This window comes from Amycolatopsis sp. NPDC098790 (assembly GCF_044759945.1).
Classification (GTDB): Bacteria; Actinomycetota; Actinomycetes; order Mycobacteriales; family Pseudonocardiaceae; genus Amycolatopsis.
Map to the genome: position 1 here is coordinate 339408 of NZ_JBIWAI010000003.1, position 115343 is coordinate 454750.

Consider the following 115343-nt stretch of genomic DNA (forward strand, 5'->3'; position numbering starts at 1 on the left):
GCCTTCTGCCGTGGTCGTCTCCGGGGACGTCGACGCCGTCGAGGAGATCGCGGCCCGGTTCGCCGGGTCGAAGCGGCTGCGCGTCAGCCACGCGTTCCACTCACCGCACATGGACGCGATCCTGAGCGGGTTCCGCGCGGTCGCTTCGACGATTTCCTATGCGGCGCCGAAGGTTCCGGTGGTGTCCAATGTGACCGGTGAACCCACCGACGTCGCCTCGGCGGAGTACTGGACCGAGCACATCCGCGCGACGGTCCGGTTCCACGACGGGATGCGCTGGCTCGCGGCCAACCGCGTGACGCGGTTCGTGACACCCGGGCCGGGCGGCGCCGTGGCCGCGATGGCCGGCGACTGCGTGGACGCCCTGGTGGTGCCGGTCCTGCGCCGGGACCGCGACGAGGTGCGCACGTTCACCGAAGCCGTCGGGAAGCTGCACGTGGCCGGGTTCAGCCCGGACTGGGAAGCGGTGTTCGCCGGCCGCGGGGCGCGGGTGGTGGACCTGCCGACGTACGCCTTCCAGCGGGAACGCTATTGGCTGGACGGGCAGCGCGCGGTCAAGCCCGGTGGTGCGCTGTACCGGGTGTCGCAGGTTCCCGCCGGCGGTGGCGAACCGGCGGTCGACTGGCACGAGCTGGGTTCCTCCGACGTGCCGCCGGTGGTGTACTTCCGGTGCGAGGCCGAGGGGGACGTCGTCTCGGCTGCGCACGAGTTGGCGCGAGAAGCCTTGGAAGTGCTGCAGACTTGGTTGTCCGATGATCGGTACGCCCGTTCGAAGCTGGTCTTCGTCACGCGAGGCGTGGCTGGGGCAGCGGTGCGGGGACTGGTCCGGTCCGCGCAGGCCGAGCACCCCGGCCGGTTCGTCTTGGCAGACGTCGACGGCGAGCTGCCCGGATCTTTTCTTACGGAGGAGCCGGAGGCTGTTTACGCCGGTGGTGCGATCACCGTGCCGCGGCTGGTGGCGTCCACTTCGGACGGAACTGGCCGGCTCGACGGGACTGTGCTCGTCACCGGTGGAGCTGGGTCGCTGGGAAGTGAGTTGGCCCGGCACCTGGTCCGGGCACACGACGTGCGACGGCTCGTTCTCGTGAGCCGTCGGGGGCCGGCCGCTCCGGGTGCGCAGGAACTGCAAGCCGAGCTGGCGGCCGAAGGTGCCGATGTGGTGCTCGCCGCTTGCGATGTCGCCGACCGGCAAGCGCTTGCTTCGCTTCTCGGCGAGGTCGGCCCGTTGACCGCGGTGGTGCACGCGGCCGGGGTGCTGGACGACGGGGTCGTCTCCTCGTTGACGCCCGAGCGGCTGGCGGCGGTGTTGCGCCCGAAGCTCGACGCGGCTTGGAACCTGCACGAACTCACCGAGGGACTGTCGGCTTTCGTGCTGTTCTCGTCGGCCGCAGGGGTACTCGGTGGGGCGGGGCAGGGCAACTACGCGGCGGCCAACGCGTTCCTCGACGCGCTCGCCGCGCACCGGCGAGAGCTGGGGTTGCCGGGGGTGTCGCTGGCGTGGGGACCGTGGGCACCGGACGGCGGCATGACCGGGCAGTTGACGGAGGCCGAGATCGCCCGCATGCGCCAGGGCGGGGTCCGGCCGCTGGCGGCCCGTGACGCACTGGCGCTGTTCGACCGCGCGCTGGTCAGTCCCGACGCGCTGGTGGTGCCGATCGACTTCGCGGTCGGCGACCTGGACACCACCCGGCCGCTGCTCGCCGGACTCGCGGTAGATGCGACTGCGCGCTCCGGCTCGGCGGGCCTGCTCGGCGGGCTTGCCGGAGATTGGGGCGCCCGGCTCGCGGGCGATCCTGCCGCGCATCCCGGCTTGCCGGGCCTGCTCGCCGGACTTGCAGCCGATCCCGCCGCACGCTCCGGCCTGCCGGGCCTACTCGGCGGGGCGACCGCCGCGCAGCCAGGCTTCCTCGGCCTCCTCGCCGCCCTCCCCGAAGCCGACCGCCCCGCCGCCGCGCTCGACCTGGTCCGCGCCCAAGTCGCCGCGGTTCTCGGCCATCCCTCCACCGCCACCGTCCGGGCCGACCGGCCGTTCGCCGATCTCGGGTTCGACTCCCTCACCGCCGTCGAACTGCGCAACGCCCTCGGCCGCGAGACCGGTCTCACCCTGCCCTCCACCCTCGTCTTCGACCACCCGACCCCGCGCGCCCTCGCCGAGCACCTGCTCGGCTCGGCCACCCCCGCACCCGAAAAAACCACCACTGCCGACAAAACCGAACCGATCGCCATCGTGGCCATGAGCTGCCGGTTCCCCGGCGGTGTCAGCACCCCCGAACAGCTCTGGGACCTCCTCGACGCCGGCCGTGACGTCGTCTCGCCGTTCCCCGACGACCGCGGCTGGCACCTCGACCGCCTCTACCACCCCGACCCCGACCACCCCGGCACCTGCTACACCCGCGAAGGCGGCTTCCTCGCCGACGCCGCCGGCTTCGACCCCGAATTCTTCGAGGTGTCGCCGCGCGAGGCCGTCGCCATGGATCCGCAGCAACGCTTGCTCCTCGAGACCGCCTGGGAAGCCTTCGAACGCGCCGGGCTCGACCCGGCGACGCTCCGCGGCAGCCGCACCGGGGTCTTCGCCGGGACCAACGGCCAGGACTACTCCACCCTCCTGCGCGACTCCGCCGACGACGTCGCCGGGCACCTCGGCACCGGCAACGCCGCGAGCGTCCTGTCCGGCCGCGTCTCCTACACCTTCGGGCTCGAAGGCCCGGCCGTCACCGTCGACACCGCGTGCTCGTCGTCCCTGGTCGCGTTGCACCTCGCCGCGCAGTCGCTGCGGGCCGGCGAATGCTCGCTCGCGCTGGCCGGCGGGGTCACCGTGATGGCCACGCCCGCCGGGTTCGTCGAGTTCAGCAGGCAGCGCGGGCTCGCCGAAGACGGCCGCTGCAAAGCCTTCTCCGACGACGCCGACGGCACCGGCTGGTCCGAAGGTGCCGGGATCCTGCTGCTGGAACGGCTTTCCGACGCTCAGCGCCACGGCCGGCAGATCTTGGCCGTGCTGCGTGGCTCGGCCGTGAACCAGGACGGTTCCAGCAACGGCCTCACCGCCCCGAACGGTCCTTCCCAGCAACGCGTCATCCGCGCCGCACTCGCCGACGCCGGACTCGAACCGTCCGAAGTGGACGCCGTGGAGGCGCACGGCACCGGCACCCGGCTCGGCGACCCGATCGAAGCCCAGGCGCTGCTCGCCACCTACGGGCAGGACCGCGACCGTCCACTGTGGCTCGGCGCGGTCAAGTCGAACCTCGGTCACACCCAGGCCGCCGCCGGGGTCGCCGGTGTCATCAAGACGGTCCTCGCGCTGAACCACGAACTGCTACCACGCACCTTGCACGCCGACGTCCCGTCGGAGCGTGTCGACTGGACGACCGGGCACGTCCGGCTGCTCACCGAACCGGTCGCCTGGCCCGCCGCCGAACGCCCGCGGCGGGCCGCAGTCTCCGCGTTCGGCTTCAGCGGTACCAACGCCCACGCCGTGCTGGAAGAAGCGCCGCCGACATCCAAGTCCTTTGTAGACAAATTGACCGGGAGACTGTGGCCGCTGTCCGGTCACACCGAGGCCGCGCTGTCCGCGCAGGCCGCCGCGCTGCTTCCGCTGGCCGAACAGGGAACCGACGGCATCGGCGCGGCGCTGGTCAAGCGGACGGCCTTCGACCACCGGGCGGTCGTGGCGGCACCCGACCAGGCCACCGCCGTGCGGAACCTGCGGCTGCTGGCCGAGGGTGGCGAAGGCCCCGGCGTCGTACGCGGCCGCGTCATCGACGAGGGCCGTTCGGCGTTCCTGTTCACCGGTCAGGGCGCCCAGCGCGCGGGCATGGGACTCGCACTGCGCGAGGAGTTCCCCGTGTTCGCAGAGGCTTTCGACGCGGCCTGCGCGCGGTTCGACCTGCCCCTGCACGAGGTGATCGCGGAGGGCGGCGAGCGGCTCGGTCAGACGCAGTTCACCCAGCCGGCCCTGTTCGCGGTCGAGGTCGCGCTGTTCCGCCTGCTGGAGTCGTGGGGGCTGACCCCGGACTTCGTCACGGGCCACTCCATCGGCGAACTCGCGGCCGCCCACGTGGCCGGCGTCCTCAGCCTCGACGACGCCTGCACGCTCGTCGCCGCCCGCGGCCGGCTCATGCAGGAACTGCCGGCCGCCGGCGCGATGGTGGCCGTGCGGGCGACCGAAGACGAGGTCCGGCCGCTGCTCACGGCGTCGGCGGACATCGCCGCCGTCAACGGGCCCACGTCGATCGTCGTGTCCGGAGTGGAGGAGGACGTCCTCGGCATCGCCGCGCACTTCACGAGCCTGGGCCGGGAGACCAAGCGGTTGCGCACCAGCCACGCGTTCCACTCCCCGCTGATGGACCCCATGCTCGCGCGGTTCCGCGAAGTCGCCCATGGGCTGTCCTATCGGGACCCGAAGATCGGGATGGTCTCGGACGTCACCGATGCCGAGCACTGGGTCCGCCACGTGCGGGACACCGTCCGCTTCGCCGACGACGTCGGCCGGCTGGCGGCGAAGGGGGTCACGCGGTTCGTCGAGGTGGGCCCGGACGCCGTGCTCTCGGCCATGGTCGGGGACTGCGTCGTCGACGACGTCTTCGTCACCGCGACCCAGCGCCGGACGCGGCCGGACGTCGAGGCGCTGCTGACCGCGGTCGCCGAGGCCCACGTGCACGGCTTTTCCCCGGACTGGACCACCTTGCACCCCGGCGCCCGGGCCGACCTGCCCACGTATCCGTTCCAGCGCCGCCGCTTCTGGCCCGCCGGCACCGGGCGTGCCGGTGACGTCGCGACCGCCGGGCTGGCCGCCAGCCCGCACCCGTTCCTCGGCGCGACCGTCGAACTGGCCGGGTCCGCGGGCGTCCTCGGCACCGGCCGGCTCTCGCTGCGCACCCACCCCTGGCTCGCCGGCCACGCCATCGGCGGCGCGGTGCTCTTCCCCGGGACGGCGTTCGTCGACCTCGCCGTCGACGCGGGCGACCGCGCCGGCCGCCCGCAGGTCGAAGAACTGACCCTCGGGACGCCGCTGGTGCTGCCCGGGTCCGGCGGCGTCCGGCTCCAGGTCCTGACCGGCGCGCCGGACGAGTCCGGGGCGTGCTCGCTGACCGTCCATTCGCGACCCGAGGACGCGGCGCCGGACAGTCCGTGGACGCTGCACGCGAGCGGCGTGCTGACGGCCGAGGCGCCGGCGCGAGGCGAGGACCTCACCGCGTGGCCGCCTCCGGGCGCGGAACTCCTCGAGACCGACGGGCTCTACGACCGGCTCGCGGACAGCGGCTTCGGCTACGGGCCCGTCTTCCAGGGTTTGCGGCGAGCGTGGCGGCACGGCGAGGACGTCTACGCCGAGGTCGAACTGCCCGAGGAGGCGGACGCGTCGGCGTTCGGGCTGCACCCGGCGCTGCTCGACGCGGTCCTGCACGCGGCGGCGTTCCTGCCGTTCGCGCCCGCTCCGCACGGCAGGCTGCCGTTCTCCTGGCGAGGGGTGTCGTTGCACGCCGAAGGCGCGCGCGGCCTGCGGGTGCGGCTCACCAAGACCGGCGCCGAGTCCCTCGCGATCGCCGTCGCCGATTCCGCCGGCCGGGCAGTGGCCACTGTGGACTCCCTGACGTTGCGCGAGTTCCAACCGGACCAGCCGGCGGCCCGGCCGGACGCACTGTACCGGCTCACCTGGCCCGTCCACGACGGCGATCTCATGGATCCGAAGTGGACGGTCGTCGACGAGCTCGCCGCCGTCACCGACGTTCCGGACGTCGTCGTGGTGCCGTTCGCGGGACGGCCGGTGTACGACGCGCTCGCCCTCGTCCAGAGTTGGCTCGCTCAAGATCGGTTCACCCACGCGAAACTGGCGCTGCTCACCTCCGGCGCGGTCGTCGCCGAAGACGGCGACGGCCCGGTCGACCCCGCGCTCGCCGCGGTCTGGGGCCTGGTGCGCTCGGCGCAGTCCGAACACCCGGGCCGGTTCGTGCTGGTGGACTCCGACGGCTCGGCCGAACCCGCCGCCGCATTGGCGACGGGGGAGAACCAGGTCGCCCTCCGCGCCGGCGTGGCCCGGGTGGCGCGGCTGGCCAAGGGAACCGACGCACTCACCGTCCCCGCCGGACCGTGGCGGGTCGACATCGCCGAGCGCGGCACCCTCGACGGCCTGACCGTCGTGCCGTGCCCCGAGTTCGCCGAGCCGGTCGCGCCGGGCGCGGTGCGGATCGCCGTGCGCGCCGCCGGCGTGAACTTCCGGGACGTCCTGAACACGCTGGGCATGTACCCCGGCCCGGCCACTTCGCCGGGGCTGGAGGGTGCCGGGGTCGTCACAGCGGTCGGCGACGGCGTCACGCGGTTCGCGCCCGGCGACCGGGTGATGGGCCTGTTCGGCGGCGCGTTCGGACCGGTGGCCGAGGTCGACGAGCGGATGGTCTGCCGGCTGCCCGCCGGCCTGTCGTTCGCGCAGGGCGCGTCGGTGCCGGTGGTGTTCCTGACCGCGCTCTACGCCCTGACCGATCTGGGCGACCTGCGGCCCGGCGAGAGCGTCCTGGTGCACGCGGCGGCCGGCGGCGTCGGGATGGCCGCGGTGCAACTGGCGAAGCTGCTCGGCGCGGACGTGTACGGCACCGCGAGCGCCGGCAAGCAGGACGCACTGCGGGCCGGCGGTCTCGCGGACGACCACATCGCGTCCTCGCGGACGTTGGACTTCGAGGCCGCGTTCCTCGCGGCCACCAAGGGCCGGGGCGTCGACGTCGTGCTGGACTCCCTGTCCGGGGACTTCGTGGACGCGTCGCTGCGGCTGCTGCCGCGCGGCGGCCGCTTCCTGGAGATGGGCAAGACCGACGTGCGCGACGCCGCCGAGGTCGCCGCGGCGCACCCGGGGGTCGCCTACCAGGCGTTCGACCTGGTCGAGGCCGGGTACGACCGCATCCGCGAGCTGTTCGACCGGCTGCTGGGCTGGTTCGAGGACGGTTCGCTGACGCCGGTGCCGGTCACCGCGTGGGACGTCCGGCGCGCACCCGCCGCGTTCCGGCACGTGAGCCACGCCAAGCACGTCGGCAAGGTCGTGCTGACCGTGCCCGCGCCGCTCGGCCCGGACGGGACCGTGCTGATCACCGGCGGCACCGGCGGGCTCGGCCGGCTGCTGGCCCGGCACCTCGCCGGCTCCGGCGTCCGGCACCTGCTGCTGACGAGCCGCCGCGGCCCGGCGGCCGAGGGCGTCGACGAGCTGCGGGCCGAACTGTCCGCGCTGGGGGCCGAGACTTCCGTGGTCGCGTGCGACGCGGCCGATCGGGACGCGCTGGCGAAGGTCTTGGCCGGGGTGCGGCTGACCGCGGTGGTGCACGCGGCCGGGGTGCTCGACGACGGCCTGGTCGAAGCGCTTTCCCCGGACCGGCTGGGCACCGTGCTGCGGCCGAAGGCCGTGGCCGCAATCAACTTGGACGAGCTGACGCGCGACCACGATTTGTCCGCGTTCGTCCTGTTTTCCTCGGCCGCGGGCGTGCTCGGCGCGCCCGGGCAGGGCAACTACGCCGCCGCAAACGCTTTCCTGGACGGGCTCGCCCGGCAACGGCGTTCCGCGGGACTGCCCGCGCTGGCGCTGGCCTGGGGCCCGTGGCTGCCGACCGGCGGCATGACGGCCGGGCTGTCCGACGCCGACGTGCGCCGGATGACGCGGTCGGGGCTGCCGCCGCTGCCCGCGGACCAGGGCCTGGCGCTGTTCGACGCCGCATGGGACGCGCCCGAGGCGGTGCTGGTGCCGATGCTGGTCGACCCGCGGGCGCTGGGCCCCGACGTCCCGGAGCAGCTGCGCGGGCTGGTCCGGACCGCCGTCCGGCGCCGCGCGGCCGAAGGGCCGCAGGGCTGGCGGGAGCGCCTGGCGGGAATGTCCGGCGAGGACCGGCGGCAGGCACTGGTGGACCTGGTGTGCGCGCAGGTGGGCGCGGTGCTGGGCTACGGCGACGTCGTCGACCCGGCCCGGGTGTTCAAGGAGCTGGGCTTCGACTCGCTGACGGCGGTGGAACTGCGCAACCGCCTGACCGCGGCGACCGGTGTCCGCCTGCCGGCGACGCTGATCTTCGACTACCCGACCCCGGTCGCATTGGCCGGCTGCCTCGGCGGGGAACTGTTCCCCGAGTCCGAAGTGGACGCCGGCGCGGCCGACGACTTCAGCGACCTGGACGTCGACGACCTGGTGCGGCTGGCCCTCGGCGCCGACGAGGGCTGAAACGAGAAGCGGCCGTCCTGGTGACCCCCCGACGGGACACCAGGACGGCCGCGAAGCCCGTCCGCAAGGGCTTTCAGGAAATGAAGAAGCGACGCCGGCCCGCGGCCGTCGTCTTGCGGGAAGCCGCGCTGCGGACGAAGAACGCCAAGCCCGCGAGAATGGTCACGCAGCCGCCGATCACGCCGATCGTGTGCTCGCCCGCGTTCAGGATGATGACGATCCCGCCCGCGACCAGGATCAGCCCCATGACGAGGGAAACGAACGGGCGGCCGCCTTGTTCTTTGGCCATGGGAAACTCCTCGGGAACATTCGGTGGTCGATTGCCTGTGATCGATTCAAGCACGGCGCGAACTGCATTGTGAGTCCTCGAAAGTCGTCATCCGACCATCGAAAGTTGACGTTGCCCGAGTTGCCGGTCGCCCACCGTGCTGAGAAGATCACGCAGGTCCGGGGGTTGCAACTTTGGTTGCGGCGACAAGCCACCTTGTGCCGTAGCACGACGGCCGTGGCAGCCGGTTCACTTGACCCAGGCACACAGGATCGAAGTAGCGAAGTAGCGGAGTACGGAGCAGGCGCTTGATCACAGCACGAGATCTGACGAAGCGGTACGGCGACACGACGGCCGTCCACGGGCTGTCGTTCGACATCAAGCCCGGCGTCGTGACCGGTTTCCTGGGCCCCAACGGCGCGGGCAAGTCGACCACCATGCGGATGATCCTCGGCCTCGACGCCCCCAGCGGCGGCTCGGTCACCGTCAACGGCAAGGCCTACCGCGACCTCCCCGCGCCGATGCGCGAGGTCGGCGCGCTGCTCGACGCCAAGGCCGTCCACGGCGCGCGCACCGCCTACCGGCACCTGCAGTGGGTGGCCCAGGCCGGCGGCATCCCGCGCAAGCGCGTCGACGAGGTGCTCGACGCGGTCGGCCTCACCGACGTCGCCGGCAAGAAGGTCGGGAACTTCTCCCTCGGCATGTACCAGCGGCTCGGCATCGCGACGGCGTTGCTCGGTGACCCGCCGACGCTGCTGTTCGACGAGCCGGTCAACGGCCTCGACCCCGAGGGCATCTTCTGGATCCGGACGCTGATGCAGGACCTCGCCGCCGAGGGGCGGACGGTCTTCGTGTCCAGCCACCTGATGAACGAGATGGAAGAGACCGCCGAGCACGTCATCGTGATCGGCCGCGGTGAGCTGATCGCCGACATGCCGATCACCGACTTCACCCAGCGCAGCGCGCGCAGCCACGTCCACGTCGTCTCGCCGAGCGCCACCGAGCTGGCCGAAGCCCTCGAACGCGCGGGCGCCAAGGTGACGAAGCTGGACGACGGCTCGCTCAACGTCGTCGGCCTGGACGCGCCGGAGATCGGCGACCTCGCGCTGGAACGGCGGCTCGGACTGCACGAGCTGACGCCGGTCCGCGCCAGCCTCGAAGCCGCGTTCATGGACCTCACCAAGGACAGCGTGCAGTACCGGTCGCACAGCGGCGCGCCGCCGGCGGAGGAGAAGGTGCTCGAGACGGTGCGGGCGCTCGCGTCGGAAGGGACGGACTGACATGACGACCGCAACGGCCTCGCTGCCGGAAACCAAGACGTCGCCGGGGATCGGCAACACGCTCGCGGCGGAATGGACGAAGCTCAAGTCGGTCCGGTCGACCTGGATCGTCGTCATCGCCGCGGCCGTCGTCAGCGTCGGGTTCTCGGTGCTGTTCAGCTTCCTGACCGAGCAGGACTACCAGAACCTGCCCGCCGGCCAGACGACGGACTTCGACTCCGCGGGCACCGCCATGGTCGGGATGAACCTCGGGCTCATCCTCATCTCGGTGCTCGGGGTGCTGGCCGTCTCCGGCGAGTACTCGACCGGGATGATGCGCCTGACCCTCGCGATCACGCCGCACCGCGGCCGCGTCCTGATCTCGAAGGCGGTGGTCGTCGGGCTGCTGGCGTTCGTGCTCGGCACGCTCTTCGCGGCGGCGGCGTTCTTCATCGGGCAGCTGGTCCTGGGCATCAACCCGAACATCCCGACGCTGGGCCTCGGCGGTCCCGGCGTGCTGCGCAGCCTGCTCGGCTGGGGTGCGGAGTTCGCGGCGTTCGCGTTGCTGGCGCTGTCGTTCGGCGTGATGATGCGCAGCGCCGCGGGGGCGATCGCGACGGCGATCGGCTTCATCTTCGCCCCGGCGATCCTCGGCGCGCTGCTGCCGGAGTGGGTGCAGCGCGACATCCTGGCGTACTTCCCGGCGTCGGCCGCGGAGCAGTTGAGCACGGCCCAGCTCAAGACGGACTCGGCGACGTACCTGGGGCCGTTGACCGGTGGTGGGACGCTGCTGACGTGGGTCGCGGTGGCTCTGGTGGTCGCGTTTTCGCTGATGGGCAAGCGCGACTCCGGCTGAGTCCTTCGGCTGCCCGGATGTAGTGAATGACTCATTCCTGTCGCCAGGCGACAGGAATGAGTCATTCACGTCGTTTCGAGGCGGCGTTCGCGACCGCGAGGATGCGGTCGGCCGCCGCGGCCGTACCGCCGCTCTCACGCGTGTGGTCGCGCATGGCCCGCATCCGCGCACCGATGCCGTCGTCGGCCGCCACCGCCAGGACGGCGTCGCGGATCGACTCCGGCGTCACCTCCTCGCGGGGCAGCCGCCGGCCGAGGCCCAGCTCCACCACGCGTTCGGTGTTGACCTCCTGCTCGCCGTGCATCGGCACCAGCACGAGCGGGGTCCCGCAGTAGAACGCCTCCATCACGCTGCCCATGCCCGCCGACGTCACGAACGCGGACGCGTGCCGCAGCACCGCCGGGTGCGGAACCCATTGGCGTGCCTCGACATTCGGCGGCAACGGACCCAGTGACGCCGGGTCGACACCGCCGCCCAAGGTCATCACGACGTTCCAGGGCAGGGACGCGAAAGCGCTTGCGCACTGGCGGAAGAAGCCCGGCTGGTCGTTGAACGCCGACGTGCCCAGCGACACCAGCAGCACCGGGTTCCCGTTCGACGGCGGCTCCCAGCCGGTCAGCGGCCGCTGCGGGCCGAAGCACGGGCCCGTGAACGTGTGGCGCTCGTCGAACGTCTCACCCGCGTACTGGAAGCCGCGGGGGATGAGGACCAGCTTGTGGTCGCGGCCGTCGTCGAGGAACTCCTCCGCGGTGCGGCCGGGAGCCTCCGCCGCGAGCAGGGCCTGGAGGTCGGCCGCGAAGTCGTAGGAGTCCTTTGTGGACTCCGGCGCCGGGAAACGCGCGACGTGCGCCGGCAGCGAGTAGTGCTCGTTCGACGCGAAACACGCCGAAAGCTGGACCGTCGGGCACGGGACGTCGTGGGCGAGCACGCGGCCCGCGATCCACATCGTCGAGTCGAACGCGAGCACGTCGGGCGAGTCGTCCGCCAGCAGTTTCCGCACCGGCGCGAGCGGCCCGAGACAGCTCGAAGCGCCGGTCAGCGCCGCCGCGAGCCGGTGGGCACCCGGGTCGTCGGCCGGCTCGTCGTAGCCGACCGGACGAGCGCCGGTCGCCGCGATCCGCTCGGCGAACGCGCTGCCGGTCGCCACCGTGACCCGGTGGCCGCGCCGGACCAGCTCGCCGAGGACGTCCAGGACGGGGGTCACGTGCCCGTAGCCGGGCAGGGTGCAGAGCACGACGTGTCGGGTCACACCGGCCATGCTCGCACCGCGGATTCGGGGATTTCGCCAGACATCCCGCCGTTAGCCTCGGGCGCGGACACTCGTGGAGGTGGGCGGATGGACTTCGGCTGGACCGCGGACCAGCGGCAGCGCTACGACCGGACGGTGGCCGACACGCGAGCGGCGTTCCCGGCCGCGGCCGAGTACGCGTTCAGCCGCGAAAACTGGGCGCTGCTGGGCAAGTTCGGCGTTCTCGGCGCGAGCGTGCCCACCGGACACGGCGGAGGCGGCCTGACCGCCCTGGAGACGGCGCGGGTGTTCGAAGCCGCCGGGCGGGGCTGCCCCGACACCGGTCTCGTCTTCGGCGCGGCCGCGCACCTGTTCGCCTGCACGATGCCGATCGTCGACTTCGCGCCGGAAGCCCTGCGCGAACAGCTGTTGCCGGGTCTCGCCGCCGGAGACCTGATCGCGGGCAACGCGATGACCGAGCCCGAAGCGGGGTCCGACGTCGGCGCGCTGCGGGCCACGGCGACCCCCGTCGACGGCGGGTACCTGCTCAACGGCGTCAAGAGCTTCGTCAGCAACGGTCCCGTCGCCGACGTCCTGGTCACCTACGCGGTCACCGACCCGGCCGCCGGGCACTGGGGCATCACGGCGTTCGCGCTCGACGCGGGTTCGCCGGGCATCACGCGAGGTGAGCCGTTCGGCAAGCTGGGCATGGAAGGCTGTCTGGCCGGCGAGATCACGTTCACCGACTGTTTCGTGCCCTCCGGCGCCGTCCTCGGCGAACCCGGCCAGGGCTCGGCGATCTTCCAGCACTCGATGGGCTGGGAGCGGGCCTGCCTGTTCGCGCTGTACCTGGGCGTGCAGGACCGGCTGATCGACCGCTGCCTCGAGCACGTGCGCGGCCGCCGCCAGTTCGGCAAGCGGCTCGCGGAGTTCCAGTCGGTGTCCAACCGGGTCGTGGAGATGAAACTGCGGGTGGAAAGCGCCCGCCTGCTGCTGTACCGGGCGTGCTGGGCGCTGGACCAGGGCGAGGACGCGACGCTGTTCGCGGCGCTGTCGAAGCTCGCCGTGTCCGAGGGGACGGTGGCGAGCGCGACCGACGCCGTCCAGCTGTTCGGCAGCCGCGGCTACCTGCGTGAACAGGGGATCGAAGCGGCGCTGCGGGACGCGATCGGCGGGACGATCTTCTCGGGTGCCTCGGACGTCCAGCGGCAGTTGGTCGCCATGGAACTGGGGTTGTGATGCTGCACGAACTGGTCCTCGCCGCTGCCGAGCGCACGCCGGACGCCCCGGCCGTGCACTGCGGCGCCACGACCGTGACCTACCGCGAACTCGACGAACTCGCCGGCCGCCTGGCCGCCGGCCTGCACGCCGCCGGCGTCCGCCACGGCGACCGCGTGCTGATCTGGGCCGAGAAGAGCGTCGAGGTGGTGGCGCTCATGCAGGCGTCGCTGCGGATCGGTGCGGTCTACGTGCCGGTCGCGCCGTCGAACCCGGTCTCGCGGGTGCGGCTCATCGCCGAGAGCTGCACGCCCGCGCTGGTCGTCACCGACGTGGCGGTGGACTGGGGCCCGAACCCGCCGCCGCTCGGCTCGTTCACCGAACTGTCCACAAGCGACGGTGTGGCGCCCGTCGAACACGTCGGCCCGGACGAACCCGCCTACATCCTGTACACGTCCGGCTCGACCGGCACGCCGAAGGGCGTCCTGATCAGCCACCGCAACGCGCTCGCGTTCGTCGGGTGGGCCGCGGCGGAGACCGGGCTGCACGCGGGGGACCGGCTGGCCAACCACGCGCCGTTCAACTTCGACCTCTCGGTGTTCGACCTCTACGGCGCGTTCTACGCCGGAGCGTCGGTCGACCTGGCGGGCTCGGACCTGTCCTACTCGCCCGTCGAGCTGACGGACTTCCTGCACGGCCGCGGCATCAGCGTCTGGTACTCGGTGCCGTCGGCGCTGCTGCTGATGATGCGCCACGGCGGCCTGCTCGACCGGCCCGCGCCGGCGTCGCTGCGGGTCTGCGTGTTCGCCGGGGAGCCGTTCCCGATCGCCGGGGTGCAGACGCTGCGCCGCGCGTGGCCGGGCGTGCGGCTGTTCAACTGGTACGGCCCGACCGAGACGAACGTCGTCACGAGCTACGAGGTGACTCCGGCGGACCTTTCGCGGACCGGCTCGCTGCCGATCGGGCGGGCGTGCTCGGGGGCGACGCTGACGCTGTCTCCCGAGGGAGAGATCGTCGTCGAGGGCCCGACGGTGATGCTCGGCTATTGGGGCGCGGCCCCGCAGCTGGGCGGCTACCGCACGGGCGACCTCGGCCGCTACGACGACGCGGGCGAGCTGGAGTACGCGGGCCGCCGCGACGCGATGGTCAAGCTGCGCGGCCACCGCGTCGAGCTAGGCGAGATCGAGACGGCGCTGGCCCGCCACCCCGCGGTGGCCGAGGTGGCGGTGGTGGTGGCGGGCACGGGCATCGACGCGCGGCTGCGTGCGGTGGTCGTCCCCCGCCCCGGCGCGCGGGTGACGCTGCTGGGAATGAAGGCCCACTGCGCGGCGCACTTGCCGAAGTACATGATTGTGGACGAGGTCGTCACGGCGGAGGAGCTGCCCCGCACGGCGAACGGCAAGACCGACCGCGCCGCCCTCGCCCACTGACCGGCTCCACGGGGTCGTGAGTGAGAAACAGGGTTAGAACACTGTTTCTCACTCACGACCGGCCGCGGCAGACCCGCATCGGTGGCAGGTCGGCTCTCGGCTGCCCGTGGCGTCCCGGCCCTCGCGGAGCAGGATCTTCCGAACCTCTGCGGCGACTGCGCAGGGTGACCCGTGGACGTCCTGCCAGCCGTAGACCAGTCGTGCACGCCCGGCGAGTTCGGCGGCGTTGTCGCGGCGACGGTCCCGGAAGGCCACGCCGCCGGTGGTGTGAGTGGCGCGGCCGTCCAGCCGGATCGTGACTCGGGCGCCGTGGTTGTCGTAGGTCACGTCCTCCCACAGGGTCTTTCCGTCGACGGTGCACGGTGTCTGCCGGTCACCGCGAGGCAGATCGTGCTGGTCTTCGACTCTTTCGAGGTACTCGATTTCGAGTGCGGACATCAGGCCGTTGCCGATGAGGTCGAGGCCCCGGCGGATGGCGCCTCGGTACCGATAGGGCGGCCGGAGAAGGAGGCAGTCCTCGATGGCTCGTAGCGGGATCGAACTCCTGCTCACCAGATCGACGATCAGCGTCGTCGCCTCCCGGCCGGTTTGCTGCGACACGGCCAGGTCGACGATGGTGTCCGGTCCGCGGGTTCGGGGAGGCACGGTCTCCAGCGTCGTGTGGTCGAGCGCGCGGGATCGATGGACGATGACGAGCGGGCGTTGCGATACGGCCGAACTCCTGTACGGAACGGTGATTTCGACAGGTCGCTCGACGATCGGGATCAGCCCCCACTCCTCCGCGGCCGTGTGGTGACTGAGCACTGCATGGGCTCCGCCGTAGAGCAGCGCGGCGGACAACCGTGCGGACCGGCCCGGCTCCCCGGTGAAGGTGGCGTAGACACGGGGCAGTATGCGTTGCCAGCGTCCGGCGGCCAGGTTGGCGAAGATTTCATCGCCGCTGTGGCCGTATTGCCGCAGCTGCCGGAGGCTGACCACGCCGTGTTGTTCGGACAGCAGCATCAGCCAGCCTGGACGTGCATCCTCTGGTATCCGGTCGGTCGACCAGCGGCAGTTCTCGGGCACCCCCCGACCATCCCTGGCCGCGGCGTCGGTTGGGTGCCGCTCGCGAAATCTGTGGACAACTCAGACCGTTGTGGATAACTCGCCTGCGGAGGTGCTTGGGGATCGTGAGTGAGAAACAGTGTTCTAACCCTGTTTCTCACTCACGACCGCTTTTTCAGCGAGTGGGGCGAGCGAGGACGTAGTGCGTGGGCAGGTTGAGCACCGAACCGTCGGCCAGCGTCTCAGTCGTGCGCAACAACAACTCGCCCCCGTCCACGACGCTGAACCCGGCCACCTCGTACACCGTCTCCAACTCGGCCTCACCCGCCGCCGGCTGCAGTCCGATGCCGAAGTAGATCGACACGCGTTCCAGCTTGGGCAAATCGTTGGCGGGGTCGGCGATGAGCTGCTGCATGTACGTGTAGCTCGCCGGCGTCAACTCCTGGTTGAACACGCACCCACGCGCCCCCGCCAACACGGCCAGATTGCGCGCGCACGCCACCCGCTTCTCGACCGGCAGCTGGTGGATCACGCCCGACAAGTAGACGTTCACGTCGCCGTACCGCGCCCGGAACGCCGCCACCGCCGACGAATCCAGCACGTCCAGCAACTCGTACGAGACGTTCGGAGCGCCGTTCTCCGCCCGCGCCCGGTTCAGCGCGGCTTCCGCGATGTCGACGCCGACGACCCGGTCGTACAGCCCGGCCAGGTACCGGGTCTGGGTCCCATTTCCGCAGCCGAGGTCGACCAGCGGCAGCTCGGGGTCGAAGTGCGCCTTGAACAGCTCGGCGTGCGCGGCCGCGCCGTCGGCGGGCTCGCAGTCCCAGAACGCCGCGCCCGCGCGGTCCGGGAGGTCCGTCCAGTAGGCCTCCCAGACCCGCCCGTCCTTGTTCGTCATGATGGGCCTCAGTCCTTCTGCCACGGGATTTCCGGTGCGGGGTAGAACTTCACGCCCTGCGCTTTCCAGCGCGGGCCCTGGGCGGCCAGCCGGGACGCGAACGACGTCCAGTCGTGGCTCGCCTGCGGTGACCAGCCGATCTCGGCGATCGCGGGCAGCCGCGGGAACGCTAGGTAGCGCACGTCGTCCAGGCTGCGCACGGTGTCCGTCCACAAGGGAGCTTCGACGCCGTCGATGTTCGAGTTCAGCGCGCCGGGCACGACCGCCGTCGGGTCCCAGCCGTACGCGGCCTGGACGCTGATGTCGCCGGCCCACTCGAGGCCGATGTCGGCGGGGACGCCGGGCGCGTACTTCATGTCCAGGTACGTGTAGACGCAGGGCGCCATGATCAGCTTCGCGCCCTTCTGGCTGGCTTCGCCGACCTCGTTCTGGGTGCCGTCGTAGATCCAGAACTCGCCGGTCGCGCCCTGCGGCGGGGTCGCGGTGAGCATCTCCGCCCAGCCCAGCAGCTTCTTGCCGAGCTTGGCCACCATCGGCGCGACCTTCGCCATGAACGCCGTGTACTGAGCGTCGTCGATGCTCTGGATCTCGTCACCGCCGACGTCGAGGTAGCCGCCCGGGGTCAGTGCCGCGACCTGCGTGAGCACGTCGTTGATGAACTTGTACGTGACGGGCTTGTCGACGCACAGGTCCGACCGCGGCGCGGGGGTGAGGCCGGTGTAGATCGGCCCGGCGACGCCGTCGCAGTTCAGCTCGGCGTAGGAGGACAGCGCCGCGCCGAAGTGCGACGGCATCTCGATCTCCGGCACGACCGTGATGTGCCTGCTCTGCGCGTAGGCGACGATGTCGCGGTACTGGGCCTGCGTGTAGAAGCCGCCCGCGCCGCCGCCGGAGCCGGTGCTCGCGCCCTTGGCGGTCAGGTTCGGCCAGCCGGCGATCTGCAGCCGCCAGCCCTGGTCGTCGGTCAGGTGGAGGTGCAGGTTGTTGATCTTGTACAGCGCGATGTCGTCGACGTACTTCTTGACGTCGGCCACGGGCAGGAAGTGCCGGGCGACGTCGAGCATCGCGCCGCGGTAGGCGTAGCGCGGGTAGTCGAGGACGTGCCCGCCGGGCACGGTGAGCGGCCCGGTGAGCGACGCGGGCAGGAGCTGGCGCAGCGTCTGGACGCCGTTGAAGAGGCCGGCGGGCTTCGCGGCCCGGATGGTCACCCCGGACGCGGTGCTGTCGAGCTGGTAGCCCTCGGCGCCGACGCGGGGGTCCGCGCCGCCCAGCTGCAGCGAGATGCCGGGCAGGGCCTTCGGGAGCGCGGGGGTCGTGATGACCGGGAGCCGGAACCGGGTCGCCGGCCGCAGCAGGCCGGCGAGGTAGTCGCCGACCTGGCGGGCTCCGGCGCCGCCGGAGGTGAACACCACGGCGTCCGGCCCGAGCCGGTAGCGGACGGCCGGGTCCGGCGTCACCGACACCGGGGCCGGCACGACCTGCTGGAGGGTGGACCCGGCCGGAACCGCCTGCGGTGCGGCGCCGGCGGGCACGACGGGGGCGAGCAAGCCGAGGAGGGAGAGGAACAGCACCCCACGCCTGGCACTTCGAGCGGTCATGAGCCGTCCATTGCGGATAGTGGTGAGTGGTCCCTTTCTCTTAACGGCCCGGTCGGGCGCGAGTCCACCCGATCGGCCGACCTCTAGAGAGACTGCTAAGGCCGGTTACTCCGCCCGCCGGAACAACTAAGGTTGTGAACCGACAACCTTCCGTCACCGGCTGTCAACCTTTGGCCGTTTTCCGGTCGGTTCCGATCCGAGAAGATCGAGTCGTACGCAAGCCACAGAAACGGGTGACCGACATGACCGACACGCCGACCTCCGTTCACTACCGCGCCTACCTGCTCGCCTACGACGTCGAGAAGGAAGACCTCTACGACCGGACCCGCACGGCGTTCCTGACCCGCGCCGGCGTGCTCACGGAGCTGGCGCTGCGCGGCAACATCGCCGACGACGACGGCGACGCCGTGCTGGTGAAGTCCGACCCGACCGGCGACCCGGTGCTCGACCGGCTGCTCGCCCAGATCGGCAACGAGAAGCGCAGCTGGAAGTCGTGGATCCGGCACGACTACAAGGAAACCCTCGAGCAGATCGAGGAGCAGCTGGCGGAGCAGAAGCTGCTCGCCGTCGAGGAGAAGAAGGTCCTCGGCCTGGTTCCGAAGACCCACGTGACGGTGACGGACCCGGCGGTGGCGACGGCCCTGCAGGAGCACGCGGTCGAGGTCCTGCACGGCTCGACCCCGGCGGCCCAGATCGGCGCCGACGATGCGGCGCTGGTGGCGCTCGCGGCGGCGGGCACGGTGCCGAGCGTGGTGACGCGCAAGGAGAGCAAGGGCGAGTACAAGGACCGCATCGAGGAGCTGACCGACCGCGTGGGCGAGGTGGCGCCGGGCCTGGAGAAGGCGCTGCGCGGCATCCGCTTGACGATGATCGCGGCGCAGGGCGGCCTCGGCTTCAGCGGCTGACCCCGCACCGCACGACGGAAGGCCCGGTGACTCGGTCACCGGGCCTTCCAGCGTCTCCCGGGGGAGTCACGCGAACGCGGGCATCACCTTGTCCGCGAACAGGTTCAGCGTGCGGCTCATCGTCTCCGCGGACTGGCCGCCGAAGTCCAGGTTCCACAGGATGACGTCCGGCCCGAGCACGTCCCGGACCTCCTCGATCCGCCCGCGCACCGTGTCGGGCGAGCCGACGACCGCCTTGGCCTCGAGCCCGTCGGTCTCCAGGTCGAAGCTCGCCATCTGACGCGCCATCGCCGTGTAACCCTCGTACGCCGGCGATTCCACGTTGTGCCAGGACAGGATCGCCTCCTTGAACGCGTTGAACGACTTCACCATGTACGGCACCGCCAAGTCGCGGGCCTCTTCGTCGCTGTCGGCGATCAGCAGCGGGATGCTCACCGCGAACTTCGGCTTGCGGCCGGAATCGCCGTGGTGCTCCAGGAAAGCGTTGCGGTACAGCTCGACGTACTCGCGCTTGCGGGCCATCTCGTTCAGCTGGGTCGAGCTGATCAGCAGGTTGAACCCCTTGCGGCCGGTCCAGTCGAAGCTCGCCGGGGTCGCCAGCGCGGCCACCCACACCGGCGGGCCCGGCTGCTGCACCGGGGCGGGGAGCGAATTCGCGTTCTCGTAGGAGAAGAACGGCGTGTCCTCGGTGACGTCCTTTTCGGACCACAGCCGGACGACCGCCTCGATGGTCGCCAGGAAGCGCTCTCGGCTGGTGTCCATGTCGACGCCGAACGCCTCGAACTCGTACGGCAGGAACGCCCGCGCGAACCCGACGTCCAGGCGGCCGCCGCTCATCACGTCGACCTGGGCCGCGTGCGCGGCGATCTGGATCGGGTGGTGGAACGACGCCTGGATGCCGCCCGTCATCAGGCGGATCGACTGCGTGCGCGCGGCCACGGCCGACAGGAACGCCAGCGGGCTCGGGGAATACCCGCCGTAGGAACGCAGGTAGTGTTCGGTCATCTTGACGTAGTCGAGGCCGAGCCGGTCGGCGAGGACGCTGACCTCCAGCACGTCCTGGAAGTACTGCGAGGCGGACGTCGTCCGCGGATCGCAGTCCGGCAACAGCGAGACGCCATACTCCACGTTCTGATCCCTCCGACGGATGGCTGACGAGCCGCCAGCGTCGAGCCACCCGCCTCACCCGCGATACCCGCCCTAGCAAGCCAACCCTGGGGTAACCCTTAAGAACTCCCGCGCCCGGAGCTGAGGTTTTGCCTAGAGCCCCGGTGCTAGCCCGGCGTCGCGCGACGACCCGGTCAGTAGCGTCGCGGCAGCCGCGTCGGATCGTGCGTAAGGGGAAATCGGTGACTCTGGGGTATCTCTTCGGTGCGAACATCTCCGATCCCGACCCGGAGCACGGCGCACAGCTCTACGAGGCCTACCCGGCGATGCGCCGGACGTACGAAGAGGTCCGCGACTGGACCGGCATCGAACCCCGCGTGCTGCTGCGCGGCGAGTTCGAACCCCGCGGCGACCACGACCGCTTCAGCCTCGCCGGGATGCGGCTGGCCGCGCTGGCGTTCGGCATCCACGACGTCCTCGCCGAGTCCGACGTCCACCCGGCCGTCGCCGGCGGCATCAGCCTCGGCGGCCTGATCGCGAGTTCCGTGGCGGGCGCGGTGGACCGCCGGACCCTGTTCGACCTGCTGGTGCGCGAGGCGAAGACGCCGCTGCCGGACCCGGCGCCGCCGGCCCAGGGCGCGGCCATCGCCTTCCTCCCGGTCACCGAGGACGCCACGTATTACTACGGCGACCGCCGTCCGGGCGTGTACCTCGGCGGCGACTTCGGCGTGCTCGCCGACGGCACCGCGCGGCTGCTCATGCTCAGCGGCACGACCGACGCCCTCGAGAAGCTCGTCGCGCAGAGCCCGCCCGGCGTGGTCAGCGTCATCGACGGCCAGCCGTTCGCCGTGCACTCGCCGTTGCGGCAGTACGCGACCGACTTCATGGCGCCGACGGTGGCCGCGATGACCGTGACCGACCCGCGGATCCCGGTGTGCTCGTTCCTCGAAGACCGCGCGCTGACGACCGCCGGCGAGGTTCGGGACCTGTTCCAGCGCAACAAGACCACGACGATGAGCCTCCCGCACGTCTGCGCCGGGATGAAGGCCCGAGGCGTCCGGCTCGCGTTCGTGCTCGGCCCGACGCTGCCCGCCGGCGTCCTCGACTTCCCGTTCCCCGTCGTGCGGATCACCGAGCCGCACCACGTCACCGAAGCCATGACCGCCATCTACGACCACGCCGTCGACCTCGTCGCCCCCGGCGCGTGAAGCAAGGAGAGACCGTGAGCACCCGCACGCACGAACGTGCCAGCCTGACCGACCACTGGTTGTCCCTCGACCTCGACGCGTGGACGCGGCACGTGGTGCGGCGGCACTTCAACCCGGAGCTCGGCAGCCCGTACTGGCTCAAGCGCGCCACCGAGCTGTCCTTCGACCCGATGGACATCACGCGGTACGACCAGCTCGCCGAGTTCGGCCCGTTCCCGCCCGGCGACCTGCGCGGCATGGACCCCGGCGACCTGGTCCCGCGCATCGTGCCCCGCCCGCTGATCGGCCGCGTCTGGGAGTCCGGCGGCACCACCGGCGACCCGGTGCGCGTGTTCTACACCGAGGACATGATGACCCACCGCGTCGAATGGCGGCGCTGGTCGTACCTCTTCGACGGCTACCGAGCGGGCCGGACCTGGCTGCAGGCGACGCCGAGCGGGCCGCACCAGATCGGCAACGGCGCGATCGAGCTGTCCGAGCAGCTGGCCGGGCTCGTCTACGGCATCGACATGGACCCGCGGTGGATCAAGCAGCTCATCCGCGCCGGCAAGATGAAGGAGCTGGGGGAGTACACCGACCACGTCCTGGGCCAGATCGTCGACATCCTGCGCTCGCAGCACGTCCACTACCTCAACACCACGCCCGCGCTGCTGCAGAAGCTCATCGCGCGCCAGCCCGAGCTGGTGGCCGCACTCGACGGGGTCCGTCTCGGCGGCACGCACATGAGCCCGCAGATGTACCAGGACTTCGTCAAGGCGCTCGACGGCGGGCTCGTGCGGTCGGGCTACGGCAACACCTTCGGCAATGCGGTGAGCTTGCACCCGGAGGACGGCGGCGCGATCCTGCCGTACGCGCCGACCTACCCGCAGGTGACGATGTCCGTTGTGGACCCCGGCGACTTCCGCAAGAACGTCGACAAAGGACAGTTGAAGCTGACCGTGTTGCACGAAGACCTTTTCCTGCCCAATCTCCTGGAGCGCGACGAGGCCACCCGCTACGACACCAAGGGCGAATGGCCGATCGACGGCGTCCACAACGTGCGCCCGCTGCAGGTCAGCCAGGCCGCGCCGGAAGGGCTCTACTGATGGCGCCGAAGGTGGTCGTCATCGGCGCCGGCGTCATCGGCGCCGCGGTGACCTACCACCTGGCGAAGCGTGGCGCGCACGTCCACTGCGTCGACCGCGCGGACCGGCCGGCCGCGGGCACCACGGAAGTCGGCTTCGCCACGGCGACGGCGTACCGGCGCTTCCCGAAGTCCTACTTCGAGCTGAACCAGGCCGGCATCGCCGAGCACACGGCGCTGGCCGGGGACGCCGCGCCCTGGTGGCACCGCACCGGGACGGTGGCGTGGACCGACGACGAGTCGTTCACCGGCTACCTCGCCCAGCTCGCCGAATGGGGGTGCCCGGTCGAGCGGCACGCGAAGGACGACCCGTCGGTGGTCTTCCCCGCGTCCGGACCGGTCGCCTTCCTGCCGTCCGAGGGGTGGATCGACGCGGTCGCCTTCACCCGCCACCTCCTGGACCAGGCGGTTTCCCACGGCGCCACGCTGGAGCTGAACGCCGAGGTGACGTCGGTGGCGAACGGCGTCGGGCTCGCCGACGGCCGCCGGATCGAGGCCGACGTCGTGGTCAACGCCACCGGCTCGGCCGCGGACGAGATCGGCGCGCTGGCCGGCGCCCGCCCGTTCCTCGGCCCGCCGCGGCGCAGCCTGATCGCGCACCTGCTGGTCGACGGCGACCCGCTGCCGTACATCCTGCGTGCCCCCGAGGTCAGCGTCCGGCCGGACGGGCCCGGGCGCGTGGTCCTGCGCTCGGACCGCGTCGACCGCGGGCTGCCGCCGCGTTCGGGCCCGCCCGACCCGGAGTTCGTCAAGGACCTGCTGGACCGGGCGGCGAAGGTGGTGCCGCTGCTGGGCACGGCGACCGTCCGCACGGCCGAAGTGGTCGACGCGCGGTGTGCGCGTGACGAGCTGCCGAGCGTCGGGCCGCTGTCCGCCGTGCCCGGGTACTTCGAGGCCGTCGCGAGCGCGGGTGTCACGCTGGCGCCGCTGTTCGGCAAGGCCCTCGCGGCCCGGATCGTCGACGGCGAGCCCGACCCGCTGGTCGACGTCTTCACGCCGGACCGGTTCGGAGCAAGCTAGAAAGTTCCCCAAAAAATCTCTCGCATACTGATCTCGCACCGGGGAACCGGTCGCGAAGGGGTGTAGCTCTCAACTGGCCAGAGCAGCGGTTTCCAACACCGACGGTTGCAGGTTCGAGTCCTGCCGCCCCTGCCACGAAACACCGGTCCCGGCCGGGCCCGCCGACCCGTTGGGAGTACCGAGGTGACCATCTGGACCGAGCTGCTGGGCAGCCAGACCCACCTACTCGGCGAGAAGTACCGGACCCGCGTCGTCGAAGCCGGTGACGGCGAACCGCTGGTGCTGCTGCACGGCGTCGGCGGCCACGCCGAGGCGTACGCGCGCAACGTGACCCGGCTCGGCGAGCACTACCGCGCGATGGCGATCGACCTGCTCTGGCACGGCTTCTCCGCCAAACCGGAGTTCACCCACGACGCCGTCGGCACGTACGTCGACCAGGTCCTCGACCTGCTCGACTCCCAGGGCATCGAACGCGCGCACCTCGAAGGCGAGTCGCTCGGCGGCTGGGTCGCGCTGACCCTCGCCCTGGAGCACCCCGACCGCGTCGGGAAGCTGGTGCTCAACACCACGGCCGGCATCAAGTGGGACCCGGGCTCGGTCAACGAGCGGCCCGCCGAAGGGCGCGAAGCCCTGCGCGCCCGCTCGCTCGCCGCGATCGAAAACCCGGCCCCGGAGACCATCCGCACCCGGCTGGAGTGGCTGATGGCCACGCCGGACCGCGTGACCGACGAACTGGTCGAGGTCCGCCGGCGGATCTACGCCGAGCCGGCCACGAACGCCGCGCTGCGCACGGTGTTCGAGAACTCCTTCGGGTTCGGTTCCGGGCCCAACCGGCGAATCTCCGAAGAGCGGCTGGCGACGGTGAGCGTGCCGACGCTCGTGCTGTGGTCGGACCACAACCCCGGCAGCGGGCCCGACGTGGGCCGCCGGATCGCGAAACTCATCCCGGGCGCGGCCTTCCACTGCGTCGCCGACGCCGCGCACTGGCCGCAGTGGGAGCAGCCGGACGAACACGACCGCGTGGTGCTCGGGTTCCTGGGCGGCACGGCGTGACCAGCAGGAGGACGGACCCCATGCGCATCCGCAGTCTCGCTTACGCCGGACTGTCCACAAGGGACCTGCCGGCCTGGGAGACGTTCGCCGCGGACGTCCTCGGCCTGCCCGGCCAGTGGGTCGACGACGGGCGCCTGCTGCTGCGCATGGACGAGCGGACCTACCGCTTCGACGTCCGCCACGGCGACGCGGAAGGCCTTTCCTGGCTGGGCTGGGAGGTGGCGAGCGCCGCTGACCTGGCCGCCCTGGAACGCGAACTGGCCGAGGCCGGCGTCGCGGTGACCCGCGCGACCGCGGGGGAGTGCGCCGACCGGCGCGTCGCGGGCATGGTGTGGCTCGAAGACCCGTCCGGCCTGCGACACGAGCTGTTTTACGGACAGGAAGCCGACTTCCGGCCGCTGCGGCTGACGCGCGCGTTGACCGGCTACCGGACCGGCGAGCACGGGATGGGGCACGCCGTCGTCGGCGTCACGAACTACGCCGAGACGCTCGCGTTCCTGGTGGACACGCTCGGCTTCGGCGTCAGCGACACGTTCAAGGGCTTCATCGCGTTCCTGCACTGCAACCCGCGTCACCACTCGATCGCGCTGGTCGACACCGACGAGCCCGGCCTGCGCCACATCATGCTGGAGACCACGACGCTCGACGACGTCGGCTCGACCATCGACGTCGCGTACGACCGCCGGATCGTCACGCGCACGCTGGGCAGGCACAGCAACGACCGCGCCGTCTCGTTCTACCTGGAGACGCCGTCGGGCTGGGAGATCGAGTACGGCTGGGACGGCCTCGACGTGGACACCGAGGCGTGGTCGACGCGGCAGCTGGCCGGGCCGACCAGCCTGTGGGGCCACCACCACGTGACCGGCACCGAGATCAAGACGTCATGACCCCGGACGCCATCGACCCGGACATCACGAAGCTGTCCGGGTGGCAGCGGGAGTGGGTCAAGGCCGCCCGCGCCGAGGTCGACGAGGACGAGCTGGCCCTGCTGTGCCAGGCGGCCACCGACATCCCGAGCCCGACCGGCTGCGAACGGGAGCTGGCCGAGTACTTCCGCGACGTGATGTCCTCGGCCGGGCTCGACAGCAGGCTGCAGGCCATCGACGAACGCCAGGCCAACCTCGTCACCCGCGTCGGCACCGGCCGCGCGGGCGCGCAGCTGCTCCTGCTCGCGCCGCTCGACACGGCGTTCGCGCCGGGCCGGGAGGACGCGCCGTGGCTCGGCGAACGGCCCCGCGACGACTTCACGCTGCCCGCGCAGCGGTTCGGCGACAAGGTCGTCGGGCTCGGCGCGGAGAACCCGAAGGCGTTCGCCAGCTGCGCGCTGGCCGCCGCGCTCGCGGTGCACCGCTGCGGCGTGCCGCTGGACGGGCAGCTGGTGGTCGCCCTGGTCGGCGGCAGCATGCCGGTGCTCGGCAGCGAACGCTCCTCGCGGCGCAACTCGGGCATGAACGTCGGCACCCAGTTCCTCATGGACCACGGCCAGTGCTCCGCCGACCTCGCCATCGTCCTCAAGCCGGGCTACTCGGTGGTGCACGAGGAGGTCGGGTTCGCGATCTTCCGCGTCGTCGTGCGCGGCTCGGTCGGCTACACCGGCAGCAGGCACAAGGGGCACTACACCAACGCGATCACCGCCGCCGCCCGGATGATCGGCCGGCTGGAGAGCTGGTTCGCCGAGTACACCGCGCGCAACTCCTCGGGCCAGGTGGCGCCGCAGGGCGCGGTCACCGCGATCCGGGCCGGCGACGGCACCAAGCCCGCGTTCAACCCGGCGACCTGCGAGTTCTGGGTCGACCTGCGGGTCAACCCGCGCACCACGGTGAACGACGTCGCCGGGCAGTTCGAGGCGGTCGTCGCCGAGCTGCGCGCGGCCGAACCCGACGTCGGCGTCGAGGTCGAGCTGGTGGCGGGCCAGGCGGGCTCGGCCACCGCCGCCGACAACCCGGTCGTCACCCGGCTGATCCGGGCGTGGGAAGACGTCGAAGGCCGGCCGCACGTGCCGGGCAAGCCGGGCAGCGGCCTGTCCGACGGGGGGGTGCTGCGCCGGCACGGCATCCCGACCGCGCGGATCGGCCTGCCGCCCGCCGCCGTGCCCAGCCCGTTCCCGGGGTTTTCCATGGGTGTCGCCGACCTGCCCGCCATGCGCCGGCTGGTCGACCTGCTCATCGGCGTCGTGGTGGACGTGACCACCCGGCAGCGGGCCGAACTGCGTGAACTCCCTGCGAGCAGTCGAGGAGAAGACCGATGACGGACACCGTCGGCGACGAGGCACCCCCCGCGCGGCGGCAGGCGACCGTCGGCGGCCCCGGCCGCCGCGACTGGTCGACCTGGCCACGCTACGAAAAGGCGGCGCTCGGCTTCCGCGAGTACTGGTACCCGGTGGCGTGGTCGCGCAAGATCGGCCGCAAGCCGCGCGCGGTGCGGGTGCTCGGCGAGAAGATCATGCTGATCCGCGACGGCGGCGCGGTCCGCGCGCTGCACGACCGCTGCCCGCACCGCGGGGTCCCGCTGAGCCACGAGATGTCGTCGCAGGAGTTCCCCGGCACGTGGAGCTGCTGCTACCACGGCTGGACGTTCGACCTGGAGACCGGCGTGCTGGTCGCGGCGATCACCGACGGCCCGGAGTCGCCGATCTGCGGCAAGGTCACCGTCCGGACGTACCCGGTCGAGGAGGCGCGCGGCCTGGTCTGGCTGTGGCTGGGCGACGGCCCGGCCCGGCCGTTCGAGGAGGACGTCCCGGAGGAGCTGCTCGACCCGGACGCCGTCGTCGTCGGCCGGATCACCGTGCGCGAGGGCAATTGGCGCTTCGGCGCGGAGAACGGCTTCGACGACGGCCACGCGAAATGGCTGCACCGCAACGCGTTGTGGACCAAGCGCGTGAAGATGCCGGTGTGGAGCGAGATGAAGGTCATCCGCGACGGGCCGTGGATCACCCGCCGCAAGGACAAGATGCACTACAGCGCGTCCTTCCCGGGTCTCGGCGACTTCCCGAAGAAGAAGTGGTACCGCCGCCGCGAGGGCAACAAGACGAAGGTGTCGCTGCGGCTGCCCGGCACCCTGCGGGTCAAGTACGAGGAGTGGGCGCACTTCGAGTGGTGGGTCGCCGCGACCGCGGAGGACCACACGTACGTCCAGCTCGCCGTGATGAACAAAGGGAAGTGGCGCAACCGTCGTTTTCGGCTCTATTACTGGACGTGGGCGCGCTGGGTGTTCCACGGCATGTTCAACGACGAGGACCGGCTGATGGTGGAGGTCACCGACGCCCCGCCGGAGCGGCTGTACCGCCCCGACGTCTCGCTGACCGAGTGGCGGCGGATGGTCGAGGAGGAGGCCCGGCGCAGCCCGGTCGACGAAGTCAAGGAACGGCAGGCGGAGCGGAGGCGGGCGAAGCATGACTGAGCCGTTCCGGCTGGTGGTCGGGATGTCCGGCTCCAGCGGCGCGATCTACGGCATCCGGCTGCTGGAAATCCTGAAGGGCATGCCGGAGGTCGAGACGCACCTGGTCGTGACGCCGGCGGCGCGTCAGACGATCGCCTTCGAGACGGACTGGACGCCTGCGTCGGTTGCTTCCCTCGCCGATTTCACGTACCGGCCCGGCGACATCGCCGCGCCGATCTCGAGCGGGTCGTTCCCGATCGACGCGATGATCGTGCTGCCGTGCTCGGTGCGGTCGCTCGGGGCCATCGCCTGGTCGCAGAACGACAGCCTGCTGGTGCGCGCGGCCGATGTGACGTTGAAGGAGCGGCGGAAGCTCGTCGTCGCGTTGCGCGAGACGCCGTTGCACCTGGGACACCTGCGGGCGATGACGCAGGTGACCGAGATGGGCGGGATCCTGGCCCCGCTGATGCCGGCGTTCTACGGGCGCCCGAAGTCCCTGGGAGACCTGGTCGACCACCAGGTCGGCCGGCTGTGCGACCTGCTGGGCATCAAGCCGCCGGACGAGCTGGTCGAACGCTGGCACGGCCCCGCCGCCCAGTGAAAAGGCCCCTTCCGCGGAAGGGGCCTTTCGTTTGGTGGAAGATCGCCCGCACCGGCGTCGATGGCGGCGCGGGCGACCTTCAGTCCAGATAGGACGCCGGTACGTCCTCCAGCAGGGCCCGGTGGTCCACCCGCTCGACGACCTCCGGCGGCACCCGGCACGACGGCGGGAACACGGTTGGCGGCACGGGCTTGGTGCAGTCGAAGATCAGCTTCGTCTCCATCGGGCCCTTCTCCTCCCGGTTGTGCCCGTAGGTCACCGGGTTGAGCTGGCCGCCGAGAAAACCGGGCAGGATCGTCAGGTCGCGGTCGGCTTGGAAGCGCGTCGCCAGGCACCAAAGCGTCTCGACTTCGTTGAACACGTCGACGTCGTCGTCCACCACGAACACGTGCTTCAGCAACGGATCTACCGCCAACGCCGCGCAGGCCGCCAGCTTCGGCTCACCCTCGACGCGCTTGCTCATCGACAGGTACAGGTGCGACCGCGCCATCCCGGACAGCGGCAGGTGCACGCCGGTCACCGTCGGCACGGCTTCCTTGACACGGCGGTGGATGCTGCCCATCCGCGGGAGCCCGCCGAGCATGCTGTGCTCGGTGTGGGCGTTGAAGACGTCGACGAAGATCGGCTTGCGGCGCATGGTGATCGCGGTGATCTTGACGTACGGCTGCGGGCCGGTGCGGGTGTAGAACCGCGGGTACTCGCCGAACGGGCCCTCGACGGCCGTCGCGTCGGGGTCGGTGTCGATCACGCCCTCGATGACGATCTCCGCGCGGGCCGGCACCTCGAGGTCGACCGTCTTGCACGGCACCATTTCCAGGGCTTCGCCGAGCAGGCCGCCGACGACGTCGAGCTCGCCGCCGATCCCCTCCAGTTTGGACACCGCGCCCATCAGCAGCGCCGGGTGGTGGCCGATGACGAGCGCCACCTCCATCGGCTTCTTCTGTTCACGCAGTTTTCGCAGCACGTAAGCGGTGTGGTGGGCCGGGTTCACCTGGATGCCCACCTGGTCGCGGCCCTGCGCCTGGTGGCGGAAGATGCCAGCGTTGATCTTGCCGCTGTCGGGGTCGCGGCAGATGGTCACCGCCGAGGTGATGTACTTGCCCGCGTCCAGTTCCTGGTGCTTGAGCAGCGGCAGCAGGCCGACGTCGATGACGTCGCCGGTGAGCACGACCTCCTGCACCGGCGCGGTGTCCACGGTGACCGGCTTGATTCCCGAGCCCTCGCGCCGGGCGTACTCGGGCACCATCGAGTGGACGTCCGCGCCGATGCTGCGCGCGAGCCGCTCGTAGGTGCCGTGCAGGTTGATGAGCAACGGGATGTCGGAGCCGCCCACGTTCTCGAACAGCACGGCCGGGAACCCGGGGTAGGCGGGGTCGTCCTCCATGCGGTCGACGACGGCGGTGACCTCGAACTCGGGGTCGACGTGCTTGCGCACGACCTTGACCTGGTCCGGGTCCAGTTCGGCCAGGAATGTCCGCAGATCCTTTGCCATCAAACGCCTTCCGTTCGCAAGGTGGCTCGCGAACCGAGTATCCGCCCCGGTCACGGCGGCGAACGGACGCGCACGGCAAGAACTAGGGGAATGCTTCGTCCTCGCTCCGGGGTGGCGCTCGGCGGGGGTTCGGAGGTGCTAAATGGGTTCGTCCCCGAAGCCGCGCGTCGTCGTACGTCAGGAGAACGACATGACCGTAACCGCAGCGCCGCCCCGCGAAGCCGCGGCGGCCGACCTGGCCCGGTCCTGGGCCGAGGACCCCCGGTGGCGCGGAGTCCGCCGCGACTACTCCGCCGAGGACGTCCTGCGGCTGCGCGGCAGCGTGACCGAAGAGCACACGCTCGCCCGGCTGGGTGCGCAGCGGCTGTGGAGCCTCCTGCAGAGCGAGGACTACGTCCACGCGCTGGGCGCGCTGACCGGCAACCAGGCCGTGCAGCAGGTGCGCGCCGGCCTCAAGGCCATCTACCTCTCCGGCTGGCAGGTGGCCGCGGACGCGAACCTGTCCGGCCACACCTACCCGGACCAGAGCCTTTACCCGGCCAACTCGGTCCCGCAGGTCGTGCGCCGGATCAACAACGCGCTGCTGCGCGCCGACCAGATCAGCTGGGCCGAGGACGAAAAGGACGCGCCGCACTGGCTGGCGCCGATCGTCGCGGACGCCGAGGCCGGTTTCGGGGGCGTGCTCAACGCGTTCGAGCTGATGAAGGGCATGATCGCCGGCGGCGCCGCGGGCGTGCACTGGGAAGACCAGCTGGCCGCGGAGAAGAAGTGCGGCCACCTCGGCGGCAAGGTGCTCATCCCGACCAGCCAGCACGTCCGCACGCTGCAGGCCGCGCGGCTGGCCGCCGACGTCTGCGATGTGCCGAGCCTCGTCATCGCCCGCACCGACGCCCAGGCCGCGAACCTCATCACCAGCGACGTCGACGAGCGCGACCGGCCGTTCCTGACCGGCGAGCGCACGCCCGAGGGCTACCACCGCGTCCGCGGCGGCATCGAGCCGTGCGTCGCCCGTGGCCTGGCTTACGCGCCGTACGCGGATCTACTGTGGATGGAAACGTCCAAACCGGACCTGGAGGTCGCGCGCCGGTTCGCCGAGGCGATCAAGGCGGAGTACCCCGACCAGCTCCTGGCGTACAACTGCTCGCCCTCGTTCAACTGGAAGCAGCACCTCGACGACGCGACGATCGCGAAGTTCCAGCGCGAGCTGGGGCACATGGGCTACAAGTTCCAGTTCATCACCCTCGCCGGCTTCCACGCGCTGAACCATTCGATGTTCGCGCTGGCCCGCGACTACGCCGAAGAAGGCATGACGGCCTACGTCGAGCTGCAGGAGCGCGAATTCGCGGCCGAGGCGGCCGGCTACACGGCGACGCGGCACCAGCGTGAGGTGGGCACCGGGTACTTCGACCTGGTGAGCACGGTCGTGAACCCGTCGAGCAACACGGTCGCGCTGATGGATTCGACGGAGAAGTCCCAGTTCTACTGAGCATTTCCCCAGTCAGCTGCGTGATAGAACCAATCGACGCCACATCCAGCCACGCGATAAATGGAATTCAGGACGGTCGCTCATGCGCATGCCCGAGAACCTCGAAGACATGGTTTACGGAGTCTATGGGACCACTGAAATCGCCGTGAAGCCCTGCCCGTTCACGCAGGCCGAGATCGACGAGCTCGAGACCACCAACGAAATGCTCATCTACGTGCCGCAGGAGATCTCCGAGGCGCAGATGATCGAGACCGGGAAGCTCAACACGAACTTCCGCTGGGAAGTCGAGCAGAACATGATCAAGAGCCCGATGACCGACGAGTCGCACTGGCTCGTCTGCTCGGCCTCGCCGATCCCGGAGATGCTCGGCCAGAGCACCCAGGCCATTTCCCGGGTCTACGACGAAGAAGGCCTGGACGGCATGGACTTCCGCCGTTACCTCGCCTTCGTGCTCACCTACCGCCACCTGACCAACGAATACCCGGACTACCGGCAGTGGTGCCTGCTCGTCGGCGGGCACTACGACCGCAGCGGCATTTCGCTGGTCGGCTTCGACAAGTTCGGCAACTTCGGGCACCACGGCTGGATGAAGAACTTCAAGGCCAAGATGTCCGGCGGCCGCTACGTCGCCTTCGCCCCGCGCAAGCACATCAACGCCGAGACCGAGCGGCTCGAGCGCCCGCGTCGCGGCTCGCGCAACAAAGCCACGCACGACGCGGGCACCGACTGATCCGCCCGCGAACCTGGACCTGTGCCGTCACTGGAGGAATGAACCATGGCAGACGACGAGCGCGTGGAGATCACGCGGAAGCTCGTTGAGTTCGTCGAGAAGCACCTGCTGGACGGGAAGGACGTGGGCGAGCTGACCACGACCACGCCGTTGCTGGACTGGGGCCTGCTGAACTCGATCGAAACGACCCGGCTGGTCGCCTACATCCGTGAGGAGTTCTCCGTGCGCGTCCCGCCGACGGAGATGGTGGCCCGCCACTTCAAGGACATCGAAAGCATCGCCGACCTGGTGACGTCGCTGCGCGCCCCGGTCGCCTGACCCCCTTTCCCGACCCAGAAACGGAGAACCCGTGTCCTACGACTACGACGTCGGCATCATCGGCGGCGGCCCGGCCGGCTCCACGGCGGCTTCCTACCTGGCCAAGGCCGGCCTCAAGGTGGCCGTCTTCGAGGGGGAGACGTTCCCCCGCGAGCACGTCGGCGAGTCCCTCGTCCCCGCGGTCATCCCGGTGATGCACGACATCGGCGTCATCGGCAAGGTCGAAGCCGCCGGGTTCCCCCGCAAGTACGGGGCCGCGTGGACCTCTTCCGACACCCGCCCGACCAGCACCCTGGACTTCGACGCCGGCTCGCACGGCCTCGGCGTGGCGGAGATCGCCTACGAGGAGCGCGACCAGGACGGCGTCGACCGCGTCTACGCCTGGCACGTCGACCGCGGCCAGTTCGACTCGCTGCTGCTCAAGCACGCCGAAGAGCTCGGTGCCAAGGTCTACCAGGGCGTCCGGGTCAACCGCGTCGACTTCACCGACCGCGACCGGCCGGTGCTGCAGGCCAAGATCGGCGACCAGCCCCTGGAAGTCGCGGTCCGCTGCGTGCTCGACGCGTCCGGCCGGCAGACCCTGCTGGGTCAGCAGCTCAAGGTCAAGGTGCCGGACAAGGTCTTCAACCAGTACGCCGTGCACACGTGGTTCGAGGGCCTGGACCGCGCGTCGCTGGCGCGCCGTCCCGAGGACGCCGACTACATCCACGTGCACTTCCTGCCGCAGGAGAACACCTGGGTCTGGCAGATCCCGATCACCGAGACCATCACCTCGATCGGCGTCGTGACCCAGAAGGAGAAGTTCAAGGAGCACAAGGACGACCTCGAGGGCTTCTTCTGGAACTCCGTCGGCACCCGGCCGGAGATGCTGGACGCGCTGAAGCAGGCGCAGCGCGTGCGGAAGTTCAAGACCGAGGGCGACTACAGCTACGGCATGAAGCAGATCGCCGGCGACTCGCTGGTGCTCATCGGCGACGCCGCCCGGTTCGTCGACCCGATCTTCTCCAGCGGCGTGAGCGTCGCGATGAACAGCGCGCGCCTGGCGGCCAAGGACGTCATCGCCGCGCACCAGGCCGGCGACTTCCGCCGCGAGCGGTTCGACAACTACGTGAACACGCTCCGCAAGGGCGTCAACATCTGGTACGACTTCATCTCGATGTACTACCGGCTGAACGTGCTGTTCACCGCGTTCATCGACGACGACCGCTACCGCAAGGACGTCATCCAGATGCTCCAGGGCGACGTCTACGACGCCGAGGAGCCGGCGGCGCTGACCGCGATGAAGGAGTACGTCGCCGCCGTCGAGGCCGACCCCACGCACCTGTGGCACGGGCACCTCGGCAGCCTCAAGGCCTCTTCTTCCGCGTTGGCCCTGTTCTAGGCACGTCCCGGTCGTGAGTGAGAAACAGGGTTAGAACACTGTTTCTCACTCACGACCGCTTTGTCCGGCAGCGTGATCGGAGAGGCCAGTCATGTCATCGCTCGACGAGCGCACCACCGGCACCGCCGAGCCGGCGGCCCCGCCGGGCCGGCGCCGGACCTGGGTCTCCTACCTGGCCATGGTGGTCGTCCCGGTCGTGGTCGCGTTCTTCCTGCTGCGCTCCAGCCCGGACGGCGGCGCGACGGCGACCGGGCACTCCGGCGGCGGGCCCGACCCGGTGGCCAAGCTGCTGTTCGCCCTGCCGGTGATCTTCCTGGCCTGCCGGCTGCTTTCGGCGGCCGCGCGGCGGCTGGCGCAGCCGACGGTGATCGGCGAGATCTTCGCCGGCATCCTGCTCGGGCCGTCGTTCCTCGGCTGGGTGTGGCCGGCGGCCTACCACTGGATCTTCCCCGACTCACTGGCCCCGACGATCAACACGCTCGCCCAGATCGGCCTGGTCATCTTCATGTTCCTGGTCGGCTACGAGCTCGACGTCGAGCTGGTCCGCCGCCGCAGCAAGGCCGCGGTGCTGGTGAGCCACGTCAGCGTCGCGATCCCGTTCCTGTCCGGGGTGCTGCTCGCGTTCGCGCTGCACCCCACGCTCGGCGACGGTGTCGACCGGCTGCCGTTCTCGCTGTTCCTCGCGATTTCGATGAGCATCACGGCGTTCCCCGTGCTGGCCAGGATCATCACCGACCGCGGGATGACGAAGCTGCCGATCGCCGCGCTGGCGCTGAGCTGCGCCGCGGTCGACGACATCACCGCGTGGTGCCTGCTCGCGCTCGTCGTCGCCATCGCCAGTGCCGGTTCCCTGGCCGCGACGGGCTTGACGATCGGGCTCACGATCGCGTTCTTCGCGCTGATGCTGTTCGTCGTGCGTCCGTTGCTGCGCCGGCTGTTCGCGCCGACCGAGCACGGCCAGAAGGCGCTGCCGACGACGGCGGTGGTGTCCGTGCTGCTGGCCGGGCTGCTGCTGTCCGCGCTGGCCACCAACGCCATCGGCATCCACCCGATCTTCGGCGCCTTCCTCTTCGGCGCCGTGACGCCGCGCGGGTCGCTGCCGATCCGCCAGGCCACCGAGCAGATGCACGCGCTGACCGTGACACTGCTGCTGCCGCTGTTCTTCGTCTACACCGGACTCCGCACGAAGTTCGACCTCATCGGCACGGACCCGACGCTGTGGCTGTGGTGCGCGCTGATCGTCGTCGTGGCGATGCTGGGCAAGTGGGGCGGCAGCTTGGCCGCCGCGCGGTTGTCCGGGATCGGCAGGCGGGACGCGTGGTCGCTGGGCGCGCTGATGAACTGCCGGGGGCTGACCGAGCTGGCGGTGCTCAACATCGGGCTCGACCTCAAGGTGATCAGCCCGACGATGTTCGCGATGCTCGTGGTCATGACGCTGGTGACCACGGTGGCCACCTCACCCGCGCTCACGCTGATCGAGCGTTACAAGCGCCGCCGCGTTCCCGCCGCGTAGGAGCGGTCATGAGCGACATCACCTTCCTGCCCTACCCGGCCTACGGCCACATGACGCCGGCGCTGCCGGTGGTCGCCGAGCTCGTCCGCCGCGGTCACCGGGTCACCTGCTTCACCTCCGGTGAGTTCGCCGACCGCGTCGCCGCGACCGGCGCCCGTGCCGAGGACTACGGCTGCGACCTGTCCACGGCCCAGCCGGACATCACGAACGCCGACGAGGCCGCGCGGGCGCCGCTGGACCTGCTGGAACAGAGCATGGCCGTGCTGCCCGCCGTGGAGCGTCTGTCCACACCGGACTTGCTCGTCTACGACACGACGCTGTGGGCGCCCGGCCGGCTGCTGGCTCGGAAAGCGCGGTTGCCGACCGTGCAGCTGTCGGCCACGGCCGCGTCGAACGAGCACTTCTCGCTCACCAAGGAGAACCAGACCTTCGGCGAGCCGGTCGACCCGGCGCACCCGGCGATCGCCCGGTTCGTCACGCGCCTCGGCGAGTACCTGGCCGAGCACGGTCTCGGGACGCTGACGCTGGAGGAGTTCTTCACCGGCGGCGACGAATTCACGCTGGTGTTCCTGCCGCGGGCGTTCCAGCCGGCCGGGCCGACGTTCGACGAACGGTTCGCCTTCGTCGGCCCCTCGGTCGGCGAGCCCGCCGGCGCGTGGACGCCGCCCGCCGACGGACGACCGGTCGTGCTGATCACGTTGGGCACGACGGTCAACGACCGCCCGGAGTTCTTCCGGACCTGCGCCGAGGCGTTCGCGGATGTGCCGTGGCAAGTGGTGCTCACCCTCGGGAAGCGGGTCGATCCGGCCACGCTCGGGCCACTTCCGTCCAATGTGGAGGCTCATCGCTGGGTGGCGCACCCGGACGTCCTCCCGCACTGCTCGGTGTTCCTCTGCCAGGGCGGGATGGGCAGCCTGATGGAGGCGCTGTACTTCGGCGTCCCCGTGATCGCCGTGCCGCACCACCCGGAGCAGCACATCAACGCCCGGCAGATCCGGCGGCTCGGCCTGGGGGTGTCGCTCGACAAGGAAACGGTGACCGCCGCAGAAATCCGGGACGCGGTGCTCGCCGTCGACCGCGACGACGCCGTGCGCCGGCGCGTCGACCTGATGCGGCGCGAGGTGCACGCCGCGGGCGGGGCGGTCCGCGCCGCCGCCGAAATCGAGGCGCGGGTCGCGCCCGTGCCCGGAGGGAGCCGGAAGTGACCGAGCCGTTTTCGCTGCCCGTCAAGCGCAGCTGCCCGTTCGACCCGCCCGACGAATACCGGACGCTGCCGGGGGTCAGCCCGCTCGCGTTCGACGCCAGTCCCGGGCCGGCCACGGGCTGGCTGGTGACCAAGCTGTCGGACGTCCGCGCGGTGCTGTCGGACGCCCGGTTCAGCCACCGCAACGATCTCGTCGCGCTCGCCGTGCCGCCGCCGTTCCCGATGGACACCTACGAGCCGGAGCCGGCCGCGCCCGGCGCGTTCCCGAAGATGGACGGCGCCGACCACGCGCGGTACCGCAAGCTGATCGCGAAGTACTTCACCGTGCGGCGCACCCGCGAGCTGGTCCCGGCCGCCGAGCGGATCGCCGGCGAGCTGCTCGACGCGATGGCGTCGCACGGCACGGAAGCCGAGCTGGTCACCGCGTACGCCGAGCCGCTGGCCACCCGGCTCATGTGCGAGCTGGTCGGCGTCCCCGAGTCCGATCGCGAAGAACTGCTGCACCACCTGAACGTCGTGGCCCGCATGCGGTACTCCCTGGAGGAGCTGATCGCCGCGATCACGGTCGTCGGCGGCACCCTGGAGCGGCTCGTCGACGCGGCCTTCGACGACCCGGGCGAGGACATGCTCGGCGAACTGGCGAGCACCGGCGAACTCGACCGGCCCGAGCTGGTCAACCTCGCGTGGGCGCTCGTCGGCGGTGGCTTCGACACGACGACGAACATGCTGGCGCTGGGCACTTTCGCGCTGTTCGAGCACCGGTCGCAGCTGGCGCGGGTCCAGGCCGAGCCGGAGCTGTGGCCCAACGCCGTCGAGGAACTGCTGCGCTACCTGACGGTCTCGCACCTGGGCGCGAGCCGGGCGGCGCTGGCGGACGTCGAACTGGGGGAGCACGTGATCCGCGAAGGCGAGACGGTGGTCGTCGCGCTGCCGGCGGCCAACCGCGACCCCGAGCGCTTCCCGGACCCCGACCGGCTCGACGTCGGCCGCGTGACCCAGGGCCACGTCGCGTTCGGCCACGGCGTGCACCAGTGCATCGGCCAGCACCTGGCCCGGTTCACCATGCAGGTGGGCTTTCGAGCGCTGTTCGAACGGTTCCCCGATCTCCGGCTGTCCGTCCCGGCGGATCAGGTGCCGCTGCGCGACGACATGCTCCACTACGGGGTTCACGCTCTTCCCGTCACCTGGGCGCACCGAGTCCTTTAGGCACCGCACTAGACCTCATCTGTCCGTCGTGGACAGCGTTGCCGCGCCTGTGTTGCCGTGGACGTCGAGCAGCGTCACAGGAAGGAAGCCGCCCGCCGATGGAGCGTGAGATGACGGGTTTTGCGAGCACTCCGGGCGAGCCGGTCGCCGTGGTCGGGCTGTCCTGCCGCCTCCCGGGCGCGGACGGCCCCGAAGCGTTCTGGCAGCTGCTGAGCGACGGCCGCAGCGCGATCACCGAAGTCCCCGCCGACCGGTGGGACGCCGAGGAAACCGGCGTCCGGCACGGCGGGTTCCTCGACGCGGTCGACCGCTTCGACGCCGCGTTCTTCGGCATCTCGCCGCGCGAAGCCGCCGCGATGGACCCGCAGCAGCGGCTGGTCCTGGAACTGGCGTGGGAAGCCCTGGAGCACGCCGGAATCGTGCCCGCGAGCCTCGGCGGGAGCGCCGCCGGCGTGTTCGTCGGCGCGATGTGGGACGACTACGCCGCACTCGTCCACGCGAGCGACCCCGGGTCGATCGGCCACCACACCATCACCGGCGTCCACCGCAGCCTGCTCGGCAACCGCGTCTCCCACCTCCTCGGTGCCCACGGCCCGAGCTTCACCGTCGACTCCGGACAGTCGTCCTCGCTCGTCGCCGTCCACCTGGCGGTGCAGAGCCTGCGCCGCGGCGAGTGCCCGGTCGCACTGGCGGGCGGGGTCAACCTGATCTTCGCGCCGGACAACGCGGTCACGACGGCGCGCTTCGGCGGGCTGTCCCCGGACGGGCAGTGCTTCACCTTCGACGCCCGGGCCAACGGGTTCGTCCGCGGCGAGGGCGGCGGGCTCGTCGTCCTCAAACTGCTGTCGCAGGCCCAAGCCGACGGCGACGAAATCCTCTGCGTCATCCGCGGCACGGCGGTGAACAACGACGGCGCCGGCGACGGCCTGACCGTCCCGGACGCCGACGCCCAGGCCGCCGCGGTCCGCGGTGCCCACGCCGACGCCGGCATCGAGCCGTCCGCCGTCGGGTACGTCGAGCTGCACGGCACCGGCACCAAGGTCGGCGACCCGATCGAAGCGGCCGCGCTGGGCCGGGTCTTCGCCGCCGGCCGCACCGAGCCGCTGCCGGTCGGGTCGGTCAAGACGAACATCGGCCACCTGGAGGGCGCGGCGGGGATCGCCGGGCTGCTCAAGGCCGTCCTCGCGGTCCGCCACGCCACGCTGCCCGCGAGCCTCAACTTCACGACGCCGAACCCGGCCATCCCCCTGGACGAACTGAACTTGCGCGTGGTGGCCGAGCCGGCGGGCTGGGCCGGGCGCCGGATCGCCGGCGTCAGCTCGTTCGGCATGGGCGGGACGAACGCCCACGTCGTCCTCGAAGCGGCCGAACCCGCCGCACCCCGTGAGGTGACGGACACCCCGGCGCCCTGGCTGCTGTCGGCCCGCACCGCCTCGGCCCTGCGTGCGCAGGCCTGCCGTCTGCTGTCGCGTGTGGACGAGCACCCGGAACTGTCCCCTGTGGACATCGGCTGGACGCTGGCGAGCCACCGCACGGCGTTCGAGCACCGCGCGGTCGTCGACAGCCGAGACGGCCTGCGCGCGGTCGCGGACGGACTGGGCGTCACGCAAGGTGTCGCGGCCACGGGCGACGACCGTGTGGTCTTCGTCTTCCCCGGCCAGGGTGGCCAGTGGGCCGGGATGGCCGCCGAGCTGCTCGACGCGTCGCCGGTGTTCGCCGCCCGGCTGGCCGAATGCGCCGCCGCGCTCGCCCCGCACCTCGACTGGGACGTCGTCGACGTCCTGCGCCACGGAACCCCGTCGCTCGAGCGCACCGACGTGCTGCAGCCGGTGTTCTGGTCGGTCGCGGTGTCCCTGGCCGCCGAGTGGCGGGCGCGCGGGGTCGAGCCCGCGGCGGTGCTCGGGCACAGCCAGGGCGAGCTGGCGGCCGCCGTCGTCGCGGACGCGCTGTCGCTGGAGGACGCGGCGCGCATCGTCGCGCTGCGAGCCAAGCTCCTGGCCGAACGCATGGCAGGCAACGGCGGCATGCTGTCGGTCGACCTGCCGGTCGCGGAGGTGACCGAGCTGCTGGCGGCGTACGAGGGCCGGCTGTCGGTCGGCGCGGTCAACGGCCCCGCGACCACGGCGGTGTCCGGCGACCTCGACGCCCTCGAAGAACTGCAGGCCGAGCTGACCACCCGCGAGGTGCGCTCACGCCGGATCGCGATCGCCTACGCCTCACACTCCGCGCAGGCCGAACCGCTGAAGGACGAGCTGCTGCGGCTGATCGCCGGCATCCGGCCCCGCGCCTCGGCGATCCCGTTCTACTCCTCGACCGCGGGCGGCAGGCTCGACACCGAACGGCTCGACGCGGACCACTGGTTCGCCAACCTGCGGCAGCCGGTCCTGTTCGACCCGGCGGTCCGCGCGGCGCTGGACGCCGGGCTGAGTGTGTTCGCCGAGGTCAGCCCCCACCCGGTGCTGGTCGGCGGCATAGTGGCGACGGCGGCCGACCGCGACCACCCGGCCGCGGCGGTCGGCACGCTCCGCCGCGGCGAAGGCGGCCCGGCCCGCTTCGCGAGATCGGTCGCCGAGCTGTGGACCCGCGGCGGCGCCGTCAAGTGGACGTTCCCCGGCGGGCAACGCGTCGACCTGCCGACGTACGCGTTCCAGCGTGAGCGCTTCTGGCTCGACACCACCGAAACTGTCGGTACCCCCCGATACACTGGAGACCGGGGGGCGGAGGCCCGCCCGGAGGCAAGTTCACACCCGACGCAGGACCTCCTCGAGACGGTCCGCGCCCACACCGCGCTGGTCCTCGGCCACCCCGGCCCGGACGCGATCGACCCCGCGGCGACGTTCAAGGACCTCGGCTTCGACTCGATCATCGGCGTAGAGCTGTGCGAGCGCCTCTCCACCGCAACGGGCCGGAAAGTCCCCGCCACCGCGGTGTTCGACCACCCGACCCCGGCCCGGCTCGCCGCGATGCTGACCGGCGCCACCCACACCGACCAAGCCCACCCCACCCGCGCCGAGGAGCCGATCGCCATCGTCGCCATGAGCTGCCGCTACCCCGGCGGCGTGCGCTCGGCCGACGACCTCTGGGACCTCGTCAAGGACGGCCGCGACGTGATCGGCGGCTTCCCCACCGACCGCGGCTGGGACCTCGACACGCTCTACGACGCCAACCCGGACAAGGCAGGGACGTCCTACGCACGCCACGGCGGTTTCCTCACCGACATTGCCGGGTTCGACGCGGACTTCTTCGGCATCTCGCCGCGCGAAGCCCTCGCGATGGACCCGCAGCAGCGGCTGCTCCTGGAGACCGCGTGGGAGGCGTTCGAGCACGCGGGCATCGACCCGGCGTCCCTGAAGGGCAGCCGCACCGGCGTCTACGTCGGCGCGACGAACTCCGAGTACGGCCCGCGCCTGTCCGAAGGCGGCGAAGGCGGCCACCTGCTCACGGGCACCACCGGCAGCGTCGCGTCGGGCCGGCTCGCGTACGTCCTCGGCCTCGAAGGCCCCGCGCTGACGGTCGACACCGCGTGCTCGTCGTCGCTGGTCGCGCTGCACCTCGCTGTCCGCGCGCTGCTGGCGGGGGAGTGCACGCTCGCGATCGCCGGTGGCGCCGCCGTGATGGCCAGCCCGGGGATGCTCGTCGAGTTCAGCCGCCAACGCGGCCTCTCCCGCGACGGCCGCTGCCGCGCGTTCTCGGCCGACGCCGACGGCACGGGCTGGGCCGAAGGCGCCGGTGTCGTGGTCGTCGAACGGCTGTCCGACGCGCGCCGCCACGGTCACCCGGTGCTCGCCGTCGTGCGCGGCACGGCGGTCAACTCCGACGGCGCGTCCAACGGCCTGACCGCCCCGAACGGCCCGTCCCAGCAACGCGTGATCCGCGCCGCACTCGCCGACGCCGGGCTCACACCGTCCGAAGTGGACGTCGTCGAGGCGCACGGCACCGGCACCCCGCTGGGCGACCCGATCGAGGCCCAGGCGCTCATCGCCACCTACGGCCAGGACCGCGAACGCCCGCTGCTGCTCGGCTCGCTGAAGTCGAACCTGGGGCACACCCAGGCCGCCGCGGGCATCGGCGGCGTGATCAAGGTGGTGCAGGCACTGCGCCACGGCGTCGTGCCGCGGACCCTGCACGCCGACGAGCCGAGCTCCCGCATCGACTGGTCCGCGGGCGCGGTGACCCTGGCCGCGACGGAGCAGCCGTGGCCGGAAACCAGTGCACCTCGCCGGGCCGGCGTGTCCTCGTTCGGCATCAGCGGTACCAACGCGCACGTCATCGTCGAGCAGGTCCCCGAGCCCACCTCTGAAATGTCCGAAGTGGACTCCCTGGGCGTATGGGTGCTGTCCGGCAGGTCCGAAAGTGCGCTGGCCGACCGAGCCTCGGCGTTGGCGGAGACCGAGCACGGTGTCGCCGACGTCGGCTGGTCCCTGGCGGCGACGCGGACCGCGTTCGAGCGCCGGGCCGCGGTGGTCGGCGAACGCGCGGAGCTGCTGGCCGGCCTGCGCGAGATCGCCGCCGGGACCCCGGGCCCGTCCGTGGTCACCGGCGTCACCGGTCTCGTCGGCCGCACGGTCTTCGTGTTCCCCGGCCAGGGTGCGCAGTGGGCCGGGATGACCGCCGAGCTGCTCGACGAGTCACCGGTTTTCGCCGCGCGGTTCGCCGAGTGCGAGACGGCCTTGTCGTCCTTTGTGGACTTCTCTTTGCGCGACGGGGACCTGGACCGCGTCGACGTCGTGCAGCCGCTGTCGTGGGCGGTGATGGTGTCGCTGGCCGCGCTCTGGCAGTCGTACGGCGTCACGCCGGACGCGGTGGTGGGTCACTCCCAGGGCGAGATCGCGGCGGCTGTCGTCGCAGGTGGACTGTCTCTTGAGGACGGCGCCCGGGTGGTCGCCCTGCGCAGCAAGGCGATCGCGGCCGGCTTGGCCGGGAAGGGCGGCATGGCGTCGATCGCGGCCGACGCCGAGCGGGTCGAAGCCCTCCTCGACGATCACATCTCGATCGCGGCGTTCAACAGCCCGTCGTCGACGGTCGTGGCCGGCGAGCCCGCCGCGCTGCAGGAACTGGTCGCCCGCTGCGAAAGCGAGGGCATCCGCGCCCGGCTGATCCCGGTGGACTACGCGTCGCACTCGGCGCACGTCGAAGCGATCGAAGCCGAACTGCGCGAGGTACTGGCCCCGATCCGGCCGCGCACCGGGAAAATCCCGTTCTACTCGACCGTCACCGCCGAGCCGGTCGACACCGCGACCCTCGACGCCGGCTACTGGTACCGCAACCTGCGGCAGCCGGTGCTCTTCCACGAAACCGCCGACGTGCTCGCCGATCGTGGGCACCGGTTCTTCGTCGAGGTCAGCCCGCACCCGGTGCTCGGCGGCGCGCTCCAGGACACCCTCGACGCGGCCGTCGTCGGGACGTTGCGCCGGAACGAGGGCGGCCTCCGTCGGTTCCTCCTGTCGGCCGCCCAGCTGTGGGCGCACGGCCACGACGTCGACTGGTCGGCCCTCTACCCGCACCGGCGCACGGTGAGCCTGCCCACGTACCCGTTCCAGCGGCAGCGTTTCTGGCTCGAACCGGCGACCAAGCCGGACGGCGACAGCGAGTTCTGGACCGCGCTCGACGAGGACGCTTTCGGCCTCGCCGACGATACGCCGTGGCGCGACGCACGCCAGGCGTTGACCCGCTGGCGGCGCCAGTCCGATCTGGACAGCTGGCGCCACCGCATCGCCTGGCGCGCCTTGCCCGAGCCGCCCGCGAGTCCGCTCACCGGCACCTGGCTCGTCGTCACGCCCACACCCGGCGTCCTCGACGGACTGAACGCCGACCTCGTCGAGGTGTCCGGCGCCGGCGACCGCGCGACCCTCGCCGAGCGGCTGGCCGGACTGACCCCCGACGGCGTCCTCCTGCCCGCGCTCGACGACGACCCGATCAGCGCCGTCACCCGCGCGACCGTCCTGGTCCAGGCCCTCGGCGACGCAGGCATCGACGCACCCCTGTGGTGCCTGACCAGCGGCGCGGTCGCCCCGCTCGACACCGACCCGGCACCGAACCCGGCGCAGGCCGCGGTCTGGGGCTTCGGCCGGGTCGCCGCGCTGGAGCACTCCGGCCGCTGGGGCGGGCTCGTCGACCTGCCCGAGACGTGGGACGCGGACGCCCTCACGCGCTTGGCCGCCGTGCTGTCCGGCGACGAAGACCAGGTCGCCGTCCGGCCGTCCGGGGTCTTCGCCCGCCGCCTGGTCCCGGCCGTGCGGAAGGGGCCGGCCAGGACTTGGGAGACCCGAGGTACGGCTCTCGTCACCGGCGGCACCGGTGCGCTGGGCCGGCACCTCGCCCGCTGGCTCGTCACGCACGGGGTGGAGCACGTCGTCTTGACCGGCCGCCGCGGCGCCGACACGCCCGGCGTGGCCGAACTGCGGGCCGAGCTGGGCACCCGGATCAGCGTCGTGGCCTGCGACGTCGCCGACGCCGACGCCGTCCGCGCCCTGGTGGATGGCATCGACGACCTCCGCACGGTCGTCCACGCGGCCGGCGTCGGGACGCTCGCCGCGATCGCGGACACCGACCCCGACGCGATCGCCGACGTCCTGCGGGCCAAGGTCCTCGGTGCCCGCCACCTCGACGCGGTGCTCGGCGACCGCGAGCTGGACGCGTTCGTGCTGTTCTCCTCGATCTCCGGGGTCTGGGGCGTCGCCGACCACGCCGCCTACGCCGCGTCGAACGCCTACCTCGACGCCTTCGCCGAACGCCGCCGCGCGCTCGGCCGGACCGCGCTGTCGGTGGCCTGGGGCCCGTGGGCCGGCGGCGGCATGATCGCCGAAAGCCTGCACGACGTCCTCGCCCGCCGCGGCGTCCCGGTCATCGAGCCCGAGCCCGCCCTCGCCGGCCTGGGGCAGGCGCTGGACCACGACGACACGTTCGTCGCGCTGGCCGAGATCGACTGGCCGGTGTTCGCCGAGGTCTTCACCGCCGTCCGCCCGAGCCCGCTGCTCGCCGAGCGACCCGAAGCGCGAGCTGACGAAGAAACCCCGGACGCGTCCGGCTGGCTCGCGGCCCATTCCGGGCCGGAGCGCGAGAAGCTGGTGTCCACTGTGGTCCGCCGGCAGGTCGCGGCCGCGCTCGGGCATTCCAGCCCGGAAGCTGTCGACGTCCGGCGGGCGTTCAAGGACCTCGGCTTCGACTCGCTCACCGCCGTCGAGCTGCGCAACCGCCTCACCGCGGCGACCGGGCTGAAGCTGCCCAGCACGCTGGTGTTCGACCACCCCACGGTCGCGAAACTGACCGAGTACCTCCTGGCCGAAGTGACACCCGAGTCCACAGTAGACACGAAGCCGGTTGCGGACAACGACCCGATCGCGATCGTCGCGATGGGCTGCCGCTTCCCCGGCGGCGTCACCTCGCCCGAAGAGCTGTGGACGCTGCTGACCGACGGCGTCGACGCGATCTCCGGCCTGCCCGCCGACCGCGGCTGGGACCTCGGCTCGCTCTACGACGCCGACGCGAGCCGGCCGGGCACCACCTACGCCCGCCACGGCGGGTTCCTCGACGGCGCCACCGCGTTCGACCCGGCGTTCTTCGGCATTTCACCGCGAGAAGCCCTGGCCATGGACCCGCAGCAGCGGCTGCTCCTGGAGGTCTGCTGGGAGGTGATCGAGCGCGCCGGGATCGACCCGGCGACGCTGGCCGGCACCCCGGCCGGCGTGTTCGTCGGCCTGACCGACCAGGCCTACGGCTCGGGCGGCGGCGAAGGCGAGGACTACCTGGTCACCGGCGCGGTGTCCAGCGTCGCCTCCGGCCGGATCGCCTACGTCCTCGGCCTCGAGGGCCCGGCCGTCACCGTCGACACGGCGTGCTCGTCGTCGCTGGTCGCCCTGCACCTCGCGGCGCAGTCGCTGCGCGCGGGGGAGTGCTCGATGGCGCTGGCCGGCGCGTCGATGGTGATGTCGACGCCGAGCCAGTTCCTCGGCTTCAGCCGCCAGCGCGGGCTCGCCCCCGACGGCCGGTGCAAGCCGTTCTCCGCCGCCGCCGACGGGTTCTCCCTCGCCGAGGGCGTCGGCGTGCTGCTGGTCGAGCGGCTGTCCGACGCGCAACGCCACGGGCACCCGGTGCTCGCGGTGCTGCGCGGGTCGGCGATCAACTCCGACGGCGCGTCGAACGGCCTGACCGCTCCGAACGGCGGCTCCCAGCAGCGGGTCATCCGCGCCGCGCTGGCCGGTGCCGGCCTGCGACCGTCCGAAGTGGACGTCGTCGAAGCGCACGGGACCGGCACACCGCTGGGCGACCCGATCGAGGCGCAGGCGCTGATCGCCGCCTACGGACCCGACCGCGACCGGCCCCTGCTCGTGGGATCGCTGAAGGCGAACCTCGGGCACACCCAGACCGCGTCCGGCGTCGCCGGCGTGATCAAGGTGGTCGAGGCGATGCGCCACGGCGTCCTGCCGCGGACCCTGCACCTCGACGAGCCGACCGCGGAAGTGGACTGGTCGGCCGGGGTGGTCGAGCTGACGGCCGAGGACCGGGCGTGGCCGGAGACCGGCGCCCCGCGCCGAGCGGGCGTGTCGGCGTTCGGCATCAGCGGCACCAACGCGCACGTGATCCTGGAACAGGCCCCCGAAGTGTCCCCTGTGGACACACTGCCGGACACCGTGGGCACGTGGATCCTGTCCGGCCGTTCGGAAAAAGCTGTGCGCGAGCAGGCGGCGGCGCTGGCGGAGACCGGGCACGGCGTCGCCGAGGTCGGCTGGTCGCTGGTCGGCACGCGGTCGGCGTTCGAGTACCGGGCCGCGGTCGTCGGCGACCGGGACGAACTCGTGGCCGGGCTGCGCGAGCTGGCCGCCGGCGGCCCCGTCACCACCGGCACCGCCGGTGAGACCGTGTTCGTCTTCCCCGGCCAAGGCGCCCAGTGGGCGGGCATGGCGGTCGGCTTGCTCGCCGAATCGCCCGTGTTCGCCGCGCGAATCGCGGAGTGCGCGGCCGCCCTGGACCCGTACGTCGACTGGTCGCTGACCGACGTCCTCAGTGACGCGGAAGCCTTGGAACGCGTTGACATCGTGCAACCGGCGTCGTGGGCGGTGATGGTGTCCCTCGCGGCGCTCTGGCGGGCGCACGGGGTCGAGCCCGACGCGGTCGTCGGACACTCCCAAGGCGAAATCGCCGCCGCGGTGGTCGCCGGTGGACTGTCCCTCGAGGACGGTGCCCGGGTGGTCGCCCTGCGCAGCAAAGCGATCGCGGCCGGGCTCGCCGGGCGCGGCGGGATGGCGTGGATCGCCGCCCCGGAAGCCGAAATCGCCCCGCTACTGGCACCGTACGACGGCCGGATCTCCCTCGCCGCGGTCAACGGGCCGGGCTCGGTCGTCGTCTCCGGCGAAGCCGAAGCCATCGACGCACTGCTCGCCGACGCCGGTGACCTGCGGGTCCGCCGGATCCCGGTCGACTACGCCTCCCACTCGGCCGCGGTCGAGTCGATCGAGGCCGAGCTGCGCGAAGTCCTCGCGCCGGTCCGCCCGCGGACGTCGACGATGACGTACCTCTCCGGTGTCACCGGCCGGCCGATCGACACCGCGACCCTCGACGCCGCTTACTGGTACCGCAACCTGCGTCAGCCCGTCCGGTTCCACGACGCCACGAAGACACTTATCGAGACTGGCCACCGGTTCTTCGTCGAGGTCAGCCCGCACCCGGTGCTCGGCGCCGGCATCGAGGAGACTCTCGACGAGACCGGAGAGAGCGCCGCCGTCGTGGGCACCCTGCGCCGCAACGCGGGCGACCTCCGGCGGTTCCTGACCTCCCTGGCCCAGCTGTGGGCACACGGTCACGACGTCGACTGGTCGGTCCTCTATCCGGTGAAGCGTACAGTCCCGTTGCCGACCTATCCGTTCCAGCGGCAGCGGTTCTGGCTCGAACCGCGGTCCGCGGCACCGATCGTCCGGTCCGAAGTGGACGCGCTGCGCTACGACGTCCGGTGGAGCCCCGTGTTGACCCCGCGTACCACCACGCTCGACGCGGGTTGGCTTGCCGTGGTCCCCGCCGGGTTGGACGCGCGAGACCTGCTCGGTCCGGACGTCCGCGTGCTCGACGTGTCCACGGAGGACCGCTCGGAGCTGGCGCTCCTGCTGGCTGCCGAAGCGCCACCCACCGGCGTGGTCTCCCTGCTGGCGCTCGACGAAGACCCGCATCCCGAACACCCGGTGCTCACCGCCGGGCTTGCCGCCAACGTCCTGCTCACCCAGGCGCTGGCCGACGCCGGCATCGCCGCCCCGCTGTGGTTCGCCACCCGCGGCGCGGTTTCGGTCGACGCCGCCGAGCCCCTGACCAGCCCGGCCCAGGCGATGGCGTGGGGTCTCGGCGGCATCCTCGGGCTCGACCAGCCCGACCGCTGGGGCGGCCTCGTCGACCTGCCGCCCGTCACCGACGCCACGACCGCCGGCCGGCTCGCGGCCGTCCTCACCGGCCACGACGGCGAGGACCAGGTCGCCCTGCGGCCGTCCGGAGTATTCGCCCGGCGGCTGGCCCGCGCGGCGGCGTCCCCGCCCGTCCGCTGGCGCCCACACGGCACCGCGCTGGTCACCGGCGGCACCGGCGCGCTCGGCGGGCAGGTCGCCCGCTGGCTGGCGGCGAACGGCGTCGAGCACCTGGTGCTCGTCTCCCGCCGGGGCGAGCACGCGCCGGGGGCCGCGGAGCTGTCCGCGCTCGGGGTCGAGGTGACCGTCGCCGCCTGCGACGTCTCGGACCGCGGCGCCCTGCGCGAACTCCTGAACGAGCTGCCGCCGATCAACGCCGTGGTCCACACGGCGGGCGCGGTCGACGTCGAACGGCCGATCACCGCGGTCACCCTGGCCGACTTCGCGCACCTGGCCGAGGCGAAGGTCCAGGGCGCGCGGAACCTCGACGAGCTGTGCGGCGACCTGGACGCGTTCGTCCTGTTCTCCTCCGGCGCCGGCGTCTGGGGCAACGCGGGCCAGGCGGGCTACGCCGCCGCGAACGCGTACCTGGACGCCCTCGCGCACCAGCGGCGCGACCGTGGCCTGCCCGCGACGTCGATCGCCTGGGGTGCCTGGGCGGGTGGCGGCATGGTCGACGAGGCCGTCGGAGCTCAGCTGGAACGGCGTGGGGTGCCGATGATGCGGCCGGAACTGGCGGTCACCGCGATCCGGCCGTCGGTCGACACCGGCAGCCCGACGAGCGTCGTCGCCGACATCGACTGGCCGAAGTTCGCCCCGCTCTACACCGCGGCGCGGCCGCGTCCGCTGCTGCGCGAACTGCCCGAAGCGCACGTCGAGTCCCCTGTGGACAGTGAAGCCGGACTGGCGAAGCGGCTGCGGACGGTGTCGGAGAACGAACGCGAGCGGGTCGTGCTCGACCTGGTCCGCGCCGAGGTCGCCACGGTGCTCGGGTTCGCGAGCCGGGACGCCGTCCGGCCCGCGCAGACGCTGAAGGAGCTCGGGTTCGACTCCCTGACCGCGCTCGACCTGCGCAACCGGCTCGGCGCGGCGACCGGCCTCAAGCTGCCCGCCACGCTGGTCTTCGACTACCCGACCCCGGCGGCCGTGGCGAAGCACCTGCTCGCCGGGCTCGTCGTCGAAGACACCGTCACCGGCGAACTGGACCGGATCGAGGCCGAACTGGCGGCCCTCCCGCCCGAGCTGGTCACCGCGCGGCTGCGGAAGCTGCTGTGGAAATGGGACGACACCGGCGGCGAAGGCGACGAAGACCTCGAACTCGACACGGCGACCGACGACGAGATGTTCGCGGCGATCGACCGAGAACTCGGAATCTCTTGACGTGACCGGACAACAGGAGCCGACGCAGATGCGCAACGAGGACAAGCTCCGTGACTACCTCAAGCGGGTCACGGCCGATCTGAAGCTCGCCAACCGGCGCCTGCACGACGTCACCGAGCGCCGCGCCGAGCCGATCGCCGTGGTGTCGATGAGCTGCCGCTTCCCGGGCGGGGTCGCCACCCCCGAACAGCTCTGGGACCTCCTGGCCGACGGCCGGGACGCCGTATCGCCGTGGCCGGCCGACCGCGGCTGGGACCCCGACCTCTACGACCCGGACCCCGAGCGGGTCGGCCGCAGCTACGTCCGCGACGGCTGCTTCCTGACCGACGCCGCCCAGTTCGACCCCACCTTCTTCGGCATTTCGCCGCGCGAGGCCACCGCGATGGATCCGCAGCAGCGGCTCCTGCTGGAGACCACCTGGGAGGCCTTCGAGCGGGCGAACCTCGACGCGGCGGCCCTGCGCGGCAGCAAGACCGGCGTGTTCGTCGGCGCCAGCAACCAGGGTTACGCAGGCGGGATGGTCACCGCGCCCGAGGGCTTGGAGGGGCTGCTGCTCACCGGCGGCTCGGCCGCCGTGCTGTCCGGCCGGCTCGCCTACACGTTCGGGCTCGAAGGCCCGGCCATCACCGTCGACACGATGTGCTCGTCGTCCCTGGTCGCCCTGCACCTGGCGGTCACCGCGCTGCGCAACGACGAGTGCTCGATGGCCCTGGCGTGCGGCGCGACCGTGATGGCGAACCCGCGCAACTTCATCGAGTTCAGCCGCCAGCGCGGCCTGTCCGCCGACGGCCGCTGCCGCGCGTTCTCGGCCGACGCCGACGGCACGGGCTGGGGCGAGGGCGTCGGTGTCGTCCTGCTGGAACGGCTGTCCGACGCGCGCAAGCACGGCCACCCGGTGCTCGCGGTCATCCGCGGCACGGCGATCAACCAGGACGGCGCGTCGAACGGCCTGACCGCGCCCAACGGGCTTTCGCAGCAGCGCGTGATCGAAGCGGCGCTGGCCAACGCGCGGCTCGCGCCCGAGCAGGTCGACGTCGTCGAGGCGCACGGTACCGGCACCAAGCTGGGCGACCCGATCGAGGCGCAGGCTCTCCAGGCGACCTACGGCCGGGACCGCTCGCGGCCACTGCTGCTGGGCACGGTGAAGTCGAACATCGGCCACACCCAGGCGGCGTCCGGGCTCGCCGGGGTGATCAAGATGGTCCTGGCCCTGCGCGAAGGCGTCCTACCGAAGACGCTGTTCGTCGGCGAGCCGACCCCGCACGTCGACTGGACCGACGGTGCGGTGTCGCTGCTGACCGAGCCGGTCGAGTGGCCCGAGACGGGTGCGCCGCGCCGGGCCGGGGTGTCGTCGTTCGGCGGCAGCGGCACCAACGCGCACGTCGTGCTGGAAGGCGTCACCGAGGAACCCGCCGACGTCGAACCATCCACTGTGGACACCGCGGTGTGGGTGCTGTCCGGCCGTTCCGAAGCCGCGTTGAAGGCCCGTGCGGCGGAGCTGGCGTCGCTGCCGGACGCGAACATCGCCGACGTCGGCTGGGCCCTGGCCCACACGCGGTCGGCGTTCGAGCACCGTGCCGCGGTGGTCGGCCGGGACCTGCCCACCCTGCTCGCGGGCGTCCGCGAGATCGCCGAATCCGGCACGGCCGCGGGCCTCGGCGGCGAGGCCCAGGCGGTGGGCGGCACGGTCCTGGTGTTTCCCGGCCAGGGTGCCCAGTGGGCCGGCATGGCCGTGGACCTGCTGAGTGCGTCGCCGGTGTTCGCCGCCCGGATGGCCGAGTGCGAGGCCGCGCTGGAGTCCTTCGTGGACTGGAAGCTGACCGACGTCCTCGGTGACGCGGCGGCCCTGGAACGGGTTGACGTCGTCCAGCCGGTTTCGTGGGCGGTCATGGTGTCGCTCGCCGCGCTGTGGGCGGCGCACGGCGTCACGCCGGACGCCGTCGTCGGGCACTCCCAGGGCGAGATCGCGGCCGCTGTGGTCGCCGGTGCATTGTCCCTTTCGGACGGAGCCAAGGTCGTTGCCCTGCGCAGCAAGCTGATCGCCGGCCGGCTCGCGGGCCTGGGCGCGATGGCATCGGTCGCGGCGCCGGAAGCTCAGGTCGAGGCGCTGCTCGCGGACGGGGTGTCGATCGCGGCCGTCAACGGCCCCGCGTCCGTGGTCATCTCCGGCGAGATCGCCGCCGTCGAAGAAGTCCTCGCCCGCGCGGAGGCCGACGGCCTGCGCGTGCGCCGCATCCCGGTCGACTACGCCTCGCACTCCGCCGTGGTCGAGGTCCTGGAGACCGAACTCCTGGAAGCCCTGGCCGACCTCGAACCCCGTGCCCCGCAGGTCACGTTCGTCTCGAGCGTCACCGGTGAGACCGCGTCGACCCTCGACGCCGCTTACTGGTACCGGAACCTGCGGCAGCGTGTCCGCTTCCAGGACGTGACGCGGACGCTCATCGCCGAGGGGCACCGGTTCTTCGTCGAGTCCAGCCCGCACCCCGTGCTGGGCGGCGGCATCCAGGAGACCCTCGACGACACGCTCGACCCGGGGGCGGCGGCCGTCGTCGGCACCCTGCGTCGCGGCGAGGGCGGCCTGCCCCGGTTCCTGACGTCGGTCGCGCAGCTGTGGGCGCAGGGCCGTGACGTCGACTGGGCGGCCGTCCACCCGCACGGCCGCCCGGTCGCTTTGCCGACATATCCCTTCCAGCGGCAGCGCTACTGGCTCGAGACGCCGGTCGAAACCACCGTGGCGGACGACGGGTTCTGGACCGCCGTCGAGGACGGTGCCCTCACCGACGAGCTGGGCGTCACCGCCGAAACGCCCTGGCAAGACGTGCTGCCGGCGCTCACGGACTGGCGTCACCGCCGCACCGAGCTGTCCACTGTGGACCAGTGGCGCTACCGGATCACCTGGCACCCGGTCGCCGAACCGACGCCGGCGCTGACCGGGACGTGGCTGGTCGTCAACGCGCCCGACGTCTGCCTCGACGCCCTGGAAAAGGCGGGCGCGCAAGTCCGCACGCTGCGCGTCGACGAGTCCGACGACCGCGCGTCACTGGCCGAGCGGCTGCACGGGGCCGACCTAGCCGGTGTCCTGTCGCTGCTCGCGCTGGACGAGCACAGCCACCCCGAACACCCGGTGCTGTCCCGGGGGCTGGCGGCGAACCTCCTGCTGTCCCAGGCCCTCGGCGACGCCGAGATCACCGCACCCCTCTGGCTGGCGACCCAGGGGACAGCCGTCGTCGTGCCCGGCGACGAACTGCCGCGCCCCGGCCAGGCCACGACGTGGGGCCTCGGCCGGGTGCTCGCCCTCGAACACCCCGACCGCTGGGGCGGCCTGGTCGACCTGCCCGAGACCTTGGACGAGCAGGCCGCGGCCCGGCTCGGCGCCGTCCTCACTGGCATCGGCGACGAGGACCAGCTCGCCGTCCGCGCGACCGGCGTGTACCAGCGTCGCCTGCGTCGCGCGCCGGTCGAAGGCATCGCTCCGGAGTGGCGGACGAGTGGGACCGCGCTCATCACCGGCGGCACCGGCGGGCTCGGCGCGCACGTCGCTCGCTGGCTCGTGGGCCGCGGAGCTGAGCATCTAGTGCTTACCAGCCGCCGCGGACCGGACGCGCCCGGAGCGGCCGAGCTGCGCGAAGAACTCGAGGTGCTAGGCGTCGAGGTGACCATCGCCGCCTGCGACGTCGCCGACCGCGAGGCACTGTCTTCGCTGATCAACGGCCTGTCGAACGTCCGCGCGGTCGTCCACACCGCCGGCGTCGGACTCTTGGCGCCGCTGGCCGACACGACGTTGCCCGAGTTCGGAGAGGGTGCCCGCGCGAAGCTCGCCGGCGCCCGTCACCTGGATTCTCTCTTTGCCGACGCCGACCTCGACGCGTTCGTGCTGTACTCCTCCGTCGCCGGCGTGTGGGGCAGTGGCGACCACGGCGCGTATGCCGCCGCCAACGCCTTCGTCGACGCGCTCGCCGAGAGCCGCCGCGCCCGCGGCCTCGCCGGGACCTCGGTCGCCTGGGGCATCTGGGCGGGTGACGGCATGGTCTCCGACGTCGTCGCCGACCAGCTCAAGTGGCGCGGAATCCCGTTCATGGCGCCGGAACCCGCCCTGCTCGGCCTCGGCCAGGTCCTCGACCACGATGAGCCGTTCCTCGCCGTCGCCGACATCGACTGGGAGCGGTTCGTCCCGGTCTTCACCGCCGCCCGCCCGCGACCGCTGCTGTCCGAAGTGCCCGAGGTCGCCGCCGTGCTGGCCGCCGCCTCGGAGGTAACCGAAGAGCAGACCGGCGCGGCGGGTGCGTTGCGGGTCAAGCTGTCCGCACTGTCCGAACCGGACCAGGACCGCGAACTGCTCGGATTGGTCCGCAAGCACGCGGCCGCCGTCCTCGGCTACGCCGGACCGGACGACGTCGACGCCTCCCGGGCGTTCCGCGAGCTGGGCTTCGACTCGCTGACCGCCATCGAACTGCGCAACCGGCTCACCGCCGTCACCGGCCTGAAACTGTCCGCCACCCTGGTCTTCGACTACCCGAACGCGACGACCCTCGCCCGGCACGTCCGCACCGAAGTGCTCGGCGCCCCCGCACCCGCGGTGGCCGCCTCGGCGGTCGTGACCGACGAGCCCCTCGCCATCGTCGGCATGAGCTGCCGGTTCGCCGGCGGCGTCGGCAGCCCGCAGCAGCTGTGGGAGCTGATGGTGGCCGAGGCCGACGCCATCGGCGAGTTCCCCGGCGACCGCGGCTGGCAGCCCGGCACGCTGTACGACCCCGACCCGGACCGCGCGGGGCACAGCTACACCCGCGCCGGCGGGTTCCTCTACGACGCGGCCGAATTCGACCCGGGCTTCTTCGGCATCAGCCCGCGCGAAGCCCTCGCGATGGACCCGCAGCAGCGCGTCGTCATGGAAGCCGCGTGGGAGGCCTTCGAAGACGCCGGCCTCGGCCAGGCCGCCGTCCGCGGCAGCCGCACCGGCGTGTTCGTCGGCGCCAGCGGCCACGACTACGGTCCCCGGCTGCAGGAAGTCCCCGAAGGCGTCGAAGGGCACCTGGTGACCGGCGGCACCGGCAGCGTCACCTCCGGCCGCGTCGCCTACACCTTCGGCCTCGAAGGCCCGGCGGTCACGATCGACACCGGCTGCTCGTCGTCGCTCGTCGCCCTGCACCTGGCCGGCCAGGCACTGCGGTCGGGGGAGTGCGACCTCGCGCTGGCCGGCGGCGTCGCGGTGATGTCGACGCCGGCGCCGTTCGTCGCGTTCAGCCGCCAGCGCGCGCTGGCTGCCGACGGCCGCAGCAAGCCGTTCTCCGCCGACGCCGACGGCATGGGCCTCGCCGAGGGCGTCGGCATGCTGCTCGTCGAGCGGCTGTCCGACGCCCGGCGCAACGGACACCGCGTGCTCGCGGTCGTCCGCGGCACCGCGACCAACCAGGACGGCGCGTCCAACGGCCTCACCGCGCCGAACGGCCCGTCGCAGCAGCGCGTGATCCTCTCCGCACTGGCCGCGGCCGGCCTCGAACCGTCCGATGTGGACGCCGTCGAAGCGCACGGCACCGGTACGACTTTGGGCGACCCGATCGAGGCGCAGGCCCTGCAGGCGACCTACGGGCGCGACCGTTCACGGCCGCTGTGGCTCGGCTCGGTCAAGTCGAACATCGGGCACAGCCAGGCCGCCGCGGGTGCGGCCGGGGTCATCAAGATGGTCCTCGCCATGCGCCACGGCGTCCTGCCGCGGTCGCTGCACTCGGACCGCCCGTCGCCGCACGTCGACTGGTCTTCCGGAGCCTTGGAACTGCTCACGTCGGCGACGCCGTGGCCCGAGAAGCCGGGACCGCGCCGTGTCGGTGTCTCGTCGTTCGGTGTCGGCGGCACCAACGCGCACGTCGTCCTCGAGCACGATCCCGCTCCCGAGCCCGCCTCTTCGCGGGAGCCCGTCACCGGGCCCGTGCCGTGGGTGCTTTCGGCGCGCTCGGCAGCCGGTCTTCCGGCCCAAGCACAGAAACTGTCGGCGGTCGCGGGTGAGCTCGACGTCGCCGACGTCGGCTGGTCCCTCGCTTCGACGCGGACCGCGTTCGAGCACCGGGCCGTCGTGCTCGGCGACGACCGTCCGGACCTGCTGAGCGGTCTGCGTGCCCTCGCCGCCGGGACGCCGAGCGCGTCGGTGGTCACCGGAGTGGCGGGTCCGGCCGGGCGGACGGTGTTCGTGTTCCCTGGCCAGGGTGCGCAGTGGGCCGGGATGGCTGTGGAGCTGCTGGACTCGTCGCCGGTGTTCGCCGAGCGGTTCGCGGAGTGCGCGGCGGCGCTGGAGTCCTTTGTCGACTGGTCGCCGTTCGACGCCCTGCGTGAGTCGACGCTGGAGCGCGTCGACGTCGTGCAGCCCCTGTCGTGGGCGGTGATGGTTTCGCTGGCCGCGTTGTGGCAGGCGCACGGCGTCACGCCGGACGCCGTGATCGGGCACTCCCAGGGCGAGATCGCCGCGGCGGTCGTCGCGGGTGGACTGTCCGTTGTCGACGGTGCCCGGGTGGTCGCGCTGCGCAGCAAGGCGATCGCCGCCGGCCTGGCCGGCCAGGGCGGAATGGCTTCCATCGCGCTCGACGCCGAGCACGTCGAGAAGCTCCTCGGGGAGTGGGACGGCCGGATCTCGATCGCGGCCTACAACAGCCCGTCCTCGACCGTCGTGTGCGGGGAACCCGGTGCCCTGGACGAACTGCTCGCCCAGTGCCAGGCCGACGGCGTCCGGTCCCGCCTGATCCCGGTCGACTACGCGTCGCACTCGGCGCACGTGGAAGCGATCGAGAGCGAACTTCGGGACGTGCTCGCCGCGGTCGAACCGCGGACCGGCGAAGTCCCGTTCTACTCGACGGTGTCGGCCGAGCCGATCGACACCGCGACCCTGGACGCCGGTTACTGGTATCGCAACCTGCGGCAGCCGGTGCTGTTCGCGCAGACCGTCGAGTCGCTCGGGCACGCGGTGTTCGTCGAGGTCAGCCCGCACCCGGTCGTCTCGTCCGCGATCGCCGAGGTCGTTCCCGGCGCGATCGCCGTCGGCACGCTGCGGCGCGGTGAGGGCGGTTTGACGCGGTTCCGCACGTCGCTGGCCGAGCTGCACGTCCGCGGCGTCGACGTCGACTGGGCACCGGTGTTCCCCGGTGCCCGCCCGGTCCCGCTGCCGACCTACGCCTTTCAGCACCAGCGTTACTGGCTGGACGCTCCCGTGCGCGGCCACCGGCCGACGAAGTCCACTGTGGACGACTGGCGTTACCGCGTCGAGTGGATCCCCCTTTCCGTTGCGTCCGGGACGGTCGTCGCCAACTGGCTGGTCGTGGCCCCGGCCGGTGCCCCGGACCTCGCCGGCGGACTCGGCGCACGCCTGCTGGAACTTCCGTCCGATGTGGACCGTGCGCGGTGTGCCGAGCTGCTTCGCGAAGCGGGGCCGTGCGAGGGCGTGCTGTCGCTCCTGGCCGATCTCGAGCCGAACCTCACGCTGCTGCACGCCCTCGGCGACGCCGGGATCGACGCACCGCTGTGGTGCGCCACGAGCGGCGCGGTCAGCACCGGCGCGACCGACCCGATCCGCGCCACCGACCAGGCTTTGACCTGGGGCTTCGGGCGGATCGCGGCCATGGAGTACCCGCAGCGCTTCGGCGGGCTCGTCGACCTCCCGGCCGACCTCGACGCCCGCGCTATCGCCCGCCTCGCCGCCGTGCTAGGCGCGCCGGGACCCGAGGACCAGGTCGCCGTCCGCGCGTCCGGGGTCTTCGGCCGCCGGTTCGTCCGCGCGGAGCCGGCTCGCGCCGAACAGCCGTGGACGGTGTCCGGAACCGTGCTGCTCACCGGCGGTACCGGCGGTATCGGCGCGCACCTGGCCCGGTGGCTCGCCCGGGCCGGCGCCGACCGCCTGGTCCTCACGAGCCGGCGCGGCCGGGACGTTCCCGAGCTGACCGCCGAACTCGCCGACCTCGGCACCGAGCTGACCGTCGTGGCCTGCGACGTCGCCGACCGCGCGCAGCTGGCCGGCCTCCTCGACGGGCTGCCGGACCTGACCGCGGTGGTGCACGCCGCCGCCGTGCTCGACGACGGCGTCCTCGACAGCCTCACCCCCGAGCGGATCGCGCGCGTGCTGCGGCCCAAGGCCGAAGCCGCGCGGCACCTGCACGAGCTGACCGCGGACCGCGAGCTGGCGGCGTTCGTCCTGTTCTCCTCGCTGGCGGGCACGCTCGGCGGGCCGGGCCAGGCGAGCTACGCGGCGGCCAACACCTACCTCGACGCGCTCGCCCGCGAACGCCGTGCGGCCGGACTGCCCGCGACTTCGGTGGCGTGGGGAGCGTGGAGCGGTGGCCGCGGCGAGGGGTTGGCCGAGCAGGGCCTGCCCGCGATGGACCCGGAACCGGCGCTGCACGCGCTGGGGCAGGCCTTGGCCGACGACGAGATCGTGCTGGCCGTCGCCGACATCCGCTGGGACCGCTACCGCAAGACCCTCGCCCAGGGCCGGCCCAGCGCCGCCCTGCTGGGCATCTCCGAAGCCGCGGCGCCGGAAGCCGTCGAAACCGGCTGGGCGCAGCGGCTGACCGGGCTCGACGTCGCCGCACAGCACCGGCTGGTCCTGGAACTGATCCAGGCCCAGGCCGCGGTGGCGCTCGGCTATTCCTCGCCCGAGGCCATCGAGCCCGACCGCGCCTTCCGCGACCTCGGCTTCGACTCGCTCACCGCCGTCGACCTGCGCAACCGCCTCGGCGAGGCCACCGGCCTGCGGCTGCCGGTCACGCTGGTGTTCGACCACCCGACCGCGGTCGCGCTCGCCGAGCACGTCCGGCGCGAGCTGGCCGGGGACACCGTGGTCGAGGCGGCGGCACCGGTGGTCGTGAACACCGACGAGCCGATCGCGATCGTCGCGATGTCGTGCCGCTACCCGGGCGGCGTCGCCGACCCCGAGGACCTCTGGCGGCTCGTCGCCGACGGGGTCGACGCCGTCGGCGAGTTCCCTGCCGACCGCGGCTGGGACCTCGACCGGCTCTACGACCCGGACCCCGACAAGCCGGGCACGTTCTACACGCGCGGCGGCGGTTTCCTGCACGACGCGGCGGACTTCGACCCGGCGTTCTTCGGGATCGCGCCCCGCGAGGCACCCGCGATCGACCCGCAGCAGCGGCTGCTGCTGGAGACGTCGTGGGAGGCCGTCGAACGCGCCGGCATCGACCCCGCGGTGTTGCGCGGCAGCCGGACCGGCGTGTTCGTCGGCTCCAACTACCACGACTACGGCGGCCGGCTGCGGCACGCACCCGGCGAGTTCGAGGGGCACCTGGCGACCGGGAGCGCGGGCAGCGTCGCGTCCGGCCGGATCGCCTACACCTTCGGCTTGGAAGGCCCGGCGGTCACGGTCGACACGGCGTGCTCGTCGTCGCTGGTGGCGCTGCACTGGGCGGTCAAGGCCCTGCGGTCCGGCGAGTGCGACCTCGCGCTGGCCGGCGGCGTCACGGTGATCTCCGCGGTCGACACGTTCGTCGAGTTCAGCAGGCAGCGCGCGCTGTCGCCGGACGGCCGCTGCCGCGCGTTCTCCGCGGACGCCGACGGTGCGGGCTGGGCCGAGGGCGTCGGCATGGTGCTGGTGGAACGGCTGTCCGACGCGCAGCGGCGCGGGCACCCGGTGCTCGCCGTGGTGCGCGGGTCCGCGGTCAACCAGGACGGCGCGTCCAACGGCATGACGGCGCCGAGCGGACCCGCGCAGCAGCGCGTCATCCGCGCCGCACTCGCCGACGCCGCGCTGACACCGTCCGAAGTGGACGCCGTCGAAGCGCACGGTACCGGGACGACTCTGGGCGATCCGATCGAGGCGCAGGCGCTCATCGCGACCTACGGCCAGGACCGCGACCGGCCGCTGTGGCTGGGCTCGGTGAAGTCCAACATCGGGCACACCCAGGCCGCGTCCGGCATCGCCGGCGTCATCAAGATGGTCCAAGCGCTGCGGCACGGCGTCCTGCCGCGCACGTTGCACGCCGAGACGCCGTCGCCGCACATCGACTGGACCGCCGGCCGCGTTCAGCTGCTGTCCGAGCCGGTCGAGTGGGCGGCGAACGGCCACCCGCGTCGCGCGGCGGTGTCGTCGTTCGGAGTCAGCGGCACGAACGTGCACACCATCCTCGAAGAGGCTCCCATCGCGGACGAGCCAGCGGAGGTCGCTACGCCGCAACGGTTCACGGCCTGGCCGGTGTCGGCCCGATCGGAAGCCGCGTTGCGTGGCCAAGCCCGCCGGCTGCTGACGTTCACGGAGTCCGAAGTGGACACCGCCGACGTGGCTCGGTCGCTCGCCGTCCGGGCGAAGTTCGGTCACCGAGCGGTGGTCGTCGGCGAAAGCCTCGGCGAACTGCGCGACGGATTGGCCGCGCTGGCCGCGGACCGGCCCGTCCACACCGTGCGAACCGGCCGGACGGCGTTCCTGTTCACCGGCCAGGGCGCGCAACGGCTCGGCATGGGCCGCGAGCTGTACGAACGGTTCTCGACCTTCGCCGACGCCTTCGACGCGGTGTGCGAGCACTTCGACGTCCCGCTGCGGGACGTCGTGTTCGGCGACGACTCCGCGCGGCTCGACCGGACCGGGTTCACCCAGCCCGCGCTGTTCGCCCTCGAAGTGGCGTTGTTCCGGCTCCTGGAATCCTGGGACGTCCGCGCGGACTTCCTCGCCGGGCACTCCATCGGCGAACTGGCCGCCGCCCACGTCGCCGGGGTGCTTTCCCTGACGGACGCGGCGAAACTGGTCGCTGCGCGAGGCCGGCTGATGGAAGCCTTGCCCTCGGACGGGGCCATGGTCGCGATCGGCGTCTCCGAGGCCGAGGTCGTCCCGCTGCTCGACGAGCGCGTGTCCTTGGCGGCGGTGAACGGACCCGAAGCCGTAGTCGTTTCGGGCGAGACCGACGCCGTGCTGGCGCTGAAGGAGCACTTCGCCGCGCTCGGCCGCAAGACCAAACGCCTCGACGTCTCACACGCGTTCCACTCACCGTTGATGGACCCGATGCTGGCCGAATTCGCTTCGGTGGCCGAGGGACTGACCTACCGGCAGCCGGCGATCCCGGTCGTGGCGGCCGGAGACGTCACGACGCCGGAGTACTGGGTGCGGCACGTACGGGAGGCCGTCCGGTTCGCCGACGGCGTCGCCGCGCTGGTCGCCGACGGCGTCACCCGGTTCGTCGAGCTGGGCCCGGACGCGGTGCTCGCCGCGCTCGTCCCGGACTGCGCCGGCCCGGCCGAAGTGAGCGTGGGATCCGTGCTGCGCAAGGGCCACGACGAGGAGCGGTCGCTGCTGACCGCGCTCGCCGGGCTGCACACCGCGGGCGGCGACGTCGACTGGGCCACGGTGCACGGCCGTGGCCGGCACGTCGAACTGCCGACGTACGCGTTCCAGCGCGAGCGGTACTGGCTGGCCGCCCCGGCCGCGCCCGGCGACGTCACCGGCGCCGGCCTCAGCGAACCGGGACACCCGCTGCTGGGCGCGTCGGTCGCGCTGGCCGGTTCCGACGGCGCGCTGTTCACGAGCCTGTTGTCGGCGTCGAGCCACCCGCTGCTGGCGCAGCACGTCGTGCTCGGCAGCGTCCTGCTGCCCGGGACGGCGTTCCTGGAGCTGGCCGTGCACGCGGCGGACCAGGTCGGCTGCGAACGCGTCGAGGAACTGACCCTCGCGGCGCCGCTGGTGCTGCCGGAAACCGGCGGCGTCCGGCTGCAGGTCGCCGTCGGCGGGCCGGACCGGTTCGGCGGCCGCTCGATCGACATCTACTCCCGCGCCGACGGCGCCATGGAGGACGAGCCGTGGACGACGCACGCGAGCGGCACCCTCGCCGCGGTGGCCGCCCCGGCCGCCGGTGACCTCACCGGGACGTGGCCGCCCGCCGGCGCCGAGCCCATCGACCTCGACGGGCTCTACGACCGCATCGCGGGCAACGGGTTCGACTACGGGCCCGCGTTCCAAGGGCTGCGCCGGGCGTGGCGCGTCGGCGAGGAGATCTTCGCCGAAGTCGGTCTGCCTGAGCCTTCGGTTGCCGAAGCCTCTCGCTTCGGCCTGCACCCGGCGTTGCTGGACGCCGCCCTGCACACCGTCGCGTTGCGGGACCAAAGCCGGGCGGTCCTGCCGTTCGCTTGGGCCGGGGTGACGCTGCACGCCCACGGCGCGTCGGCGCTGCGGGTGCGTGTCACCGGGCAAGGCGACGACACGGTGTCCCTGGCGGTGGCCGACCAGGACGGGCTGCCGGTGGCGACCGTCGGCTCGCTGACGCTGCGGCCGGTGTCGGCCGAGCAGCTCGACGTCGCGCGGTCGGCGTACCACGAGTCGTTGTTCCGGGTGGGCTGGGTGATGGCCCCGATCACGCCGGTCAGCCACTCGGCGGCCGAACGCTGGGCGGTCGTCGGGGTGGACGTCGGCGTCCGCGTCACCAAGGCGTTGGGGACCGCGGGCGTCCCGGTGGAGTCCTACCCGGACTTCGACGCGCTCGAAGCGGCCGTGGTGGCAGGTGCCCCGGTGCCTGAAGTGGTCGTGGTGACCAGCGGGCCGCACGAGGACGAGGACGTCACGCGCGCGGTCCGGACCGCCACCCACGGCGCGCTCGAGCAGGTGCAGGAGTGGCTGGCGAGCGCCCTGTTCGCCGGCTCGCGGCTGGTGTTCGTGACCAAGGGCGCGATCGCGACCCGGGTCGGCGAAGGCATCACGGACCTCGCTACGGCGGCGGTCGTCGGCCTGGTCCGCTCGGCGCAGTCGGAGAACCCCGGCCGGTTCGTCCTGGTCGACCTGGACGACCGCGAGGTCTCGTACGCGGCCCTGCCGTCGGCTGTGGCCTGCGGCGAGCCGCACGTGGCGGTCCGGATCGGCGCGATCCAGGTGCCGCGCCTCGCCCGCGTCCCGGCGACGAGCCCGGCGCCGGTAGCGGCGTGGGACCCGGAAGGCACGGTGCTGATCACCGGCGCGACGGGAACGCTCGGCACGCTGGTCGCCCGCCACTTGGTGACCGCACGCGGCGCGCGTCGGCTGGTGCTGACGAGCCGTCGTGGCCCGGCGGCGGAGGGCGCAGCCGAGCTGGTCGCGGAGCTGACGGCGTGGGGCGCGGAGGTGACGATGGCCGCGTGCGACGTCGCCGACCGGGATTCCCTGGCGGCGTTGCTGGCGGCGATCCCGGCCGACCACCCGCTGACGGCGGTGGTGCACACGGCGGGCGTGCTCGACGACGGCGTGGTGTCGGCGCTGACGACCCGCCAGCTCGACACGGCGCTGAGGCCCAAGGTCGACGCGGCGTGGCACCTGCACGAGCTGACGGCGGGGATGAACCTGGCCGGGTTCGTGGTGTTCTCGTCCCTGGCGGGCACGTTCGGCGGAACGGGCCAGGCGAACTACGCGGCGGCGAACGCGTTCCTCGACGCACTGGCGCACGTCCGCCGCGCGCAGGGGTTGCCGGCGTTGTCCCTGGCGTGGGGCCTGTGGGCCGAGCGCAGCGGGATGACGGGCAAGCTGGGGGAGGCGGACTTGTCGCGGCTCGCGCGTGGCGGCGTCGAGCCGATGCCGTCGGACGAGGGTCTCGACTTGTTCGACGTGGCGTGCGCACTGGACGAGGCGGTGCTGCTCCCGGTCCGCCTGGTGGTGGAGGCGATGCGCGACCGGGTGGGTGAGGACGCGATCCCGGTGATCTTGCGCAGCTTGATCCGCACCCCGGTCCGCCGAGCGGTCCGGCCGGCGTCGATCGACCCGGTGGACAGCTTGACGCACCGCCTGGCGGGCATGTCGGAAGCCGAGCGCGACGGAGCATTGCTGGACCTGGTCCGCACGCAAGCGGCAACGGTGCTGGGCTACGCGGGCCCGGACGCGATCGAGCCGGACCGCGGGTTCCTGGAACTGGGCTTCGACTCGTTGAGCGCGGTGGAGTTGCGGAACCTGCTGGGGGCGGCGACGGGGTTGCGGTTGCCGGCGACGTTGCTGTTCGACTACCCGTCGACGACGGTGCTGGTGGAGTACTTGAGGTCCGAGCTGGTCCCGGACGTCCCGGCGGCGATCCTGCCGGCGTTGGCGGAGCTGGACCGGGTGGAGTTCGCGTTGCCGGAGCTGCTGGCGGATTCCCAGGCCCGGGCGACGTTGGGGTCGAGGTTGCAGGAGTTGCTGGCCCGGGTGAACGGAGCATCGGGCGCGGCGACGGCGGTGGAGGAGAAGCTGGAGTCGGCCACGGACGACGAGATGTTCGCCCTGATCGACGAACTGGACCTCGACTGAAGCGGAGCACCCGACCGGACGGCACAACCGGACCCCCAGCCGGATCTCGTGCCGTCCGGCGCGGTCGCTCTGCGGGCCGCCTAGCGCTTGCGCTGCGGGCCGAGCCCGCCCGGCCGGGGCGCGCCTGGTCGGCAGAATCTCTTCGCCCCCGCGTTCTGCCGGGCCGATTGCCTCCGCACGCTGGCCGAACCACGCCTACAGGGCCCACTCCCCGGCCATTTTCCCGCCCTGCGGGGCGCCCCTGGACCCACCGACCAAACCCCACCCATCCCTGGGGGCTGACCCCGCTCCAGCGTACCGCCCACCCCCGACGAACCGACCGGAAAAGCACAACCACCACCGCACTTGTCCACAACCAAGCACCCCTGGGGACAACCCGCCCCCCAACCGCCGACTTTAGGGATTTGCGGGTCCCGCATGGGGTTCACTCGAGGCGACCACGCCGTGAACCTGGAGGTACCTGGTGGCACTGTCTTCGGACAAGGACAAGGTCGTCGAAGCGCTCCGGGCGTCCTTGCGGGACAACAAGCGGCTGCGCGAACAAAACGACCGGCTCGCCAAAGCCGCCACCGAACCCATCGCCGTCGTCGCCATGGGGTGTCGCTTCCCCGGCGGCGTCACCGGCCCCGACGACCTCTGGGACCTCCTCAAAAACGGCACCGACGCCATCGGCACGTTCCCCGCCGATCGCAACTGGACCGCCGAAGAACTCGCCGGCAGCAACACCGCCGAAGGCGGCTTCCTCGACAAAGCCGCCGACTTCGATCCCGCCTTCTTCGGCATCTCGCCCCGCGAAGCCCTCGCCATGGACCCGCAGCAACGCCTGCTGCTCGAAGTCGCCTGGGAAACCTTCGAACGCGCCGGCCTCGACAAAACCGCACTGAAAGCCAGCGACACCGGCGTCTTCATCGGCTGCAGCAACCAGGCCTACGGCTCCACCGACTTCGACACCCTCCCCGACGAAGTCCGCGGGCACCTGCTCACCGGCAGCGCCGTCTCGGTCGCCTCCGGGCGGCTCGCCTACACCTTCGGCCTCGAAGGCCCCACCGTCACCGTCGACACCGCCTGCTCGTCCTCGCTCGTCGCGCTGCACCTCGCCGTGCAGGCCCTGCGCGCGGGGGAGTGCTCGATGGCCCTCGCCGGCGGCGTCACCGTCATGGCGACGCCCGCCGTCTTCGTCGAATTCACCAGTCAGGGCGGGGTTTCCGCGTCCGGTCGGTGCCGGTCGTTCGCCGCCACCGCCGACGGCACCGGCTGGGGCGAGGGCGCCGGCCTGCTGCTCGTCGAACGGCTCTCCGACGCCCGGAAGAACGGCCACCCCGTGCTCGCCGTCCTGCGCGGGTCCGCCGTCAACTCCGACGGCGCCTCCAACGGCCTCACCGCCCCCAACGGCCTGTCCCAGCAACGCGTCATCCGCGCCGCACTGGCCAACGCGGGCCTCGAACCGTCCGAAGTGGACGCCGTCGAGGCGCACGGCACCGGTACCACGCTCGGCGACCCCATCGAGGCCCAAGCCCTGCTGGCCACCTACGGACGGGACCGCGAGCACCCCCTCCGGCTCGGCTCGATCAAGTCCAACATCGGGCACACCCAGGCCGCCGCCGGCGTGGCCGGCGTGATGAAAATGGTCCTTGCCCTGCGCCACGGCGAGCTGCCGCGCACCCTGCACGTCACCGAACCGTCGACCCAGGTCGACTGGACGCGCGGGGCGGTCGAGCTGCTGACCGAGCACACCCCCTGGCCCGCAACCGAAAACCCGCGCCGCGCCGCAGTGTCCTCGTTCGGCGTCGGCGGCACCAACGCCCACGTCGTCCTCGAAGCCGCCGAGCCCACGCCCGAGCGAGCCGAAGCACCGCAAGGCCCGGCGACGTGGTTGCTGTCCGCCCGCACCGCCGAGGCCCTGCGCGCACAGGCCGACCTGCTGCGCAAGACCGTGACAGGCGAGCCACACGACGTCGGCCTGACATTAGCCACCCGCACTGCCTGGGAACACCGCGCGGCCGTGGTCGGCGAGACCAAAGAGGACCTGGTCCGCGGCCTGGACGCGCTCGCGGACGCAACGCCCTCGGCCGAGGTGGTCCGGGGCGTCGCCACGCTGCCGGGCAAGACCGCCTTCGTCTTCCCCGGTCAGGGTGCCCAGTGGGTGGGGATGGCCGTCGACCTCCTCGGGCAGTCCCCGGTGTTCGCCACGCGCCTGGCCGAGTGCGAGGCCGCATTGAAGTCCTATGTGGACTGGAAGCTGACCGACGTCCTGGGCGACGCCGAGGCCCTGGAACGGGTCGACGTCGTGCAACCGGCCTCCTGGGCCGTGATGGTTTCCCTCGCCGCGCTCTGGCAGTCGGCGGGCGTGCGGCCCGGCGCGGTCGTCGGGCACTCCCAGGGTGAGATCGCCGCCGCCGTCGTCGCAGGGGCATTGTCCCTTGAGGACGGTGCCCGCGTGGTCACGCTCAGGAGCAAGCTCATCGCCGAGAAGCTGGCGGGCAAGGGCGGAATGGCGTCGGTCGCGCTGTCCGAGGCCGAAATCACTGCGCGGCTGGACGGCCGGATCAGCGTAGCGGCGGTCAACAGCCCGGGCTCGGTCGTGCTGTCCGGCGAACCCGAAGCACTGGACGAACTCGTCGAAACCTGCGTGGCCGAAAGCATCCGCGCCCGCCGCATCCCGGTCGACTACGCCTCGCACTCCGCGCACGTCGAGGCCATCGAAGACGACCTCCTCGCCGCGCTCGCCCCGATCACCCCGCGCGAAGCAGGCATCCCGATCTACTCTTCGGTGCTCGGCGACTGGGCTGGCCCCATGGACGCCGAGTACTGGTACCGGAACCTGCGCCGGACCGTCCTGTTCGACACGGCCGTGCGCGGCCTCGCCGAAGCCGGGTACACCACGTTCGTCGAGGTCAGCGCCCATCCCGTGCTCGCCGCGGCGGTCCAAGACGCCCTGGACGAGCCCGTCGTCGTCGGGTCGCTGCGCCGGGGCGACGGCGGTCTGTCGCGCTTCCTCACGTCCCTGGCCGAACTGTGGACCCGCGGCGCGGTCGTGAACTGGAAGGAACTCTTCCCGGGTGCACGACCGGTGGATCTGCCCACCTACCCGTTCCAGCGCGAACGCTATTGGTTGACGCCCGCACAACGGGAAGCCGCGGCCGACGGCGAATTCTGGTCCGCTGTGGACAGTGGGAACGCCGAGGCGCTCGCCGGCTCCCTCGACGTCGACGCATCGACGCTCACCGACGTCCTGCCCGCCCTGGCCCAGTACCGCAAGCGCCGTCACGAACAGTCCGTTGTGGACAACTGGCGCTACCGGATCGCCTGGCGGCCCGCGACTCCGCCGGAAGCGCGCCTCACCGGCCGCTGGCTGGTCGTCGCGCCCGCCGGTCACCCGGCCGGCGAGCTCGTCGACGGTCTGGCCGCGCACGGCGCCGAACCGGTCCTGCTGACCGTCGAGCCCGGCGGCGGGCTCCCCGAGCTGCCCACCGAAGGCGTCACCGGCGTCCTGTCCCTGCTCGCCTTCGCCGACGACGGTCTCAACGCCACCATCGAACTGGTCCGGGCCGCCTCCGCGCCCTTGTGGCTGCTGACCCGCGGCGCCGTCTCCACCGGCCGCTCCGACCGGCTGACCAGCCCGGACCAGGCGCAGATCTGGGGCATGGGCCGGGTCGTGGCGCTCGAGCACCCAGAGCGCTGGGGCGGCCTCGTCGACCTGCCCGAAACGCTCGACGACCGCGCGCTCGGCCGCCTGGCCCGGGTCCTCGCCGACACGAAGGAAGACCAGGTCGCGATCCGCACGTCCGGGGTGCTGGCCCGCCGCCTGGTCCCCGCCCCGCTCGGCACGCCGACTGGGGAGTGGCGGACCGGCGGGACCGCGCTGGTCACCGGCGGCACCGGCGCGCTCGGCGCGCACGTCGCCCGCTGGCTGGTCGCCGCCGGAGCCGAGCACCTCATCCTGACCAGCCGCCGGGGTCCGGACGCGGATGGCGCCGCCGAGCTGCGCGACGAGCTGACCGCGTGCGGTGTCGAGGTGACCATCGCCGCCTGCGACGTCGCCGACCGCGACGCCGTGGCCGCGCTGCTGGCCGACATCGAGCCCCGCGTCGTAGTTCACGCGGCCGGGGTGGGCCGCTCGGCCGCGCTGGCGGACCTCGACCGCGCCGAGGTCGCCGAGACCCTGCGCGCGAAGGTCGACGGCGCGAAGCACTTCGATGAACTGCTCGGAGACGTCGACGCGTTCGTGCTGTTCTCCTCCAACGCCGGCGTCTGGGGCGGCGGCGGCCAAGCCGCGTACGCCGCCGCGAACGCCCACCTCGACGCGCTGGCCCAGCACCGCCGCGACCGCGGCCTGGCCGCGACGTCCGTGGCGTGGGGCGCGTGGGCCGGGCCGGGCATGACCGGCGACGGCTCCGGCGAGCAACTGCGCCGCCGGGGCGTCCGGCCGATGGACCCGGCGCTCGCCCTCACGGTGCTGCGGCAGGCTCTCCAGACCGGCGAGACCTTCCTGTCCGTCGCGGACATGGACTGGGCGCGGTTCGCCCCCGCCTTCACCGCCGCCCGCCCGCGGCCGCTGCTCGACGAGCTGCCTGCGGTCCGTCAGGCCCTCGACGAGACCACGACCCCGGATTCACCGGTTCAGCACCACCTTTCCGGCCTGAGCGAGTCCGCCCGGGCGGAGGCGCTGCTCGACCTCGTCCGCGCCGAGACGGCCGCCGTGCTGGGCTACCCCGGACCCGGCTCGGTCGAGCCCGACCGGGCTTTCCGCGACCTGGGCGTCGACTCGCTGATCGCCCTGGAGGTGCGCAACCGGCTCGTCGCGGCGACCGGGCTCAAGCTGCCCGCCGTCGTGCTGTTCGACCACCCGGACCCGCGGCGGCTCGCCGCGCGGCTGGGGCACGAGCTGATCGACGCCGGCCCCGTGGCGGCCGAGCGGCTCGTGTCCCGGGCGGACGACGGCGACCCGATCGCCATCGTCTCGATGGCCTGCCGCCTCCCCGGGGACGTCCGGTCGCCGGAGGACCTGTGGCACCTGGTCGCGGCGGGCGCCGAGGGCCTGACGCCGTTCCCGGTCAACCGCGGCTGGGACGCCGGCAGCGGCGTCGGCGGGTTCGTCCACGACGCCGACGAGTTCGACGCCGCCTTCTTCGGCATCTCACCCCGGGAAGCCCTGGCCATGGACCCGCAGCAGCGGCTGCTGCTGGAAAGCGCCTGGGAGGTCTTCGAACGCGCCGGTCTCGACCCGCGCTCGCTGCGCGGCAGCGCCGCCGGGGTGTTCGTCGGCTGCGGCACCCAGGGCTACGCGACCGGCCACACCGAAACGCCCGAAGAGGTCGAGGGGCACCTGCTCACCGGGAACGCCGGTGCCGTCGTGTCCGGCCGGGTGTCCTACGTGCTCGGTCTCGAAGGCCCGGCGGTCACCGTCGACACGGCGTGCTCGTCGTCGCTGGTGGCACTGCACCTGGCCGCGCAGTCGGTGCGCTCCGGCGAGTCGTCGATGGCGATCGCGGGTGGCGTCACGGTGATGGCGACGCCGGGCGCGTTCCAGGAGTTCGGCAGGCAGGGCGGCCTGGCCGGCGACGGACGGTGCAAGGCCTTCGCCGACGCGGCAGACGGCACCGGCTGGGGCGAAGGCGTCGCGCTGGTGCTGGTCGAGCGCCTCTCGGACGCGCGGCGGCTCGGCCACCCGGTGCTCGCGCTGCTGCGGGGATCGGCGATGAACCAGGACGGTGCGTCGAACGGCCTGAGCGCCCCGAACGGCCCGTCCCAGCAGCGCGTGATCCGCGCGGCACTGGCGAACGCGGGCCTCACGCCGTCCGAGGTGGACGCCGTCGAGGCGCACGGGACGGGCACGAGCCTCGGCGACCCGATCGAGGCCCAGGCGCTGCTGGAAACCTACGGCCGGGACCGCGAGCACCCGCTGTGGCTCGGCTCGGTGAAGTCGAACCTGGGCCACACGCAGGCGGCGTCCGGCGTCGTGGGCGTGCTCAAGATGGTCCTCTCGATGCGCGAGGGGACGCTGCCGAAGACCCTGCACGTCGACCGGCCGTCGACCCGGGTCGACTGGACGACGGGCGAAGTCCGGCTGCTGACCGAGGCCCGGTCCTGGCCGGCGGGTGACCGGCCTCGACGCGCCGGCGTTTCCTCGTTCGGGGTCAGCGGCACCAACGCCCACGTGATCCTCGAGGAGCCGCCCGCGGTTCCCCTCGTCGCCGGTGACCCGGAACCCGGCGTGCTGCCGTGGGTCCTTTCGGGACGGACCGAGCAGGCGGTCCGCGACGCCGCGCGCGGGCTCACGACCGTGGCCGGTGACCCGCTGGACATCGCGTTCGCGCTGGCCGCGCGTTCGACGTTCGAGTACCGGACCGTGGCCGTGGGCGAAGATCTGGGCTCGGCGCCGATCGTCCTGGCCGAGCCGGGGAAGACGGCGTTCCTGTTCTCCGGCCAGGGTTCGCAGCGGGTCGGGATGGGCGCGGAGCTGTACGAGCGGTTCCCGGTGTTCGCCGAGGCCTTCGACGCGGTGTGCGTGCACCTCGACGCCGAGCTGGACCGCCCGCTGCGCGAGGTCGTCTTCAGCGAGACCGAGCTGCTGGACGAGACCGGCTACACCCAGCCCGCGTTGTTCGCCGTCGAGGTGGCGTTGTTCCGGCTGCTGGAGTCCTGGGGCGTCGTCCCGGACCAGGTGGCCGGGCACTCGATCGGCGAGCTGGCCGCCGCGCACGTCGCCGGGGTGCTGTCCCTCGAGGACGCGTGCCGGCTGGTGGCCGCGCGGGCGAGTCTGATGCAGGCGCTGCCCGCGGGTGGCGCGATGCTGGCAGTGCAGGCCACCGAAGCCGAAGTCGCACCGCTTCTGGGCGACGGTGTCAGCCTGGCCGCGGTGAACGGGCCCGAGGCCGTGGTGGTTTCGGGTGACGTCGACGCGGTCGAGCGGCATTTCGCGCAGCTGGGCCGGAAGGTCCGCCGGCTGACGGTTTCGCACGCGTTCCACTCGGCGGCGATGGACCCGATGCTGGCCGAGTTCGCACGTATAGCTGATGGGCTGACCTACAACACGCCGAAGATCCCGGTGGTGTCCACTGTGTCCGGTCGCCTCGCCGGAGACGAACTCCTGAGCCCGGAGTACTGGGTGCGCCAGGTCCGCGAGACCGTCCGGTTCGCCGACGCCACCGAGACCCTCGCGGAACTCGGCGTCACGCGGGCGCTCGAACTCGGCCCCGACGGCGTGCTCTCGGCGCTGACCGCCTTCCCGTCGGTGCCCGTGCTGCGCAAGGACCGCGACGAGTACCGGAGCCTGCTCACCGCGCTGGCCGACGCGCACACCCGTGGCCACGACGTGGACTGGACCGCGGTCCTGCGCGCGGCGCACCCGGCGCACGTCGCCCGCGTGGTCGCGCTGCCGACCTACCCGTTCCAGCGCACGCGCTTCTGGCTGGAGAACGGATCGACGCACCGGCCGGCCCCGGTCGGGCAGTACGAGATCACCTGGCAGCCCGTCGACGGTCCCGGCGAAGTCACGCTGCCCGGAAACTGGCTCGCGGTGGTCCCGGCCGGCACGGACACGCGCCTCCTCGACGACGTCCTCGAAGTCACCCCCGACGACGACCTCGCCGGGCTCTTGCGCGGCCGCGACCTCGCCGGGGTAGTGTCCACTTTGGACGTGCGAGGCCAGCTGGCGCTGGTCCAAGCGCTCGGGCAAACCGGGATAGACGCACCGCTGTGGTGCGTCACGCGCGGCGCGGTCGCTGCGGTCGACGGCGACGTGCCGGATCCGGAGCAGGCGATGGTCTGGGGGCTCGGGCGCACCGTCGCCCTGGAGCACCCGCACCGCTGGGGTGGTCTCATCGACCTGCCCGCCGACATCGACGAGTCCGTGCCGGCCCGCCTCCGCGCGATTCTCGGCGGCGAGACCGGCGAGGACGAAGTCGCTCTCCGCGGGGACACGGTCCTGGCCCGGCGGCTCACCCGCCGTACGGCCCCTCCGGCGTCGCCGTGGCAGCCGAGCGGCACCGTCCTGGTCACCGGCGGCACCGGCGCCCTCGGCCGGCACGTCGCCCGCTGGCTGGCCGGCGCCGGCGCCGAGCACCTCGTCCTGACCAGCCGCCGCGGGCCCGACGCCCCCGGCGCGGCCGAGTTGCGCGAAGAGCTGACCGCCCTCGGCGCCCGCGTCGACGTCCTGGCCTGCGACGCCACCGACCGCGCGGCGCTCGCCGCGACCCTGGACACCGTCGGCGAGCTGACCGCCGTCGTGCACACCGCCGGGGTGCTGGCCGACGGCGTGCTCGAAGCCCTGACCCCGGAGCGGCTCGCCGAGGTCGTCGACGCCAAAGCCGTCGCGGCCCGCAACCTGCACGACCTGACGGCCGGGCACCCCCTGGACGCGTTCGTCCTGTTCTCCTCCTGCGCGGGCACCTTCGGCGCGGCGGGACAGGGCAACTACGCGGCCGCGAACGCCTTCCTCGACGCGCTCGCCGAGCAACGCCGGGCCCAGGGGCTGGTGGCGACGTCGGTCGCCTGGGGACCGTGGGCCGACGGCGGGATGGCCACGGCGGCGGCCGCCGAGGAGCACCTCGGCCGCACCGGGCTCGTCCCGCTGCGGCCCGACCGGGCGATCACCGCGCTGCGGGCGGCGGTCGAGAGCGGCGGCGCGGCCGTCACCGTCGCCGACGTCGACTGGGACCGGTTCGCCGCCGCGCTCACTGCCCACCGCCCGAGCCCGCTGCTCGCCGGTCTCCCCGAAGTCCGGCCCGCGGCGACGACGGATTCCCTGAAGGACCAGCTCGCCACCGCGGCGGACGCGGAGAAACTGCTGCTCAAGGTGGTGCGCGAGCAGGTGGCGTTCGCGCTCGGCCACCGCTCGGCCGACGACGTCCCGGCCGGCCGGACCTTCAAGGAGCTGGGGTTCGACTCGCTGACCGCGGTCGAGCTGCGCAACCGCCTCGACACGGCCACCGGGCTGCGGCTCCCGGCGACGCTCGCGTTCGACTACCCGACCGCGACCGCGCTGGCGGCGTACCTCCGCGCGGAACTGCTGGGCGCGGTCGACGACGCACCGGTGGCCACCGCGAAGGACACCGACGAGCCGATCGCCATCGTCGGGATGAGCTGCCGCTTCCCCGGCGGCGTGCGCAACCCGGACGAACTCTGGGCCCTGCTCGCCGAGGGCCGCGACGCCGTGACGGAGTTCCCGGCCGACCGCGGCTGGGACACCGCCGCGCTCTACGACCCCGATCCCGACCACGCCGGGACGACGTACGTCCGCGAAGGCGGTTTCCTGGCGGGTGCCGGCCAGTTCGACGCCGAGTTCTTCGGGATCTCGCCGCGCGAGGCGCTGGCCATGGACCCGCAGCAGCGGCTCCTGCTGGAAGCGTCCTGGGAGGCCCTGGAGCAGGCGGGCATCGACCCGCTGTCGGTGCGCGGCGCGCCGGTCGGGGTGTTCGCCGGCACCAACGGGCAGGACTACACCGCGGCCCTGCACTTCGGCGAGGAGAGCGTCGACGGCTACCTCGCCACCGGCAGCGCGGGCAGTGTCCTTTCCGGACGGATTGCCTACGAGCTGGGCTTGGAGGGCCCGGCGATGACGGTCGACACGGCGTGCTCGTCGTCGCTGGTCGCGTTGCACCTGGCCGCCCAGTCGCTGCGGGCGGGCGAATGCTCCCTGGCGCTGGCCGGCGGCGTGACGATCATGTCCACGCCCGGCCTGTTCGTCGAGTTCAGCCGTCAGCGTGGGCTGGCGCCGGACGGTCGCTGCAAGGCCTTCGCCGACGAGGCCGACGGCACCGGCTGGGGTGAAGGCGTCGGGGTCGTGCTCGTCGAACGGCTCTCCGACGCGCGCCGTCACGGCCACCCGGTCCTCGCGGTCGTCCGGGGGTCCGCGGTCAACCAGGACGGCGCGTCCAACGGCCTCACCGCCCCGAACGGGCCGTCGCAGCAGCGGGTCATCCGGGCGGCGCTGGCGAACGCGGGCCTGGATCCGTCCGATGTGGACGCCGTCGAGGCACACGGCACCGGCACGACCCTGGGCGACCCGATCGAGGCGCAGGCCTTGCTGGCGACGTACGGCCGGGACCGCGAAGAGCCGCTGTGGCTGGGTTCGATCAAGTCGAACGTCGGGCACACGCAGGCCGCGGCCGGAGTCGCCGGCGTGATCAAGATGGTGCTGGCCCTGCGCCACGGCGTACTCCCGGCAACGCTCCACGTCGGCGAGCCGTCCCGGCACGTCGACTGGGACAGCGGCGCGGTGTCCCTCCTGACCGAGTCACGGCCGTGGCCGGAGCGCGAAGGCCTGCGTCGCGCCGGGATCTCGTCGTTCGGAGTCAGCGGCACGAACGCGCACGTGATCTTGGAGTCGCCAGAGCGCCCCAATGTGGCCTTCGGTGCGTCTGACGCACCGAAGGCCGCCTTGGGTGCGTCTGACGCAACCAAGGCCACATTGGGGCGCTTGGCCCCGTGGGTGCTGTCCGGTCGGTCGGCGGCCGCCGTGCGGGACCGGGCGGCCGCGCTGGCCGACCTGCCCGGGGAAGCGGCCGAGATCGCGTGGTCGCTGGTCAGTACTCGCTCGACCTTCGAGCACCGGGCGGTCGTCCTCGCCGACCACCGCGACGGGCTGCGCGAACTGGCCGTCGACGCGCCAGGATCGTCGGTGGTCACCGGCACCGCCGGGCCCGCGGGCGAAACGGTGTTCGTCTTCCCCGGCCAGGGCGCACAGTGGGTGGGCATGGCCGTCGGGTTGCTCGACGAGCCCGTCTTCGCCGACCGGCTCGCCGAATGCGCCGCCGCGCTGGAACCGTACGTCGACTGGTCCCTGACCGACGTCCTGAGCGACGCGGAAGCCCTCGAGCGGGTCGACGTGGTGCAACCCGCGTCCTGGGCCGTGATGGTGTCGCTGGCCGCGCTGTGGCGGTCGGCCGGCGTCGAACCCGACGCCGTCGCCGGGCACTCGCAGGGCGAGATCGCGGCGGCGGTCGTCGCAGGTGGACTGTCCCTCGAGGACGGTGCCAAGGTCGTCGCGTTGCGCAGCAAGGCGATCGCCGCCGGACTCGCGGGTCACGGCGGAATGGCCTCGGTCGCGCTCGACGCCGGCCGCGTCGCGGACCTGCTACCCGACGGCGTCGCGATCGCGGCCTACAACAGCCCGACCTCGACGGTGGTGTGCGGCGACCCGGCCGTCCTGGACGAGCTGATCACCCACTGCACGGAAAAGGACATCCGCGCCCGGCGCATCCCGGTCGACTACGCCTCCCATTCGAGCTACGTCGAAGGCATCCGCGACGAACTTGACGAAGTCCTCAATGGATTCCGACCTCGACCAGGCACCATCCCGTTCTACTCCGCGGTGACCGCCGAACCGGTCGACACGGCCACCCTCGACGGCGGCTACTGGTACCGGAACCTGCGCGAGCCGGTCCGCTTCCTCGACACGACCCGGACGCTCATCGAGCGCGGGCACCGGTTCTTCGTCGAGGTCAGCGCGCACCCGGTACTGCTCACCGCGATCCAGGAGACCCTCGACGACACGCCCGGCGTGGTCGTCGGGACGCTGCGCCGCGGCGAAGGCGGCCCGCGCCGGTTCGTGACGTCGGTCGCGGAGCTGTGGACGCAGGGACGCGCCGTCGACTGGGCGGCCTTCATCCCGGAGACGCGCACGGTCGGCCTGCCCACCTACCCGTTCCAGCACCGGCGCTACTGGCCGAAGCCCGCGCAGCCCGCGGCGCCGGCCGGCGACCCGCTCGACGAGCAGTTCTGGGCCGCGGTGGACCGCGAGGACGTGACGTCGCTCGCCGGCACCCTCGCGATCGCGCCGGAACCACTCGGCGACGTCCTGCCCGCGCTCGCGTCCTGGCGGCGCACCCGCGTCGAACAGTCCACTGTGGATGCTTGGCGGTACCGGATCACCTGGAAACCCCTCGAAACAACCGAAAAGGCCCTCACCGGTACCTGGCTGGTCGTCACCCCCGAAGGCGGCGAGCACCCCTGGCTCGACGCGGCGCTGCGGACCGTGGGAACCGCGGTGCCGGTGACCGTCGGCGACACCGACCGCGCCACGCTCGGCAAGCGCCTGGTCGACCTCGCCCCGGTGGACGGCGTGCTCTCCCTGCTGGCACTCGATCCGGCCGGGCAGCGCGGCGTCGCGAACACGCTGCTGCTGGCCCAGGCGCTCGGCGACGCCGGGATCACCGCCCCGCTGTGGCTCGCCACGTCGGGCGCGGTCGCCACCGGCCGCGGCGACGTGATCACCGATGCCGGGCAGGCCCAGATCTGGGGCCTCGGCCGGGTCATCGGCCTGGAACACGCCGACCGCTGGGGCGGTCTGGTCGACCTGCCCGCGACGACGGACGAGCGCGACCGGCGCCGGCTGGCCGGGATCCTCGCCGCGGCGGGCGACGAGGACCAGGTGGCCGTCCGGGCGTCCGGGGTGCTCACCCGCCGCCTGGTGCCCGCCCCACTCGGCGACGGCGTCCCGGCCCGAGACTGGCGGCCGGCCGGCACCGTGCTCGTCACCGGCGGCACCGGCGGGGTCGGCGCGCACGTCGCGCGCTGGCTCGCCGGCCGGGGCGCGGACCGGCTGGTGCTCACCAGCCGGCGCGGGGAAGCGGCGCCCGGTGCGGCCGAACTCCGCGACGAACTGGCCGCTCTCGGCGCCGAAACCACCATCGCCGCCTGCGACGTCGCCGACCGCGCGGCCGTGAAGACCCTGCTCGACGGCCTGGCCGAAGCGGGCACGCCCGTCCGGGCCGTCTTCCACGCGGCCGGGATCGTCCAGGGCACCGCACTCGACGACACCGAACTCGCCGAGTTCGCCGAGGTGGTCGCGGCCAAGGTCGCCGGCGCGACGCACCTCGACGAGCTCCTGGACGACGTCGACGCGTTCGTCCTGTTCTCCTCCAACGCCGGCGTGTGGGGCAGCGGTGGCCAGGGCGCCTACGCGGCAGGCAACGCCTTCCTCGACGCGCTCGCCCAGCGCCGCCGGGACCGCGGGCGCACCGCGACCTCGGTCGCGTGGGGTGCCTGGCAGGGCGCGGGCATGGCGGGCGACCACGACGCCGAGGAACACCTGCGCCGCCGGGGCGTCGGGGCGATGCCGCCAGAGCGGGCGCTGCTGGCGCTGGGGCAGGCGCTCGACCGCGACGAAACCGTGCTCACCGTCGCCGACGTCGACTGGGCCCGGTTCATCCGTGGCTTCACCGCCGCCCGGCCGCGCCCGCTGCTCGACGACCTGCCCGCGGTCCGCCGGGCCTTGGACACCCAGCGGGCCGAACCGGAGGCGACGCCGGAGTCGTTCACGAGCCGGCTGACCGGTCTACCACCGGTCGAGCAGGAACGCCTGGTGCTCGACCACGTCCGCGAAGCCATCGCCCGCGTTCTCGGGCACGCCGGGGCCGGCGAGATCGACGCGCACCGGCCGTTCAAGGAACTCGGGTTCGACTCCCTGACCGGGGTGGAGCTGCGCAACCGGCTGCGCGCGGCGACCGGGCTGAAGCTGCCCGCCACCCTCGTCTTCGACCACCCGACGCCGTCGGCGCTGGCCGGCTTCCTGCTCGCGGCGCTGGCCGGCGAGGAAGTCTCGGTCCTGACCGAGCTGGACCGGATCGAAGCGCTGGTTTCAGGGGTTTCCCCAGAGGATGCCGCCTTTGGTCAAATCACCAGCCGACTTCGGACCATGCTGGACAAGCTGGGGGAAGCGCGGGCGTCCGACGACGGCCGTCCGCGGGTCGCCCAGCAGCTCGAAGCCGCGACGGACGACGAAATTTTCGACTTCATCCACCGGGAGCTAGGCAGGTCGTGACACCCGCGCCCGGCGGACCGCACAAGGACCTTAAGGGCGAGGGCGCTGGTGAACGAAGACAAGCTCCGGGACTACCTGAAGTGGGTCACGACCGACCTCGCCGAGACCCGGCAACGCCTCCAGGACCTGGAGGCGGGGGAGCGGGAGCCCATCGCGATCGTCGCGATGGGCTGCCGGTTCCCGGGCGGCGTGACCTCCCCGGAGGAGCTGTGGGACCTCGTCGAGAGCGGCGCCGACGCGATGACGCCGTTCCCGGCCGACCGCGGCTGGGACACCACCGGCGGCGACTACGCGCGCACCGGCGGGTTCGTCGACACCGCCACGACGTTCGACCCGGCGTTCTTCGGCATCAGCCCGCGTGAGGCGCTCGCCACCGATCCGCAGCAGCGGCTGCTGCTCGAAGTCTCGTGGGAGGTCTTCGAACGCGCGGGCATCGACCCCGGCTCGTTGGCCGGGACTTCGGCCGGTGTCTTCGTCGGCTCGACGCCGTCCGGGTACGGCCTGGGCGCCGAGACCGGCGAGGTCGCCGGGCACCTGCTCACCGGCAACGCGGGCAGTGTCCTGTCCGGCCGGCTCGCCTACAGCTACGGCCTGGAAGGGCCCGCGGTCACCGTCGACACGGCGTGCTCGTCCGCGCTGGTCGCGCTGCACCTCGCCTGCCAGGCCCTGCGCAAGGGGGAGTGCTCCCTCGCACTGGCCGGCGGCGCGACGATCATGTCGACCCCGGCCGTCTTCCTCGAGTTCGCCCGCCAGGGCGGCTTGGCCGGCGACGGCCGCTGCAAGCCGTTCGCCGAAGCCGCCGACGGCACCGGCTGGGGCGAAGGCGTCGGCCTGCTGCTGCTCGAACGCCTGTCGGACGCGCGGCGCCGCAACCACCCGGTGCTCGCCGTGGTCGAGGGCTCGGCTGTCAACTCCGACGGCGCGTCCAACGGCCTCACCGCCCCGAACGGTCCCTCGCAGCAACGCGTGATCCGCGCGGCGCTGACCGCCGCCGGGCTGGCACCGTCCGATGTGGACGTCGTCGAGGCGCACGGTACCGGCACCACGCTGGGCGACCCGATCGAAGCGCAGGCGCTGCTGGCCACCTACGGGCAGCACCGCCCGGCGGACCGGCCGTTGCGCGTCGGCGCGGTGAAGTCGAACATCGGGCACACCCAGGCCGCCTCCGGCGCGGCCGGCGTCATCAAGATGGTCCTCGCCCTGCGGCACGGGCACCTCCCGCGAACCCTGCACCTGGACGAGCCGTCGTCCCACGTGGACTGGACGGCCGGCGCCGTCGAGCTGCTGGGCGAACCGATGCCGTGGCCGGAGCGCGACGCACCCCGCCGCGCCGGGGTCTCCGCGTTCGGCGTCAGCGGCACCAACGCCCACGTCCTGCTGGCGGAAGCACCCGCGGCCGACGCGATCAAAGAGCCGCCGGTCGTCGAGGGCCCCCTGCCGTTCCTGGTTTCTGCACGTGGCACGGCCGCCCTCCGGGAGCAGGCCGCGAGCCTCAAGTCCGTCGACGCCGAGTTGGCCGACCTCTCGTGGTCGCTGGCCACCGGCCGAGCGGATCTGGACGACCGGGTGGTCGTCCTCGCGGAGAACCGGGACGAGCTGCTGCGCGGCCTGGACGCCCTCGCCGCGGACGGCGTCGCACCCGGCCTGGTGCGCGGCACGGTCCGGCCCGGGAAGCTGGCCTTCCTGTTCACCGGCCAGGGTTCCCAGCACGCCGGCATGGGTGCCGAGCTGGCCGGCCGCTTCCCGGTTTTCGCCGCCGCCTTCGACGAGGTGTGCGCGGAGTTCGACCGGCACCTCGACCGTCCACTGCGGACGGTGATCGCTTCGGGCGAGCACCTCGACGAGACGGCGTACACCCAGCCCGCGCTGTTCGCGGTCGAGGTGGCGCTCTACCGGCTGGCCGAGTCCTGGGGGTACGTCCCGGACTACCTGCTCGGCCACTCCGTCGGCGAGCTGGTCGCCGCGCACGTCGCCGGGGTCCTGTCCCTGGCCGACGCGGTCACGCTGGTCGCGGCGCGTGGCAGGCTCATGCAGGCCCTGCCGGCCGGCGGCGCGATGGTCGCGGTCCAGGCGGCCGAAGACGAGGTCGACCTGGTCGACGGCCTTTCCATCGCCGCCGTCAACGCTCCCGGTTCGCTGGTCCTGTCCGGCGACGAGGACGTCGTGCTGGCCGCGGCCGGGCACTTCGCCGGGCTCGGCCGCAAGACCAAGCGCCTCGACGTCTCGCACGCGTTCCACTCCGCCCGCATGGACGGCATGCTCGCCGAGTTCCGGCAGGTCCTGGCGGGACTCACCTTCCACGCGCCGAAGATCGCGGTCGTCTCCAACGTCACCGGTGCGCTCGCCGACCGGCTGACCTCGCCCGATTACTGGGTCTCGCACGTCCGCGAGGCCGTCCGGTTCGCCGACGGCATCGGCTGGCTGAGCGACGCCGGCGTGACCGGCTTCCTGGAGCTGGGCCCCGACGGCGCGCTGGCCGCGCTCGCCCAGGAGTGCCTGCCCGACGCCGCCGTCACCCCGCTCCTGCGCCGCGACCGGCCGGAGGCGACGGCCGCGCTGACCGGCCTGGCCCGGCTGCACGTGGCCGGCCACGGACCCGACTGGTCGGCCGTCCTGCCCGGCGGGCGCCGAATCGACCTGCCGACGTACCCCTTCCAGCGGCAGCGCTACTGGCTGGAGCCGTCGCCCGCCACCGGAGCCGGCGACGACGCGTTCTGGTCCGCAGTGGACACCGGCACGCTCGCCGAGGTGCTGAACCTCCCGGCGGACGCGGTCGGCGAACTGCTGCCCGCCCTGTCGGCCTACCGCGCCCAGCGGCAAGAGAAGTCCACTGTGGACGGGTGGCGGTACGGGATCGGCTGGGCCCCGGTGCCGACCGCGCCGGCCCCGCTCACCGGGACGTGGCTGGCCGTCGTGCCGGACGGCTTCACGTCACCGATCCTCGACGCCTTGGTGCGCCGCGGGTTCGTGGCCGTCACGCCCGACCAGGTGCCCGAGCACGCCGACGGCGTCCTTTCGCTGTTGGCGCTGGACGGCGATCCGTCCACGGCCCTGCTGCGCACCATCGAGCTGGTCCGCGGCGCGACCGCGCCGATCTGGGTCGCCACCCAGGGGGCGGTGTCGACCGGGCAGTCCGACCCGCTGCGTGCCCCTGAGCAAGCTCCGCTGTGGGGCCTCGGCCGGGTCGCCGCGCTGGAGTACCCGCAGCTCTGGGGCGGTCTGGTCGACCTCCCCGCCGAGCTGGACGACCGCGCCCTCGACCGGCTGACGGCCGTCCTGACCTCGGGCGAGGACCAGGTGGCACTGCGTGCTTCGGGCGTCTTCGGCCGCCGGCTGCGGCGGACCACCGGCCCGGCCGCCGAACCGTGGTCGCCCGCCGGAACCGTGCTGATCACCGGCGGCACCGGTGCGCTGGGCGCGGTCGTCGCCCGCACCCTCGCCGAGGGCGGTGCCGGGCACCTCGTCCTGGCCGGCCGCCGCGGCCTCGACGCCCCGGGCGCGACGGCGCTGCGCGACGAGCTGACCGCGCTCGGCACCCGGGTCACCGTCGCCGCCTGCGACGTCGGCGACCGGGACGCCGTCGCCGGGCTCCTCGACTCGCTGCCCGACCTCGACGCCGTCGTCCACACCGCCGGGGTGCTCGACGACGCCGTGCTCGACGGCGTCACCGCCGGCCAGCTCGACACCGTGTTCCGGCCCAAGCTCGACGCCGCCCGGCACCTCGACGAGCTGACCCGCGACCGCGCGCTGTCCGCGTTCGTGCTGTTCTCCTCGTTCGCGGGCAGCCTCGGCGCGGTCGGGCAGGGCGCGTATGCCGCCGCGAACGCCGGGCTCGACGCGCTGGCCGAGCAGCGCCGCGCCGCCGGACTCCCGGCCACGTCCGTGGCCTGGGGCCCGTGGGGTGGCAGCGGCATGGCGGCCGACGACCTGGTCGCCGACCGGATGCGCCGGGGTGGCGTGCCGCCGATGGCGCCGCGTCTGGCCGTCGCCGCGTTGCGCCGCGCGATCGCCGGCGGGGAGCCGACCCCGATCGTCGCCGACGTCGACTGGGCGAAGTTCGTCCCCGGGTTCACCACCACCCGGCCCAGCCCGCTGCTCGGCGACCTGCCCGAGGCGCGGGACGCGGTGAGCACTCCCGACGAGCAGCCACTGGCCGCGCGGCTGGCGGATCTGTCCACGGAGGACCAGCAGGCGCTCTTGCTGGACGTCGTCCGCGCGCAGGCCGCCGCCGTGCTCGGCTACGCCGGACCGGAGGCGGTCGAGCCCGGCCGAGCGTTCAAGGACCTCGGCGTCGATTCGCTGACCGCCGTCGAACTGCGCAACGGCCTCGGCGCCGCGACCGGGCGCCCGCTCTCCGCGACGCTGGTGTTCGACTACCCGACCCCGGCCGCCGTCGCCGCCCACCTGCGCGACGAACTGGCCGGGACCGCGGCGACCCCGGTCGTCACGCGGTCCGCCGTCGTCGACGATGAGCCGCTCGCCATCGTGTCCATGGCCTGCCGCCTGCCCGGCGGGGTGCGCTCGCCCGAAGACCTGTGGGAGTTGCTGGCCGGCGGCCGCGACGCCGTCACGACGTTCCCCGAGGACCGCGGCTGGCCCCTGGCCGACCTGTACCACCCGGACCGCGGCCACGACGGCACCAGCTACACGCGTCACGGCGGTTTCCTCGACGGCGTGGCCGATTTCGACCCGGGCTTCTTCGGGATTTCGCCGCGTGAGGCCCTGGCGATGGACCCGCAGCAGCGGCTGTTGCTGGAGACGTCGTGGGAGACCTTCGAGCGCGCGGGCATCGACCCGTTGTCGCTGCGCGGTTCCCAGGTCGGTGTCTACATCGGAACCAACGGCCAGGACTACGCGGCCCTACTGCGCGAGGCAGGCGAAGGCGGTTCCGAGGGGCACGCCGGGACCGGGAACGCCGGCTCGGTCGTCTCCGGCCGGATCTCCTACGTGCTCGGCCTGGAGGGGCCGGCGGTCACCGTCGACACGGCGTGTTCGTCGTCGCTGGTGGCGCTGCACTGGGCCGCGCAGTCGCTGCGGTCGGGCGAGTCCTCGATGGCGCTCGTCGGCGGCGTCACGGTGATGACGACGCCGGGCGCGTTCCTGGAGTTCAGCAAGCAGGGCGGCCTGGCCGAAGACGGCCGGTGCAAGGCCTTCGCCGACGGCGCGGACGGCACGGGCTGGGCCGAGGGCGTCGGCCTGCTGCTGCTGGAGCGGCTGTCCGACGCGCGCCGCAACGGCCACCCGGTGCTCGCGCTGGTGCGCGGCTCGGCGGTCAACCAGGACGGCGCGTCGAACGGGCTCACCGCCCCGAACGGGCCGTCGCAGCAACGCGTGATCCGGGCGGCGCTGGCTTCGGCGGGGCTGGAAGCGTCCGATGTGGACGCCGTCGAAGCGCACGGCACCGGGACGACCCTGGGTGACCCGATCGAGGCGCAGGCCCTCATCGCGGCGTACGGCCAGGACCGTTCGCGGCCCCTGTGGCTCGGCTCGCTGAAGTCCAACATCGGGCACACGCAGGCGGCGGCGGGTGTTGCGGGGATCATCAAGATGGTCCTCGCACTGGAGCACGGCCTGCTGCCGAAGACCTTGCACGTGGACCAGCCATCGCGGCACATCGACTGGGCCGGCGGCGCGGTGGCGCTGTTGACCGAGGCGCAGGCCTGGCCGGAGGACACGGGTCCGCGGCGCGCGGGAGTGTCGTCGTTCGGCGTCAGCGGCACGAACGCCCACGTGATCCTCGAAGGTATTTCCGCCACCGAGTTCCCGACCGTTCCGGACGGGCTCGTGCCGTGGGTGCTGTCCGGGCGGTCCGAGGCCGCCCTGCGGGATGTCGCCCGTGACCTGCTGCAGCTTCCGGACGCCGATGTCGCCGACGTGGCCGCCGGTCTGGCTGGGCGCGCCGCGTTCGAGCACCGGGCCGTCGTGGTCGGCGAGGACTTCGCCGAACTCGCGACCGGGTTGGATGCTCTCGCGGCCGGCGGTACCGCGGCGAACGTCGTCCAGGGGGTCCAGGCGGCCGGCAAGTCGGCGTTCCTGTTCTCGGGCCAGGGTTCGCAGCGCGTCGGGATGGGGGCGGAGCTGTACGCCCGGTTCCCCGTCTTCGCCGACGCCTTCGACGCGGTCTGCGCGCTGGTGGACTCGGCACTGGACCGCCCGTTGCGGGAAGTCGTCTTCGGCGAGTCCGAGCTGCTGGACGAGACCGGGTACACGCAACCCGCGTTGTTCGCGGTCGAGGTGGCGTTGTTCCGGCTGCTGGAGTCGTGGGGCGTCCGGCCGGACTACGTGGCCGGGCATTCGATCGGCGAGCTGGCCGCGGCACACGTCGCCGGGGTGCTGTCCCTCGAGGACGCCTGCAAGCTGGTCGCCGCGCGGGCGAGCCTGATGCAGGCGCTGCCGGCGGGCGGCGCGATGCTGGCCGTGCAGGCCACCGAGGACGAGGTTGCCGCGGTCCTGGGCGACGGCGCGAGTCTCGCGGCCATCAACGGTCCACAAGCGACAGTCGTGTCAGGTGAAGTCGAAGCCGTCGAAAGGCACTTCGCCGCGCTGGGTCGCAAGGTCCGGCGGCTGGCGGTGTCGCACGCGTTCCACTCGGCCCTGATGGACCCGATGCTGGACGCGTTCGCGGCGGTCGCCGACGGTCTCACCTTCCACCCGCCGAAGATCCCGCTGGTGTCCACTGTGTCCGGTCGCCTGGCCGGCGACGAGATCCTGACCCCGGTGTACTGGGTGCGTCAGGTCCGCGAGCCGGTGCGGTTCGCCGACGCCGTCGGCGCGCTGGCCGGGCTCGGCGTGACCGGCTGCGTCGAGGTGGGTCCGGACGGGGTGCTCGCCGCGCTGGCGCAGGAGACCCTGCCCGCGACGGCGACGCTGCGCAAGGACCGCCCGGAAGAGCGGACGCTGCTCACCGCGCTGGCCCACCTCCACGTCGCCGGCCGCGGGCCGGACTGGGCCGCGGTGGTGCCGCCGGCGCGGTTCGTCGTGCTGCCCACCTACCCGTTCCAGCGGGAGCGCTACTGGCCTCGCATCACGGAGACCGCACCGGACAACGGGTTCTGGGCGGCGATCGAGCACGCCGACCTGACCGCGCTGTCGTCCACTCTGGACGCCACCGAACTGGCCACTCTGGAAACGGCGTTGCCCCTGCTCGCCCGGTGGCACGGCGAGCGGTCCACTGTAGACAAGTGGCGGTACGCTGTGAACTGGCGTCCGCTGACCGGGCACACCGGAGGAGCCCCGGGCACCTGGCTGCTGGTGCTCCCGGAGCACGGCGTCGAGCCGGACTTCGTGGAAGCCCTGACCGCGGGCCTCGACTGCGTTCCCGCACGCCTGGCCGAACTGCCCGACGGCGACTTCGCGGGCGTGCTGTCCCTGCTCGCGTTCGACGAGCGCCCGACGCCGGAGGGGATCCCGGCCGGTCTCGCTGCGACCCTCGAACTCGTCCAGACACTCGATGGCACGCCGCTGTGGTGCGCGACGTCGGGCGCGGTCTCGGTCGGCGGCGCCGACCCGGTCCGCAGCGCGACGCAGGCGGCGCTGTGGGGCTTCGGCCGCACCGCGGCGCTCGAGCACCCCGACCGCTGGGGCGGCCTGGTCGACCTGCCGGCGGTCCTCGACGACCGCGCGATCGCCCGGCTCGCCGGGGCGCTCACCGGCACCGAAGACCAGGTCGCGGTCCGCGACTCAGGCGTATTCGCCGCACGCCTCGACCGCGCGCCCACCGGGGTCGTGAGTGTGAAACAGCGTTCTAACCCTGTTTCACACTCACGACCGGGTGCGGCAGAAGGCGCGTGGCAGCCGCGGGGCACCGTGCTGATCACCGGCGGGACCGGGGCACTCGGCGCCGAGGTCGCCCGCTGGCTGGTCCAGGCCGGGGCCGAGCACCTCGTCCTGACCTCCCGCCGGGGCCTCGACGCCGCCGGTGCGCCGGAACTCCGCGACGAACTGACCGCTCTCGGCGTCATCGTGACCGTCGCGGCCTGCGACGTCACCGATCGCGACGCCCTCGCCGGCCTGATCGACGGTCTCGACGAGCTGCGGGCCGTCGTGCACGCCGCCGGGGTCGCCCAGTCCGCGTCCCTCGCCGATCTCGGCCCCGCCGAGTTCGCTCAGGCCATCGCCGCCAAGCTGGCCGGCGCCGCGAACCTGGACGCCGTCCTCGGTGACCGCGAGCTGGACGCGTTCGTGCTGTTCTCCTCCATCGCGGGTGTCTGGGGCAGCGGCGGCCAGAGCGCCTACGCCGCCGCGAACGCCTACCTCGACGGCCTCGCCCACCGGCGCCGCGCGGCGGGCCTGGCCGCGACGTCGGTGGCGTGGGGCCCGTGGGCGGGCGGCGGCATGCTCGCCGACGAAGGTGCGGAAGACCACCTGCGCCGCCGCGGTCTCCGGCCCCTGGCGCCGGCCCTGGCGATCACCGCTCTGCGTCAAGCCGTCGAAGCCGGCGACACCGCGGTGACCGTCGCCGACGTCGACTGGGCGCGGTTCGCCCCCGGCTTCACCGCGGTCCGGGCCAGCGCCCTGCTCGGCGACCTGCCCGAGGTCCGCGCCGCCCTCGACGTCCCGGTCGAGGAGACCCGGCGCCGGGAGCTGTCCGCGGACGAGCTGCTGGACCTCGTCCAGCGTGAAGCCGCGGCTGCCCTCGGGCACGCCGACCCGGCGTCCGTCGCCGTGGACCGGCCCTTCCGCGACCTCGGCTTCGACTCCCTCACCGCGGTCGAGCTGCGCAACCGCCTGAGCACGGCCACCGGGATCAAGCTGCCGTCGACGCTGGTCTTCGACCACCCGTCGGCGACCGTCCTCGCGGACTTCCTCACCGGCGAGCTGTTCGGCGGCGACGACGAGGAAGTCCCGGCCCAGCGCGTCGAGGCCGCCGACGAGCCGATCGCCATCGTCGGCATGAGCTGCCGCCTGCCCGGCGGCATCACCTCGCCCGAAGACCTCTGGCGGCTGCTGGCCGACGGCGGCGACGCCATCTCGGCCTGGCCCGCCGACCGCGGCTGGGACGTCGAGGGCCTCTACGACCCCGATCCCGACGCCGAAGGCAAGAGCTACTCCCGCGACGGCGGCTTCCTGTCCGGCGCCGGCGAGTTCGACGCGGCCTTCTTCGAGATGAGCCCGCGCGAGGCGCTGGCCACCGACCCGCAGCAGCGGCTGCTGCTGGAAAGCTCTTGGGAGGCTTTGGAACGCGCGGGCATCGACCCGCGGTCCCTCACCGGGACCAGCTCCGGCGTGTTCGTCGGCGCGGGCGTTTCCGGCTACGCCGCCGGCCTGCGCGAGGCCCCGGAAGGTCTCGGTGGGCACCTGCTCACCGGCAACGCCGGCAGTGTCCTTTCCGGACGGATCGCCTACCACCTCGGCGTCGAAGGCCCGGCCGTCACGCTGGACACCGCGTGCTCGTCTTCACTGGTCGCGCTGCACCTGGCCGCCCGGTCCCTGCGCTCGGGCGAATGCTCCCTGGCCCTGGCCGGCGGTGTCGCGGTGATGGCCAACCCGGCCGCGTTCGTCGAGTTCAGCCGGCAGCGCGGCCTCGCGCCGGACGGCCGCTGCAAGGCGTACTCCGACGCCGCCGACGGCACCGGCTGGTCCGAAGGCGCCGGGATGCTCGTGCTGGAACGGCTTTCCGACGCCCGGCGGCTCGGGCACACCGTGCTGGCCGTGGTGCGCGGGTCCGCGGTGAACTCCGACGGCGCGTCCAACGGCCTGACCGCCCCGAACGGCCCGTCCCAGCAACGCGTGATCCGCGCCGCGCTCGCCGACGCCGGCCTCGAACCGTCCGATGTGGACGCCGTTGAAGGGCACGGCACCGGCACCCGGCTCGGCGACCCGATCGAAGCACACGCTCTGCTGGCGACGTACGGCCGTGACCGCGATCGTCCACTGTGGCTCGGGTCGCTGAAGTCCAACCTCGGGCACACGCAGGCCGCGGCCGGCGTCGCCGGGGTGATCAAGCTGGTGCTCGCCTTACAGCGCGAGCTGCTCCCGAAGACCCTGCACGCGGGGATGCCGTCGTCCGAAGTGGACTGGACGACCGGCAACGTCGCACTGCTCACCGAGGCGGTGCCGTGGCCACTGAACGGGCACCCGCGCCGGGCCGGCGTTTCGGCGTTCGGCGTGAGCGGCACCAACGCGCACGTCATCCTCGAAGAGGCCCCCGCGTCCGAACCCGAGCTGCCGCGGCCGCGGCGCACCGGGCTCGTCCCGCTGGCGCTGTCCGGCCGGTCGGAGGCGGCGCTGCGGGCGCAGGCCGCCCGGCTGCTCGACCACCCCGCCGGTGACCTCGGCGATCTGGCCTGGTCGCTGGCGGCGACGCGGTCGGCGTTCGAGCACCGCGCGGTCGTGCTGGCCGACGGCGATGCCGAGCTTCGCGCTGGTCTCACCGCTTTGGCGGACGGCACCAAGTCCGCCGCGGTGGTGCGTGGGACGGCCGCGAAGGGCCGGACGGCGTTCCTCTTCACCGGCCAGGGCGCCCAGCGGGCCGGCATGGGAAGCGAGCTGTACCGCGAGTTCCCGGTGTTCGCCGACGCTTTCGACGGGGTGTGCGCGCACTTCGACGGTTCGCTGCGGACGGCGATCGCCTCGGGGGAGCGGCTCGACGAGACGGCGTTCACCCAGCCCGCGCTGTTCGCGGTGGAGGTCGCGCTGTTCCGGCTCCTCGAAGCCTGGGGTGTGAAGCCCGACTTCGTCGGCGGCCACTCGATCGGCGAACTCGCCGCCGCGCACGTCGCCGGCGTGCTGTCCCTCGAGGACGCGTGCACGCTCGTCGCGGCTCGCGCGCGGTTGATGCAGGCACTGCCCGAGGGCGGAGCGATGGTGGCCGTTGCGGCCACCGAAGCCGAGGTCACGCCGTTGCTGACCGACGGCGTGTCGCTGGCCGCGGTCAACGGGCCGTCGTCGGTCGTGCTGTCCGGTGACGAAGACGCCGTACTCGATGTCGCCGCGAGGTTCGAGAAGACCCGGCGCCTGCGGGTGAGCCACGCGTTCCACTCGGCCCGGATGGACGGCATGCTCGCGGACTTCCGCACGGTGGCCGCCGGGCTGACCTACCACGAGCCGGCGATCCCGGTGCTGTCGAACGTCACCGGTGAGATCGCCACCGACCTCGGCGACCCCGAGTACTGGGTCCGGCAGGTCCGTGCCACCGTCCGGTTCGCCGACGGCGTCCGCACGCTGGCCGGCCGCGGGGTGACGCGGTTCCTGGAGCTGGGCCCGGCGGGCGTCCTCTCCGCGATGGTCGCGGAGTCCGTGGACGGGATCGCCGTGCCGGCGCTGCGGGCCGACCGCCCCGAAGCCCGCACGCTGTTCTCGGCGCTGGCCGAGCTGCAGGTCGACGGCGGCGGCGTGGACTGGACCCGGATCGTCGGCGATGGCGCGCGCGTCGAGCTGCCGACGTATCCGTTCCAGCGCGAGCGGTACTGGCTGGAGGTGCCGGACGTCGACGGCGACCCGGCGTCGCTCGGCCAGTCCGGCGCGTCGCACGGCCTGCTCTCGGCGTCGGTGGAGCTGGCCGGCGCGGACAGCATCGTGCTCACCGGGCTGCTTTCGGCCGGCACCGCGCCGTGGCTGGGCGAGCACCGGGTGCACGGCGAGATCCTGTTCCCGGGCGCCGGGTTCGTGGAGCTGGCCCTGCGCGCGGCCGACGAGGTGGGCTGCGAACAGGTCGAGGAGCTGGTTCTGGAGGCCCCGCTGGTCCTGCCCGAGCACGGCGGCGTACCGGTGCAGGTCCGCGTCGAAGCCCCGGAGGGAACCCGGCGGGCGTTCGGCATCTACACCCGCGGCGACGGCTGGGTCCGGCACGCCTCGGGCACTCTCGCTAATGGACTGTCCACTTCGGACGATCTGACGCAGTGGCCGCCCGCGGGCGCGCTGCCGGTCGAGGACTTCTACTCGCAACGGGCCGCGGCCGGTTTCGGTTACGGGCCGACGTTCCAGGGGCTGCGGGCCGCGTACCGCGTCGGCGACGACGTGTTCGCCGAGGTGGCGCTGCCCGCCGGAACCGCCACCGAGGAGTGGGGGCTGCACCCGGCGCTGCTGGACGCGGCACTGCACGCGTTGGCGTTCGCCGGCCTGGCGGACGTGCTGCCGTTTTCGTGGTCGGGCGTCAGCCTGCACGCGACGGGTGCGACCGAGCTGCGGGTCCGCTTGCGCCGGACGGGGAGTGCGGTCCAGCTGACGCTGGCGGACCCGACCGGCCGGCTCGTGGCCGTGGCCGAGTCGGTGGTCCTGCGCCCCGCGGCCCCTCGTGCGGCCACCACGCACCACCGCGTCGAGTGGGTCGTGAGTGAGAAACAGTGTTCTAACCCGGTTTCACACTCACGACCGGCCGCGGCGATCGGTGACCTGGAGTTGGCGGGGATGCCCACCTATCGGGAGTTCGCCGAACTGGCCGCCGCCGACGGGGTGCCCGAGGTCGTTTTCGCCTCCTGCCGTCCCGAGGACACCGACGACCTCACCTGGGCCGTCTGGGCCTCGGCGCAGCGGGCGTTGGCGCTGGTGACGTCCTGGCTGGCCGATCCGCGGTTCGCCGGTTCGCGGCTCGTCTTCGTCACCCGCGGCGCGGTCGCGCTCGGCCCCGACGAGGTGCCGGACGTCGTGGAAGCCGCCGTCTGGGGTGCCGTGGAGCCGGTGCTCGCGCGGCACCCGGGCCGGTTCGCCCTCGTCGACGGTGCACCCGTCGAGCCTGACGTAGATCGGCTCGCGGTCCGCGACGGCGTGACCTACGAGCCGCGGACCACCGCGGTCACCCCGGAAGCTTGGAAGCCCGAAGGGACCGTGCTGCTCACCGGGGCGTCCGGCGAACTGGGTGCCGCCGTCGCGCGGCACCTCGTCGAGAACCGGGGTGTCCAGCGGCTCGTCGTGCTCGGTGACGCGGACCTGCCGGACGCCGTCGCCTGCGACCCGGCCGACCGCTACGAACTGGCGCGGGCGCTCAAGACCGTCCCGGACGTCACCACGGCCGTCCACATCGGACTCGCCGACGGCGTGGCCGACTTGCGCGACCGTGCCGACATCGCCTTCAACCTCGCCGAGCTGGACGTCGACCTCGTGGTCCTGACCACCGCGGGCGGCGAGGGCCTGGTCGCGGCGCAGACCGCGGTGCTCGAAGCCGTCGCGCACAGTGCGCTCGCGTACCGTTCCGGCGAGACGTTCGACCTGCTGGGTACGCGGGGCGCGCTCCGCACCGTCGAGAACGTCCCGGCCAAGGTCAAGACCCGCCGGGTGGTCGCCCAGGTGGCCGACGCGGGCAACGCGTTGCACCAGAAGCTCGCCCGGCTGCCCGAGATCGACCGGCACCGGGCGCTCCTGGAGATCGTCCGGACCGAAGCCGCGCTCGTCCTCGGTCACGCCGGGCCCGAGGCGGTCGGCGCGGACCGTGCGTTCAAGGAACTCGGCGTCGACTCGCTGACCGCCGTCCAGCTGCGCACCGCGCTGAACACCGTCACCGGCCTGCGCCTGCCCGCGACGTCCGTCTTCGACCACCCGACCCCGGCGGCGCTGGCGAAGGCGCTGCACGCCGAGCTGTTCGGCGCGGAAGAGGAACACGCCGAGACCGTCGCCCGGGTCGACGAGCCGATCGCGATCGTCGGCATGGCCTGCCGCTACCCCGGCGGCATCGCCGATCCCGACGACCTCTGGCGGCTGGTCGCCGAGGGCGGCGACGCGATTTCGCCGTTCCCGACCGACCGCGGCTGGGACCTCGAGGCCCTCTACGACACCGATCCCGACGCGCCGGGCACCTGCTACGCCCGCGAAGGCGGCTTCCTGCACGACGCGAGCGCGTTCGACCCCGGCTTCTTCGGGATCAGCCCACGCGAGGCCGTCGCGATGGACCCGCAGCACCGCCTGCTGCTCGAAGTGTCCTGGGAGTCGATGGAACGCGCCGGGCTCGACCCGGCCACGCTGCGCGGCAGCCGCACCGGCGTCTTCGCTGGCATCACCTACCAGGACTACGGCGGCCTGCTCGGCGCCGCGACCGACAGCTTCGAAGGCTTCCTCGGCACCGGCAACTCGCCGAGCGTGCTGTCCGGCCGCGTCGCCTACACCTTCGGGCTGGAAGGCCCGGCGGTCTCGATCGACACCGCGTGCTCGTCGTCGCTGGTCGCGATCCACTGGGCGTGCCAGTCGCTGCGCGACGGCGACTGCACCCTCGCGCTCGCCGGCGGCGTCACGGTCATGTCGACCCCGGTTTCCCTCGTCGAGTTCAGCCGTCAGCGCGCGCTGGCCGCGGACGGCCGCAGCAAGCCGTTCTCGGCCGACGCCGACGGCGCCAGCTGGGCCGAGGGCGCCGGGATGCTGATGCTGGAGCGGCTGTCCGACGCCGAGCGCAACGGCCACCGCGTCCTCGCGGTGATCAAGGGCTCCGCGATCAACTCCGACGGCGCGTCCAACGGCCTCACCGCCCCGAACGGGCCGTCGCAGCAACGGGTGATCCGGCGGGCGCTGGCCAACGCACACCTGGAACCGTCCGAAGTGGACGTCGTCGAGGCGCACGGCACCGGCACCAAGCTGGGCGACCCGATCGAGGCGCAGGCCATCATCGCCACCTACGGCCGGGACCGCGACCGGCCGGTGTACCTGGGGTCGTTCAAGTCCAACGTCGGGCACGCGCAGGCGGCTTCGGGCGTCGGCGGCGTGATCAAGATGGTCCAGGCCATCCGGCACGGCGTGCTGCCGAAGACGCTGCACGCGGAGGTCCCGTCCCCGCACGTCGACTGGACGGCCGGCGACGTCAGCCTGCTCACCGAGACCCGGCCGTGGCTCGCCGACGGCCCACGCCGGGCGGGGGTCTCGTCGTTCGGGATGAGCGGGACGAACGCGCACCTGATCCTGGAACAAGCCAAGGAAAACACCGCGGAACGACCCGAGCGCGAAACTCCGGTCGCGGTGCCGTGGCTGCTGTCCGGCCGAACGGCCGATGCGTTGCGGCGGCAAGCTGATTTGTTGTCCACAGTGGATGCAGACGTCACCGATGTCGCGGTGTCGCTGGCCACCACTCGGTCGGCCTTCGAGCACCGGGCCGTCGTCGTCGGGGCCGGCCGGGACGAACTGCTTGCCGGGTTGGCCGATCCTGCCGTGCGCGGGGTCGCCGGGACCCCCGGCAAGACTGTGTTCGTCTTCCCCGGCCAGGGCTCCCAGTGGGTCGGCATGGCCCTCGAACTCGCCGAAGCCGCGCCGGTGTTCGCCGACCGGCTCGCCGAGTGCGCGGCCGCGCTCGAACCGTTCGTCGACTGGCGGCTGACCGACGTCCTGGGCGACGCCGAGGCCCTGACCAGGGTCGACGTCGTGCAGCCCGCCTGCTGGGCGGTCATGGTGTCGCTCGCCGCGCTGTGGGAGTCCTACGGTGTCCGCCCCGACGCCGTCATCGGCCACTCCCAGGGCGAGATCGCCGCCGCCTGCGTGTCCGGCGGGCTCTCCCTGGAAGACGGCGCACGTGTGGTCGCCCTGCGCAGCCAGGTCATCCGGACGTCGCTGGCGGGCCGGGGCGCGATGGCGTCCGTGGCTCTCCCGGCCGAGGACATCGAGCTGCCGCCGAGCGTGTCCGTGGCCGCGCTGAACGGCACCGCCGCGGTCACCGTCTCCGGCGACCCGGAGCAGGTCGACGAGCTGGTGGCTCGTTACCAGGCCGACGGCGTCCGCGCCCGCAAGGTCGCGGTGGACTACGCGTCGCACTCCGAGCACGTCGAAGCCATCGAGGCCGAACTCCTCGACGTCCTCGCGCCGGTCACCCCGCGTGCAGCGACGATCCCGTTCTACTCGACCGTCACCGGCGACTGGCTCGACACCACCGAGCTGACCGCCGCGTACTGGTACCGGAACCTGCGGCAGCGCGTGCTCTTCGCGCCGGCCACCGTGGCGCTCGGCGAGCAGGGCTTCGACGTGTTCGTCGAGTCCAGCGCGCACCCGGTCTTGGGCACCGCGATCGCCGGCACCCTCGACGACGCCGTGGTCACCGGCTCGCTGCGCCGCGGCGAAGGCGGGCTCGCCCGCTTCCTGACCTCGGCCGGCGAGCTGTGGACACGCGGTGTCGACGTGGACTTTGCGCTGACCGGGTCCATTGTGGACCTGCCGACCTATCCGTTCCAGCGGCAGCGTTATTGGCCGACGCTGCCCGGCCCCGGCGACGTCGCCGCGATCTCCGAGGACGCCGCCGACGCCGGGTTCTGGACGGCCGTCGAACGCGACGACGCCGGCGAACTGGCGAAGACGCTCGGACTGGACGCGGCGGCCGTCGAAGGACTGCTGCCCGCGCTGGCCGCCTACCGCAGGCAACGCCGTGAAGAATCCACAGTGGACAACTGGCGCTATCGAGTCGGCTGGCAGCCGGTCAACGTCGACACCTCGCCGCGCCTCGAAGGCACCTGGCTCGTCATCCGCCGCCCCGGCGACGACACCCTTCCGCTGGAGCGCTTCGGTGCGGAGGTCGTCACGGTCGAGGCCGAGCCCGGGATCGACCGGGCCACCCTGGCCGAGCGGATCGGGGACGTCGAACCGGCGGGGATCGTGAACCTGCTGGGAACCGACGTGTCCTACCGCGGGCTCGTCGACACGCTGACGCTGATCCAGTCCCTCGGCGACGCTCCCTTGTGGACGCTCACGCGCGGCGCGGTGTCGACCGGCAAGGCCGACGCCCTCCGCAACCCGGCCCAGGCGCCGGTGTGGGGTCTCGGCCGCGTCGCCGCGCTGGAGCTCCCCGGCCGCTGGGGTGGCCTGCTCGACCTGCCCGCCGACCTCGACGACCGCGCGGTCGCCCGGGTGGCGGCGGCGCTCGCCGGCAACGAAGACCAGGTCGCGGTCCGCGCGTCCGGTGTCTTCGCCCGCCGGCTCCTGCGGTCGCCGTTGAGCGACACGCAGCCGGCCCGCGAGTGGACGCCGGAAGGCACGGTGCTGATCACCGGCGGGACCGGCGGACTGGGCGCCAAGGTGGCCCGCTGGCTGGCCGGCCGTGGCGCGGAAAGGCTGGTGCTCACCAGCCGTCGTGGCGCGGACGCCCCGGGCGCGGCCGAACTGTGCGAAGAACTCGCCGGGCTTGGGACCCGCGTGACCGTCGTGGCCTGCGACGTCGCCGACCGCGACGCACTCGCCGCGGTCTTGGCCGAGCACCCGCCGACCGCCGTCGTCCACGCCGCCGGTGTCCTCGACGACGGCGTGCTGGACTCGCTCACCCCGGACCGGCTGATGGCGGTGCTGAAGCCCAAGGCCCTCGCCGCGTTCCACCTGCACGAGCTGACCAAGGACCTGGACCTGACGGCGTTCGTCTCCTTCGCCTCGACGGCCGGCGTCTGGGGCGGCCCCGGCCAGGGAAACTACGCCGCCGCCAACGCCTATCTCGACGCCCTCGCCGAGCACCGGCGCTCGCTCGGGCTGGCCGCGACGTCGATCTCGTGGGGTCCGTGGGCCGACACCGGGATGGCCGACGCCGCCGCCGTCGCCGAACGCCAGCGCCTCGGCGGCATCCGGGCGCTCGACCCGGAGCTGGCGATCGCCGCGTTGCAGCAGGCGCTCGACCACGGCGAGACCACGCTGACCGTGGCCGGCGTCGACTGGGCGCGGTACGTGCCGTCGTTCACCGCCGTCCGGCCGAGCCCGCTGCTGCTCGGCATCCCCGAGGCCCGCGCGGCGATGGAAAGCGCGGCGGAGCAGACGCAGAGCGTCAACGAGCGTGACGTGCTGGAGTTCGTCCGCACCCAGGTCGCCGGCGTCCTCGGCTACGGCGGGCCGGGCGAGGTCAAGCCGAACCGCGCGTTCACCGACCTCGGCTTCGACTCGCTCACCGCGGTCGACCTGCGCAACCGCCTGTCCGCGGCCACCGGGCTCAAGCTGCCCGCGACGCTCATCTTCGACCATCCGACGACGACCGCGCTGGTCGCGCACCTCAAGACCGAGCTGGGCGAACCGGCCGAATCGACGTCCACAGTGGACGTCACGCCGAAGGCCGTCGAGGACGACCCGATCGCCATCGTCTCGATGGCGTGCCGGTTCCCCGGCGGGGTGCGTTCACCCGAGGACCTCTGGGCACTGCTGTCCGAAGGCGCGGACGCGATCACGGACTTCCCGGACGACCGCGGCTGGGACCTCGACGCGCTCTACGACCCCGACCCCGACCACCAGGGCACGTCCTACACCCGCCGCGGCGGCTTCCTCGACGGCGCCAGCCGGTTCGACGCCGCGTTCTTCGGCATCAACCCGCGTGAAGCCCTGGCCATGGACCCGCAGCAGCGCCTGCTGCTCGAGACGGCGTGGGAAGCCGTCGAGCGCGGCGGGATCGACGCGGCGTCGCTGCGCGGCGGCCCGGTCGGGGTGTTCGCCGGCTCGAACGGGCAGGACTACACCCCGCTGCTCGCGCTCGGTGACGACGAAGGTGTCGAGGGCTACACCATGACCGGCAACGCGGGATCCGTGGTGTCCGGCCGGATCTCCTACGCACTCGGCCTGGAAGGCCCGGCCGTCACGGTCGACACGGCCTGCTCGTCGTCGCTGGTCGCGGTGCACCTCGCCGCGCGGGCGCTGCGGGCGGGGGAGTGCTCCCTCGCGCTGGCCGGCGGCGTCACGATCATGTCGACGCCGTCCGGGTTCATCCAGTTCAGCCGCCAGCGCGGGCTCGCGCTCGACGGCCGCTGCAAGGCGTTCTCCGACGACGCCGACGGCACCGGCTGGGGCGAAGGCGCCGGGATGGTGCTCCTCGAACGACTTTCCGACGCGCGCCGCAACGGCCACCCGGTGCTCGCCCTGGTCCGCGGCAGCGCGGTCAACCAGGACGGCGCGTCGAACGGCCTGACCGCACCGAACGGCCCGTCGCAGCAGCGCGTGATCCGTGCCGCGCTGGCCGACGCCGGGCTGCGCCCGTCCGAAGTGGACGCTGTCGAAGCGCACGGCACCGGCACGGTGCTGGGTGACCCGATCGAGGCGCAGGCCGTCCTGGCCACCTACGGTCAGGATCGCGAGCGGCCGCTGTGGCTCGGCTCGGTCAAGTCCAACATCGGGCACACCCAGGCCGCCGCCGGTGCGGCCGGGATCATGAAGATGGTCCTGGCGCTGGGCCACGACGTGCTGCCGAAGACCCTGCACGCCGACGTCCCGTCGTCCCACGTGGACTGGACTTCCGGGGACGTGCGGCTGCTCGCCGACGCCGTCGAGTGGGCGCCGAACGGGCACCCGCGCCGAGCCGGGATCTCGTCGTTCGGCGTGAGCGGCACCAACGCGCACGTGATCGTCGAGCAAGCTCCGGAAGAGCCGTCGGTGGCCGAACCGACGTGGTCGGGCCCGGTGCCCTGGGTCCTTTCAGGACGGTCCGAGGCGGCCTTGCGGGCCCAGGCCGCACAGCTGGCCGACCACCTCGGAGGGGAACGGCCGGCCGACGCCGGCTGGTCGCTGGCCACCGGCCGGTCGGCGTTCGAGCACCGCGCGGTGGTGATCGGCACCGAAACCGAAGACCTGCTGCAAGGCCTGCGTGATCTCGTCGACGGACCTCTGCCCGGCCCGACGAGCGAAGGCCGGATCGGCTTCCTGTTCACCGGGCAAGGTGCGCAACGGCTTGGCATGGGCCGTGAGCTGTACGACGAATACCCGATGTACGCCGAGGCGTTCGACGTGGTGTGCGCGCACTTCGACACCGAGCTGGACCGGCCGCTGGCCGAGGTCGTCTTCGGCGACGAAGACCTGCTGAACGAGACCGGCTACACCCAGCCCGCGCTGTTCGCGGTCGAGGTGGCGCTGTTCCGGCTGCTGGAGTCCTGGGGCGTGCACCCCGAGTACCTGGCCGGGCATTCGATCGGTGAGCTGGCCGCTGCGCACGTCGCCGGGGTGTTCTCCCTGGCCGACGCGTGCCGCTTGGTCGCCGCGCGCGGCCGGCTCATGCAGGCGCTGCCCCGCGGAGGCGGGATGCTGGCCGTGTCGGCCACCGAAGACGAGGTCACGCCGCTGCTCACGGACACGGTGAGCATCGCCGCGATCAACGGGCCGGCGTCCACAGTGGTCTCCGGCGACGCGGGCGTTCTCGGCGAGATCGAGGCGCACTTCACCGCACTGGGCCGCAAGACCAAGCGGCTCACCGTTTCCCACGCGTTCCACTCGCCGCTGATGGACCCGATGCTGGACGAGTTCGCGAAGGTGGCCGAGCGGATCACCTACACCGAGCCGAACCTGCCGGTCGTGTCCACGGTGACCGGTGCGGTCACGTCCGTGTCCACATCGGAGTACTGGGTCGGCCAGGTGCGCGCGGCCGTGCGGTTCGCCGACGCCGTCACGACCCTGCACGGCCTGGGCGTCAACCGGTTCGTCGAGATCGGACCGGACGCCGTCCTGACGCCGATGGTCGACGCGGCCGTGGCGGTGCCCACCCTGCGCGCAGGCCGCGACGAACGGACCACCGTGCTGGCCGCGGTCGGCGAGCTGCATGTCCACGGGCAGAGTCCCGAGTGGACGGCCGTGTTCGCCGGCACCGGCGCGCGCCGGGTCGACCTGCCGACGTATGCGTTCCAGTACCGGCGCTTCTGGCCGCACCTGACCGGGCTGCCGGTCGGCGACGTCACCGCCGCCGGCCTCACCGCGGTCGACCACCCGCTCCTCGGCGCGGCGGTCTCCGTGGCCGGGTCCGCGGAGGTCCTGTTCACCAGCCGGCTCGCGCTGTCGACGCACCCGTGGCTGGCCGGGCACGAGGTCATGGGGCAGGTGCTGCTGCCGGGCACGGCGTTCCTGGAGCTGGCCGTCCGCGCCGCGGACCAGGTCGGCTGCGCCCGCGTCGAGGAGCTGACCCTCTCCGCACCGCTGGTCCTGCCCGAGCGCGGCGGCGTCCAGCTGCAGTGCTCGGTCGGTGCCCCCGGTGAAGACGGCAGCAGGGCGTTTTCCGCACACTCGCGTGGCGAAGGTGACGAAGAGTGGATCCTGCACGCCACCGGCCTGCTCGCCGTCGAAGCCGGTGCACCCGGCGAACCGCTGACCGAGTGGCCGCCCGCTAAGGCGGAACCCCTTGCCGTGGAGGACTTCTACGACACCTACGCGGCCGGCGGGTTCGCCTACGAAGACGCCTTCCGCGGCCTGACCGCCGCCTGGCGCCACGGCGACGACGTCTACGCCGAAATCGCGCTGCCCGAACCGGCCAGCGAAGACGCACGGCGCTTCGGGCTGCACCCGGCGTTGCTCGACGCCGCGCTGCAAGCCCTGCTCTACCTGCCCCTGGCCGGATCCGGGCAGAGCAGGCTCCCGTTCTCCTGGTCGGACGTCACCCTGCACGCGTCCGGCGCCGCGGCACTGCGCGTCCGCCTCAGCCTGGCCGGCCCGGACGCTCTGGCGCTGACCATCGCCGACGCCGCGGGCCACCCGGTCGCCACCGTGGGCTCGCTGGCCATGCGTCAGGTTTCGGCCGAACTGCTGACCGAGACCAAGCGAGTGCACGACTCGCTGTTCCAAGTGGACTGGGTCCCGCTGACCGGCGGGTCCGAACCGGACACCGGGACGTGGGCCGTCCTGGGCCCGGACCCGCACAAGCTCGGCGTCCAGCTCGGCACGGCCGGCCCACTGAAGTCCTATGTGGACATCGACGCACTGGTCGCCGAAGGGGACACGCCACCGGAGGTCGTGTTCGCGCCGCTCGTGCCGGACCGGACGGCTGATCTGCCGAGCGCGGTCCGCGCGGCCACCGCGCGAGCCCTGGGCACCGTGCAGCGCTGGCTGGCCGAAGACACCCTGGAAGCGGCGAAGCTGGTGTTCGTCACGTCCGGCGCGGTCGCGCATCGTGGCGAGGTGACCGACCTCGCCAACGCCGCAGTCTGGGGCCTGGTCCGCTCGGCCCAGGCCGAGAACCCCGGCCGGTTCCTGCTGGTCGACGTCGACGGCCAGGACGCTTCCTGCTCCGCGATCCCGGCCGCCCTCACCACCGGCGAGCCGCAACTGTCCCTTCGCGACGGTGAACCGCACGCGGCCCGCTTGGTGCGCGCGGAAACCGCCGGCGGGGTGCTCGCCGCCCCGGCGGACGGACCGTGGCGACTGGACGTCGTCGACAAGGGCACGCTCGAGAACCTGACGTTGCTGCCGTGCCCCGAGGTCGAGGGCCCGCTGCCGGACGGGCACGTGCGGATCGCGGTCCGCGCGGCGGGCGTCAACTTCCGCGACGTCCTCAACGCACTGGGCATGTACCCGGGCGAGGCCGGACAGATGGGTTTGGAGGGAGCGGGCGTCGTCACCGAAGTCGGCCCGGGCGTGACCGGGCTCGAGGTGGGTGACCGGGTGCTCGGCATGTTCCCCGGCGCGTTCGGGCCCCAGGCCGTCGCCGACCAGCGGCTCGTCGCCCGCGTCCCGGACGGCTGGACGTTCGCCGAAGCGGCGTCCGTGCCGATTGTGTTCCTCACCGCCTATTACGCGCTGGTCGACCTCGGCCGCGTCCAGCCGGGGGAGACCGTCCTGGTCCACGCCGCGGCCGGCGGTGTCGGCATGGCCGCGGTCCAGCTCGCGCGGCACCTCGGCGCCGACGTGTTCGGCACCGCGGGCGCCGGCAAGTGGGGCGCCCTGCGCGAGCACGGCCTCGCCGACGACCGGATCGCGTCCTCGCGGACCTTGGACTTCGAGGACCGGTTCCTCGCGGCCACCGAGGGCCGGGGCGTCGACGTCGTCCTCGATTCCCTGGCCGGGGAGTTCGTGGACGCGTCGCTGCGGTTGCTGCCGCGCGGCGGCCGGTTCCTGGAGATGGGCAAGACCGACGTCCGCGACCCCGCTGTCGTCGCCGGGGAACACCCGGGAGTCAGGTACCAGGCGTTCGACCTCATCGAGGCCGGGCCCGACCGGATCGCCGAGATGCTCCGGGAGGTCCTCGACCTGCTCGGCCGGGGTGTCCTGCGCCCGATTCCGGTCACCGCGTGGGACGTCCACCGCGCCCCGGCGGCGTTCAAGCACCTCCAGCAGGCCAAGCACGTCGGCAAGGTCGTGCTGACCGTCCCCGCGCCGCTCGACCCCGACGGCACGGTCCTCATCACCGGCGGCACCGGCGGCCTGGGCGGGTTGCTGGCCCGGCACCTCGTCACCGAGCACGGCGCTCGCCACCTGCTGCTCACCAGCCGTCGCGGCCTCGCCGCCGAGGGGGCGGCCGAGCTGCGGGACGAGCTGACCGCACTGGGCGCGACCGTCACGGTGGCGGCGTGCGACGCGGCCGACCGCGACGCCCTCGCCGCGTTGCTCGACGGCATCCCCGCCGAGCACCCGTTGCGGGCCGTCATGCACACCGCCGGCGTGCTCGACGACGGCGTCGTCGGCTCCCTGGACGCGGCCCGCCTCGACAAGGTGCTGCGGCCCAAGGTCGACGCCGCCGTGCACCTCGACGAGCTGACCCGGCACGCCGACCTCACCGCGTTCGTCCTGTTCTCCGGGGCCGCCGGCCTGTTCGGCGGCGCCGGGCAGGCGAACTACGCGGCCGCGAACGCCTTCGTCGACGCCTTCGCCACCCACCGGCACGCCCTCGGGCTGCCCGCGGTGGCGCTCGCGTGGGGCCCGTGGTCGGCCGCCGCCGGCATGACCAGCGGCCTGACCGAGACGGACCTGAGCCGGATGGCCCGCGCGGGCCTGCTGCCGCTGTCCGCCGAACTCGGGCTCGCCCTGCTCGACGCGGGCATCGCTTCGGGGGAAGCGGCCGTGGTGCCGATGCGGGTCGACCCGGCCGCGCTCGCGTCCTCGGGCGCGCCGCTGTTCCGCGGGTTCGCCACCGCACCGGCGCGCCGGGCGGTCACGGCGGTCGCCGAGGCCGCGCCCGCGAGCTTGGCCGAGCGGCTGGCCGCGACCCCGGCCGCGGATCGCGAGGACGTCGTGGCGGAGCTGGTCTCCGGCCAGGTCGCCGCGGTGCTGGGCCACGCGTCCACAATGGACATCGACCCGGCGAAGGCGTTCTCGGAACTGGGGTTCGACTCGCTCACGGCGGTCGAACTGCGCAACCGGCTCGGCGCGGTCGCGGGTAAGCGGCTGCCCGCGACGCTCGTGTTCGACTACCCGACGGTCCGCGAGCTGGCCGGCTACCTGCTCGCCGAGATCGCCCCGGCCGCACCTTCCGCGACCGGCGCCGTCGACGAGCTGCGCAATTCCCTCGCCGCGCTGCCCGAAGGCTTCGAAGGCCGCGAGGAGATCACCGAGCGGCTGCAAAGCCTCCTGGACTGGTGGACCGGCAAGCCGCAGCTGGACGAAGAAGTGGCGGCCGCCTCCGCCGACGAGCTGTTCGACCTGATCGACAAGGAGTTCGGGGCGTGACCTCCGACAACGAGAAGAAGCTGCTCGACTACCTCAAGAAGGTCACCACCGACCTGCGCGCGGCGAACCAGCGGCTGCGCGATGTAGAGGAGCGAGACGCCGAACCGGTCGCGGTGATCGGGCTGGGCTGCCGGTTCCCCGGCGGCGTCCGCACCCCCGAACAGCTGTGGCAGCTGCTCGCCGACGGCGGCGACGGCATGGCGGGCTTCCCCGCCGACCGCGGCTGGCCGGCGGCGCTGTACTCGGGCGACGCCGGGCAGGCGGGCACCAGCTACGTCCGCGAGGGCGGCTTCGTCTACGACGCCGCCGAGTTCGACCCGGGCTTCTTCGGGATGAGCCCGCGCGAGGCGCTGGCCACCGACCCGCAGCAGCGGCTCCTGCTCGAAACGGCGTGGGAGACGATCGAGCGCGCCGGGATCGACCCGCTTTCCCTGCGCGGCACGAAAGCCGGGGTCTTCGTCGGCGGCACGTCCACCGGCTACGGCTCCGGCCTGACCGCGCTGCCCGACGGCGTCGAAGGGCACCTGCTCACCGGCAACTCGACCGCGGTGATCTCCGGCCGGGTCGCCTACCAGCTCGGGCTCAAGGGCCCGGCGGTCACCGTCGACACGGCGTGCTCGTCGTCGCTGGTCGCGCTGCACTGGGCGGCCCAGTCGCTGCGGCGCGGCGAATGCTCGCTGGCGCTGGTCGGCGGGGTGACGGTGATGTCGACCCCGGGCATGTTCCTCGAGTTCAGCCGCCAGCGCGGGCTCGCGCCGGACGGGCGGTGCAAGCCGTTCGCGGCGGCGGCCGACGGCACCGGCTGGTCCGAAGGCGTCGGGCTCGTCCTCGTCGAGAAGCTGTCGGACGCGCTGGCCAACGGGCACCCGGTGCTGGCGGTGGTTCGCGGCTCGGCGGTCAACTCGGACGGCGCCTCCAACGGGCTCACCGCGCCCAACGGCCCGGCCCAGCAGCAGGCGATCCGAGCCGCGCTGGCGAGCGCCGGGCTCACACCGTCCGAAGTGGACGTCGTCGAGGCGCACGGCACCGGCACCACCCTGGGCGACCCGATCGAGGCGCACGCACTGCTGGCGACCTACGGCCAGGACCGTGAGCGCCCGCTGTGGCTCGGCTCGGTGAAGTCGAACATCGGCCACACCCAGGCCGCCGCCGGCGTCGCCGGGGTGCTCAAGGTGGTCCTGTCGATGCGGCACGGGCTGCTGCCGCGCACGGTCCACGTCGACTCGCCGTCGCCGCACATCGACTGGTCTTCGGGAGCGGTCGAACTGCTCACCGAGAACGTCGAGTGGCCGGCGGGGGAGACTCCGCGCCGGGCCGGCGTGTCGTCGTTCGGCATCAGCGGCACCAACGCGCACGTGATCCTGGAGAGCTACGACTCCGAGCCCGCCGCGGCGACCGCGGTGGACGGCGTGGTTCCGCTCGCGCTCTCGGCCCGCTCCGGCGAAGCGCTGCGGGAGCAGGCCGTCCGGCTTAGGGAGCACCTGGCAGCGGGCGCGCCGCTCGCGGACACCGCGCTGTCGCTGGTCACCGGGCGGTCGGCGTTCGAGCACCGGGCCGTCGTGCTGGCCGGTGACACCACTTCGGCGCTGACCGCGCTGGACGCGCTGGCGGCCGGCACGCCGTCTCCGTCCGTTGTGGACGGTGTCGTCGGCAAGGCGGGCAAGATCGCGTTCCTGTTCTCCGGTCAGGGTTCCCAGCGGATCGGGATGGGTGCCGGGCTGCGGTCGGCCTTCCCGGTGTTCGCGTCGGCCTTCGACGCGGTGTGCGCCGAATTCGACTTTCCCTTGGCGGAGGCGATCTCGGGCGAGTCCTTGGACGACACGGGTTACACGCAGCCCGCGCTGTTCGCGGTCGAGGTGGCCCTGTTCCGGCTCCTGGAGTCGTGGGGCGTCCGGCCGGACTTCCTGGCCGGGCATTCGATCGGCGAGCTGGCGGCGGCGCACGTCGCCGGGATCCTTTCGCTGGCCGATGCCGGCAAGCTGGTCGCCGCGCGGGCGCGGCTGATGGCGGCCCTCCCGCCCGGCGGGGCGATGGTCGCCGTGCAGGCCGGTGAGGACGAGGTCTCGCCGCTGCTGGGCGAGCGGGTGTGTCTCGCCGCCGTCAACGCGCCGGACTCGGTCGTGCTGTCCGGCGACGAGTCCGCGGTTCTGGCGGCCGCGGCCGAACTGGCGTCCCGCGGGCGCAAGACGAAGCGGCTCAGCGTGTCGCACGCCTTCCACTCGGCGCTGATGGAGCCGATGCTGGACGAGTTCCGGCAGGTCGTGAGCGGGTTGACGTTCTCGGCGCCGCGGCTGCCGATCGTCACCGGCGCGACCGACGACCTGACCGATCCGGAGTACTGGGTGCGGCACGTGCGCGAGCCGGTCCGGTTCGCCGACCGCATGACGGCCCTGCAAGGCCGTGGTGTCACGCGGTTCGTCGAGGTCGGCCCGGACGGGACCCTCTCCGGGATGGCGGGCGTGCCCGTCGTGGCGATGCTGCGTGACGGGCGCGACGAGCGGGAGTCCGTCCTGAGGGCGCTGGCCGAGCTGTTCGTGGGCGGTGGCGCACCCGGCTGGACGTCCCTGCTCGAGGGCGCTCAGCGAGTCGACCTGCCGACGTACGCCTTCCAGCGCGAGCGGTTCTGGCTCACCTCGCCGGAGGCTGCCGAGGTCGTGGACACCGGTGCGGAACAGTTCTGGTCGGCGGTGGACCGCGAGGACCTCGGCGCGCTGGCCGGCACCTTGGACGTCCCTTCGGAAGCGCCGCTCAGCGAAGTGCTTCCCGCGTTGGCGTCCTGGCGGCGCCGCAACCGTGAAGAGTCCACAATAGACAATTGGCGTCATCGGGTCGGCTGGCGCCCGGTCACCGGGCCGGCCCCGACCCGGCTGTCCGGCCGCTGGCTCGTGGTGGGCGAAGGTGCCGGCGACGTGGTGGAGGGCCTGCGCGACCGGGGCGCGGACGTGCTGGCCGTCCCGGCCGTCGCCGCCTTGCCGGGTGACGAGCCCGCCGGGATCCTTTCGCTGCTGGCCGTGGCGGACACCCTCGAACTGGTGCAGGCTCTCGGCACGCTCGGCTGGTCCGCCCCGCTGTGGTGCTTGACCCGGGGCGCGGTCTCGACCGGCCGGTCCGACCCCCTGGACCAGCCGGAGCAGGCGCAGGTGTGGGGCCTCGGCCGCTCCGCCGCGGTGGAACACCCCCGTCGGTGGGGCGGTCTGGTCGACCTGCCCGCGCGGCTGGACGAACGCGGCCTCGACCGGCTGTGCGGCGTGCTCGCCGACGGCGCCGAAGACGAGGTCGCCATCCGCGCAGCCGGCGTCTACGCCCGGCGGCTCGAGCGCGCACCGGTGCCCGGCGACTGTCCGGAGTGGACGCTCACCGGAACGGTGCTGATCACCGGCGGCACCGGAGCACTCGGCGGGCACCTCGCGCGCTGGGCGCTCGACCGCGGCGCGTCGCACGTCGTGCTGGCGAGCCGGCGCGGTGCGACCGAACCGACCGCGCCCGAGATCACGGTCGTGGCCTGCGACTGTGCCGACCCGGCCGCGGTCAGCGCCCTCGTGGAGTCGCTGCCGGACCTGACCGCCGTGGTCCACGCGGCGGGCGTGCTCGACGACGGCGTGCTCGACGGGCTCACCGCCGAAAAGCTCGACCGGGTGCTGCGGGCCAAGGCGGTCTCCGCCCGGCTGCTGCACGAGGCGACGGCCGACCGTGAACTCTCGGCGTTCGTGCTGTTCTCGTCGCTGGCGGGCACCGTCGGTTCGGCCGGGCAGGGCAACTACGCGGCGGCGAACGCCTACCTCGACGCGCTGGCCGCGTACCGGCGGGCCCGCGGGCTTCCGGCGACGTCGATCGCGTGGGGACCGTGGGCCGACGCCGGGATGGCGGCTGACACCGCCGTCCGCGACCGCTTGCGGCGCGGCGGTCTCACGCCCCTCGACCCGGAACTCGCGGTCGCCGCGCTCGACCGGGCGCTGGGTGCCGGCGACGTCGCGGTCGCGCTCGCCGACGTCGACTGGCCCGTCTACGGTCCCGCGCTCACCGCCGTGCGGCCGAGCCGGCTGCTGACCGAACTGCCGGAGGCGGCCGGTGCTCCGGTCGTGACGCCGTCCGATGTGGACATGCTGACGTTGGTGCGCCGTCAGGTCGCGGCGGTGCTCGGGTACTCCGAAGAGGTTCCCGCGGACAAGGCGTTCAAGGACCTCGGGTTCGACTCGCTGACCGCCGTCGAGCTGCGCAACCGGCTGGGCGCGGCGACCGGCACGGACCTGCCCGCGACGCTGATTTACGACTATCCGACGGCGGCCGACCTGGCGGCGCACTTGGCGGGCACGGGCGAAGCACCGGTGATCGAGCGGACCGTCGTGTCCACAGAGGACCCGATCGTCGTCGTGGCGATGGGCTGCCGGTTCCCCGGCGGCGTGCGGACGCCGGAAGACCTGTGGGAGCTGCTGGTTTCCGGGCGCGACGCGGTTTCGGGCTTCCCCGCCGACCGGCACTGGGACCTCGCGGGCCTCGCGGCGGCCGGGGTCGTCGCCGGCGGCGGCGCGTTCGTCGACGGCGTCACGGAGTTCGACCCGGCCTTCTTCGGCATCTCGCCGCGTGAAGCACTGGCGATGGACCCGCAGCAGCGGCTCGTGCTGGAAACAGCGTGGGAAACCCTGGAACGCGCCGGCGTCGACCCGGCGGGCGGCCCGGACGTCGGGGTGTTCCTGGGGACCAACGGGCAGGACTACCCGGCGGTGCTCGCCGGCTCCGGCGAGGACTTCGGCGGGTTCGTCGGCACCGGCAACGCGGCTTCGGTCGTCTCGGGCCGGGTGTCGTACGTGCTGGGGCTCGGCGGCCCGGCCGTGACCGTGGACACGGCGTGTTCGGCGTCGCTGGTCGCGCTGCACCTGGCCGCGCAGTCGGTGCGCGCGGGGGAGTGCGCGATGGCGCTGGCCGGCGGCGTGACGGTGATGGCGACGCCCGGCGCGTTCGTCGAGTTCTCCCGCCAGGGCGGGCTCGCGGCGGACGGCTGGTGCAAGGCGTTCGCCGACGACGCGGACGGCACAGGCTGGGGTGAAGGCGCCGGCGTCGTGCTGGTCGAACGGCTGTCGGACGCGCGGCGGCTCGGGCACCCGGTGCTCGCGGTGCTGCGCGGCTCGGCGATGAACCAGGACGGCGCGTCGAACGGGCTCACCGCGCCGAACGGGCCGTCGCAGCAACGGGTGATCCTGTCCGCGCTGGCCGTGGCGGGGCTGGAACCGTCCGATGTGGACGCCGTCGAGGCGCACGGCACGGGTACCGCTCTCGGCGACCCAATCGAAGCGCAGGCGCTGCTGGCGACGTACGGCCGTGACCGGGCCACGCCGCTGTGGCTGGGGTCGCTGAAGTCCAACATCGGGCACACGCAGGCCGCGGCCGGGATTGCCGGGGTCATCAAGATGGTGCTCGCGTTGGGGCACGGCGTCCTGCCGAAGACGTTGCACGCGGACCGGCCGTCGCGGCACGTGGACTGGACCAGCGGTGCGGTTTCGCTGCTGACGTCTTCGCAGCCGTGGCCGGCCGGCGAGCGGCCGCGGCGGGCCGGGGTGTCGTCGTTCGGCTTCAGCGGCACGAACGCGCACGTCATCCTGGAGGAGCCACCAGCGGTCGTGAGTGAGAAACAGTGTTCTAACCCTGTTTCTCACTCACGACCGGCGGACGTCGTGGCGTGGCCGCTGTCGGCCCGGTCGGGCTCGGCGCTGCGGGAGCAGGCCCGCCGGCTCGCGGCCTTCGACTCGGACGCCGCCCCGGCCGACGTCAGCCTGACCCTGGCCGGCCGGGCGGCGTTCGACCACCGGGCGGTGGTGACCGGCGCGTCGCGGGCGGAGCTGCTGGCCGGGCTGGCCGCGGTGGCGTCGGGCGGGAAGGGCCCGGGCGTCGTCACCGGGCAGGCCGGCTCGGGCGCGACGGGACTGTTGTTCGCCGGCCAGGGTTCGCAGCGCGTCGGGATGGGGGCGGAGCTGTATGCGCGGTTCCCGGCGTTCGCGGACGCGTTCGACGCGGCGTGCGCGGTGCTGGACCCGGCGCTGGACCGGCCGGTGCGGGACGTCGTGTTCGGCGACGCCGTGGCACTGGACCGAACGGGTTACACGCAACCGGCGCTGTTCGCGCTGGAGGTCGCGTTGTTCCGGCTGCTGGAGTCGTGGGGCGTCCGGCCGGACTACCTGGTGGGCCACTCGATCGGCGAGCTGGCGGCGGCGCACGTCGCGGGGGTGTTCTCGCTGGCGGACGCGGGCAAGCTGGTCGCGGCCCGGGCGGGTCTGATGCAGGCCCTGCCGGCCGGGGGCGCGATGCTGGCCGTGCAGGCCGCCGAGCAGGAGGTGTTGCCGCTCGCGGCGGGCCGCGCGGACGTGGCGGCGGTGAACGGGCCGCAGTCGGTGGTCCTGTCCGGCGAGGCGGACGTCCTGGCCTCGATCGCCGCCGAGCTGACGGCGCGCGGGGTGAAGTCTAGGGATTTGCGGGTCTCGCATGCGTTTCACTCGGCTCGTATGGACGCGATGCTGGAGGACTACGCCGAGGTGGCGCGCGGGATCGGCTACGCCGGGCCGCGCGTGCCCGTGGTGTCCACGGTGACCGGGCGGGTCGCGGAGGAGTTGACGGACCCGGGGTATTGGGTCCGTCAGGTGCGCGAGCCGGTCCGGTTCGCGGCGGCGGTCGAGACGTTGGGTTCGGCCGGGGTGACGCGGCTGGTCGAGCTGGGTCCGGACGGGACGTTGTCGGCGTTCGCGCCCGCTTGTGTCCCGATGCTGCGCAAGGACCGGCCGGAAGTCTCGACGGCGCTGCTGGCGTTGGGGTCGTTGCACGTCAGCGGGGAGAAGGTGGATTGGACCTCGCTGACGTCGGGGGCGCGGTACGTGGCGTTGCCGACGTACCCGTTCGAGCGGCAGGTGTTCTGGCCTGAGCCGGCGGTTTCGAGCGGGTCGCCCTCGGACGCGTGGCGGTATCGGGTGACGTGGCGGCCGGTGGCGGATGGGCCTCGGGTTGGGTTGACCGGCCGGTGGCTGGTGGCGGTCCCCGTTGGGTTCGATGGGGACCCGCTGGTCAAGGGTGTACTGGCGGCGCTCGCGGAGGCGGGGGCCGAGCCGGTGCCGGTGACGCTCGGAGAGACGGACCTCGATCGGGATGGGCTGGCCGCCCGCTTGCGCGGGCTCGGCTCGCGCGCCCCGCTCGACGGCGAGCGCAGCGGGCTGGGCGGGGCCGACCGCGCCTTGCTAGGCGATGCTGAGCAGGGGCGCGGTGTGGAGCCGGTGTCCGGCTCAATCGGTGAACCCGACCTCGGTCCGGTCGCCGGGGTGCTCTCCCTGCTCGGCCTGGCCATCCACACCACGCCCGACCTCCCATCCGTCCCCCTCGGGCTTGCGCTCAGCACCACCCTCCTCCAGGCCCTCGGCGATGCCGGCGTCACCGCGCCGCTGTGGAACGTCACCTCCGGAGCCGTCGCCGTCGAAGGCGAGACCCTCGCGGAGCCGATGTCCGCCGGTGTCTGGGGCCTCGGGCGGACCGCCGCCCTCGAACACCCCGACCGGTGGGGCGGTCTCGCCGACCTGCCCGCCGAACCCCGAGAACCCGAGCTGACCAGGCTGATCGCCGCCCTCGGATCCCCGGAAAACGAAGTCGCCGTCCGCCCGGAAGGCACCTTCGCGCGACGGCTCGTGCGCGCCCCCGTCACCCCCGCCGAGCCCTGGACTCCTCGCGGCACCGTGCTCGTCACCGGCGGCACCGGCGCGCTCGGGGCCGAAGTCGCGCGGTGGCTGGCCCGCGCCGGTGCGCCGCACGTCGTGCTCGTCGGGCGGCGGGGCCCTGCCGCTCCCGGGGCCGCCGAACTCGAAGCCGAACTCGGCGAGCTGGGCGCCAAGGTCACGATCGCCGCGGTCGACCTCGCCGATCGGGTGGCCACCAAGGACCTCCTCGACGACCTGCCCGACCTCGACGCCGTCGTGCACGCCGCCGGGGTTCTCGACGACGGCGTCCTCGACTCCCTGACACCAAAACGCCTCGCCACGGTCCTCAAGTCCAAAGTGGACTCGGCTCGCAACCTCGACGAGCTGACGCGCAACCGGGACCTCTCCGCATTCGTCCTGTTCTCCTCCCTCGCCGCCACCCTCGGTGCGGCCGGGCAGGGCAACTACGTCGCCGCCAACGCCGTCCTCGACGCCCTCGCCGAGCACCGGGCCGGACTTGGCCTGCCCGCCACCTCCATCGCCTGGGGTCCGTGGGCCGGCGCCGGCATGGCCGCCGGGAACAGTGCCCGCGCCGAACGCGGCGGGATCCGCCCGATGGCGCCCGCACTGGCCACCGCCGCCCTGCACCGCGCGGTGACCGGCGGGGACACCGCCGTCGCGGTCGCCGACGTCGACTGGGCGCAGTTCCGCGCCGGCCGGCTGCTCGACGAGCTGCCCGAAGCCCGCCGCCAGGAGCCGGAGCAGGACATCCGCGCGAAGCTCGACGCCCTGACCGGGCCCGAGCGGGACCGTGCGCTGCTCGACCTGGTGCGCGCGGAGGTCGCCGCCGTGCTCGGCTACGCCGGGCCGTCCACAGTGGACGCCGGGCTGGCGTTCAAGGAACTGGGCCTCGACTCGCTCACCGCGGTCGAGCTGCGCAACGGCCTGGCCGCTGCCACCGGCCTGGCCCTGCCCGCGACGCTCGGCTTCGACTACGCCACGCCGGCCGCGCTCGCCGCGCACCTCGGCCGCGAACTCGCGCCGGCCGACCCGGCCGAGGCCGCGCTCGAACACATCGAAGCGCTCTCCGCCGGGTTGACCGCCGGGCACCTCGCCCGGCTGCAGGCCCTGCTGGCCCGCCTGGGCGCGCAACCGGCGGACAGCACGCGGCAGAAGCTCGAAACGGCCAGCGAAACCGAGATCTTCGACTTCATCGACAACGAGCTGGGACTCGCGTGACGGGGGCGACGTGAACGAGGAGAAACTGCTCGGCTACCTGCGCAAGGTCACCGCCGACCTGCACGAGACGCGGGAGCGGCTGCGGGCGGCCGAGGCCGCCGCGCCGGAGCCGGTCGCGATCGTGGCCATGGCCTGCCGGTTCCCCGGCGGCGTCGAGACGCCGGAGGACCTTTGGCGCGTCCTGGAATCCGGGACCGACACGCTGACGGACTTCCCGGACGACCGCGGCTGGGACCTCGACACCGTCTACCACCCCGACCCGGCGCACCCGGGCACGAGCTACGTCAGCCAGGGCGGGTTCGTCCGCGACGCGGGCGCGTTCGACGCCGCCTTCTTCGGGATCTCGCCTCGCGAAGCCCTCGCGATGGACCCGCAGCAGCGGCTGCTGCTCGAAACCTCCTGGGAGGCATTGGAACGCGCCGGGATCGATCCGCACTCGCTGCGCGGCGAGCGGGTCGGCGTGTTCGCCGGCACCAACGGCCAGGACTACCCGGGCCTGCTCAGCCTCGCCCCCGGCGTCGGCGACGGCTACGAGAGCACCGGCAACGCCGCCAGTGTCCTTTCCGGACGGATCGCCTACGCCCTCGGCCTGGAGGGGCCGGCCGTCACCGTCGACACGGCGTGCTCGTCGTCGCTGGTCGCACTGCACTGGGCCGCGCACGCGCTGCGTGAAGGGGAGTGCGACCTCGCGCTCGCCGGCGGGGTCACGGTCATGACGACGCCCGGCGCGTTCATCGGGTTCAGCAGGCAGCAGGGGCTGGCCGCGGACGGCCGCTGCAAGGCGTTCGCCGACACCGCGGACGGCACCGGCTGGGGCGAAGGCGCCGGCGTCGTCCTGCTGGAACGGCTGTCCGACGCCCGGCGCAACGGCCACCCCGTGCTCGCGATCGTCGCGGGCTCGGCGATCAACTCCGACGGCGCGTCGAACGGGCTCACCGCACCGAACGGGCCGTCGCAGCAACGGGTCATCCGGGCCGCGCTCGCCGACGCCGGGCTGTCACCGTCCGATGTGGACGCTGTCGAAGCGCACGGCACGGGGACATCGCTCGGTGATCCGATCGAGGCGCAGGCCCTGCTGGCCACCTACGGCCGCGACCGCCGGACGCCGCTGTGGCTCGGCTCGATCAAGTCGAACCTCGGGCACACCCAGGCCGCCGCCGGGGTCGCCGGGGTGCTCAAGATGACCCTCGCGCTGCGCAACGGCGTCCTGCCGAAGACGCTGCACGTCGATCGGCCCTCGTCCCGGGTGGACTGGTCGGCAGGCGACGTCCGGCTGCTGACCGAGCCGGTTCCGTGGCCGGACGAGGGGAGGGTGCGCCACGCGGGTGTCTCGGCGTTCGGCGTCAGCGGCACCAACGCGCACGTGCTCCTGGCCGCACCGCCCACCGAAGAACCCCCGCCGGCGAAGGAAAGCACGGACGTCGTGCCGTGGGTCCTTTCCGGACGGTCCGAAGCCGCCCTCCGCGCGCAGGCCGCGCGCCTGGCCGGTGTCGACGGCGACCCGGCCGGGATCGGGCTGGCGCTCGCCACGACCCGCTCGGAGTTCGAACACCGCGCGGTCCTGATCGGCGACGCGGCCGAACTGGCCGAAGGAGTGCGTGCCCTCGCCAGGGGCGAGGAAGTCGCCGTGCGCGGCGCGGTCGCCGAAGGACTGACCGCGTTCCTGTTCACCGGCCAAGGCGCGCAACGCGCCGGCATGGGCCGCGGGCTGTACGACCGCTTCCCCGCCTACGCGACGGCGTTCGACGAGATCTGCGCGGAGTTCGACCGTCACCTGGACCGTCCACTCAAGACGGTGATCGAGTCCGGTGTGGACCTCGACGAGACGGTCTACACCCAGCCCGCGCTGTTCGCGGTCGAGGTCGCGCTGTTCCGGCTGCTGGAGTCCTGGGGCGTGACGCCCGACCACCTCGCCGGGCACTCCATCGGCGAACTGGCGGCCGCGCACGTCGCCGGCGTCTTCTCCCTCACCGACGCGGCCGAGCTGGTCGCGGCCCGCGGACGGCTGATGCAGGCACTTCCGCGCGGCGGGACGATGGTCGCCCTCCAGGCCACCGAAGCCGAAGTGACGCCGCTGCTCACCGAGACCGTCTCGCTCGCCGCCGTCAACGGCCCGGACGCCGTCGTGGTGTCCGGCGACGGCACCGAGGAGATCGAGCGGCACTTCGCCGCGCTCGGCCGCCGGACCCGGCGGCTCACCGTCTCCCACGCCTTCCATTCCCCGCTGATGGACCCGATGCTGGCCGGGTTCGCGCAGGTCGCGGCCCGGATCACCTACTCCCGGCCGCGGCTCCCGATCGTCTCGACGGTGACCGGGACGCCGCTCACCGACGAGCTGACCTCGCCGGAGTACTGGGTCCGCCAGGTTCGCGAGCCCGTCCGGTTCGCGGACGCGGTGGCGGCGCTCGCGGACCTCGGGACCACCCGGTTCCTGGAGGTCGGGCCGCACGGCGTGCTCGCCGCCATGACCGAGGAGTGCCTGCCCGGCGCGACGGCCGCCGCGCTGTTGCGCAAGGACCGCGACGAGGTCCGGACCACGCTGACCGCCGTGGCGGCGATGTACGTCCGGGGTGCCCGGGCCGGCTGGGGCGCGCTGTTCCCCGGCGCGCGGGCGTGCGCTTTGCCGACTTACGCGTTCCAACGCGAAACCTACTGGCCGGAGCTGCCGCGCCCGGTGGGCGGCACCACCCGCGATGCCCTGCTCAAGCTCGACTGGGTGCCGGTCCCGGCCGGGGAGCCCGTCCCGGCGACGTGGGCCGTGCTCGGCTCCGGCCACCGGGAACTCGCCGCCGCCTTGTTCGCGGAGCTGGGGGCGCTGGCCTGCCACCCCGATCTCGACGGCGTCGCCGAAGCGGGCTCGCTGCCCGACGTCCTCGTCGTCCCGTTCCTCTCCCGGTCCGAAGTGGACACTCCGGGGGAGGCGGCACGTCGCGCGCTGCACCTCGTGCGGTCCTGGCTGGCCGACGCGCGGTTCGACGGCCGCACCCTGGTCGTGCTGACCCGCGGCGCCGCTGTCGCCGAGGGTGTCGCGGACCTTGCGCAGGCCCCGGTGTGGGGCCTGGTGCGCTCGGCCGCGGCGGAGAACCCCGGCCGGTTCGTGCTCGCCGACGTCGACGACCCGGCGGCCGCGCGGCTGCTGCCCGCCGCGCTCGCCACCGGCGAACCCGAATTCTTGCTGCGCGACGGCGAAATCCGGGCGTCCCGCCTGGCGAAGGCGTCCGAACCGGGCCCGTCCGCGTCCTTCGGTCCGGAAGGGACGGTGCTGGTCACCGGCGGGACCGGGGCCTTGGGTGCGCAAATCGCGCGGCACCTGGTCACCCGGCACGGGGTGCGGCACCTGCTCCTCGCGAGCCGCCGCGGCCCGGCCGCCGACGGCGCCGCCGAGCTGGCCGCCGACCTGACCGAGCTGGGCGCGGAACCGGTCGTCGCGGCCTGCGACGCCGCCGACCGCGCCGCGCTGGCCGCCCTGCTGGCGACCGTCCCGGCCGACCGGCCGCTGACCGGCGTCGTCCACGTGGCCGGCGTGCTCGACGACGGCGTCGTGTCCGCGCTGACCCCCGAGCGCCTGGATGCCGTGCTACGGCCCAAGATCGACGCCGTCACGAACCTCCACGACCTGACCGCGGGCACCGAGCTGTCGGCGTTCGTCGTGTTCTCCTCGATCTCCGGCACGCTCGGCCCGGCCGGGCAGGCGAACTACGCGGCGGCCAACGTCTGGCTCGACGCGCTCGCCCGCCACCGCCGCGACCGGGGCCTGCCCGGGCTCGCGCTCGGCTGGGGCCTGTGGGCGCAGGACGGCGGGATGACCGGCGGGCTCGCCGACCGCGACCGCCGTCGCCTCGGCGCCACCGGGATGATCCCGCTGTCCGCTGGGGAAGGTCTGCGGCTCTTCGACGCGGCTTGCCGCGGTGGCGAACCCGCGGTGCTGCCGATCCGGTTCGACTTCGACGTGCTGCGTGCCGCCCCCGTCCTGCCGCCGATCTTCGCCGGGCTCGTCCCGCCGCGGCCGCCCGCCGAACCCGCCGCCGACCGGCCGGCCGACGTGCTCGACGTCGTCCGGACTTCCGTGGCGCTGGTGCTCGGCTACGCGGGTGCGGCAGCCGTCGACCCGGATCGCGCGTTCAAGGACCTCGGCTTCGACTCGCTGACCGCCGTGGAACTGCGCAACCGGCTGGCCGCGGCCACCGGGCAGCGCCTGCCGGCCACGCTGATCTACGACTACGCCACCCCGAACGCCCTGGCCGCGCACCTGGCCGGTGACGCGGTCCCGGCGGCACCGGCCCTGGTGGCCCGGACCGCCGACGACGAACCGATCGCGATCGTGTCGATGGCCTGCCGGTTCCCCGGCGGCGTCCGCACCCCGGACGACCTGTGGGCGCTGCTCGCCGACGGCCGGGACGCGATCGGCGGGTTCCCGGCCGACCGCGGCTGGGACCTCGACGCGCTCTACGACCCGGACCCCGACAGCGAGGGCACGTCGTACGCCCGCGAGGGCGGTTTCCTCGACGACGCCGCGTTGTTCGATCCCGCGTTCTTCGGGATCTCGCCCCGGGAAGCCCTCGCGATGGACCCGCAGCAGCGGCTGCTGCTCGAGACGTCGTGGGAAGCCCTGGAACGCGCGGGGATCGATCCGGAGTCGCTGCGCGGCGCACCGGTGGGCGTGTTCGCCGGGACCAACGGCCAGGACTACCCGGCGCTGCTCGCGCTGGCGCCGAAGAGCGCCGAAGGCTACCTGGGCACCGGCAACGCCGCGTCCGTCCTCTCAGG

General features: G+C 73.0%; 32 protein-coding genes, 1 tRNA gene and 2 pseudogenes (2 of these 35 cut by a window edge). 28 read left to right on the top strand and 7 right to left on the bottom strand.

The genetic code is table 11. The annotated features are described in order from the left end of the window. Positions 1-8185: the 3' portion of an SDR family NAD(P)-dependent oxidoreductase gene (locus ACIQWX_RS27115; RefSeq protein ID WP_400876742.1), read on the top strand. The gene continues 2087 nt to the left of window position 1, outside the view; only the last 8185 of its 10272 coding nucleotides appear in the window; its start codon lies off the left edge, out of view; the stop codon is at positions 8183-8185. Positions 8186-8258: 73 nt separating this feature from the next. Here ACIQWX_RS27115 and ACIQWX_RS27120 read toward each other — a convergent pair whose 3' ends face one another. Further along, the gene (locus ACIQWX_RS27120; RefSeq protein ID WP_400876745.1) at positions 8259-8474 is read right to left on the bottom strand and encodes a hypothetical protein; all 216 of its coding nucleotides are present in this window, start codon (positions 8472-8474) and stop codon (positions 8259-8261) included. Between the two features lie 287 nt (positions 8475-8761). Here ACIQWX_RS27120 and ACIQWX_RS27125 point away from each other — a divergent pair, with 287 nt between their 5' ends. After that, positions 8762-9733 (top strand): ABC transporter ATP-binding protein, encoded by a 972-nt coding sequence (locus ACIQWX_RS27125; RefSeq protein WP_400876748.1) that lies wholly within the window; start codon positions 8762-8764, stop codon positions 9731-9733. Position 9734: 1 nt separating this feature from the next. Further along, a complete protein-coding gene (locus ACIQWX_RS27130) occupies positions 9735-10568 on the top strand; it encodes an ABC transporter permease (RefSeq protein ID WP_400876751.1) in 834 nt (277 codons plus the stop codon). A gap of 61 nt (positions 10569-10629) precedes the next feature. Here the strand turns inward: ACIQWX_RS27130 and ACIQWX_RS27135 are convergent, their stop codons facing one another. Continuing rightward, positions 10630-11817: a macrolide family glycosyltransferase gene (locus ACIQWX_RS27135; protein WP_400876754.1), complete on the bottom strand. Its 1188-nt coding sequence runs from the start codon at positions 11815-11817 to the stop codon at positions 10630-10632. An 87-nt stretch (positions 11818-11904) separates the two neighbouring features. Between ACIQWX_RS27135 and ACIQWX_RS27140 the strand changes: the two genes are divergently transcribed. Then, positions 11905-13035: an acyl-CoA dehydrogenase family protein gene (locus ACIQWX_RS27140; protein WP_400876757.1), complete on the top strand. Its 1131-nt coding sequence runs from the start codon at positions 11905-11907 to the stop codon at positions 13033-13035. Next, positions 13035-14444 carry an AMP-binding protein gene (locus ACIQWX_RS27145; RefSeq protein ID WP_400876760.1) on the top strand — a complete coding sequence of 470 codons (1410 nt, stop codon included), beginning with the start codon at positions 13035-13037 and terminating at the stop codon, positions 14442-14444. The genes ACIQWX_RS27140 and ACIQWX_RS27145 overlap by 1 nt, the downstream gene beginning before the upstream one ends. Before the next feature lie 48 nt (positions 14445-14492). Here the strand turns inward: ACIQWX_RS27145 and ACIQWX_RS27150 are convergent, their stop codons facing one another. From ACIQWX_RS27150 to ACIQWX_RS27160, 3 genes are all read right to left on the bottom strand, one after another. After that, on the bottom strand, positions 14493-15509 hold the full coding sequence (locus ACIQWX_RS27150) for a hypothetical protein (protein WP_400876763.1): 1017 nt from the start codon (positions 15507-15509) through the stop codon (positions 14493-14495). A 154-nt stretch (positions 15510-15663) separates the two neighbouring features. Further along, positions 15664-16386 (bottom strand): class I SAM-dependent methyltransferase, encoded by a 723-nt coding sequence (locus tag ACIQWX_RS27155; protein WP_400876766.1) that lies wholly within the window; start codon positions 16384-16386, stop codon positions 15664-15666. 8 nt (positions 16387-16394) lie between these two features. Further along, a complete protein-coding gene (locus ACIQWX_RS27160; protein WP_400876769.1) occupies positions 16395-17984 on the bottom strand; it encodes a beta-N-acetylhexosaminidase in 1590 nt (529 codons plus the stop codon). Between the two features lie 242 nt (positions 17985-18226). Here ACIQWX_RS27160 and ACIQWX_RS27165 point away from each other — a divergent pair, with 242 nt between their 5' ends. Further along, positions 18227-18889: a GPP34 family phosphoprotein gene (locus ACIQWX_RS27165; protein ID WP_400876772.1), complete on the top strand. Its 663-nt coding sequence runs from the start codon at positions 18227-18229 to the stop codon at positions 18887-18889. Between the two features lie 66 nt (positions 18890-18955). Here ACIQWX_RS27165 and ACIQWX_RS27170 read toward each other — a convergent pair whose 3' ends face one another. Further along, a complete protein-coding gene (locus ACIQWX_RS27170) occupies positions 18956-20017 on the bottom strand; it encodes an LLM class flavin-dependent oxidoreductase (protein ID WP_400876775.1) in 1062 nt (353 codons plus the stop codon). A 221-nt stretch (positions 20018-20238) separates the two neighbouring features. On the opposite strand from ACIQWX_RS27170, the gene ACIQWX_RS27175 reads away from it, so the two are divergent. The 9 genes from ACIQWX_RS27175 to ACIQWX_RS27215 all read left to right on the top strand — a co-directional run bounded on the left by ACIQWX_RS27175 (position 20239) and on the right by ACIQWX_RS27215 (position 28379). Then, complete coding sequence (locus tag ACIQWX_RS27175) at positions 20239-21204, top strand: hypothetical protein (protein WP_400876778.1); 966 nt, start codon at positions 20239-20241, stop codon at positions 21202-21204. A gap of 14 nt (positions 21205-21218) precedes the next feature. Then, a complete protein-coding gene (locus ACIQWX_RS27180; protein WP_400876781.1) occupies positions 21219-22289 on the top strand; it encodes a hypothetical protein in 1071 nt (356 codons plus the stop codon). Continuing rightward, entirely contained in the window at positions 22289-23347 is a 1059-nt protein-coding gene (locus ACIQWX_RS27185; RefSeq protein WP_400876784.1) for an NAD(P)/FAD-dependent oxidoreductase, read from the top strand. The genes ACIQWX_RS27180 and ACIQWX_RS27185 overlap by 1 nt, the downstream gene beginning before the upstream one ends. 56 nt (positions 23348-23403) lie before the next feature. Next, positions 23404-23482: transfer RNA gene (locus ACIQWX_RS27190), tRNA-Trp, on the top strand. Positions 23483-23530: 48 nt separating this feature from the next. Then, positions 23531-24400 carry an alpha/beta fold hydrolase gene (locus ACIQWX_RS27195; RefSeq protein WP_400876787.1) on the top strand — a complete coding sequence of 290 codons (870 nt, stop codon included), beginning with the start codon at positions 23531-23533 and terminating at the stop codon, positions 24398-24400. A 20-nt stretch (positions 24401-24420) separates the two neighbouring features. After that, positions 24421-25287, top strand: a complete 867-nt coding sequence (locus tag ACIQWX_RS27200; RefSeq protein WP_400876790.1) for a VOC family protein — start codon at positions 24421-24423, stop codon at positions 25285-25287. Next, positions 25284-26648 carry a M20 family metallopeptidase gene (locus tag ACIQWX_RS27205; RefSeq protein WP_400876794.1) on the top strand — a complete coding sequence of 455 codons (1365 nt, stop codon included), beginning with the start codon at positions 25284-25286 and terminating at the stop codon, positions 26646-26648. Before ACIQWX_RS27200 ends, ACIQWX_RS27205 begins: the two co-directional genes overlap by 4 nt. Continuing rightward, a complete protein-coding gene (locus ACIQWX_RS27210) occupies positions 26645-27799 on the top strand; it encodes a Rieske 2Fe-2S domain-containing protein (protein WP_400876797.1) in 1155 nt (384 codons plus the stop codon). The genes ACIQWX_RS27205 and ACIQWX_RS27210 overlap by 4 nt, the downstream gene beginning before the upstream one ends. Beyond that, positions 27792-28379 (top strand): UbiX family flavin prenyltransferase, encoded by a 588-nt coding sequence (locus tag ACIQWX_RS27215; protein WP_400876800.1) that lies wholly within the window; start codon positions 27792-27794, stop codon positions 28377-28379. The genes ACIQWX_RS27210 and ACIQWX_RS27215 overlap by 8 nt, the downstream gene beginning before the upstream one ends. A 79-nt stretch (positions 28380-28458) precedes the next feature. Here ACIQWX_RS27215 and ACIQWX_RS27220 read toward each other — a convergent pair whose 3' ends face one another. Then, on the bottom strand, positions 28459-29871 hold the full coding sequence (locus ACIQWX_RS27220; protein ID WP_400876803.1) for a UbiD family decarboxylase: 1413 nt from the start codon (positions 29869-29871) through the stop codon (positions 28459-28461). 190 nt (positions 29872-30061) lie between these two features. Between ACIQWX_RS27220 and aceA the strand changes: the two genes are divergently transcribed. The 13 genes and pseudogenes from aceA to ACIQWX_RS27285 form a co-directional block, all read left to right on the top strand. Further along, positions 30062-31357 (top strand): isocitrate lyase, encoded by a 1296-nt coding sequence (aceA, locus tag ACIQWX_RS27225; RefSeq protein ID WP_400876806.1) that lies wholly within the window; start codon positions 30062-30064, stop codon positions 31355-31357. Positions 31358-31466: 109 nt separating this feature from the next. Next, entirely contained in the window at positions 31467-32087 is a 621-nt protein-coding gene (locus ACIQWX_RS27230) for a hypothetical protein (RefSeq protein ID WP_400876809.1), read from the top strand. Between the two features lie 45 nt (positions 32088-32132). Further along, positions 32133-32405, top strand: coding sequence for an acyl carrier protein (locus ACIQWX_RS27235; protein ID WP_400876812.1), 273 nt, complete (start codon positions 32133-32135; stop codon positions 32403-32405). Between the two features lie 31 nt (positions 32406-32436). Next, positions 32437-33786, top strand: a complete 1350-nt coding sequence (locus ACIQWX_RS27240) for an NAD(P)/FAD-dependent oxidoreductase (protein ID WP_400876815.1) — start codon at positions 32437-32439, stop codon at positions 33784-33786. A 91-nt stretch (positions 33787-33877) separates the two neighbouring features. Continuing rightward, on the top strand, positions 33878-35299 hold the full coding sequence (locus tag ACIQWX_RS27245) for a cation:proton antiporter (RefSeq protein WP_400876818.1): 1422 nt from the start codon (positions 33878-33880) through the stop codon (positions 35297-35299). Between the two features lie 8 nt (positions 35300-35307). Then, complete coding sequence (locus ACIQWX_RS27250; protein ID WP_400876821.1) at positions 35308-36504, top strand: macrolide family glycosyltransferase; 1197 nt, start codon at positions 35308-35310, stop codon at positions 36502-36504. Beyond that, positions 36501-37709: a cytochrome P450 gene (locus ACIQWX_RS27255; RefSeq protein ID WP_400876824.1), complete on the top strand. Its 1209-nt coding sequence runs from the start codon at positions 36501-36503 to the stop codon at positions 37707-37709. Before ACIQWX_RS27250 ends, ACIQWX_RS27255 begins: the two co-directional genes overlap by 4 nt. Positions 37710-37819: 110 nt before the next feature. Continuing rightward, positions 37820-49474, top strand: coding sequence for a type I polyketide synthase (locus tag ACIQWX_RS27260; RefSeq protein ID WP_400876827.1), 11655 nt, complete (start codon positions 37820-37822; stop codon positions 49472-49474). Between the two features lies 1 nt (position 49475). Further along, the gene (locus tag ACIQWX_RS27265; RefSeq protein ID WP_400876830.1) at positions 49476-63689 is read left to right on the top strand and encodes a type I polyketide synthase; all 14214 of its coding nucleotides are present in this window, start codon (positions 49476-49478) and stop codon (positions 63687-63689) included. A 463-nt stretch (positions 63690-64152) separates the two neighbouring features. Further along, positions 64153-77454: a type I polyketide synthase gene (locus ACIQWX_RS27270; RefSeq protein ID WP_400876833.1), complete on the top strand. Its 13302-nt coding sequence runs from the start codon at positions 64153-64155 to the stop codon at positions 77452-77454. Positions 77455-77499: 45 nt separating this feature from the next. Beyond that, the gene (locus tag ACIQWX_RS27275) at positions 77500-101670 is read left to right on the top strand and encodes a type I polyketide synthase (RefSeq protein ID WP_400877590.1); all 24171 of its coding nucleotides are present in this window, start codon (positions 77500-77502) and stop codon (positions 101668-101670) included. Further along, a pseudogene (locus ACIQWX_RS27280) lies at positions 101670-110576 on the top strand (type I polyketide synthase); the annotation flags it as partial. The gene ACIQWX_RS27275 and the pseudogene ACIQWX_RS27280, both read left to right, overlap by 1 nt. A 49-nt stretch (positions 110577-110625) precedes the next feature. After that, positions 110626-115343 (top strand): annotated as a pseudogene (locus tag ACIQWX_RS27285) (type I polyketide synthase) (its annotated part continues 5482 nt past the right edge of the window); the annotation flags it as partial.

What these genes read in the sequence shown, in the direction of transcription:
- aceA (WP_400876806.1), top strand. Translation starts at nt 30,062, where the DNA reads ATGACCGTAACCGCAGCGCCGCCCCGCGAAGCCGCGGCGGCCGACCTG.
- ACIQWX_RS27185 (WP_400876784.1), top strand. Translation starts at nt 22,289, where the DNA reads ATGGCGCCGAAGGTGGTCGTCATCGGCGCCGGCGTCATCGGCGCCGCG.
- ACIQWX_RS27130 (WP_400876751.1), top strand. Translation starts at nt 9,735, where the DNA reads ATGACGACCGCAACGGCCTCGCTGCCGGAAACCAAGACGTCGCCGGGG.
- ACIQWX_RS27250 (WP_400876821.1), top strand. Translation starts at nt 35,308, where the DNA reads ATGAGCGACATCACCTTCCTGCCCTACCCGGCCTACGGCCACATGACG.
- ACIQWX_RS27205 (WP_400876794.1), top strand. Translation starts at nt 25,284, where the DNA reads ATGACCCCGGACGCCATCGACCCGGACATCACGAAGCTGTCCGGGTGG.
- ACIQWX_RS27260 (WP_400876827.1), top strand. Translation starts at nt 37,820, where the DNA reads ATGACGGGTTTTGCGAGCACTCCGGGCGAGCCGGTCGCCGTGGTCGGG.
- ACIQWX_RS27140 (WP_400876757.1), top strand. Translation starts at nt 11,905, where the DNA reads ATGGACTTCGGCTGGACCGCGGACCAGCGGCAGCGCTACGACCGGACG.
- ACIQWX_RS27235 (WP_400876812.1), top strand. Translation starts at nt 32,133, where the DNA reads ATGGCAGACGACGAGCGCGTGGAGATCACGCGGAAGCTCGTTGAGTTC.
- ACIQWX_RS27220 (WP_400876803.1), bottom strand. Translation starts at nt 29,871, where the DNA reads ATGGCAAAGGATCTGCGGACATTCCTGGCCGAACTGGACCCGGACCAG.
- ACIQWX_RS27165 (WP_400876772.1), top strand. Translation starts at nt 18,227, where the DNA reads ATGACCGACACGCCGACCTCCGTTCACTACCGCGCCTACCTGCTCGCC.
- ACIQWX_RS27160 (WP_400876769.1), bottom strand. Translation starts at nt 17,984, where the DNA reads ATGACCGCTCGAAGTGCCAGGCGTGGGGTGCTGTTCCTCTCCCTCCTC.
- ACIQWX_RS27145 (WP_400876760.1), top strand. Translation starts at nt 13,035, where the DNA reads ATGCTGCACGAACTGGTCCTCGCCGCTGCCGAGCGCACGCCGGACGCC.
- ACIQWX_RS27200 (WP_400876790.1), top strand. Translation starts at nt 24,421, where the DNA reads ATGCGCATCCGCAGTCTCGCTTACGCCGGACTGTCCACAAGGGACCTG.
- ACIQWX_RS27245 (WP_400876818.1), top strand. Translation starts at nt 33,878, where the DNA reads ATGTCATCGCTCGACGAGCGCACCACCGGCACCGCCGAGCCGGCGGCC.
- ACIQWX_RS27210 (WP_400876797.1), top strand. Translation starts at nt 26,645, where the DNA reads ATGACGGACACCGTCGGCGACGAGGCACCCCCCGCGCGGCGGCAGGCG.
- ACIQWX_RS27120 (WP_400876745.1), bottom strand. Translation starts at nt 8,474, where the DNA reads ATGGCCAAAGAACAAGGCGGCCGCCCGTTCGTTTCCCTCGTCATGGGG.
- ACIQWX_RS27155 (WP_400876766.1), bottom strand. Translation starts at nt 16,386, where the DNA reads ATGACGAACAAGGACGGGCGGGTCTGGGAGGCCTACTGGACGGACCTC.
- ACIQWX_RS27215 (WP_400876800.1), top strand. Translation starts at nt 27,792, where the DNA reads ATGACTGAGCCGTTCCGGCTGGTGGTCGGGATGTCCGGCTCCAGCGGC.
- ACIQWX_RS27230 (WP_400876809.1), top strand. Translation starts at nt 31,467, where the DNA reads ATGGTTTACGGAGTCTATGGGACCACTGAAATCGCCGTGAAGCCCTGC.